Source organism: Streptomyces sp. NPDC002176, from assembly GCF_044903645.1.
Classification (GTDB): Bacteria; Actinomycetota; Actinomycetes; order Streptomycetales; family Streptomycetaceae; genus Streptomyces.
This window is the reverse complement of the sequence record NZ_JBJDQW010000007.1, coordinates 170,094-278,761: the sequence shown is the minus strand read 5'-3', so window position 1 is coordinate 278,761 and position 108,668 is coordinate 170,094. Positions and strand designations below refer to the sequence as shown.

Genomic DNA, 108,668 nt, shown 5'->3' with positions numbered 1-108,668 from the left:
GGGGCCCGGGGGCCGGGGGGCGAGCTGGTAGGTGCATTTGAGCTGCACCTTGATGGTGACCTCGTCGTCCACGGTGTGGCCGGGGGCGCTGTGGCTGACGTGCCAGTCGATGCCGTTGTCGGGGAACGGCTGGGACAGCGAGCAGCCTGCCGCGGCGGCGACCGCGTGCAGATAGCCGACCTGCAGGGTCTCCATGCAGGCGGTGGTGGCGAGGGTGCCGCGAAGGTGGCCCGTACCGGCGGGCAGCAGCCCGCCCCGCTCGGGCTGCGCCATGGCCATGAACAACAGCCTTCCGAACCAGGGGTTTCCCCACTGCGGGCCGCTGAACTGCAAAGACCCGTACTCCTGTTGTCTCCTCCCGGCGTACGGCGCAAACGGGCCGGGTATCACCAAACGGGCAGAAGACGGAACGTCAGCCGCCATGTGCGGGCGAGGAGTTGGGTTGGGATGACGTGCTGGTACGAAGGGGCGCTGGCCGCCTTCGACACGGAGACGACAGGTGTGGACGTCGAGACCGACCGGATCGTGTCGGCCGCCATAGTCGTCCAGGACGCGCCGGGGACGCGGCCGCGGGTGAGCCGCTGGCTGGTCAATCCGGGGGTGCCGGTGCCCGAGGGAGCGACGGCGGTGCACGGGCTGACGGAGGAACACCTCCAGCACAACGGCCGCTGGCCCGCGCCGGTGGTGTACGAGATAGCCCAGCAGCTGGCGGAGCACACGGCGATGGGGCGGCCGTTGGTGGTGATGAACGCGCCCTTCGATCTGACGCTGCTGGACCGGGAGTTGCGTCGGCACCGGGCTTCGTCGCTGGACCGCTGGTTCGAGTCGGCGCCGCTGAGGGTGCTGGACCCGAGGGTGATGGACAAGCAGTTGGACCGTTACCGCAAGGGCCGTCGCACGCTGGGTGATCTGTGCGAGCAGTACGGGGTGGCGCTGCGGGAGGCGCATGACGCGGCGGCGGACGCGCTGGCGGCGCTGGATGTCGTACGGGCGGTGGGGCGCCGGTTCGCGGCGCGGTTGGAGCGGCTGTCCCCGGCGGAGCTGCACGCGTTGCAGGTGGGCTGGCACGCGGCGCAGGCGCGGGGGCTGCAGGCGTGGTTCGCGCGCAGTGGGTCGCCGGAGCTGGTGAGTACGGAGTGGCCGCTGCGGCAGGAGTTGTCGGCGGCGGCGTAGCCGGGGCGGTGTGCAGGGGCTCCGGACAGCGGAAGAGCCGGCCCGCTGTGTGCGGACCGGCTCTCGTGCCGGTGGGCGATACTGGGTTCGAACCAGTGACCTCTTCGGTGTGAACGAAGCGCTCTCCCACTGAGCTAATCGCCCGGCAACGCACTGAACCATACAGGTCCGGGCGGGACGAGTCCAAACCGTGGCCGTCCGGCCGGGGGCCCCGAGTGCCGTGCGGGCGGTGGGGGATGGAAGTGACCGGGAATCAGAAGGGCTTGCGCAATGGGGACTTGATGGCGCCGGGAATTCACATGTTGTCGCACTTGCGGGAAATCCGGACGCTTTCCGTCGGAATATCGTCCGCATTTCCCAGCCGCTTTTGCATGCACACGCCGAAGGCCCGCCTGCTGTTCGCAGACGGGCCTTCGGACCAGGGTGGGCGATACTGGGTTCGAACCAGTGACCTCTTCGGTGTGAACGAAGCGCTCTCCCACTGAGCTAATCGCCCTGGGCGCAGGAAGAACATTACCCCATGTCAGAGGGTGCCTGTGACCACCCGCGGCCCCGGCTCACTGGTCCTTGATCTTCCAGGGCATCACGACGCCGAACTTCCAGAGGTAGATCCCGACGAGCACGCCGATGATCACCAGGCCGATCGCGGTCAGGGTGATGTTGCGGCGCCGCACCTTGGGGTCCAGCGCCTTCTGCGCGGCCTCGGTGACCTTGCGCTTGGTCCAGCGCAGCACGAGTTGGGCCCAGACGAACTCGGTCGCCCAGATCGCCATGCCGCCGAAGATCACCACCCAGCCGGGTCCGGGCAGCGGAAGCATGACGATGCCCGCACCGACCACGGCGAGGCCGATCACGAAGACGCCGACCTGCCAGCTCAGGTGCAGGGCCCTGCGTTGCTTGACGAACTCCGGCGCCCGCGAGCCCAGACCGTCGTCGGCCGACCCCCCACCAGTCTCCGTCTCCTCCGGCACCACGGCGACCTCACCCGGCTCGTCACTCCCCGTATTCATACGGTCAAACCCTACCGGAGCGAATGAGTCACTGGAATGGTGGCAGATCTCGTATCACTTCTCGGCCGTAAGAGGTACCTAAAGCCACGCAAAACCCTCGAAGGGGTTTACAACGGCACCGTAGGTGGCATGTCGATTTCGCCGACGTGCGAATCCCCGAGCGCACACTGAGCGAAAGGCCCTGGCGCTTATGAACACCACGGTCAGCTGCGAGCTGCACCTGCGCCTCGTTGTGTCGAGCGAGTCCTCCCTGCCTGTCCCCGCAGGCCTGCGGTACGACACGGCCGACCCCTACGCCGTGCACGCCACCTTCCACACCGGAGCCGAGGAGACCGTCGAGTGGGTGTTCGCCCGCGACCTCCTCGCCGAGGGGCTGCACCGCCCCACGGGCACCGGCGACGTCCGCGTCTGGCCATCGCGCAGCCATGGTCAGGGCGTCGTCTGCATCGCCCTCAGCTCTCCGGAGGGCGAAGCTCTGCTGGAGGCCCCCGCACGGGCCCTGGAGTCCTTCCTGAAGCGAACCGACGCCGCCGTGCCGCCCGGCACGGAACACCGGCACTTCGATCTCGACCAGGAGCTGTCGCACATCCTGGCGGAGAACTAGGCAACGACACCCCACCGAGCCGCCCGGCGCCGTCCACTCGGGGAGACGGCGCGGGCCGAGACAACCGCATAGGGCACCTGGCGGCGCCGCCTCCGTGAGCGATCACGGAGGCGGCGCCGCCGCGCGTGCGTGCCCCTGAGGGGCCCTCGCGGGGGCCCGGGGAACGCGAGCGGCCGGGCGGGCGTTGCACGGGCAGGGGTCGCCGCGAGGCGGCGGCCGGTGGGGCGGGCGCGGTTGTCGCTACCATCTGCCCCCATCGGCGGGCGCCCGCCCGACCCTCAGGCCAGGGAGCGAAACGTGCTGATCACCCACGACACCCGGTGCGCGCTCGACACCGTGGTGGATCTGGTGAACACCGCGCCGGAGGACGACACGGCGACGGACGGGCTGCCGGACGTGGCGGCGCTGGCGGATTTCACGCAGGGCCACGCCGTCAGCGACATCGGCACGCTGTCCGAGTCCGACCTCTCGGCCGTGCGGGAGGTCCGCGGCCGGTTCGCCGGGATCTTCGCCGCGCCGGACGCCCGTGCGGCGGCCGAGAGCATCAATGAGCTGGTCGCGGCCGCGGGCACCACCCCGCGCCTGACCAACCACGACGGCTACGACTGGCATGTGCACTACTTCGCCCCCGGCGCCTCGCTGGCCGACCATCTCGCGGCGGACTGCGGGATGGCGCTGGCCTTCTTCGTGGTGGCCGGGGAGCAGGAGCGGCTGCGGCGCTGTGAGGCGCCGGACTGTCGGCGCGCCTTCGTGGACCTCTCCCGCAATCGCTCGCGCCGTTACTGCGACAGCCGGACCTGCGGGAACCGGCTGCATGTGGCCGCCTACCGGGCGCGCCGCAAGGAGGCGGCGGGCTGAGCCTGGGGCTCACCGGGTGCGGGGCGGGTTCGACGCCGGTCCCGGCGGGTGACGCCGGGACAGACGCGTACGGCTCACAGCAACAGCAGATCGTGCAGCGCAGCCATGAGGATCAGACACCCGATCACCGCCAGGAAGATCATCAGCGGTGGCTGGGAAAGGGCGAAGAGGCACCCGCGCGGCTCGTCCTTCTGCGGCGCGGCCTCGCTCTGTGTCGTGTCGACCATCTCGCGGTGATGATGACCCAGGTCAGGCCCTGCTCGCGATCAACACTCACGGAAAGTGCGGGACTGCGCCGAATTCGTACCGTAGCTTTCGCGTCGCTCCGCGCGGTGAACGGTTTCATGCGTGGCGTGACGGTATGTGGCGAGCAGTCCGTCATGTGCAGGTCATCGGCGCTGGCATATGCCAGTGGCTCATATCCCGTGCTTCTTGAGGATCGCCTCGATGTCGCTGAAGTCGTCCGAGGAGGACTTGGCGGGAGCGGAGGGTGCGGCGGCGGGCCCGGAACCTCGGTCCGCGTTCCGGCCCAGGGCGGGCGCCGAGGCGGCGGGGCTCACCGGGGTGGCCCTGCCGTCACCCGTAGCGGCCCGCTCGGCGCGGGTGCCCCGGCGGCGCTCCACGGCGCGGGTGAGGGCGAACAGCGCCCAGGACGCGCCGAGCACCCCGAAGCCCGCCCAGGCCAGCGGGCTGAAGGCGGTACCGGCAAGCCAGCCGACGGCGCCCGTCATCACCAGGCCGACCGGGATCAGTGAGTAGGCCGCGATGCGCACGGCGGTCAGGAAGCGCTTGCGGTAGGCGGTGACAGCGGCGATGCCCAGGCCCGCCGCGGACACGGCGGAGCAGACGGTCTCGGCGAGCATCCGGTCCTCCTGGCGGGGTCGGTCTGGCGGGGTCGGTCGGTTCTCCGGTCCGGTGCTCCGGGCCGGGGCGGCGAGGGCACCGACGGTGCGCTTCGTCCCTTCCATCCTGCACCGCCCGACCCCGGCGGGGCCATGGTCCGGCTCGGAGATCAGGGACTTCTCAGGGATGCCCCCGGCTTCCTCTCCGGGTCCCCACCAGGGGGGCCGCCCGCCGCCGGGATTGGGCCGGGCCGCGCCCGCCTGGAAGACTGGCCCGCATGAGCGACACCTCCCCCGCACACCCCGAGCCCGTCGTGCTCGACATCTGGTGCGAACTCCAGTGCACCGACTGCCGCGGCGCCCTGGACGACGTACGCGCCCTGCGTGCCCGCTACGGCGACCGGCTGGAGATCCGGCTGCGGCACTTCCCGCTGGAGAAGCACAAGCACTCCTTCGCCGCCGCCCAGGCCGCCGAGGAGGCGATGGAGCAGGGGCAGGGCTGGCCGTACATCGAGGCGGTGCTGGCGCGGGCCGAGGAGCTGGACCGGCGCGGCGAGGCCGTGCTGGTCGACGTGGCCCGCGAACTCGGCCTGGACGCCGAGGAGTTCGACGTCGCCCTGATCGACGGGCGGCACATCCTGATCGTCGACGCCGACCAGGCCGAGGGCAAGGCGATCGGCGTCACCGGCACCCCGACCTATGTGATCGGCGGCGAGCGCCTGGACGGCGGCAAGAGCCAGGAAGGGTTGCGCGAGCGGATCGAGGGCATCGCCGACCGCCTGCTGGCCGACGCGGGGGCCTGAGCCGCTACAGCAGCGGTTTGCTCAGCGTGCGGTACGTCGTCTCGTAGCCGAGCGACTCGTACAGCCGCTCGGCCGGGGTGTTGCCCGCGAAGACGTTGAGGCCGAGGGTGTGGCCGCCCTCGGCGATCGTGCGGGCCTCCGCGAGGAGCATGAGGGCGCGGCCGTGCCCCCGGCCGCGCCGGGTCTCGTCGGTCTGCACGTCGTAGATCCAGCGCTCGCCCTCGCGGTGGCCGAGCCAGACGTGGCCGACCGGGGTTCCCTCGTGCTCCAGGACGCCGAACCAGACGCCTTCGGTGGCGAGGCCGTCCGGGAGGACGGTGGCGTGGTCGCGCCGGGCCTTGGCGTGGGCGTCGGCCTCGGGGACGCCGCGCTCGATCCACTCCCCCGCGTACCGCACCCGTTCCGCCGTCTGCCAGGCCGTGAACTCCGCCTCGGTCATCGGGCGGCCGCTGCTGCCCGGGGGGAGCGTCGGGGGCTCCTCCCCGAGCCGCTTGCGCATGCCGCGGTTGCGCGGGACGTAGCCGAGGGCGTCGGTGAGCCGGGACGCGGCCTCGTCAGCGGCCGGGAGGGTCAGCTCGATCTGGCGGCAGCCCCAGCCGCGGGCCACCTCCTCGGCGGCGAGCATGGCCACCGTGCCCCGGCCGCGCCGCCGGTCGGGTTCGTCGATCCGCAGCTCGGTGACGCGGGCCACCGAGGGGCCGAGGAACGGCGAGGTGTCCAGGTGGACCGTGCCGACCGGACGGCTGTTCACGCACACCTGGAAGCGGCGTGAACGGGTGCCGTCCGCGTGCTGCTGAAGCGGCTCGGTCGGCCGCAGTGTCGTCGTCATCACGGGAGTTGTACCCGTTCGACGGCGCCGGTTCAGCCCAATTACCCGCGAGGTCTCACGGGTTCAGGTCGGCGCCCGACCGCTCCTCGAAGATCCGCATCGCCTTGGCGGTCACCGGGCCGGGCGCGCCCGGCAGTTCACGGCCGTCGACCCGGTGCACGGCCTGTACGTCGCGCAGCGAGGAGGTCAGGAAGATCTCGTCGGCGCGCTCCAGCACGTCCAGCGGCAGGTCGGTCTCCTTGGCGCCCGTCCACTGGACGGTCAGCGCGCGGGTGATGCCGGCCAGGCAGCCGGAGGGGACCGGCGGGGTGTGGATCTCGCCGTCGAGGACGACGAACACGTTGGACCCGGTGCCCTCGCAGAGCTGTCCCACGGAGTTGGCGAACAGCGCCTCGGACGCGCCCTGTTCGCGCGCGCGGGCCAGCGCGACGACGTTCTCGGCGTACGAGGTGGTCTTCAGGCCGGTGAGGGCGCCGCGTTCGTTGCGAATCCAGGGGACGGTCACGACCGCCGTGGAGTCGGGGCGGCGGGTGGTCTCGCTCACGGCGACGACCAGGGTCGGGCCGTGTGCGCCGCGCTCGGAGCCGAGGGGGGCCTGACCGCCGGTGTAGGTGACGCGCAGCCGCCCGAGCGGCATGGGGTTGGCCGCCAGTACGGCGGCGCAGGCGCGGGCGACCTCGTCGTGGTCGGGGTCGGGCAGGCCGAGGCCGCGGGCGGAGCGCGTCAGCCGGTCGAGGTGCCGGGTGAGCGCGAACGGCTTTCCGTCGACCGTCTTCAGCGTCTCGAAGACGCCGTCGCCCACGGTCAGCCCGTGGTCGAAGACGGAGACGCTCGCGGTCGTGGCGTCCCGCAGGGCGCCGTCCAGCCAGATGCTCATGTGCGGGCCTTTCCACTCTCCAGGTACTGCCCCGACGCTACCGCGAGCAGCCGGGACCTCTTCAGTTCGGTCTCGCGCCACTCCGCTTCCGCGTCGGAGCCCCAGGTGATCCCGGCGCCGGTGCCGAAGCGGAGGGCGCCTTCGGCGCGGTCGATCCAGAACGTACGGATGCCGACGGCCAGCTCGGCGGTGCCCCGGTCGGCGTCGACCCAGCCGATGCCGCCGCAGTAGGGGCCGCGGGGCGCGGACTCCAGGGCGGCGATGATCCCGAGGGCGCTGGCCTTGGGGGCGCCGGTGACCGAGCCGGGCGGGAAGGTGGCCGCGAGCAGCTCGGGCCAGCCGGTCCCGGCGCGCAGTTCGCCGCGCACGGTGGAGACGAGGTGGACGAGTCCGGGGTGCTTCTCGGTGACGCACAGCTCGGGGACGGTGACGCTGCCGGTGGCGCAGACGCGGCCGAGGTCGTTGCGGACCAGGTCCACGATCATCACGTTCTCGGCGTGGTCCTTCTCCAGCAGGTCGGCCTCGGTACGGCCGGTGCCCTTGATGGGGCCGGACTCCACGGTGCGCCCGGACCGGCGCAGGAACAGCTCCGGCGAGGCGGTGGCGATCTCCACCCCGTGCTCCGGCAGCCGTACGGTGCCCGCGTAGGGGGCGGGGTTGCCGCGGGCCAGCAGGGCGGTGAGGGCGTCGACGTCGGCGTCGGGGGCGACCGGTGCGCTCAGCACCCGGCAGAGGTTGGCCTGGTAGACCTCGCCGGCCGCGATGTGTTCCCGGATGCGGTGGACGGCGCGTACATAGGCGGCGCGGTCCAGGGAGGTGGTCCACTCCTCGGGGGCGGGGCCGCGCCAGGCGCCGGGCACCGGGGCGGGCACGGGCGCGTGCCGTACGTCGGCGAAGCGTGCGCAGGTCAGCTTTCCCTCGAAGTCCGCGACGACGGCCCAGAAGCCGGTGGAGTCGAGGGCGGCGGGGTCGCCGGTGACGTCGAGGAGGCCGGTGGCGACGCGGTCGCCGAAGCGGGCCAGAGGAGCCGGGAAGGGGGCGGCGGCCGGGAGGTGGAGCACGTGGCCGAGTCTAGGCCGGGCGCTCGAAAGCCGAGGCGGACGGAGGCTCGTAGTGGTCCTGACCATGGTGTCCGCCGGGTGCACCGCAGCACGCTGCGCAAACGCGTTTTTGTGCTGGCTCAGGAATCCGCTAGAGTTCAACACGTCGCCGGGACGCGCAAGCGGACCGAAACGACAGGCGGACGTAGCTCAGTTGGTAGAGCGCAACCTTGCCAAGGTTGAGGTCGCGAGTTCGAGCCTCGTCGTCCGCTCGCAGGAAACAGGGGTCTTCCCGATCCCCTACACTCCTGGTGGAGTGGCCGAGAGGCGAGGCAACGGCCTGCAAAGCCGTCTACACGGGTTCAAATCCCGTCTCCACCTCCAAGGACGATTAGCTCAGCGGGAGAGCGCTTCCCTGACACGGAAGAGGTCACTGGTTCAATCCCAGTATCGTCCACTGGATCTTCTCGAAGGTCCCATCCCGCGCGATTAGCTCAGCGGGAGAGCGCTTCCCTGACACGGAAGAGGTCACTGGTTCAATCCCAGTATCGCGCACGCAGTGCCCATGATCCGCTCCATGAAGTCACCTGGGGCGATCTTGGTCCCGAGGACGATTAGCTCAGCGGGAGAGCGCTTCCCTGACACGGAAGAGGTCACTGGTTCAATCCCAGTATCGTCCACACACCGAAGAAGCCCCCGGTCGCCTCGTGCGGTCGGGGGCTTCTTCGTGCGCTTCTCAGCTTCTCAGCTGGAGAACAGCATGTGACCGAAGCTCTTGTGGCGGTGGTGGCCGCCGTAGTGGCCGCCTCCGTGGTGGCCGCCGTGCTGCGGGGCGCCCCAGGCGGGCGCGGGGGCGGCCGGGTAGCCCTGCGGGGCGGGCGGCGGCGGGCCGGGCTGGGTCCACTGCGACTCCATGCGGGTCAGCGCCTCCAGCTCGCCGTAGTCGAGGAAGATGCCGCGGCAGCCGTTGCACTGCTCTATCTGGACGCCGTTGCGGTTGTAGGTGTGCATCGGCGCATGGCATTTCGGACACTGCATGGTTCGGCTCAACTCCTCGCCGTCGGGTACTGCTTGGTGTTTCCCCAGGACAGACTCCGTCCTGCCCCGGTCGGTTGCAGCCTATTTGAGGAAATCGCGGGTCAACCGGGCGGGGGTGGCCGTCATTCGGGCACAGGCGTCCACGACCGCCTGTTCCACCTCGTCCAGCGGCCGGTCCGCCGTGCGCGCCTTGGTGAGGGCGAGCGCGGCGGTCTGCACGGTGAGCGCGCGGGCCGGGACGTCCAGTACGGGCCAGGGGTCGCCGTGCGCCGGGACGGCGGGGCCGCCCGCCGCCTGGTAGGCGGTGAGGAAGCGGAGCCATTCGTCGGGCGGGAGGAGGCCGCAGGCGTACCAGGCGGCGGGGCGGGCGAGGTCCCAGGCGGGGGTGCCGAGGCCGAGGTCGTCCACGTCGATCAGGTGCCAGGGGCCGTCGGGGGCGGGGTGGCGGACGAGTTGGCCGAGGTGCAGGTCGCCGTGGCAGAGGAACGGGGTTCCGGGGGCGGGGACTTCGGCGCGGGCCCAGGGCGGGAGCGTGGCCCAGGCTTCCAGGACGGGCGTGGCCGCGGGGGCGGGGTGGTCCCGGAGGGTGCCGCGCAGCCTCGATATCGCCCGGGCCGCTTTGGCCGGGCCGCGCATCGGGGGCAGCCCCGGGGACGCCGGGGTGCGGTGGAGGCGGGCGAGGAGGGTGGCCGTGGCCTCCCAGGGGGCGGCGTCGGGGTCGTCGCGGTCGACCGGGGTGCCGTAGGGCCAGTGGGTGACCAGGCGGCCGTCCAGGCGGTCCGGGGCGGGGGTGAGCGGGGGCAGCAGGACGCCGGGGAGGCGGGCGGCCACGGTCAGACGGAGGGCCAGCTCGCGCGGGTCGGTGTCCGGGGCGTGGGCCTTGGCGACCGTCGCGCCGTGCCGGACGACGGTGGCGTCCGGGCGGTCGGCCAGCGGGCCGCAGACGCAGGCGCAGGGTCCGGCCACGGGATGTACGGCCGTCCTGAGGCGGGCGGTCAGGGCCGGGGCTGCTTCTGGGGTCACGGGAGGTGAGCGTACTGGGGGTGCGGAAAACGCAAAGCCGGCGCAGCTCCCCAGCTGCGCCGGCATTGCGTGCCGTCCGTCGCACCCCCGTCCCCACGGGGTTTCCTGGATGGGAGGGAGATCCCGCCCGGACCGCTCTTCCGGGCCTGGTCCGCTTCTCAGCGACCCAGCAACGCACCCACGGACGACGCCTGTGTGGCCACCGTCTCCCAGCCGTCGAAGACGAGGAGGAGCAGGGCCGCCAGGGGAAGGGCCATGAGTGTCGCCACCAGGGGGTGGCGGCGGCCCGCGCGGCGTCGAGCGAACGCGTCGTGCCTCGGTGCCGTGGGGGCCATGGTTCCTTCTCCCGGCCGATTCGGTTGTCGACAGCGGCGGGCGTCCAGCCTCGGGGGGCGAGCGCCGCACCCGCCGCTTGACCTCAAATCTAGGTTCGCGGCGCCGGGCGGGCGTCATGCCCTCGTACCGAATGGCGGGCCTCCCGGAGGATGAGCCTCCTCGCCCGAAGTACTCCCCTGGGTGGAGACGCGGGGAGGAGTCTCAGGGTCTTCCCGGAAGGGTCGCGGCCGCCCGCCCCCGTGTCTCCACCCAGGGGTGGATTGGCGTGACTTCAGTCACTTTGGCCGTCCGTGGGCGGGAACGGAGGGTGGGACGGCGCCGCGGACCGTGGGAGCGGTGGCCGCCCGCTTCTCCCCCGCGTCACGGGATGTGGGCCCGTGCCGTCAGTTGACTTAAAGTCAACGTACGCACCAGGTCAGAGGGTTGATGACGTTCTTACATCAACCACACAGCAAGATCCGTGTCGCTGACCGCGTTTCACCTCCGGCATGGGGTAGGCGCAATCCATCGGCCCGAGAGGGCGCGGCCTCTGCGCGCGGGCGGCCGGGGAAACGTAAGCTGGGCACGTCACAGGGACCGGGCAGCGGGGATGAACATGGCGATGATGCGCCTGAGGCGCGAGGACCCGCGCGTCGTCGGCTCGTTCAGGCTTCACCGACGGCTCGGCGCGGGCGGGATGGGCGTGGTCTATCTCGGCTCCGACAAGAAGGGCCAGCGGGTCGCGCTGAAGGTGATCCGGCCCGACCTCGCGGAGGACCAGGAGTTCCGGTCGCGGTTCGCGCGCGAGGTGTCGGCGGCCCGGCGTATCCGGGGCGGCTGTACGGCGCGGCTGGTGGCGGCGGACCTGGAGGCCGAGCGGCCCTGGTTCGCCACGCAGTACGTGCCCGGCCCCTCCCTGCACGACAAGGTCGCCGAGGAGGGCGCGCTGTACGCGGCCGACGCCGCGGCGATCGGCGCGGCCCTGTCCGAGGGGCTGGTGGCGGTGCACGAGGCCGGTGTGGTGCACCGGGACCTGAAGCCGTCCAACATCCTGCTGTCCCCCAAGGGCCCGCGGATCATCGACTTCGGCATCGCCTGGGCCACCGGCGCCTCCACGCTCACGCATGTCGGCACGGCGGTGGGCTCCCCCGGCTTCCTGGCGCCGGAGCAGGTGCGCGGCGCGGCGGTCACCCCGGCCACGGACGTGTTCTCGCTGGGCGCGACCCTGGCGTACGCCTCGACCGGCGACTCGCCCTTCGGGCACGGCAGTTCCGAGGTCATGCTGTACCGGGTGGTGCACGAGGAGCCGCAGCTGCACGGGGTGCCGGACGCGCTGGCGCCGTTGGTGCGGGCCTGCCTGGCGAAGGACCCCGCGGACCGGCCGAGCACGCTCCAACTGTCGCTGCGGCTCAAGGAGATCGCGGCCCGCGAGGCACAGGGCCTGGGTGGCGTACGGCCGCCGGGGCCGCGGGCGCCGATGGCGGAGCGGCCCTCCGGGCGGCTCGCGGACACCTCGCCCGACCAGCAGCGCACCACACAGCGCCGGGCCGCCCCCGGCACCCCGCCGCCGCGCGGCGTCGCGCCCTCCCGTGGCGGGGCGCCTTCGCGCGGCGGTGTCGCGTCCCGTCCCGGTACCCGGCCCAACCCGGCGCAGCGTGGCACCGGCAACCGTCCGGCCCCGCGCAGTGGTGCGGGCCGCCCCGCTCCGCGCACCACGGGGACCAAGCTCCGCCCGGCCAACCCCCGGCTGCTGCGGCAGCGGCTGACCGTGTTCGTGGTGGTGACGCTGCTGGTCGCCCTGGGCATCGCGGTGGCCCAGGGCTGTACGGGTCCGGCGCGCGGCCTGGGCGGGGACGGCGGCGAGCATCGTACCGGGGTACGGCAGGCCGCCGCACCGGGGGTCGGTCAGGGGCGGGTCGCGTAGAAGGCGACCGCCGAGGCCGCCGCCACGTTCAGGGAGTCGACGCCCGCCTCCATCGGGATGCGCACATGGACGTCGGCCGCCGCGAGGGCCGCCGGGGACAGCCCCTCGCCCTCGGTGCCCAGCATCAGGGCGAGCTTCTCCGGGCGGCGGGCGGCGAGTTCGTCCAGGGTGATGGAGTCGTCCGAGAGGCACAGCGCGGCCAGCTCGAAGCCGTGCGCGCGGAGCGTGTCCGCGTCGTGCGGCCAGGAGTCCAGGCGGGCGTACGGCACCGCGAAGACCGAGCCCATGGACACCTTCACCGAGCGCCGGTAGAGCGGGTCGGCGCAGCGCGGGGTGAGGAGGACGGCGTCCACCCCGAGGGCGGCGGCGTTGCGGAAGGCGGCGCCCAGGTTGGCGTGGTCGACCATGTCCTCGAAGAGGGCGACCCGGCGCGGGGTGCCGTGAGGTCCGGCGGACTCCAGCAGTTCGGCCGGGGTGGGCAGCGGGTTGCGGGCCATGGAGGCGAGGGCGCCCCGGTGGACGTGGTACCCGGTGACGCTCTCGGCCAGCTCGGGGCTCACCACGTAGACCGGGCAGGCCAGTTCGTCGATGAGGTCCGCCATGGTGTCGACCCACTTGGGGGTGAGCATCATCGAGCGCATGCCGTAACCGGCGTTCCCCGCGCGGCGGATGACCTTCTCGCCCTCGGCGATGAACAGCCCCTCGGCGGGTTCGCGCCTGCGGCGCAGGGCCACGTCGGTGAGGTTGGTGTAGTCGTGCAGGCGCGGGTCGGCGGGGTCGTCGACGGTGATGAGCTGGGCCACGGGGTGCTGCTGCCTTGTTCTTCCGGAGCGGTCAGGGCTGGTAGGTGGCCGGGGTCGCGTCCACCACGGCACCGATGACGATGACCGCCGGGGGCTTCACGGCCTCGGCGCGTACGGTCTCCGCCACGGTGGCCAGGGTCGCGTCCACCCGGCGCTGGGCGGCCGTGGTGCCCTCCTGGACGAGGGCGACGGGGGTCGCGGGGTCCTTGCCGTGGGCGATCAGGGTCTCGGCGATCTTGCCGATCTTGTCGACGCCCATGAGGACGACGAGGGTGCCGGTGAGGCGGGCCATCGCGGGCCAGTCGACCAGGGAGCGCGCGTCGTCGGGGGCGACATGGCCGCTGACCACGGTGAACTCATGGGCGACGCCGCGATGGGTGACGGGTATCCCGGCCGCGGCCGGTACCGATATCGAGCTGGAGATGCCGGGGACGACGGTGCAGGGGATGCCCGCCTCGGTGAGCGCCTGCATCTCCTCCATGCCCCGGCCGAAGACGAACGGGTCGCCGCCCTTGAGCCGGACCACGGACTTGCCCTGCTTGGCGTGCTCGATCAGGGCGTGGTTGATGGCCTCCTGGGCCATGTACCGCCCGTAGGGGATCTTCGCGGCGTCGATGACCTCGACGTGCGGCGGGAGTTCGGCGAGCAGGTCGCGCGGGCCGAGCCGGTCGGCGATGACGACGTCGGCCTCGGCGAGCAGCCTGCGCCCGCGCACGGTGATCAGGTCGGGGTCGCCGGGGCCGCCGCCGACCAGGGCGACACCCGGTGTGCGGGTGCGGTGGTGGGGGGCGACCAGGGTGCCGTCGCTCAGGCCCGCCACGACCGCGTCGCGGATGGCGGCGGTGTGCCGGGGGTCGCGGCCGCGCGCGCTGGTGGTGAGGACGGCGACGGTCACGCCCTCGCTGGTGCCGGTGGCGGGCGTCCACGCGGTGGCCTGGTCGGCGTCGTCGGAGCGGACGCACCAGACGCGGTGGTCCTCCGCCTCGGCGGAGGCCCGGGCGTTGGCGACGGGGTCGCTGGTGGCGATCAGCGCGTACCAGGCGCCGGAGAGGTCGCCCTCGGCGTACGGGCGGCGCAGCCAGGCGATCTCGCCCGCGTCGGCCATCGCCTCGACGGAGGGGGTGGCCTCCGGGGAGACGAGGAGGATGTCGGCGCCCGCCGCGATCAGCGCCGGAAGGCGGCGCTGGGCGACCTGGCCGCCGCCGAGGACGACCACGCGGCGACCGGTCAGGCGGAGGCCCACGGGGTAGGCGGGGTGTTCGGCCATGAGGTGCGGCTCCTCGTGCGGTGTGCGGTGGGCGCGCCGCGCCTTCGGAGCGGCCCTGACGTGCGGATCTTAATGTCTGGGCCCCTGGTGGGGCACGGGTGGTCCGATGGGTGAACGCCGGACCACCCGTGCCCGTCGGCTACTTCTCGGTGACGCCCGCCGAGTCGAACGTCGCCACCTCGTGCATCGCGCGGGCCGTGCTCTGCACCAGCGGCAGCGCCAGCAGCGCGCCGGTGCCCTCGCCCAGGCGCAGGTCGAGGTCGACCAGCGGGCGCAGGCCCAGCTTGTTGAGCGCGGCCACATGGCCGGGCTCGGCGCTGCGGTGACCGGCGATGCAGGCCGCCAGCACCTCGGGGGCGATGGCACGGGCGACGAGCGCGGCGGCACCGGCGCTCACCCCGTCCAGGATCACCGGTGTACGCAGCGACGCGCCACCCAGCAGCAGGCCGACCATGGCCGCGTGCTCGAAGCCGCCGAGGGCCGCGAGGACCCCGATCGGGTCGGCCGGGTCCGGCTGGTGGAGTTCCAGCGCGCGACGGACGACGTCGGTCTTGCGGGCCAGGGTCTCGTCGTTGATGCCGGTGCCCCGGCCGGTGACATCGGCCGGGTCGGCGCCGGTGAAGACGGAGATCAGCGCGGCGGAGGAGGTGGTGTTGCCGATGCCCATCTCGCCGGTGAGCAGCGCCTTGTTCCCGGCGGCGACCAGATCGCGGGCGGTCTCGATGCCGACCTCGATGGCGGCTCTGGCCTCCTCGCGGGTCATCGCGGGCCCGGTGGTCATGTCGGAGGTGCCGCCACGGATCTTGCGGGGCAGCAGACCGGGGGTGGCGGGCAGGTCGGCGACGACGCCGACGTCCACGACGCACACCTCGGCGCCGACCTGGTTGGCGAAGGCGTTGCACACCGCGCCGCCGCCCAGGAAGTTGGCGACCATCTGGCCGGTGACCTCCTGTGGCCACGGGGTGACACCCTGGGCGTGCACTCCGTGGTCACCGGCGAACACGGCCACGGCCGCGGGCTCCGGGATGGGCGGCGGGCACTGCCGGGACAGGCCCGAGAGCTGCGCGGAGATGATCTCCAGCATGCCCAGCGCGCCGGCCGGCTTGGTCATACGCTTCTGGCGCTCCCACGCCTCGCCGAGCGCCTTGGCGTCGAGCGGGCGGATCTGCGCGACGGTCTCGGCAAGCAGGTCGTGGGGTTCCTCTCCGGGCAGGGCGCGGCGGCCGTACGTCTCCTCGTGCACCACCCAGGACAGCGGGCGGCGCTTGGACCAGCCCGCCTGCATCAGCTCGGGCTCGTCCGGGAACTCGTCGACGTACCCGACGCACAGGTAGGCGACGACCTCCAGATGCTCGGGCAGGCCGAGCGCGCGGACCATCTCCCGCTCGTCGAAGAAGCTGACCCAGCCGACCCCGAGGCCCTCGGCGCGCGCGGCGAGCCAGAGGTTCTCCACCGCGAGGGCGGACGAGTAGGGGGCCATCTGCGGCTGGGTGTGGCGGCCGAGGGTGTGGCGGCCGCCGCGGGTGGGGTCGGCGGTGACGACGATGTTCACCGGGGTGTCGAGGATGGCCTCGATCTTCATTTCCTTGAACTGCTTCGCCCGGCCCTTGGGCAGCGACTTGGCGTACGCCTCGCGCTGGCTCATGGCGAGGTCGTGCATCGCGCGCCGGGTGTCGGCGGAGCGGATGACGACGAAGTCCCAGGGCTGCGAGTGGCCGACCGAGGGGGCGGTGTGGGCCGCCTCCAGGACGCGCAGCAGCACGTCGTGCGGGATCGGGTCGCCGCGGAAGCCGTTGCGGATGTCGCGGCGCTCGCGGATCACCTTCAGCACGGCCTCGCGCTCGGCGTCGTTGTACGCGGGCGCGGCCGGTCCGAGGGGCTGCGCGGGCTCCGCCTCGGCGGGCTCGGGCTCCTCGGTCCGGTCGGTCTGGTCGGCGTCGGTCGTGACCAGGTCCTCGGCGTGCTGGACGAAGTCCGGCTCGGGCTCCTCGGCCGCGCGGGGCGTGGGCACGGCGGCCACGGGGCCCTGGGGGGCGAAGGCGTCCAGGTCGGGCAGGATCAGCGGCTGCGGCGGGGTGGGGGCCAGGTGCGGGGTGGTCGGCACCTGTCCGTCGACGGCCACGAACTGCCCGAGCGGCTGCGCCGGGTGCGGCGCGGCGAGCAGGCCGGAGGGCAGCGGCTCCACGGGGGCGGGGGCCTCCTCGGGGGCCTGCAGCTGGGGGCCCGCGGGTGCTTCGTGGGCGGCGGGTGCCGCTTCGGGGGCCGGGGGTGCGGGCTGCTCGGGGGCCTCGAAGACCGGCGGCTGCGGGGCGGCCACCGGGATGTCCTCGGGCTCGGGGAGCGGGAAGTCCTCGGCCGGGAGCGGGGCTTCCGCCTCGGGAGCCTCGGCGATGGCCTCAGCCTCCGGTACGGCTTCCGCCGCGACCTCCTCGACCGGGGTGACGGGGACCTCGGGCTCGACGGGGTCCACGTCCTCGGCCACGTCCTCGGGAGCCTGCGGAGCCTCCTCCTCGGCCTCCGGCGCGACGGCTACGGGGGCGACGGCCTCCGGGACCACGACAGGCTCGGGCGCCACCTCGGCGGAGACCTCCGCCTCGACGGCCTCCACGAGGGCCTCCTCGATGGCGGCCTCGGCCTCGTGCCCCGGAGCGGCCTCGGGCACGGCCTCCATGGCCTCCATGACCTCTACGGCCTGCTCGGACGCCTCCGCCTCCGGCATCTCGGCCACGAGGGGGGTCTCCGGCGCCTCCTCCACGGCGGCCTCCGCCTGCGCGGTCAGCCGGTCGACGGCGGCCTGCGCGGCCTCCGCCTGCTCGACGGGCACGCTCTCCGCGTCGGGCAGAACCGCCTCCGGAACAACCGCCTCCGGAAGTGCCTCCTCCGGCACGACCGCGTCCGGAACAACCGTTTCGGCCGCCGGTGCGACCGCCTCCGCCGGGGCGGTCCCCCAGGGCGCGGCGGTCTGCGGGGCCGGGTCGGGCAGCGCTTGCACGTCGAGGTACTCGGGGCCGGGCATGGGCCGCGGCGGCGCTCCGGCGGGGCCGCGGTCGGCGAGGGAGCGGACCGGGCTCGCGGAGGCGTCCGGGAGGGGCGGGCCGAGGTGCAGCGGACGGCGCGGCGGCTGCACGGCCGTCGGCGCCTCGTGCGCGGCCGACGGCATGGAGCCGGGTCCCTGCTCGGGCAGCCGTACGCCGCCGAGGTCGACGGAGCCGGTGTCCCGGCCCGCCGTCTCGTGGGCGCCGGGCTGGTGGACGGCCTCGACGATCGGTTCCGGGGCGGGCGGCGGCATCTCGTTGCCCCACGCGCCCTGAGCGCCCGGCAGCAGCAGGTCCTCGTCCTCGGCGGGCGCCTCGGCGAGGTAGGTGTACGCGCCGTGCCCGAGGGCGCCCGGCTGCTCCACCATGCCTGCGCTCTCCGGCTGTCCCTCGGCCGGGACCTGGCCGGTGTCGGTCATGCGTACCCCTCGCCCATCGGTTTAGTGCTCCTACGACCAGCTCACGTGGAACGGCGCACCGACCGCCCCGTAGTGAGAACGAGCGTCCGTGCGCATCGGCACGAACGACCCGCCAGAAATGGCGACAAAGCCATTCGGTGGCATTCTCGCGGCCGTTGTGCCGTCGTGACAGCGAGATCACGTGACAGCCCGTTGTGGACTGCGCCACGTTGCGCGTCCTCCGGTTTTGCCGTACCTCACCCACCGCCCCAAACCGGGCGAGCTTTCCGGACATTGACGAACGAAGTTCCGGATCGCGGGTGCGGTACAACGATCGGCCAGCCTACCGCGCGCGGTACGACAACCGGATCACGGGGCGAATCGGGCGCGGAGGTGTGGCGGCGGTTCAGCGCGGGGTGTCGCGCGGCGGCAGCTCGCCGCTGAGCAGGAAGACGACGCTCCGCTCGTTCTCCGTCCAGGACTTGGTGTCGAGTCCGACGGCCTGGAGCAGGGCGCACTCGACCCGGTAGCCATGCTCGGTGAGGTCCCGGCCGATGAGTTCGGCGGCGTCGCGGGTGGCCGCGTGGGCGACGATGCGCTGCGGGCGCCGGTCGGCCACGGCCGCGACGACGGCCGCTCCCCCGCCGCCGACGCGTACGACGTCCGGCTCGGGCAGGTTCTCCAGGATGTGCGGTGCCTCGCCCCGCACGATCTGGAGGTGGACCCCGAACTCGCGGGCGACGGCGTCGGTGCGGGCGCAGGACTCGGGGTCGAGGTCGACGGCGAGGACGGCGGCACCGGCGCGGGCGGCCTCCACGGCGAAGGCGCCAGAGCCGCAGCCGATGTCCCAGACCAGGTCGCCGGTGCGCGGGCCGAGCCGGGCGAGCTGGGCGGCGCGGAGCAGTTCGTTCTCGCCCTCGCCGAGGACGCCGCCGTAGACCTCGTCGGGCTGGGTCCAGCCGCGCGGGCCGGTGCTCGGGTCGCGCCCGGCGATCCAGCCGCCGCCCTCGACGGCCGCTGCGGGGCCGCCGATGACGATGACCACGTTGGGGTCGCGCCAGGTGTGGTCGGGGGCCTTGTCGGAGGTGAGGACGCTGACGCGCTCGTTCTCGGTGCCGAGTTCCTCGCAGACGACGAAGGTGCGGTGCACCTCGTCGAGGAGCAGGCCGAGCTCGGCGGGTCCGGCACCGGGTGCGGTGAGGACGGCGACCTTGGTGTGGGCGCGGCATACGTTCACGGCGCGGCGCAGCGTGCGGGGGTGTGCGACGACCACATGTGCGTCGTCCCAGGGCATGCCCGCGCGGGCGAAGGCGGCGGCCACGGAGGAGACGCCGGGCACGACCTCGACCTCCAGGCCGAACTCGGGGTCGCGCAGGGAGCGGACGACGCCGAAGAAGCCGGGGTCGCCGTCGGCGAGCACGACGGCGGTGCCGCGGTGGGCGGCGATCCGTCGGGCGGCCAGGGTGACGCTGCCGAGGCGGACGCGTTCGGCGGTCGTCGGGATCTCGGGGAGCGCGAGGTGGTGGGGGGCGCCCGCGACGAGCGTGGCGGCGCCGAGGGCGCCGCGTGCCGCGTCGGTCAGCGGCGAACCGTCCCAGCCGATCACCGTGACCCGGTCGGCCATCGTCGTCGTCTCCAGGTCTTCGCGTGTCGTCAGAGGGGGCCCGGATACGGGCTTCGTGAGGTTACCTGGTGGTGCGGCGGGACGGGGCGGCGGGGCGGGGTCAGTTCCACTGGGCGTAGGAGCCGAAGCCGCGGCTGTCGGCGAGCTGTTCGTCGCTGCCCTCGAGGTCCTCGGGCAGCAGGCTCCAGATGATGAAGTCGGTGCGCATGTCGGTCCAGGTGCCGTCCTCGGTGCGCACGTGGACTATGCAGGCGTTCCGGAGCACGCCCTCGCTGATGCAGCCGATCTTCTGGGCGACCTGCTGGGAGGCGGTGTTGTCGGCGGCGGTGCGCAGTTCGATGCGCTCGAAGCGCTGGTCGCCGAAGAGCCACTTGGCGGTGGCGAGCGCGGCCTCGGAGGCGTAGCCCTCGCCGCGGGCCCAGGGGGCGATGATGTACGACAGCTCGGTGGACCGGATGCGCCAGTTGGTCTTGCCGAGCTGGACGACGCCGACCAGGCGCTGGGTGAGGAACTCGGTGACGGCGAGGTCGATGCCGCGTCCGGCGGCGCGTTCGGCGGGCGCGTAGCGGGTGATCCAGCGCCGGGCGCCGTCCTCGGTGAAGGGCTGGGGGATGTCGGTCCAGGCGGCGACCTGTTCGTCGTTCATCATCTCGGCCAGGGCGGGCAGGTCGTCCTCGTCGAGGGGACGCAGGCCCAACCGCTCCGTCGAGATGGAGACGTTGGGGAAGGTGCTAGTCATGCGCCGCTCCGTAACCTTCGATGATTCGTGAGGGTCCGTCAGGGCCCGCTGAACTGCCCAGCATGCAGCATGACAGCACCGATGTGCACGTACGGGCCCGCCCCCTGCCGCCCGTTGGGGGAGGCGGGGGGCGGGCCCGTACGTGCAGGTCAGTCGCCGCTGACGGGCAGGACCGACCCCTTGTACTTGTCCTCGATGAACTTCTTCACCTCGGGCGAGGTCAGCAGCTTGGCCAGCTTCTTCACCCGCGGGTCGTCCTCGCTGCCCTTCTTCACCGCGAGCAGGTTGGCGTACGGGTTGTTCTTCGCGGACTCCAGGTAGACGGCGTCCTTGGTGGGGCTGAGGCCCGCGTCCTGGGCGAAGTTGTTGTTGATGACGGCGGCGTCCATGTCGTCCAGGGAGCGGGGCAGCTGGGCGGCCTCCATCTCCTGGAACTTCAGGTGCCGGGGGTTGCCGGTGACGTCGGCCGGGGAGGCGTCGGAGCCCGCGCCGGGCTTCAGCTCGATGACCCCGGCCGAGGCGAGCAGCTTCAGCGCGCGGGCCTCGTTGGTGAGGTCGTTGGGCACGCCGACGGTGGCGCCGTCGCGGAGCTTGGTGACGTCCTTGACCTTGTGGGAGTAGACCCCCATGGGTGGCAGGTACGCCTTCACCACCGACACCAGGTCCGTGCCCTTGGACTTGTTGAAGTCGTCGAGGAACGGCTGGTTCTGGTAGAGGTTCGCGTCGAGCGTGCCCTCCTGGAGCGCGGTGTTCGGCAGGACGTAGTCCGTGAACTCCTTGATCTCCAGCTTGAGTCCGGCCTTGGCGGCGAGCTTGTCGTCGATGTGGTGGAGCACTTCACCGGCGGGGACGGGGGTGACGCCGACGACGAGCGGGCCGTCGGTGTCACCTCCCTTGCCGGTGGCCGAGCCTGAGCCGCAGCCGGTCAGGCCGAGCGAGAGGGCCGCGGCGGTGGCGGCCGCGAGCCATACGGTCTTGCGCATGTGTCGATCCCCTTGAGCGGTCGGGGTCTGGCTGCCGGGAGCGGTCAGAACGAGGGGATGACGGAGCCCTGGTACTTGTCCTCGATGAACTTCTTCACCTCGGGCGAGGTCAGCAGCTTCGCCAGCTTCTTCACCCGCGGGTCGTTCTCCTGGCCCTTCTTCACCGCGAGGAAGTTGCCGTAGGGGCTGTTCTTCGCGGACTCCAGGGCGATGGCGTCCTTGGCGGGCTTGAGGCCGGAGGATATGGCGTAGTTGCCGTTCACGACCGCCGCGTCCACGTCGTCCAGGGAGCGCGGGGTCTGGGCCGCCTCGACCTCCTTGAACTTCAGGTTCTTGGGGTTCTTGGTGATGTCGGCGGGGGTGGCCTCGGAGCCGACGCCGTCCTTGAGGGTGATCAGCTTGTTGGCGGCGAGCAGCTTGAGCGCGCGGGCCTCGTTGACGGCGTCGTTGGGGACGGCGACGGTCGCACCGCTCTTGAGGTCGTCGGCCTTCTTGACCTTGTGGGAGTAGAGGCCGAGCGGCTCCAGGTGGACCGTGACGACGGGCACGATGTGGGTGCCGCGCTTCTTGTTGAAGTCGTCGAGGTACGGCTGGTTCTGGAAGTAGTTGGCTCCGACCGAGCCGTTCTCGGTGGCCGTGTTCGGGGTGATGTAGTCCGTGAACTCCTTGACCTGCAGGTCGAGTCCGGCCTTCTTCGCCAGGTTCTTCTGGACGAAGTTCAGGATCTCGGCGTGCGGGGTCGGGCTCGCGGCGACGATCAGCGGTCCGTCGGCGTCGGGGGAGCCGCTTCCGGAGCCGCAGGCGGAGAGCCCGAGGGCGAGGGCTCCGGCGGCGAGGACGGCGGTGGTGAGCTTGGCGGTGTTACGCACGAAAAGTGCCTTTCCTGAAGGGTGGTGCGGCCCCGGGCTTGGGTGGCCGGGGAGTACGCGGAGGAAGAACGGGTGTGCTCAGGCGACCTTGGTGATGTCGGCGGCGGCCGGCTCCTTGGCCTTGAGCAGGCGCAGCTTCGGCACCGGGCCGGAGCCGCCGCGGCCGTGCAGGGAGCGGGCGGCGAAGTCACCGGCGAACTGGATGAGGGAGATGACGACGGCGAGGATGCCGACGGTGATCCACATCAGTCCGGTCTCGAAGCGCTGGTAGCCGTAGCGGACGGCGAGGTCGCCGAGTCCGCCGCCGCCGACCGTGCCCGCCATGGCCGAGTAGCCGATGAGCGCGATGATCGTGGTGGTGGTGCTGGCGATCAGCGAGGGCAGCGCCTCGGGGATGAGGACCTTGCGGACGATGGTCCAGCTGCTGCCGCCCATGGACTGCACGGCCTCGACGAGTCCGCCGTCCACCTCGCGGACGGCCGTCTCGACGAGCCGGGCGAAGAACGGGATGCCGCCGATGGCGAGCGGTACGACGGCGGCGGCGGTGCCGATGGTGGTGCCGGTCACCCAGCGGGTGAAGGTCATCAGCGCGACCATCAGGATGATGAACGGCATGGAGCGGCCGACGTTCACGATCTGGCCGATCACCTTGTTGGCGACGACGTTCTGGAGCAGTCCGCCGCGTTCGGTGAGGACGAGGAGGATGCCCAGCGGCAGGCCGAGGGCGATGGCGATCAGGGTGGACCAGAGCACCATCGAGAACGTCTCGGAACACGCCTGGGACAGCAGCGGCTGTATCTCGGACCAGGTCACTTCGCACCCTCCTTCACCAGCACGGACTCACCCTCGGTACCCACCACGTCGACCTGCAGGCCCTGCTCGCGCAGGAAGCCGACCGGCACCACGTTGTCCTCGTAGCGGCCGGGCAGTTCGATGCGCATCCGGCCGATCTGGAGGCCGCCGACGGTGTCGATGGCCGCGCCGAGGATCGAGATCTCGATGTTGTAGGTGCGCGCCAGCTGGGAGACGACCGGCTGGGTGGCCGCCTCGCCGTGGAAGGTGATGTTGAGGACGGTGCGGTCGTCGCCGCTGGCCTCGCCGCCGACCGGGAACAGGGCGGAGGCCAGCTGCGAGCCGGGGGTGGCCAGCAGTTCGCTGACGGTGCCGGATTCCACGATGCGTCCCTTCTCCATGAGCGCGGCGGAGTCGCAGATCGACTTCACCACGTCCATCTCGTGGGTGATCAGCAGGACGGTCAGGCCCAGCTGCTGGTTCAGGTCGCGCAGCAGCTTGAGGATGGAGCGGGTGGTCTCCGGGTCCAGGGCGCTGGTGGCCTCGTCGGAGAGCAGCACCTTGGGGTCGCCGGCCAGGGCGCGGGCGATGCCGACGCGCTGCTTCTGGCCGCCGGAGAGCTGGGCCGGGTAGGACTTCGCCTTGTCGGCGAGACCGACGAGGTCGAGGAGTTCCAGCGCCTTGCGGGAGCGCTCCTTGCCGGACTTGCCGAGGATCTCGAGCGGCAGCTCGATGTTGTCCTGCACGCTCCGGGAGGACAGCAGGTTGAAGTGCTGGAAGACCATGCCGATGTGGCTGCGGGCCTGGCGCAGTTCCTTGCCCGCGCGCGGTCCGCGGCCCGCGAGGGCGGTGAGGTCCTGTCCGGCGACGGTCACGGTGCCCGCGGTGGGGCGCTCCAGCAGGTTGACGCAGCGGATCAGGGAGGACTTTCCGGCGCCGGACTGGCCGATGACGCCGTAGACCTCTCCTTCGCGGACGTGGAGGTCGACGCCGTCCAGGGCGGTGACCTCGCGGCCGCGCGAGCGGTAGACCTTGGTCAGGCCCGAGGTGGTGATCACAGGGGGGTTCCGTCACTGTCGAGTGCCGGGCGCGGGTGTGCTCGGCACAGGTGCATGGGGTTGCATTTCAGGACGCGGCACGGTTCTCGCGGTGGCGAGTGAACCGGGGAGAACAGCGTGTGCGCGAATGGCACGGGTCCGGTACGGCGGTGTTCCGGAGCCGGGACGGGCCATGGCTCTCGCTTCGGGGCGCGAGGCTCTCGGGTGGTGCGGGGGCCCTCTAGAAGGCGCGCATTCGGCACGTCATGCGACACATACAACGAGCACCGGGCGTGTAGGTCGCCTCGGTCGCAAGGGTGCGGCTGCTCGTCGTGGTCATGCGGTCAGTAAACCAGACCGGCCGCGCGGCCCGGAGGGACCTGTCCACATGCTGGACAGACGTGGATGGTGCCGGTGAGACACCGGGGGCGGCCCGATCGCCGGTCGCCCCCACCATCAAGGGGCAGGAGCCCTTCACGGCCGCACCGGGTCCGGCGCTCCGGGACCGCCCGCTGTGGCCAACGCCACGACGGCCGTCCGGGCGCCGGGGGCGGCGGCGGGCGTCCGATTCGGCCGTAATAAGGTCTCCGCATGCTCAATGCCCTGACGCTGGCGACCGGGATCGCCGCGCTGCTGCTGGCCGCCTGGTGCGGCTGGGCCGCACACCGGGACCAGCCGACCAAGGACTGGCACTTCATCGGCATGGCCGTGGTGTCCGTGCTGGCCGTGATCCAGCTGGTCGTCGGGATCGTGCTGCTGGCGCGGGGCGAGAAGCCGGACCAGGGCACGACGATCTTCGTGGCCTATCTGCTGGGCGCGCTGGCCTGCGTGCCCGCGGCGGGCTTCATGTCGCTGGCCGAGCGCACGCGCTGGGGTTCGGTGACGGTCGCGGCGGGCGGCGTGGTGCTGGCCGTCCTCGAAGTACGGCTCTTTGACATCTGGGGAGGCTGACATGACGGCGCTGGAGGAGAAGCCGGCCCGGCTGATCAGCGGGCCGGGCATGCTGCTGGTCTGGTTCTACGGCGTGATGGTGGTCGGCGCCGTGTCGCGCTCGGTCTACCAGATCGCCACGGAGTTCGACCGGGCACCGCTCGCGTACTCGCTGTCGGCGCTCGCGGGCGTGGTGTACGGGTTCATCACGTACACCCTGGTCAGGGGCGGTGAGACGGCCCGCCGGGCGGCGGTGGTGTGCTGCGCGGCCGAGCTGGCGGGCGTGCTGATCGTGGGCACCTGGACGCTGGTCGAGCCGTCCGCGTTCCCGGACGCGACCGTGTGGTCGGACTACGGGATGGGGTACGTCTTCATCCCCGTACTGCTGCCGGTGACCGCGCTGTACTGGCTGCGGGCGGCGCGGCGGCGGCAGGCGGCCTGAGACCGCCCGCCCCCGGACGCGTCAGGCCGTGGCCGCGTAGGCCGTGGCCGGTTTCTCCAGCACGATCATCTCGACGCCGTCGGCGCCCAGCGAGCGGCCCACCGCCCGGTAGCCCAGCTTGCGGCACAGCCGCAGGCCGCTCTCGCTGCGGTGGCCGGTGCGCAGCCGGTACGTGGTGGCGCCGCGCTGCTCGGTGAGGGCCTTCTCGGCCGCGCCGAGGAGACGGGCGCCGATGCCGTGGCCCTGGAGGCGGGGGTGGACGCAGAGCGTGCCGATGGCCGCCGCGCCGTCCTCGGTGAGCCTGCCGCGCACCGAGCCGACCACTTCGTCACCGAGCCGGGCGACGAAGACGCAGTCGGCGGCGACCTCCTCGCGGACCTGGTCCAGGCTCTGCACGAGCGGGTCGATGCGGTAGTTCCCGTAGCGCGCGGCCTCGCTCTGGAAGCAGAGGTACTGGAGCCGGAAGATCTGCTCCGCGTCCGGCTCGGTCGCCGCCGAGATGGTCACGCTCATGCCCATGTGCGCATGCCTCCCGCTCACCTGATCACTGTTGTCCCCCACCTCTATCCCCGTGCTCCGGCGCTGGCAACCTCCGCCGCGAGCATTCGTCGCAGACATCCCAGACATCTGGAACGTTCCGGTCCGAGACTGCCCTGTGAGATGCCCAACTCCCCCGCGATCTCGCGGTAGGTGAGGTCGCGCGGGGAGAGCAGGGCCGCCATGATCCGGGGGCAGCGGCCGGGCAGTCTGCGTACCGCCTCGCGCACCACCCGGTGCCGGGCCGCGCCGAGGGCGAGCTGCTCCGGACCGTGCCGGGTGTCGTCGGCGGGTTCGCCGTCGTAGGGGCCTTCGAGGCCGTGGGTACGGCGGCTGAGCCGGCCCTCGTCGCGGACGGCGTCGCGCAGCCAGCCGGACGGGTCCGGCGGCGGGCCCTGACTCTCCAGCCGTTCCAGCAGCCGCAGCCAGACGGCCTGTTCCAGGTCGCCGGGCTCGCCCCCGGAGGCATGCGCCTCGGCGGACGCTTCCGCGGTCAGGAGCGGGCGCAGATCGGTCAGCAGGTCATGGGTCATACGCGTCGAGACGCGCCGTCCCGGCCGACGGGTTTCCGGGACGGCACGCTGTCACCCGGATCAGCGGGTGCGGGGCGCCGGTGTTGACGCCCGGCCCTGACTCAGTGGCCCAGGAAGTCGGCGCGGGCCAGCACGCCGGTGTCGGCGTTGTCGGTGAAGACGCCGTCGATCCCGGTGGCGAAGTAGGTGCGGTACGCGCCGAACACGTCGCCGTAGCCGTCCGGGTCGGCGCCCTTGCGGAACTCGGCCGGGAGGAAGGGGTTCTCGTTGCGCATGGTGTACGGGTGCAGGATCAGCCCGACCTTGTGCGCGTCGGCGACCAGCCGGGTGGGTTCGCCCAGGGTGCCGTCGGACTTCTTCGGGATGACCAGGTCCAGGGTGGGGCCGATGCCCTGGGCGTAGCCCGCGATCTCGCGCAGCCCCTTGGGCGTGACGAGGTCGGCCACCGTACGGGGGTCGCCGGTGGCGACGAAGTCGTACGGGCGGGTGTTCGCGCCGTCGAGCAGGACGACCAGCGGGTTGTCGACGATCCGGTTCAGCCGCTGGATGCTGGTCGGCTCGAAGGACTGCAGGACGACCGGCGAGTTCCGGGTGTCCTTGCCGTACTTGCGCAGCAGCTTGGCCACCCGCTGCTCCGGGTCCAGGCCGAGGCGGCGGAAGTAGGTGGGGTGTTTCAGCTCGGGGTAGATCCACACCTGGCGGCCGCGCTCACGGGTGCGGGCGTCCTGCCACTTCAGGACCTCTTCAAAGGTGGGGATCTCCCAGCGGCCGTTGTAGAGGGTGTTGTGCGGGCGGTTGGCCGGGATGCGCTCGACGGCGCGCAGCGTCTTCAGCTCGGCGAGCGTGAAGTCCTCGGTGAACCAGCCGGTGACGGAGACCCCGTCGAGGATCTTGGTGGTCTTGCGCCCGGCGAACTCGGGGTGCGAGGCGACGTCCGTGGTGCCGCCGATCTCGGGTTCGTGGCGGCAGACGAGGTGCCCGTCCTTGGTGGGCACCAGGTCGCCCGCCTCCACGATGTCGGCGCCGAGTTCGAGCGCGAGGTCGTAGGAGCCGAAGGTGTGCTCGGGGCGGTAGCCGCTGGCACCCCGGTGGCCGATGATCGTCGGCACCGGCAGGCTCTTCAGTCCGCGTCCGCCGGACCCGGCCGTCCGGGTGCCCGCCGCGTGGGCGGCCGACGGCAGTCCGAGGACCGCCCCGCCCGCGCCGAGCACCGCCGCACCGAGGACCGCGCGCCGTCCGGTCGCGCGCGAGGGCTGGTTGGTCCGGTCGCTTTCCATACGCGTCTCCCGCTGTCGTTACGCAGGTCTTCTTCGCTCCGACCTGGCTGTGTGTCTTGGGTGCGCGCCGATCGTAGGGGCGTGGACATGACCGAGGGGAGACCTCGGCGGGAACACGCGGGTGACGCCTGATGTCCCCTGGGCGGCGCGTGGGAGGTGAGCCCATGTCAACAACACGTAAGACCTCGGTGAATCGCGCGGCTCGATGTGCGCTTTCCCCGTAGCCGCGAGTAATGTCCTCACCTGCACAGACTCATATCGTCCGCTCGGCCTGGAGGACCCGTTGTCCCGCTTCGCGCTCATCAAGGCAGTGCTCGCGCCGGCCATGCGCCTGATGTTCCGCCCCCAGGTGGAGGGCCTCGAGCGCATTCCCGGCGAGGGTCCGGTGATCCTGGCGGGCAACCACCTCACGTTCATCGACTCGATCGTGCTCCCGGTGGTCTCCAAGCGGCAGGTGCAGTTCATCGGCAAGGACGAGTACGTCACCGGCAAGGGGATCAAGGGCCGGGCGATGGCCTGGTTCTTCACCGGCGTCGGCATGATCCCGGTGGACCGCGACGGGGCGAACGGCGGTGTCGCCGCGCTGATGACCGGGCGCCGGGTGCTGGAGGAGGGCCGGGTCTTCGGGATCTACCCCGAGGGGACCCGCTCCCCCGACGGGCGGCTGTACCGGGGGCGTACGGGGATCGCTCGGCTGACCCTGATGACCGGGGCGCCGGTGGTGCCGTTCGCCATGATCGGCACGGACAAGCTTCAGCCTGGGGGGAAGGGGTTCCCTCGGCCGGGGAAGGTCACTGTGCGGTTCGGTGAGCCGATGGAGTTCTCTCGGTACGAGGGGATGGATCGGGATCGGTATGTGCTTCGCGCTGTGACGGATTCTGTGATGGCTGAGGTCATGCGGCTGTCTGGGCAGGAGTATGTGGACATGTACGCCACTAAGGCCAAGGCCGCCTGAGGTTTGGTTTTTGGGTGCGGGTGCGTTGTGGCTTGTCGCGCCGTTCCCCGCGCCCCTAAAGGCAAAGAGCTAGAAGCCTCTGTCCAGGCGTTGGTTCTTCAGCAGGAGCCATGCTGCTGCTGACGCCGCCAGTAGTACTGCTGCTCCCGCTCCTGACGCCAAGTGCAGGCCGTGTACGAAGGATTCTCTGGCCGCTTCCAGCAGTGCCTGGGACGTCGGGGCGGGCAGGCCCGCTGAGGCTTCTACTGCCGCGCCCAGGGACTCGTGGGCCGTTTCCGGGGTACCGGGGGGAGCCGTGAAGTCGCGGTAGGCCGCTGTCACGATCGAGCCCAGTAGGGCGATGCCCAGGGCCGCGCCCAGTTCGTAGGCCGTTTCCGAGACCGCTGAGGCGGCGCCCGCGCGGTTCTTGTCCACGCTGGAGAGGATCACGTCCGAGGTGACGGTGAAGGAGAAACCCGCACCGACGCCGACGATCAGCAGGGCGGCGCCGAGCAGCGGATAGCCGGTGGACCCGTCGAGCATGGTGAGGACCGCGAGGGCCACGCCGATCGCGGCGAGGCCGCCGGAGACCACCGCGCGTACCGAGAAGCGGCGCGCCGCGCGGCCCGCGACCAGTCCGGCCACCACCGCGCCCACGGCGGCGGGCAGTTCGGCGAGGCCCGCCTCGAACGGGTGCCTGCCCTGGACCAGTTGCAGGAACTGGGACAGGAAGAACACCAGCCCCGACATCCCGAGCACGGTCAGCAGATCCGCCAGCACCGCCCCGCTGAAGCCCCGGTGCCGGAACAGCCGTACGTCCAGCAGCGGGGTGGGCAGGGTGAGCTGGCGGCGGACGAAGCCGTACAGCGCGGCCGCGCCCAGCAGGCCGGCGGCCAGGGTGAGCGGGCCGAAGCCGTGGGTGGCGGCCTCCTTCACCGCGTAGACCAGGGCGAGCATGCCGACCAGGGACAGCAGCAGGCTCAGCAGATCCCACGGGCCGGGGTTCGGGTCGCGGGACTCGGGCAGGGTGCGGATGCCGACCAGGACCAGGACCGCCATCACCGGCAGGTTGATCAGGAACACCGAGCCCCACCAGAAGTGCTCCAGCAGGAAGCCGCCCACGATCGGGCCGACGGCGGTGCCCGCGGAGGCGGTGGCGCCCCAGATGCCGATGGCGAAGCTGCGCTCGCGCGGGTCGTGGAAGAGGTTGCGGATCAGGGCCAGGGTCGCGGGCATCAAGGTGGCGCCCGCGACGCCGAGCAGCGCCCGCGCCAGGATCATCAGGCCGGGGCTGGTGGCGTAGGCGTTCAGGACCGAGATCGCGCCGAACGCGGCCGCGCCGCACAGCAGAACGCGCTTGCGGCCGACGCGGTCACCGAGGCTGCCCATCGAGACGAGCAGTCCGGCGATGACGAAGGAGTAGACGTCGCCGATCCAGAGCAGCTGGGTGCCGGAGGGGTGCAGGTCCTCGCTGATGTAGGGGGTGGCGAGACCGAGGACGGTGGCGTCGACGGCGACGAGCAGTACGGCGAGGACGAGCACGCCGAGCGCGAGCCAGCGGCCGGGGCGCCGCTCGGTCTCGGTCGGTACGGGCGGCCGCAGGGTGCTGGTCACGATTCCGCCCTGCGCAGCGCGCCGCCGAGCAGCAGCTCGGCGACCATCGTGGAGAAGTCACGGGAGGCCACCCGGCCGTCCACCGCGGCCCAGGCGCACGAGGTGATCAGCCCGTAGAAGGCTTCGGTGAGCCAGCCGGGGGTGAGGTCGATACGGAGGTCGCCGTCGCGCTGGCCGCGCTGGAAGAGGGCGCTGATCCGGGTGTCCAGGTTCAGCCAGCGGGCGTTCTGCCCTTCGCCCTCCCAGAGCTGGTTCTCGCCGTAGAGGAAGGCGAGCAGTCCGGCGGCGGGCTGGATCTCGCGGACCAGTCGGCGTACGGCGTCGGCGGCGGGGCCCTCGTCCAGCCGGGCGCGGTCGAGCGCCGCCTCGCACTCCGCGATGCCGAGCGCCTCCAGCGCGCGGACCAGCGCGTCACGTCCGGCGAAGTGGCGGTGGAGCGTGGCGCGGCTGATCCCGGCGGCGCGCGCGACCTCGTCCATGGTCGCGGTGGACTTGCGGGTCAGCAGGGCGGCGGCGGAGCGCAGCACGTGGTCACGGTCGAGAGCCATGAGACAAGGGTACCTCGCTTGAGACGTCGATGTCTCAACACGGGCATGCGGGTCTCAGTGCCAGGGCAGCTCGCCGCGTCGTGCCCAGTAGGTGTGGGGGTCCTCCGCGAGGGCGTCGAGGCGGGTCCGCTGGTCGTCGGTGAGGTCGACGGCGGCGGCGTGCAGGTTGGAGCCGAGCTGGGGGACGGTCACGGCACCGGACAGGACGACACCGGCCCAGGGGCGGGCGAGGATCAGCGCGAGGGCCACGGCGTCGGGGCCGAGGCCGGTCTCTTCGGCGATGTTCCGCAGGGCTTCGGGCGCGTGGTCCGGGGCGAGCCGCCCGTTGGCCATGCCCTCCTTGACGATCACCGTCAGCCCGGCGTCGTGCGCCTCCGCCAGCGCGGGTCCGGCCGAGGTCTCCAACGCGTTGTACGTGGACTGCACGGTGCGGAAGAGGGGGGTGCCGTCGACGGTGATCTCCAGGGCGGCCCTGATGGTGTCGGACTGGGCGGGGCCGCTGGTGGAGAAGCCGATGGTGAGGCCGCCCGCGGCCGCTTGGGCGAGCCTTCGATGCAGCTCGCGGTCGGTGAGGGCGGGGCTGTCGGGGGTGAGGGAGTGGATCTGGTAGAGGTCCAGCCGGTCTCCGAGCAGGTCAGCCGTTTCGGCGCGCTGGCGGTCGTACGTGGGGAGGGTGTGGTCCTTGACCTCGTGCTGGTCGGCCTCGGTGGACCAGTCGGCGGTGTAGGTGTAGCCCCACTTGCTGCCGACCACCACGTCGTCGTTCTCCGGGCGGGCGGTCAGCCAGTCCGCGAGGAACTCCTCGCTGCGGCCGTAGGAGCGGGCGGCGTCGAAGTAGCGGACGCCTTGGGCGTAGGCGGCGTCGAGGAGTTCGTGGGTGCGGGTTTGTAGCGCCTTGGCGCTCCGGTCATCTCCTAGGTCGTGGTCCCGGTTCAGGTTGATGTAGCCGGGGCGGCCGACCGCGGCCAGGCCGAGGCCGAGGTGGCAGGTGGGGGTGGTTGCGGAGGAGAGGCGGGCGAAAGGCATTGTGGGGTCCGTTCGGTCGGCTCCAGGGGCGCGCGACCAACGTAACCGGCCGCCCAGGAGCTCGGGCGGTTCGGCTCCTGGGCGGCTGCGGGCGGGTCGTGGCTAGTCGCGCAGTTCCCCGCGCCCCTGGGCGGCGATGTTCTTGGCCTTGGCCCATGCGTGCTGGTTGGCCAAGTCCCCCTTCACCTCCGCCAGTTGCACCGCCACCGCGCTCGGTGCCGTACCGCCCCTGCCGTTCCGCGAAGCCAGTGCGCCCTTGACGTTCAGGACCGTGCGGACCTCGGGGGTGAGGTGGGGGGAGATCTTGGCGAACTGGTCGTCCGTGAGGTCGGCCAGTTCCTTGCCGTCCGCCTCCGCGACCTTGACGCACTCCCCCGCGACCTCGTGCGCGACGCGGAACGGGACGCCCTGGCGGACCAGCCACTCGGCGATGTCGGTGGCGAGGGAGAACCCGGCCGGGGCCAGCTCCTCCATGCGCTCGCGGTTGACGGTGAGGGTGGCGAGCATGCCGGTGAAGGCGGGGAGCAGCACCTCCAGCTGGTCGCAGGAGTCGAAGACGGGCTCCTTGTCCTCCTGGAGGTCGCGGTTGTAGGCGAGGGGAAGGGCCTTGAGGGTGGCAAGGAGGCCCGTCAGGTTGCCGATGAGGCGGCCGGACTTGCCTCGGGCCAGCTCCGCGATGTCCGGGTTCTTCTTCTGCGGCATGATCGAGGAGCCGGTGGAGAACGCGTCGTGCAGGGTGACGAAGGAGAACTCCTTCGTGTTCCAGATGATGATCTCCTCCGCGATCCGCGAGAGGTCGACGCCGATCATCGCGGTGATGAACGCGAACTCCGCGACGAAGTCCCGCGAGGCCGTGCCGTCGATGGAGTTGCCCGCGCTGCCCCGCTCGAAGCCGAGGTCACGGGCGACCGCCTCGGGGTCCAGGCCGAGGGAGGAACCGGCGAGCGCGCCGGAGCCGTACGGGGAGACCGCGGTGCGCTCGTCCCACTGGCGCAGCCGCTCCGCGTCCCGGCCGAGGGACTGGACGTGGGCCAGCACATGGTGGGCGAAGAGCACCGGCTGGGCGTGCTGGAGATGGGTGCGGCCGGGCATCGCCACGTCCGGGTGGGCCTCCGCGAGGCCGACCAGGGCGTCCTGGAGGTCGGCGATCAGGCCGCCGATGATCCGGGCGTGGTCGCGCAGGTACATCCGGAAGAGCGTGGCGACCTGGTCGTTCCGCGAGCGTCCGGCGCGGAGCTTGCCACCGAGGTCGGGGCCGAGGCGTTCGAGGAGGCCACGCTCGAGCGCGGTGTGCACGTCCTCGTCGGCGATGGTGCCCACGAACTCCCCGGACGCCACGTCGGCTTCGAGCTGGTCGAGCCCCGCGAGCATCCGGGTCAGCTCGTCCTGGTCGAGCAGGCCCGCGGTGTGCAGCACGCGCGCGTGGGCGCGGGACCCGGCGATGTCGTAGGGGGCGAGCCGCCAGTCGAAGTGGACGGACGCGGACAGCTTCGCCAGGGCCTCGGCGGGACCGTCGGCGAAACGGCCGCCCCAGAGCCGTACGTCACCGCTGTTGCTGCTCACTGCGTTGCTCCTCAAGCTCGGGATGTGCCACCGCCTCCCCACCCTGGCAGGCGGAGAGGCGGTCGGCCTACTGCTTCAACGACGTCGGTTACGCGAGGTCCCGCTTGGCGGCGATCTTCGACGACAGGCTGTAGATGTCGATGAAGCCCTTGGCCGCGGCCTGGTCGAAGCTGTCGCCGGTGTCGTAAGTGGCGAGGTTGAAGTCGTACAGCGACGACTGGGACCGGCGGCCGGTGACGACGGCGCGGCCGCCGTGCAGGGTCATCCGGACGTCGCCGGAGACGTGCTCGTTGGCCTCGGCGATGAAGCCGTCCAGCGCCCGCTTGAGCGGGGAGAACCACTGGCCGTCGTAGACCAGTTCGCCCCAGCGCTGCTCCACCTGCCGCTTGTAGCGGGCGAGTTCGCGCTCGACGGTGACGTTCTCCAGCTCCTGGTGGGCGGTGATCAGGGCGATGGCGCCCGGAGCCTCGTACACCTCGCGGGACTTGATGCCGACGAGGCGGTCCTCGACCATGTCGATCCGGCCGATGCCCTGGGCCCCGGCGCGCTCGTTGAGCTGCTGGATGGCCTGGAGGACGGTGACCGGGCGGCCGTCGAGGGCGACGGGCACACCGCGCTCGAAGGTGATGACGACCTCGTCGGCCTCGCGGGCCTCGGCGGGGTTGGAGGTGTACTCGTAGATGTCCTCGATCGGGGCGTTCCAGATGTCCTCCAGGAAGCCCGTCTCGACGGCGCGTCCGAAGACGTTCTGGTCGATGGAGTACGGGGACTTCTTGGTGGTCGCGATCGGGAGGTTCTTCGCCTCGCAGAAGGCGATCGCCTTGTCACGGGTCATCGCGTAGTCGCGGACCGGGGCGATGCACTTCAGCTCGGGGGCGAGGGCGACGATGCCGGCCTCGAAGCGGACCTGGTCGTTGCCCTTGCCGGTGCAGCCATGGGCGACCGTGGTGGCGCCGTGCTTCTGCGCGGCGGCTACGAGGTGCTTGACGATCGTCGGCCGGGAGAGGGCGGAGACCAGCGGGTAGCGGTCCATGTACAGGGCGTTCGCCTTGATCGCCGGGAGGCAGTACTCCTCGGCGAACTCGTCCTTGGCGTCGGCCACCTCGGCCTCGACGGCACCGCACGCGAGGGCGCGCTTACGGATGACGTCCAGGTCCTCGCCGCCCTGACCGACGTCCACCGCTACGGCGATGACCTCGGCGCCCGTCTCCTCGGCGATCCAGCCGATGGCGACGGAGGTGTCCAGTCCGCCTGAGTAGGCGAGTACGACGCGCTCGGTCACGGTTTCTCTCCTCACGTGCATTCGCTGATATGCATGAGTATGCAGAACTCCGCATGATTCGTCAATTGCGCCGCTCGGCCCTCCCCGCATGGCCCATGAACAGGGGCGCGCTCCACAGGGGGCCTCTACGGTCTGAGCCATGCGCCGCCGCCTGGTCACCGCCCTCGTGTCCGCCTCCTTCTGCGCGCTCGGTCTCGCGCCCGCCGAGCCGCCCGCCGACATCCCGCTGCCCGCGCGCCTCGCGGACACCGGCGGCGGCACCCAGCTCATCACCGCCGAGGCCCCGGACACCGGCTCCACCACCGGCACGCTCACCTGGTGGGACCGGCGGCACGGTCGGTGGACGGCGGCCGGGACCGCGCCCGCGCGGTTCGGGTCGGGCGGGCTGGTGGCGGGCACCGAGCGGCAGCAGGGCACCAACACCACCCCGACCGGGCTGTACGACCTGCCGTTCGGCTTCGGCATCGAGGCGGCTCCGGCCGGGACGCGCGTCAAGTACCGCCCGGTTGCCGAGAGTTCCTGGTGGTGCCAGGACAACGACTCCCGCGCCTACAACCGTTGGGTCGACCCCCTCCCCGCCGACTGCCGCGCCTCGGAGTCCGAGCACCTGGTCGCGTACCCCACCCAGTACGCCCACGCCCTGGTCATCGGCTTCAACTACCACCGTCCGGTGCGCGGACGCGGTGCGGGCATCTTCCTGCACGTCAACGGCAAGGCGGCGACGGCCGGTTGTGTCTCCGTACCCGCCGACGCGATGGCCCAGATCCTCCGCTGGACCGAACCGTCCCGGCGCCCGCACATCGCCATCGGGACGGCGGGCGGGGCCACCTCCCTCACCGGCTACTGACACCCGCCCAGGTCACCCGTCGGGACGCTGAACACTCCGCCCGTACCGCACGTATGTGTGGGCCAAGGGTCAAGTCCCCCGGAGGAACCGTGACCACCACGCTCGCAGGCGGACGTGCCGCCCGCCGCCAGACGATGCGCCGCATCCGCCCGCGCCGCTCGCCGGCCGTCCCACTGCTGCTCGCGGTGTGGGCCGGTGCGGCGGCCGTGTTGTGGCTCTGGTGGCACAACACCCCCTCGATCGCCGACAACGCGGGCCGGGTCCTGAACGCGGGCCGGATCACCGGTCTGCTCGCCGGGTACCTGATGGCGCTGGTCGTGCTCCAGATGGCGCGCGTACCGGCGCTGGAGCGGCGGGTCGGCTCGGACCGGGTGGCCCGCTGGCACGCGATGAGCGGCCGCTACACGCTGAGCCTGGTCCTGGCGCACGTCTTCCTCATCATGTGGGGGTACGCCCTCCAGGCGGGCAAGTCGCTCGGCGACATCGTCCAGCAGACCGTCGACTCGGTGAACCAGCTGCCCGACATGGGCAAGGCGGCCATCGGCACCGGCCTGTTCGTGGTGATCGGGCTCTCCTCCATCGGCGTGGTCCGGCGCAGGCTGCCGTACGACACCTGGTACCACGTGCATCTGCTGACGTACGCGGCGGTGTTCCTGACGTTCTGGCACCAGATCACCACCGGCAACGACTTCGCGGTCGAGCCGATGGCGAAGACGTTCTGGTACGTGCTGTACGGCGCGGTGACCGCGCTGGTGCTCTGGTACCGGGTGATCGTGCCGGTCCGGCTGAACCTGCGGCACCGGATGCGGGTGGAGGCGGTGATCGAGGAGTCGCCGGGCATCGTGTCGGTGCTGATCTCCGGGCGGAAGCTGCACCGGATGGGCGCGGAGGCGGGCCAGTTCTTCCGCTGGCGGTTCCTGGCGCCGGGGATGCGGTTCAGCTCGCACCCGTACTCGCTGTCGGCGGCGCCCCGGCCGGGGATGCTGCGGATCACCGTGAAGGCGATCGGCGACCACAGCGCGCGGCTGCGCGAGCTGGAGCCGGGCACGCGGGTGTGGGCGGAGGGCCCGTACGGGGCGCTCACCGCGCAGCGCCGCAGCCGGGGCAAGGTGCTGCTGGTGGCGGGCGGGGTCGGGATCACGCCGATGCGGGCGCTGTTCGAGACGCTGCCGGGCGCCTCCGGTGACATCACCCTGCTGTACCGGGCCAACACCACGCAGGACCTGGCGCTGTGGGACGAGCTGGCCGCGATCGCCGAGGAGCGGGGCGCCCGGCTGATGTACGCGGTGAACAGTCCGGAGGGTGAGCGGCCGGACATCTCGGCGGAGAACCTCCTGCGCAAGATGCCCGACATCGACCGCCACGACGTCTTCATGTGCGGGCCGCCCGGCTTCGCGCAGTCGGTGTACGAGGCACTGCGCGGCGCGGGAGTCCCCGCCCGGCGTATTCATCACGAGTCGTTCGAGATGTGAGCGGAGCTCCAGAAGCCATGAGGAAGAGCCATCCCGTTCGGCGCGTGATGCTGGCCACCGCGGCCACCGTGTCCGGTGTCGTGCTACTGCTGTCGCTGAAGCCCGCCTCCGACCCGGCCTCCGCGTCGGCGGCCGCCCCTCCGGCGGCCGCGGCGCAGGAGTCGCCGCAGGGCGGTTCGGGCGGTGCCCAGGCGTCGGACAAGGCCCGCACGGTGACCGGGGACGCGGCGCAGACGCCGTACGGTGCCGTGCGGGTCCGGCTGACGGTCAGCGGCGGGAAGATCACCAAGGCGGAGGCCGTCGAGGCGCCGAAGGGTCCTACGAGCGACGAGAAGACCGCGCTCGCCGTGCCCCGGCTGAACCAGGCGGCGCTGGCGACGCAGAGCGCGGACATCGACTCGGTGTCGGGGGCGACGTACACCAGCACGGGGTACAAGAAGTCGCTGCAGTCGGCGCTGGACCAGGTGAAGAAGGGTGCCGCGGGCGGGAGTTCGGGGGTGGCGCAGGCCCGTACCGTCACCGGCAAGGCCGAGCAGACGCCGTACGGGGCGGTCCAGGTCCGGGTCACGCTCAGCGGGAAGAAGATCACCAAGGCGGAGGCGGTCCAGGCGCCCAAGGGCCCGACGAGCGACGACAAGACCGCGCTGGCCGTGCCCCGGCTCAACCAGGCGGCCGTCGCCTCGGGCAGCGCGGACATCGACTCAGTGTCCGGGGCGACCTACACCAGCACCGGGTACAAGAAGTCGCTCCAGTCCGCGCTGGACCAGGCCGGGTGACCGGGACGGTGGCCGAGCGGGCGGGGACACCGCATGTGGTGCGGCACGCGGAGGAGGTCATGGGGACCGTCTTCTCCTTCGACGTGCGCGGCGGCGACCCCGACGAGGTGCGGGCGGCGCTGGACACGGCGGTCGCCGGGCTGCACGAGGTCGACGCCGTGTTCAGCACCTACCGCGAGGACAGCGAGGTGTCCCGGCTGGCCCGCGAGGAGCTGACGCCGGACCAGTGCGCCCCGGAGGTCCGCGAGGTGCTGGAGCTGGCGGCCGAGGCGGAGCGGGTCAGCGACGGCTGGTTCAGCACCCGGTACCGGGGGACGCTGGACCCGACCGGGATCGTCAAGGGCTGGTCCGCCGAGCGGGCCGCGCGCACGCTGGCCGCGGTCACCGGGGTGTGCGGGGTGAGCGTGAACGGCGGGGGTGACGTCCAGATGCTGGGGGCGCCCGAGCCGCACCGGGCGTGGCGGGTGGGCGTGGCCGATCCGCTCCGGCCGGGCGGGCTGGCGGCGGTGGTGTCGGCGGCCGGTGCGGACGAGCTGGCGGTGGCGACCTCGGGCACGGCCGAGCGGGGCGCGCACATCGTGGACCCCCGCACCGGCCGCTCCGCGGTGACCGACCTGGTCGCCGTGACGGTGGTGACACCCCGGCTGACCTGGGCCGACTGCTGGGCCACGGCCGCCTTCGCCATGGGCTCCCGCGCGGGCCTGGCCTGGCTGGAGTCCCTGCCGGACGTGGAGGGCCTGCTGATCACTGCGGGCGACGAGGTGCGCTGCACGGGGGGTCTGGCGACCCGGCTCGGTTGAGCGTCACGGCGCGTTCTGCGCCAGCCGGAGCAGGTGGTCGGCCAGGGCCTGGCCGCCCGTGGGGTCGCGGCTGATCAGCATGACGGTGTCGTCGCCCGCGATGGTGCCGAGGATGTCGTGGAGTTCGGCCTGGTCGATGGCCGAGGCGAGGAACTGGGCGGCGCCGGGCGGGGTGCGCAGCACGACGAGGTTGGCGGACGCCTCGGCGGAGATCAGCAGCTCCTGGGACAGCCGCCGCATCCGCTCCTCCTTGGCGGAGCCGCCCAGCGGGGCGCGCGGGGTGCGGAAACCGCCCTCGCTGGGCACCGCGTAGATCAGATCGCCGTCGGTGTTGCGGATCTTGACCGCGTTCAGCTCGTCCAGGTCGCGGGAGAGCGTCGCCTGGGTGACGCTCAGCCCGTCGTCGGCGAGCAGCTTGGCGAGCTGGCTCTGCGAACGCACCGGCTGCCGGTTGAGGATGTCCACGATCCGGCGGTGGCGGGCCGTCCGGGTCTGCGGTACGGCGGGTCCGCCCGCCGCCTGATCGTGGTCCTGCGCCTGGCTCATCGTCGTCTCATTCTCGGGATCGTCCGTCCTCGTTTGCCGGGTCGGCTGCGTCGAGGATGCCGGGCAGCGCCTGGAGGAAGGCGTCCACCTCGTCGTCGCGGAGGTTCAGCGGGGGCATGAGCCGTACGACGTCGGGGGCGGGCGCGTTCACCAGGAACCCGGCCTCCTGGGCCGCCGCCTGCGCCTGCGTGGCGTACGGCCCGGTGAGCACGATACCCAGCAGCAGGCCCGCGCCCCGGACATGGTCGATCAGCGGGTGGTCCAGCGCCTCGATCCCGGCGCGCAGGGCCTCGCTCTGCCGCTTGACGCCCGCGAGCAGGTCCTCGTCCTCGATGGTGTCCAGGACGGCGAGTCCGGCGGCGCAGGCGACCGGGTTGCCGCCGAAGGTGGTGCCGTGCTGGCCGGGCTGCAGCAGGTCGGCGGCGCGGCCGAAGGCGAGGGTGGCGCCGAGCGGCAGTCCGCCGCCGAGCCCCTTGGCGAGGGTGACGACGTCGGGCAGTACGCCCTCGTGGGCCTGGTAGGCGAACCAGTCGCCGGTGCGGCCGACGCCGGTCTGCACCTCGTCCAGCACCAGCAGGGCGCCCGTCGCGGCGGTGATGGCGCGGGCGGCCTTCAGGTAGCCGGGCGGCGGCACCACGACCCCGTTCTCGCCCTGGATCGGCTCGATGATCACCATGGCGGTGTCCGGGGTGACGGCGGCGGCGAGCGCCTGCGGGTCGCCGTACGGGACGTGTGTGACGTCGCCGGGCAGCGGGCGGAAGGGCTCCTGCTTGGCGGGCTGGCCGGTGAGGGCGAGGGCGCCCATGGTGCGGCCGTGGAAGCCGCCGTCGGTGGCGACCATGTGGGTGCGCCCGGTGAGGCGGCCGATCTTCAGCGCGCCCTCGTTGGCCTCGGCGCCGGAGTTGCAGAAGAACACCTTGCCGTCCCGGCCGAACAGCCGCAGCAGGCGCTCGGCGAGGGCGACGGGCGGCTCGGCGACGAACAGGTTGGAGACATGGCCGAGGGTGCCGATCTGCTCGCTCACCGCGCGGACGACCGCCGGGTGGGCGTGCCCGAGGGCGTTGACGGCGATACCGCCGACGAAGTCCAGGTAGCGCTTGCCGTCGGCGTCCCAGACGGCGGTGCCCTCGCCTCGGACGAGGGGGAGGCGCGGGGTGCCGTAGTTGTTCATGAGGGCGCCCTGCCAGCGGGCGGTGAGGTCCTCGTTGCTCATGACTCCCCCGGGGTATCCGGCTCGTCGGGCACGACCATGGTGCCGATGCCCTCGTCGGTGAAGATCTCCAGCAGGATGGAGTGCTGGACGCGGCCGTCGATGACGCGGGCGGTGTGCACGCCGTTGCGTACGGCGTGCAGGCAGCCCTCCATCTTGGGCACCATGCCCGAGGAGAGTTCGGGCAGCAGTTTCTCCAGCTGGGTCGCGGTGAGGCGGCTGATCACCTCGTCGGAGTGCGGCCAGTCCTCGTAGAGGCCCTCGACGTCGGTGAGGACCATGAGGGTTTCGGCGCCCAGCGCAGCAGCGAGTGCCGCAGCCGCCGTATCAGCATTGACGTTGTAGACATGTCCGTCGTCCTGGGAGCGGGCGATCGAGGAGACGACCGGGATGCGGCCGTCGGCGAGCAGGGTCTCGATGGCGCCGGTGTCGATCTCGGTGATCTGGCCGACGCGTCCGATGTCGATGAGTTCGCCGTCGACCCTCGGCCGGTGCCGGGTCGCGGTGATGGTGTGGGCGTCCTCGCCGGTGAGGCCGACGGCGAGCGGTCCGTGCTGGTTGAGCAGGCCGACCAGCTCGCGCTGCACCTGCCCGGCGAGCACCATCCGTACGACGTCCATGGCGTCCTCGGTGGTGACGCGCAGGCCCGCCTTGAACTCGCTGACGATGCCGTGCCGGTCGAGGGCGGCGCTGATCTGGGGGCCGCCGCCATGCACCACGACGGGCCGCAGCCCGGCGTGGCGCAGGAAGACGACGTCCTGGGCGAACGCGGCCTTCAGGCTCTCGTCGACCATGGCGTTGCCGCCGAACTTGATGACGACGGTGCGGCCGTGGTGGCGGGTGAGCCAGGGCAGCGCCTCGACCAGGGTCTGTGCCTTGGGCAGCGCGGTGTGCTTCCGCGCGGGCGTGCTCATGAGCTGTACGCGCTGTTCTCGTGGACGTAGTCCGCGGTCAGGTCGTTGGTCCAGATGGTGGCGGTCTCGGTGCCCGCGGCGAGGTCGGCGACGATGTGCACCTCGCGGTAGCGCATGTCGACCAGGTCGCGGTCCTCACCGATCGAGCCGTTCTTGCAGACCTGGACGCCGTTGATGGCGACGTTCAGCCGGTCGGGCTCGAAGGCGGCCGTGGTGGTGCCGATGGCGGAGAGGACACGGCCCCAGTTGGGGTCCTCGCCGTGGAGGGCGCACTTGAGGAGGTTGTTGCGGGCGATGGAGCGGCCGACCTCGACGGCGTCCTCCTCGGTGGCCGCGTTGATCACCTCGACCTTGATGTCCTTGCTGGCGCCCTCGGCGTCGCCGATGAGCTGGCGGCCGAGGTCGGCGCAGACCTCGCGGACGGCGTCGGCGAACTCGTCGTGGCCGGGGGTGATGCCGGAGGCGCCGGAGGAGAGCAGCAGCACGGTGTCGTTGGTGGACATGCAGCCGTCGGAGTCGACCCGGTCGAAGGTGACCTTGGTGGCGGCGCGCAGGGCCTTGTCCAGGTCGGCGTCGGTGAGGTCGGCGTCGGTGGTGAGGACGACGAGCATGGTGGCGAGGCCGGGGGCGAGCATGCCCGCGCCCTTGGCCATGCCGCCGACCGTCCAGCCGTCCCGGGTGGCGACGGCGGTCTTGTGGTGGGTGTCGGTGGTCTTGATGGCGAGGGCGGCCTTCTCCCCGCCGTGCTCGCTCAAGGAGGCGGCGGCCTTCTCGACGCCGGGCAGCAGCTTGTCCATGGGCAGGGTCACGCCGATGAGGCCGGTGGAGCAGACGGCGACCTCGATGGGCGCGCGGTCGAGGACCTCGGCCACCTTCTCGGCGGTGGCGTGGGTGTCCTGGAAGCCCTGGGGGCCGGTGCAGGCGTTGGCGCCGCCGGAGTTGAGGACGACCGCGCTGATCTGGCCGCTCTTCAGCACCTGCTCGGACCACAGCACCGGGGCGGCCTTGACGCGGTTGGCGGTGAAGACACCGGCGGCGGCTCGGCGGGGGCCGGTGTTGACCACGAGGGCCAGGTCGGGGTTGCCGTTCTGCTTGATCCCGGCGGCGATGCCCGCCGCGGTGAATCCCTTGGCCGCTGTGACGCTCAAGGCGCGACTCCGATCGTGGAAAGCCCGGTGGTCTCGTCGAGCCCGAGGGCGATGTTCATGCTCTGTACGGCACCGCCCGCGGTGCCCTTGGTGAGGTTGTCGATGACGCTGATCACGATGACCCGGCCGGTCTCCGCGTCCAGGGCGGTCTGCACCTGGACGGCGTTGGAACCGGTCACGGCGCCGGTGTTCGGCCACTGCCCCTCGGGCAGCAGCCGCACGAACGGCTCGTCGGCGTACGCCTTCTCGTAGACCGCGCGGACCGCCTCCGCGGTGACTCCGGCGCGGGCCTTGGCGCTGCACGTGGCGAGGATGCCGCGGGGCATCGGCGCGAGGGTCGGGGTGAAGGAGACGCTCACCCGCTCCCCGGCCGCCGCGCTGAGGTTCTGGATCATCTCGGGGGTGTGCCGGTGTCCGCCGCCGACGCCGTACGGGGTCATGGAGCCCATGACCTCGCTGCCGAGCAGGTGCGCCTTGGGCGCCTTGCCCGCGCCGGAGGTGCCGGAGGCGGCGACGATCACGGCCTCGGGCTCGATGATCCCGGCGTCGTAGGCGGGGAAGAGGGCGAGGGAGACGGCGGTCGGGTAGCAGCCCGGTACGGCGATACGCCTGGTGCCCTCCAACGCGGCGCGCGCGCCGGGGAGTTCGGGCAGGCCGTAGGGCCAGGTACCGGCGTGCGGGGAGCCGTAGAACCGCTCCCAGTCGGCGGGGTCCGTGAGCCGGAAGTCGGCGCCCAGGTCGATCACGAGCACGTCCGGGCCGAGCTGCTCGGCGACGGCGGCGGACTGCCCGTGGGGCAGCGCCAGGAACACCACGTCATGCCCGGCGAGCGCCTCGGCGGTCGTCTCCGCCAGCACCCGGTCGGCGAGCGGCGCGAGCTGCGGCTGCAGCTCCCCCAGCCGTCGCCCCGCGCTGGAGTGCCCGGTGAGCGTCCCGACCTCGACCCCGGGATGCCCGAGCAGCAGCCGCAACAGCTCACCGCCCGCATACCCACTCGCCCCGGCGACCGCCGCGCGCACCACCATGTCAGCCTCCTTCATTGGCATGACTATACGTAGCGCTGCACTTTTATGCAATCACTTGTGCGAAGGGGCGGACAGTGGGCCCGCTAAGACCGCGTGGCCCTCCCGCACTCGTCCTTCGACGACTCGCCCGGGCCGAAAGGCGTGTCGCGGTCGTACGGGTCGACCTCCTTGCCGGACTCGTCCGCGTGGCGGTCGGGGCCGAAGGGTGGGACGAAGTAGCCCGTGGGGGTGCCGCAGCCGCCGTTGGTCATGTCGTACTTGTAGGAGATGACCGAGAAGGTGCCGGGCTCGGTGCTCACCTTGTCGGGGTTGTCCCAGCTCAGGACCAGTTCGCGGCGGATGATGGTGCGCAGAATGTCGTCGTCGCCGCCCGTGCGGGCGACCGGGTAGACGAAGGTGACGTCGGCGGTCACCTTGAGGGCGCCGCGCTCGCCCTCCTCGTACGTGAGCGCGCCCCTCGTCTTCAGTGTGTCGCCGACCAGGTGGGCGCGGGAGGGCTGGAAGCGGCTGAAGAGGAGGAGGGGGTCGCTCTTCTCGCCCGGGGTGCGGAAGGCGGTCTTCAGGAGGTGCTGGACGTCCTTCTGGTGTGGGTTGATCAGTGCGATCGCCTTCTCCGGGCGCTCGCCCCGCAGCACCCCTCGGTCCAGGCTGGACGCGACCAGGAAGTCCCGGCTGCGGGTGAGGGCCCGCTGGACCTCGGCCGCGCTCATCCAGCCGACCGCCTTGGTCTGCTTCGGCATGGTGATACCCGCCGCGCCGCTCGCCCAGGTCGCCGCCGGGGAGCCACGGAACGGGTCGGCGGTGGTGGGGCGTCGGGCATCCGGACGCGACGAGTCGGAACCGGTGACGAGGTCCACCACCCGCCCAGGCGCGAGGGCCACGAAGAGCAGGGCCAGTACGGCCAGCAGTCCGACGACGTACCCGCCCACGCGCCGCTTGGGCCGCGCGGGCGGGTGGTTGCGCCACCCCTCGGGGCTCCGGTCCGGCTCCGTGCGCAGCCGTCTCGCCACCTCGCGGGCGCGTGCCGACGGCTCCTTGGGCGCGTCGGCGGTACCCGCCACCGACTCGCGCAGGAATCGCTCCCACTCCTCGTCGGACCTGGACGAACCGTCCGGCTCCGTACCCGCACCCATTCCAACCCCCTGGTGATCATTGGCCCGCGCCCCACTCCCCTGGGGACGCGTCCGCATGATTGCACAGGGCACCGACAGCGAGCCCCGCCCAACTGGCCGGATCAAGGGCTCACTTCACGCGTACAGCGCCGCCATCGCTCGCGTCGACGCCGCGATGCGCTCCCGGAGTTCGGCCGGGGCGAGTACCTCCACCTCCGGGCCCAGGCGGAGGAGTTCCGACTCGGCATGGCTGAGGCTTTCGACGGGGATGGTGGCGCGGTGGCGGCCGTCGGGTTCCGGCTCGCCCCGGTCCACGGCGTCGATCACCGCCCGCGCCGCGAAGTCCCGCAGCTGGGCGATACCGGCCGGGGAGATGCGTATCTCCGCCTCGCCCTGCCACAGCCGCGCCTGGAGCGCCGCCGAGTGGGCCTGCCAGTGGTGGGCCAGGTCGAAGTCGGCCGGGGGGTCGAACGTCTCGTCCAGTCGCTCCAGGGCGAGGATCTGCCCGATCCGGTAGGTGCGGAGTTCGCCGTCGGCGCGGGCGACGGTGTACCAGCGGCCGGCCTTCAGCACGATGCCGTACGGCTCCAGCCGCCGTTCCACCACCTGCGGGGCATGCCAGCGGCGGTAGCGCACCCGGATCGCGCGGCGTTCCCACACCGCGGCCGCCACCGCCGTCAGGTGCGGCACCTCGTCCGCCTCCCGGTACCAGCCCGGTGCGTCGAGGTGGAAGCGCTCCCGGATGCGGCGGCCCTGGTCCCGCAGCCCGGCCGGAAGGGCGGCCTCCAGTTTCAGCTCGGCGGCCGCCAGTACGGGGCCCAGCCCCAGCTCGGCCGCCGGGCCCGGGAGGCCGGTCAGGAACAGGGTCTGTGCCTCGTCCGCCGTCAGTCCGGTCAGCCGGGTGCGGTAGCCGTCCAGCAGGGCGTAGCCACCCGCGTGGCCCGCCTCGCCGTAGAGCGGGATGCCCGCCGCACTCAGTGCCTGCACGTCCCGGTACACCGTGCGCGCGGACACCTCCAGCTCCGCCGCCAGCTCGTCGGCGGTCATCCGGCCGCGGTTCTGGAGCAGGAGCAGCAGCGAGAGGAGTCGACCGGCGCGCATGGCCGCGAATCTACGCCGATTCCTCTTCCCTGACACAGGATGTCAGGGGACCGGTCCTAGCGTCTGCCGCATGACGGACAACGACTTCACGTTCCTCACCGGCACCTACGACGTCGCCAACCGCTGGCGCAGGGACTTCCTGGACCCCACCGAGGGCGACGACCGCTGGGAGGAGTTCCCCGGCATCACCCGCGCCTCCGTCCACTTCGACGGCGCCGCCAGCTTCGACGAGATCGAGTTCCCCACGAAGGGCTTCTCCGGCCTGACGCTGCGGCTGTACGACCCGAAGACCGCCCAGTGGTCCCTGTACTGGGCCAGCAAGCGCACCGGCACCCTCTTCCCGCCCGTCACCGGCGCCTTCGGCGCGGACGGCACCGGCGTCTTCCACGGCGACGACGAGCACGACGGCCACAAGGTCCGGGCCCGCTTCATCTGGTCCGACATCACCACCGACCACGCCCACTGGGAGCAGGCGTTCTCCCTCGACGACGGGCAGACCTGGATCACCAACTGGCACATGGACTTCACCCGCCGCACGTGACGACACCCCCGGGCGCCGTCGCCCTCGGTGACCCGTGCATAGGATCACCGACATGGGACTGCGACCTGTGCACGTCAATATCAAGGCCGTCGACGCCTCGGTGGTCGGGCGGTTCTGGGCGGAGGCGTTGGGGTGGGTTGCCTACAGTCCCGGTGTGACGACCTATGTCGGGCCCGCCGGCGGGCTGGTCTGGCCGGACCCGGTCGTCGTCGGTGTGGATGTCGTACCCGTGCCGGGGCGCGGGACGGCGGCGAAGAACCGTACGCATCTCGATCTCGCGACGACCTCCCTGGCACACCAGGCGGAGCTAATCGCGCGGCTGGAGGGGCGCGGGGCCAGGCGGCTCGACATCGGGCAGGGTGACGTGCCGTGGGTGGTGCTCGCCGACCCCGAGGGCAACGAGTTCTGTGTGCTGGAGCCTCGGGAGCGGTACCGGGACACCGGGCCGATCGCGGCGGTGGTCGTGGACTGTGTCGAGCCGCGGGCGATGGCCCGGTTCTGGGGTGAGGCGATGGGCTGGACCGTGCACCGGGAGACCGACGATCTGATGTTGCTGCGGTCGGCCGACGGCACTGGGCCGTACCTGGAGTTGTTCCGCTCGCCGACCGGGCACACGGCGCCCGACCGGGTCCATCTCGACCTGCTCCCCGACCCCGGCAGCGACAAGGCGGCGGAGGTGGCCCGGCTGGAGGCTCTCGGCGCCACCGGTCTCGACCTCGGCCAGAGGGACGTCCCGTGGACGTGCCTGAGCGACCCCGAGGGCAACGCGTTTTGCGTGCTGGCGCTGCCCTGAGGGATCAGTCCTTCGCCGCCTCGACCAGCACGTCCGCCGACAGAAGCCCCAGCGCGTTGGAGGCCAGCGGGCTGTCGCCGGTGAGGAGTTTGCGGTCCTGGTGGGTCTGGCCGGTGATGTCGGAGTTCAGGACGGTGACGCCCTGCCGCTCCAGCAGATCGGCGACCAGCCAGCGCAGCCGCCCGGGGAGGTAGCCCATCTCCAGGTTGGCGCCGGTGTCTAGGGCGTCGGGGAAGACGCAGAGGGAATAGCCGTCGAAGGGCGACTCGTCCTTGCCGCGGGCGGCGGCGAGCAGCGCGGCGGGGCCGTGGCAGAGAGTGATGACGTATTTGTCGTTGGCCAGGGCCCAGTCCAGGGTCTCGGTCACGTCCTCGCTCTCCGCGAGCCCGATCACCGCTCCGTGTCCGCCGGGGATGAAGACGGCGATGTAGTCGGACTCCGGTCCGAGCTTGTCCGCGACCACCTCGGACAGTTTCAGCGGCTGCTTCAGCTTCGGTTTGAGCGCCTCGTAGGTCTCCATGACGGCCTTGTCCTCTTCCGGCATGGCCCACAGCTCCAGCTTCACCGGGTTGCCGCTGAGGGTGGCCACGTCGACGTCGAAGCCCGCCTCCATCATGTGGTGCAGCGGGAGCAGCATCTCGACGGGATGGTTGCCGGTGGAGAAGAACTTGCCGTCCTCGGTGAGGAGATACCGCTCGTCCGTGCCGATCATCAGCACCTTCCACCGCCCGCCGGTGTAGGCGCCCTTGTGCTCCACGCCCTCGAAGTCGGTCTTCGGCGCGGTGTATTTGCTCAGCGAGTACGGGGACGGGAAGAACGCGTTGTCCTCGGCCGGGTCCGGAGCCGGGTCCTTGCTCAGGTCGGTCGCGTCCGACATGGGAAACCTCCCTTGACGTGGAAAACCGATGTGGAAAACCGATGTGGGAAACCGCCCCTTCTCCAACGTAGACAACGCCTCGGCCGCGCGCAGGACGGGCCCGCTCCGGCGGCGGGTGGCGGGCGGCATCCCAGGGGTGCAGAGTGGCCGGGGGGAGCGCGCGTGGAGGAGATCGGATGCCTCAGCAGCCACCGGAAACCGCTCAGGAATTTGACTTCGTCGTCGTCGGCTCGGGCGCGGGCGGCGGCCCCCTGGCCGCGAATCTCGCCCTGGCCGGTCACCGTGTCCTGGTGCTGGAGGCGGGCGACGAACACGACTGCCAGTACTACTCGATCCCGATCATGCAGGCGTTCGCCAGCGAGGACCCCGACATGGCGTGGAGCTTCTTCGTACGCCACTGGGACGACCCGGCGACCCAGCGTGCGGACCGCAAGTTCAGCGGCGCCGAGGACGGTGTGCTGTACCCGCGCGGCAGCTCGCTCGGCGGCAGTACGACGGTCAACGCGCTGATCATGCTGTTCCCGCAGGGCAGGGAGTGGCAGCGGCTGGTCGAGCTGACCGGTGACACGGGGTGGAGCGCGGAGGCGATGCGTGACCGCTTCCAGCGCCTGGAGAACTGGCAGGGCCAGGACGCCGAGCCGCTCCCGGGTGACACACCGGCCGAGCGGGACGCCAAGTCCCGGCACGGCACGGAGGGTTGGCTCGGCACGACCAGGGCCGCACCGTCCCTCGCGCCCCGCGAGCCCCGGTTCCTCGACATCATCGGCGCCGTGGAGCGGACCGCCCGCGACCGCTTCGGCATCCCCGACGACGTGCCCCTCCCCCGCGACCCGAACGCGGCCGACACCCCGCCGGACTTCCAGGGCATGGGCTTCATCCCGGTCTCGGTGGACGGAGGCGCCCGCAACGGCACCCGCGAGCGGCTGCTCGATGTCCGCCACCGGGTCGGAGACCTCCTGACGATCAGGACGAACACCCTGGTGACACGGGTGCTGTTCGACGGCGACCGGGCGGTGGGCGTCGCGTACCGCGAGCAACGGCGCGCGTACGGCGCCTCGTCGGACCGCACCTGCCGGCTGCGCCCGGACGCGGCGGACCTCGGCGAGGACGAGGTGACCGAGGGGACGGCGTACGCCCGCAACGAGGTCATCCTGGCCGGGGGCACCTACAACACCCCGCAGTTGCTGATGCTGTCCGGCATCGGGCCGCGCGAGGAGCTGGAGCGGCTCGGTATCCCGGTGCGGGTGGACGCACCCGGCGTGGGCCGCAATCTGCACGACCGGTACGAGGCGTCGGTGGTGGCCGAACTCGACCAGGATTACCCGCTGTTCGAGGGATCGTCGCTGAACGTCCCGCTCGCGGGCGAGCAGCAGGACGAGCTGATCAGCGAGTGGCACACCGACCGGGGCGGCCCCTACGGCACCAATGGCCAACTGGCCGCGCTCATCGGCAGGTCGAGCGTCTCCGACGGGGACTCCGACCTCATGCTGCTGGCGATGCCGCTCGACTTCCACGGCTACTACCCCGGCTACGCCGAGGACGGCACCCACGGCCGGGACCGGCTGGGCGTGGTCGTGCTCAAGGGCCACACCAAGAACCGGGGCGGCTCGGTGACCCTGCGCTCGACCGATCCCACCGAGCCGCCCGAGATCCGGTTCCGCTACTTCGGCGAGGGCACACCGGGCTGGGAGGAGGATCTGGACGGCCTGGTGGACGGGTTGCGGATCGCCCGTGACGTGATCGCCAACGCCGGGGACGTCGGCGTGCGGGGCGAGTTGGTCCCCGGGCCCGAGGTCCGGACCGACGACCAGCTCAAGGAGTGGGCGCGGACCCAGTCCTGGGGCCATCACGCGTGCGGCACCGCCAGGATCGGCACCGAGGACGACGAACTGGCGGTGCTGGACGGCGACTTCCGGGTGCGTGGGGTGGAGGGACTGCGGGTGGTGGACGCCTCGGTGTTCCCCGACATCCCCGGTCTGTTCATCGCGTCCGCGGTCTACCTGGTCAGCGAGAAGGCGAGCGAGACGCTGACGGCGCAGTACCCGGCGCCGTGACGCCGAACCACTTGGGCAGGTGCGCGAGCAGTTCCTCCTGGCTCTCCCCCGCCCAGGCGACATGGCCGTCCGGGCGCAACAGGACGGCGGGTACGTCGAGTTCGTCGCTGACGTCGACAAGATGGTCCACGCGGTCGGCCCAGCCCGCCACCGAGAGGCGGCCGGTCTGGTCGAGGAGCAGGCCGCGGGCGTGGTGCAGATGCTCGTAGAGGCGTCCCTGCTTCAGCTGGACGTCCCGTAGCCTCCTGCCGAGGAGTTCATGGCCCTCGCCGAGGTCGTAGCGGAGGTCGACGGCGGTGATCATGCCGGTGATGTGGCGGTTGACCTCCTCGAAGTCCATGAGCCGGGAGAAGAGTTCGCGCAGTGCGGTGGCGCCGGGGTCGGTGCCGAGGAGGGTCATCGCGGCGCGGGTGGTGGCGAGGACGCGGGCGCCGACCGGGTGGCGTTCGGCGTGGTAGCTGTCGAGCAGGCCGTCCGGTGCCCGGCCGTGCACCTCGGCGGCCAGCTTCCAGCCGAGGTTGAACGCGTCCTGCACCCCGAGGTTGAGCCCCTGGCCGCCGGCCGGCGGGTGGATGTGGGCCGCGTCACCGGCCAGCAGGACCCGGCCCACGCGGTACCGCTCGGCCTGCCGGGTGGCGTTGCCGAAGCGGGACAGCCAGCGGGGTGAGTGCACGCCGAAGTCGGTCCCGGCGACCGCCCGTAGCTGCTGCCGGAACTCCTCGAGGGGCGGCGGGGCCGACCGGTCCTCGGCGACACCGTCGGCGGGCACGAGGACGCGGTACAGGCCCTTCTGGCCGTCCACGTCGGGCGCGAGCCCGAACCGCAGCTGTGTCTTGCGGACCTCTTCCACGACGGCGGCGATCGTCGCCGGGTCCTCGGTGGCCTCCATGTCGCCGAGCAGGGTCTCGACCGTGGCGGGCTCGCCGGGGAAGCCGACGCCGAGCAGCCCGCGTACCGTGCTGCGGCCGCCGTCGCAGCCGACGACATGGCCCGCGCGCAGTTCGGCGCCGTCGGCCAGTCCCACGGTCACGCCGTCCGCGTCCTGGGTCAGCGCGACCACCTCCCGGCCGCGCCGGATCTCGGCGCCGAGTTCGCGGGCCCACGCCTCCAGCAGCCGTTCGGTGACCGCCTGCGGAGTGGCGAGGCCGTACGGGTGCGCGGTGTCCAGCCGGTCCGGCCACGGCTTCATGATGCCGCCGAAGAGCCCGCCGACCTGGAACTTCTCGCTCTCCGCGAGGAACCGGTCCAGCAGGCCCCGCTGGTCCATCACCTCGACGCTGCGCGCGTGCAGGCCGCGGCCGCGGGACTGGCTGCTCGGCTCGGCCAGCCGCTCCAGCACGACGACCTCCACCCCGGCCAGACGCAGCTCCCCGGCCAGCATCAGCCCGGTCGGCCCGCCGCCGACCACGATCACGTCAGTCATCCACCCACCCATCGAAGAATTGGAGCGCGAGCCGGAGGAAACGACGCGTATGGCACGAACGCGCCATTTCCGTCACTCCCGGCCGCGGCCGCCCATTCTGCGACACCACCGGGGCCTTGCCGCAAGGCCCCCTGTGCGCTATACCTTGAAAGTGGCAAGGAGACTGAGAACTCCCTGCCTTCGTTGTTTTCCGGGTTGTTTTCCGGGCCCCGGCCGCCACCCGACAGAATCGGGCACGGATTGTCGGGTGCCGGGTTCCCCCTCGCGCCTAGCGTTCCTGATGTCAGAAGGAAGGGAACGGGGCGTGCTGGAACGGCTCAACCAGGCGATGGAGCACATCGAGCTGCGGCTCGACGGGAGTGTCGATCCGGAGGAGTTGGCGCGGATCGCGGGTACGTCGGTGTATCACCTGCGGCGGCTGTTCTCCGCGCTCGCCGGGATGCCGCTGTCGGAGTACGTGCGGCGCAGACGGCTCACGCTCGCGGCCGCCGAGGTGGTCGCGGGGCGGGAGACGCTGCTCGACATCGCGGTGCGCTACGGGTACGGCTCGGGCGAGGCGTTCGCCAGGGCGTTCCGCGCGATGCACGGCGTCGGCCCGAGCGAGGCCCGGCGGGCCGGTGTCACGCTCAGCTCACAGCCCCGGATGTCCTTCCGCCTCGTCATCGAAGGGAACAGCGGAATGCGACACCGTATCGAGCACAAGAGGGAGTTCGGCGTGGTCGGGTACAAGGCCCGAGTGCCTCTGGTGCACGCCGGGCCGAACCAGGCGATCATGGACTTCGTCCGGGGGATCGACCGGGAGGACCTGGCGCGGCTGGCGAAGCTGTCGGACCAGGAACCGGAGGGGATCGTCGCGGTCTGCGACGACCTGGACCCGAGCCGGGCCGAGGGCACGGAACTCGACTACTACCACGGGGTGATCACCTCGGCCCCCGCCCCCGAGGGCACGACCGCGCTGACCGTCCCGGCCGGTACCTGGGCGGTGTTCACGGTCTCGGGGCCCATGCCGGAGGCGGTCCAGACCCTGTGGCGGGACGTGTTCACGCAGTGGTTCCCGTCGAACCCGTACGCGAGCCGCCCCGGCCCGGAGATCCTGCGCGTCCGGCCGTCCGCGGACGGGAGCGAGGCGGACGCGGAGCTGTGGCTGCCGGTCGAGGGGGCGCTCGGGTGACCCCGGCGGAGGGGGGCCCGTAAGCTCGGTCGTATGAATGTGTTGGTGCCCCACCTGCCGCGCGGAGGGTCCCGGTGAGCGACGGCGGCCGACTGCCCGTTCCCGATGTGCTCGGGTTCCTCGCCGGGCGCTGGCGGGTCACGCGGACCGTGCGGGATCTCGCGGGCGCGGACGAGGGGTACTTCGAGGGGCACACGACCTTCGAGCCGGTGCCGGACGGGCTGTTGCACCAGGAGGCCGGGGAGTTCACCTGGCAGGGGGTGACGCGGCCCGCCACGCGGACCCTGCGGTTCGTGCCGGGCGCGGTGCCGGGTACGGCGGAGGTGCGGTTCGCGGACGGGCGGCCCTTCCACGACCTGGATCTGCGCGGCGGGCGGCACATCGCCGGGCACCCGTGCGCGGCCGACTTCTACCGGGGCGAGTTCACCGTCACCGACGCCGATCACTGGCGTTCGGTGTGGCGGGTCGGTGGTCCGAAGAAGGATCTCGTGCTCACCACGGACTACGTGCGCGAGGGCTGAGGGGACACCGCGTCCAGGCGCAGGGTCCAGCGGCCCGCGCGCCCGGCGACCGTGATCGTGGACAGCGGGCGTACGTCGATGCTCCAGAACGCGGACGGCGGCGCCTGGAGGGCGTAGACCAGGGCCGCGCGGATCACGGAGGGTTCGGCCACGGCGACGATGCGGGCGTGGTCGTCGCCGGGCCGGGTGTCGAGCCAGCCGCCCACTCGTGAGATGAAGGCGAGCATCGACTCGCCGCCGTGCGGGCTGGCCCTCGGGTCGGCGAGCCAGGCGTCCACCGCCTGCGGCTCGCGGGCCATCGCCTCGGCCACGGTCAGCCCCCGCCAGCGCCCCATGTCGCAGTCGCGCAGGGCGAGTTGGGCGAGGGGGGCGTAGCCGAGCGCGTCGCCGGTGGCGCGGCTGCGCGGGGTCGGGGAGCAGTAGCGCAACTCGGCCGCGGCCAGCGGCAGCAGATACCCGACCGAGCGCTGCACCTCGTCCCAGCCCGCCTGGTCCAGCGGCCGGTCGTCCTGGAACCGCTCCGCGTGCGACGGGGAACCGTGCGCTGCGGCCACGAACGTCACCCGAAGTGGCATGCGGTGATGGTGATCCCAGGACGGGGGACGGTCAAGAGCCATGGCCCCGGCCGCTCGGAGGGTGACCGGAAAACATCGCCCCGGCTGTCTCAACACCCCCATTTTCTCAGCGACTTGAGTCACTTCACCGTACTTCGTCCCACGCCGCCCGCAGCCGCCGCACCCCCTCCGCGATCTCCCCCGTGCCCGCGACCGCGGCGAAGCTCAACCGGATGTGGTCCGCCGGGGGTTCGGCGCTGAAGTAGGCGCGACCGGGGGTGATGGAGATGCCCGCGCGGAGGGCGGCCGCGGTCAGGGCCGCCTCGGTGACGCCCTCGGGCAGTCGCAGCCAGAGGTGGAAGCCGCCGAACGGGATGTGCGGCAGCGCGAGTTCGGGCAGCCGGTGGGCGAGCGCGCCGGTCATCGCCTCGCGCCGTACGGCCAACTCGGCCGACAACGACCGGAGATGGCGCGGCCACGCCGGTGAGCCGACGAGTTCGAGCGCCGCCTCCTGGAGCGGCCGGGGCACGAAGAAGCTGTCCACGATCTGGATGGCGCGCAGGCGTTCCAGCACCGGCCCGCGCGCGGCGAGGGCGCTGACCCGGAAGCTGGGCGAGGTCGCCTTGGTGAGCGAGCCGACGTGCACGACGACGCCGTCCGGGTCGTCCGCCGCCACCGGCCGGGGCAGCGGGGGCGCGTCGGCGTGCGCGAGGCGGCGTACGTAGTCGTCCTCGATGACGAAGGCGCCGGAGGCGCGGGCGATGCGCAGCACCTCGGCGCGACGGTCGGGGGCGAGCACGGCGCCGGTCGGGTTCTGGAACAGGGGCTGGCAGACGAAGACGCGGGCACCGGTGGCCCGGAAGGCGTCGGCCAGCAGGTCGGGGCGTACGCCGTCGGCGTCGACCGGCACCGGTACGGGCCGCAGACCGGCCGCGCGGGCCAGGTCCAGCATGCCGGGGTAGGTGGGCGACTCGACCAGGACCGGCGCGCCGGGCGGGGCGAGCGCGCGCAGGGCGGTGGCCAGCGCGGCCTGTCCGCCCGCCGCGATCAGCACCTCGGCGGCGGTGACGGAGCCGCCGATGCCGCGCGCGAACCACTCCCGCAGCTCGGGCAGCCCCTCCAGCGGCGGCCGCCCCCAGGCGCCGGGCCGCCGTCCGGCGCGGGCGAGCGCGGCCGCCATGGCCTGCTCGGGCTGGAGGCCGGGGTGCGGGTAGCCGCCGCTCAGCTCCAGCACGCCGGGCGGCGGCGCGGGCAGCGAGACCATCACCCCGGAGGCGTCCACGGTGCGGGGTACGACGTCACCGGCGGCGTCGGCGCTCAGCGCGACCTCCTGCCAGGAGGTGTCCCCGGCGGGCGGGGTGGCGGCGCGCGGCCGGGCCCGGAAGGCGCCCGCGCCGGGCCGGGTGACGACCAGGCCCTCGGCGGCGAGCTGGGCGAGCGCCCGGGAGACGGTCACCGGGCTGACCCGGAACCGTTCGACCAGCGCCCGGCTGGACGGCAGCTTTCCGCCAGGTGAGTAGCGGTCCAGCTCCCTCCGCAGCTGTTCCGCCAGCTCCCGCTCACTGCTACGCTCGTTCATGAGAGCACAGAGTAGCGCTACCGATACGACCCCGATAGCAGTCACCGTGCCCCGCGAGCCCCTGCTCCTGGGCACCGGCCAGGCCGCCCTGGGCGTCGTCGCCTTCTCCCTCACCTTCCCCGCGACCGCCTGGGGCCTGGAGAGCTTCGGCCCCTGGTCGCTGGTGGGCGTCCGGGGTGTCCTCGCGGCGCTGGTCGCGGGCGCCTGCCTGCTGCTGCTGCGGGTGCCGCTGCCCGAGGCCCGCCATCTGCCGGGGCTCGCGATGGTCGGGATCGGCACGGTGCTGGGCTTCCCGCTGCTGACCACGCTGGCCCTCCAGACCTCGACCACCGCGCACGCTGCCGTCGTCGTGGGCCTGCTGCCCCTGACCACCGCCGCCGTCTCCGCGCTGCGCACCGGCGTGCGCCCCTCGCGCCGGTTCTGGACGGCCGCGCTGGCGGGCGCGGCGGCCGTGGTCGCGTTCACGGTCGTCCAGAGCGGCGGCGCGCTGACCAGGGCGGACGCCTATCTCTTCGCGGCGCTGCTGGTGTGCGCGGCCGGATACACCGAGGGCGGGCGGCTGGCCCGGGTGATGCCGGGCTGGCAGGTCATCGGCTGGGCGCTGGTGCTGTGCCTGCCGCTGAGCGCGCTCGGCGCCGCGCTGGCACTGGGCCACGAGCCGGTACGGCTCACCGCGCACGGGGTGGCGGGGGTGCTGTGGGTCGCGGTGGGCTCGCAGTTCCTCGGGCTGCTCCTGTGGTACCGGGGCATGGCGGCGGTGGGCGTCCCGCGGGCCAGCCAGTTGCAGTTGGCTCAGCCGCTGCTCACACTGGTGTGGTCGGCACTGCTACTGGGCGAGCACGTTCCCGCGGCGGCACCGCTGACCGCGCTCGCCGTGCTCGTGTGCATCGCCGTCACCCAACGGTCGTGACCGTGAGGAGGGCCTGACAATGCACGCGTCCAAGGGCGACCACCTTGTCCAGCACGGACGAGTGGTCGGCCAACACGATCAGGTCACCGAAGTGGTCGAAGTGATCGGCGAGGAGGGCGAACCGCCCTACCGCGTCCGCTTCGAGGACGGGCACGAGGCCATCATGTCGCCCGGTCCGGACTGCCAGGTCCGCCACCACCAGGACGAGACGAACTAGCCGGACGAGACGGACGGCAACGGGGTCAGCGCGGGGGTCTCGCCGGCCGACGGTAGTGGTCGGCGACGACCCTCGCCATCGCGCCCAGCGGATCGCGGGCGACCTCCTGGGCGGCGAAGAAGACATGCCCGCGCACCTGCGGATACTGAGCGGCCAGCATGAGATGCCGGGACAGTTCGGCGGGGTCCTGCCAGGCCGGGGGCTGCCCGGCCGCGCCCGCCTTGTACAGCGCCTCCCCCACGTACAGCCGGGTCCGGGTGTCCGCCGCCTGCTCCGCCCACCAGTCGACGAGGCGGGCGTAGTCGGCGGCGGGGAAGCCGATGTTCCAGTAGATCTGCGGGACGATGTAGTCGATCCAGTGCTCACGGACCCACTTCCGGGTGTCCGCGTACAGGTCGTCGTACGTCTGCACGCCCGCCTGGGTGTCGGAGCCGAGCGGGTCGGTGGCGGCATTGCGCCACACGCCGAAGGGGCTGATCCCGAAGCGGGTGCCGGGCCGGACGCGCCGGATGCCCGCCGCGACCTCCCGCACCAGCCGGTCGATGTTGTCGCGCCGCCAGGCGGCCCGGTCATCGAAGCCGCCGCCGTACGCGTCGTAGGCGGCGTCGTCGTCGAAGGTCTGCCCGGCGACGGGATACGGGTAGAAGTAGTCGTCGAAGTGGACGGCGTCCACGGGATAGCGGGCGACCGCGTCCAGCATGGCCCGGCGCACGAAGCGCCGGACCTCGGGCAGGCCGGGGTTGTAGTACAGCTTGCCGCCGTAGGGCACGACCCACTCCGGGTGCCGCCGCGCCGGATGGTCCGGGACGAGGCGCGTGGGGTCGGTGTGGTTGGCGACGCGGTACGGGTTGAACCAGGCGTGCAGCTCCAGGCCGCGCGCGTGGGCCTCGCGTACGGCGGTGCCCAGCGGGTCCCAGCCGGGGTCGCGGCCCTGGGTGCCGGTCAGGTACTGGGACCAGGGCTCGTACGGGGAGGGCCACAGGGCGTCGGCGGTGGGTCGCACCTGGAAGATCACGGTGTTGAGCCGCGCGGCCACCGCCCGGTCGAGATGGGCGATCAGCTCGGCCCGCTGCTCCTCGGGCGGCAGCCCCGGCCGCGAGGGCCAGTCCCGGTTGGCCACGGTGGCGAGCCAGACCCCGCGCATCTCCCGGCGGTGCCGCCCGGAGGCGTACGCCGGGGTGCTCCCGGCCGCCGTGGTGAGGGCGGCGAGCACCCCGAGGGCGACGGTACGCCGCGAGACGGCTCCCGCCGAAGAACGCGCACCGGACATCGCACGAGCCGCCATCCGTACCTCCCACACGCTCCGAGTCCGCCCCGTGACGGATCGTCCCGGAGGCGCGGCTTGCCCCTACCCCGTCGATCGATCATCGATACTTGGCGGTAACGTGCACGATCGGAGCAGGCACCGGAACCGGACGTCCTGCACGAGCCGGAGAACCAGCGAAGGGGACGATGTGACGGACTTCCGAGCCGGAGACATCTCGCGCGTCGGAGTCGTGGGCTGCGGCCAGATGGGCGCGGGCATCGCCGAGGTGTGCGCACGCGCGGGACTGGACGTGATGGTCGCCGAGACCACGGGCGACGCCCTGGAGTACGGCCGTACCCGGCTGTACAACTCGCTGGGCAAGGCCGCGGAGCGCGGCAAGATCAGCGAGGAGGAGCGCGACTCGGCGCTCTCTCGGCTGAGCTTCACCACCGACCTGGGCGAGTTCGCCGACCGCGACCTGGTGATCGAGGCCGTGGTGGAGAACGAGCAGGTGAAGACGGAGATCTTCCAGGTGCTCGACCAGGTGATGACGCGTCCCGACGCGATCCTGGCCTCCAACACCTCCTCCATCCCCCTGGTGAAGCTGGCGGTCGCGACCTCGCGCCCCGACCATGTGATCGGCATCCACTTCTTCAACCCGGCCCCGGTGCAGAACCTGGTCGAGCTGATCCCGGCCCTCACCACCTCCGAGGGCACCCTCAGCCGGGCCCAGATCTTCGCGGAGAAGGTCCTCGGCAAGCACGCCATCCGCGCCCAGGACCGCTCCGGCTTCGTCGTCAACGCCCTGCTGGTGCCGTACCTCCTCTCCGCGATCCGCATGTTCGAGTCCGGTATCGCCAGCCGCGAGGACATCGACAACGGCATGGAGATGGGCTGCGCCCACCCGATGGGCCCCCTGAAGCTCTCCGACCTCATCGGCCTGGACACGATCGTCTCGATCGCCAACTCGATGTACATGGAATATAAGGAGCCCCTGTACGCCGCTCCCCCGCTGCTCCAGCGCATGGTCGAGGCGGGCCGCCTGGGCCGGAAGTCGGGCTCGGGGTTCTACTCGTACTGAGTTCTCGCGGCACATAGCTCTCACCGCACATAGTTCTCGCAGCACATATGGCCCCACCACATGGGCCCGGCACCCATAGGTGCCGGGCCCATGTGTTTCACACTCCGTGTGTGTCACGGGCTCGCATATGCCGTTCGCACACGCTCCCCCCAGGTCCGTCGGGGCGGTTGACTCTGCATGCGCATGCAAGGGATGCGGAGTCGTCCCGTCCGACCATGGAGAGGAGTGGACCCGTGACCGTCGAACCGGAGCAGGCTGTGGTTCACGGAGAACTGGCCGAGTTACGCCGCCGCCTCGACGTCGCCTACGCGCGCGTCGAAGGCGGGCTGGCACTGCTCAGTCACCGTACCGAGGAGACCGCCAAGGAGCTGGATGAGCTGAACTCCCGGGTGAAGTCCCTCGAGCACGCCCGTTGGCCACTGACCTCGATCGCCGCGCTCACCGCCCTGGGCGCGCTCGCCGTCGCCGTCTGGCAGGCGCTGGCTCACTGACCGTCGGCGAGCCGGAGATGGTGCAGCAGGAGTAACGCGGCCGCCATGTTGGCGGCCGGGACCTCCCCACGGGCGATCATGTCGGGGACGAGCTTGAGCGGGACCCACTCACGGCGGTCCGACTCGAAGTCGTCCACCGGATGACCGGTGTACTCGCCCTGCTCGGACCAGTAGACGTGGTGCCGGGCGTCGGTGAGGCCGTTGGACGGCTCCACGCTCATCAGGTGGTGCAGAGGCCCCGGCCGCCAGCCGGTCTCCTCCTCCAGTTCCCGCGCGGCCGCGGCCATGATGTCCTCGCCGTCCTCCACGACCCCCGCGGCCAGCTCCCAGCCCCAGCTGTCGGTGATGAAGCGGTGCCGCCACAGCAACAGGACCTCGTTGGCCTCGTTGACCACCGTGGCGACGGCGACCGGACGGAGCCGGATCAGGAAGTGGTCCAGATGTGAGCCGTTGGGCAGCTCCACATCCGCCAGATTGACGCTGAACCAGCGGTTCGCGTACACAGTTTGTTCGTTCTGTTTCGTCCACTGCACGGTTCTGCCACCTTCCGCCGAGTAAGTGGCAATATCGCAGCAGGGACTATTCCCGGCCTACAGGGCGCTCGCTTCGGCTACGCGCGCCCCCCGCCCGTCACAGCGGTACGCGCAGCGCGCCGTCGATGAGTTCCGCCGCGTCCGCGGTCCCGGCCGAGCCGCAGCGCACCAGGTACTCGCGTACCGCCCGGAGCCGGTCGCGGAGCCGCTGGGACTCCATGCCGCGCGCCTGCTCGGCCATCTGCACGGCGGTCGCCACCGCCTTGTCGGCGTTGCCCTGCCGCAGCTCGATCGTGCTCAGCATCGCCAGCCGGTGCACCCGGCCCCGGTCGTGCGCCGGGGTGTCCACGGCCGCCGCCGCGTGCTCCCGCGCGGCCGACAGCTCCCCGAGGCTCAGCAGCGCCTCGGCCACCTGGACGTTGACCAGACCGGGCTGTACGTACCCCGTCTCGTCCGGTTCGGTGCCCGGCCGGATCTGCCCGGCCGCCGTCTCCGCCCGCCGGATGCCGGACAGCGCGCCGCCCCCATCGCCGAGATGCGCGTACGCCTTCGCCTGCATCGCGTACAGGTCGGAGGCGAGCGCCGGGGTGATGTGACGGCCCGCCGTACGCAGCGCGGCCTCCGCGAAGGCGACCGCCTGCCGGTACTCCCGCATGAACAGCGACTGGTTGACCAGCAGCGCTATCACGTACGCCCCCAGCCCCCGGTCCCCGCTCGCCTTCGCCAGCCGCAGCGCCTGGTGGAAGTAGCGCTGCGCCAGCCCGTGCGCGTCGGAGTCGTAGGCACAGATCCCCGCGATGGCCACCAACCCGCCGGTGGCGCGGTGCAGTTGGCGGCCGGTGTGGTCGGGGTAGCTGCCGCGCAGCAGCGGCGCGGCCTCGGCGTTGAGGAAGCCGACGATGCGGGTGCGGGTCGCCACGCCGCCCGCCTTGCGGTACATCTGCTCGTAGTGCGCGCGGGCCGCCCGCAGGGTGCCGATGTCGGCCTCGGTGACCCGGAGTTGGCCGCCGCGCGAGACGTCCACGTCCTCCGGCGGGTTCTCCCACTCCCACACCGGCATCACCGCGGGCGTACCGGTGACGGCGGGGGCGCCCAGCACGTGCGGGCGCTGCTGTTCGTCGGAGCGCCACAGCGCGGTGGCCCGCTCCACGAAGCCGGAGAGCGAGCCCGCGTGGGCGGTGGCGGGTTCGCCCGGCACGCCGAGGCCGATGTCGTCCAGCGTGACCGGGCGCCGTAACCGGCCCGCGAGCACCTCGCAGATCAGATCCGGCACCTGGCCGCGCGGCCGCTGGCCCTTCAGCCACCGCGCGACGGCGGTGTGTTCGTATCTGAGCGCGAGACCCCGGCGGCGGCCCGCCTGGTTGACGTGGGCGGCGAGCCCGGCGTGCGAGATCCCCGCCTCGTCCAGGATCGCGTCGAGCAGGGTGTTGGGCTGCATCAGTGGCCCCCCGAGTGGCGTGGTGCCGTAAGCGTAGTGCGAACGGGTTCACACGGGGTGTGAACGGAGTGCGCGCATCCGCGTCCCGCGCGCACTGTCGGGCATACCGGTCGGACGGCTTCACTTGGTGCCCCGCCTCGCGAGAGGCGGGCCGGGCCGCCGCTCCCCCTCACAAGGCGGCGGTCCGGCCGAGCGCCCCCGGGTGTCGGGCGGAGCCCCGCACTTTCGTCGCCGCGCGGAACCGGTACCGCGTCGCCGGTACGGCCTTGAGGGCCACCGGCCCGCGTTCGCGCGGCGGCGGCCGGGCACCCGGCCCGGTGGGCGCCGGGAACGGCGCCGGCCGGCCACGGATCGAGTCCGTGACCGGCCGGTGCCTTCGGCTTCGCGCGGGGGTCAGCCGCGCAGCTCCGCGCCCGTGCGCTCGTTCGCCAGGGCGACGGCGGCGTCACGCGCGGCGGACGCCTCGTCCACGGTCAGCGTGCGGTCACCGGCCCGGAAGCGCAGCGCGTACGCGAGGGACTTGCGGCCCTCGCCGAGCTGCTCCGGGTTCTCGTAGACGTCGAACAGCCGGATGGACTCCAGCAGTTCGCCCGCGCCCTCGGCCAGCGCGGCCTCGACCTCGGCGGCGGGCACCGGCTTGTCGACGACCAGGGCGACGTCCTGCGTGGCGACCGGGAAGGTGGAGATCCCGGGGCCCTGCGGGGTGTCGTCGCCGACCCGCTCCAGGGTGTCCAGGTCCAGCTCCATCGCGCAGGCGCGCTCCGGCAGGCCGAGGGCCTTGAGCACGCGCGGGTGGAGTTCGCCCGCGTGGCCGACGACGCGCTCGGCGCCGTCCTCGACGACCACCAGCTCGGCGCAGCGGCCGGGGTGCCACGGGCCGTACTGGGCCTTGCGCACGATCAGCTCGGCACCCGCCTCACGGGCGACGGTCCGGGCGGCCTCGACGGCGTCCGCCCAGTCGGCCGGGCGGCCGTCGCCCCACCAGCCGGACTGCTCGCGGGCACCGGCGAGGACGACGGCCACATGGCGCGGCTGCTCGGGCAGCGTGGCGTCCAGGCGGGCGATCTCCTCGTCGGTGGGACGGCGGTCGACGGGCACGTGCCCGGCGACGGCGACGGTCTCCCGCGGGTGGAAGACCAGGCCGGTCTCGAAGAGCGCCAGGTCGTGCGAGCCCCGGCCGCCGTTGCGGCGCAGGGCGCCCAGCAGGCCGGGCAGCAGCGTGGTGCGGAGCGCGGGCTCCTCGTCGCTGAGCGGGTTGGCCAGCGTGACGACGCGGCGGGCCGGGTCGTCGGCGTCCAGACCGAGCTGGTCGAAGACCTGCTCGGCGACGAACGGGTAGTTCGGCGCCTCGACGTAGCCCGCGCCGGCCAGGGCCCGGCCGATCCGGCGGTGCAGCCGCTGACGGTGGGTCAGGCCGCGGCCGGAGGGAGGCTTGGGCAGCGTGGAGGGCAGGTTCTCGTAGCCCTCCAGCCGGATGACCTCCTCGGCGAGGTCGTTGGGCTCGGTGAGGTCGGGCCGCCAGGACGGGACGGTGACGATCAGCTCGTCCTGTCCGTACACGTCGCAGCCGATCTCCTGGAGACGGCGGACGACGATCTCGCGGCCGTAGGTGACGCCCGCGACCTTGTCCGGGTGGTCGGCCGGGAGGGCGATCGTACGCGGCGCGGACGGCGCGATGATCTCCGTGACGCCCGCCTCGGCGGTGCCGCCCGCGAGCAGCACCAGCAGGTCCACGGTGCGCTGCGCGGCAGCGGCGGCGGCCTCGGGGTCGACGCCCCGCTCGAAGCGGCGGGACGCCTCCGAGGACAGCTTGTGACGGCGGGCCGTCCGCGCGATGGAGACGGCGTTGAAGTGGGCCGCCTCCACCACGACGTCCGAGGTGGAGCGCTCGGTGTCGTCGTGGTCGGCGATCTCCGTGTTCGCGCCGCCCATGACACCGGCCAGGCCGATGGGGCCGCGCTCGTCGGTGATGACGAGGTCCTCGGCGTGCAGCGTGCGCTCGGCCCCGTCGAGGGTGCGCAGCTTCTCGCCCTCCTCGGCGCGGCGGACCCCGATGGCGCCCTGGACCGAGGTGCGGTCGTAGGCGTGCAGGGGCTGGCCCAGCTCCATCATCACGTAGTTGGTGATGTCCACGGCCAGCGAGACCGGGCGCATGCCGACCTTCTGCAGGCGGCGGCGCAGCCAGATCGGGGACCTCGCCTCGGGGCTCAGCCCGGTGACGGTGCGGGCGGTGAAGCGGTCGCAGCCCATCGGGTCGGCGACCTTGACCGGGTAGCCGTAGGCGTTCGGCGCGGGCACGTCGATGAGGGCCGGGTCGCGCAGCGGCAGGCCGTAGGCGATGGCGGTCTCGCGGGCCACGCCGCGGATGGACAGGCAGTCGCCGCGGTTGGCGGTGACGGCGATGTCCAGGACCTCGTCGACCAGCTCCAGCAGCTCGATGGCGTCCTTGCCGGTCTCGGTCTCCGGCGGCAGCACGATGATGCCGTGCGTGCCGTCGTCGCCCATGCCCAGCTCGTCGGTGGAGCAGATCATGCCGTGCGAGGTCTTGCCGTACGTCTTGCGGGCGGCGATGGCGAAGTCGCCGGGCAGCACGGCGCCGGGCAGGACCACGACGACCTTGTCGCCGACGGAGAAGTTGCGGGCACCGCAGACGATCTCCTGCGGCTCACCGGTGCCGTTGGCGGTGCCGACGTCGACCGTGCAGAAGCGGATCGGCTTCTTGAAGCCCTCCAGCTCCTCGATGGTCAGCACCTGACCGACGACGAGGGGACCCTTGAGGCCGGCGCCGAGCTGCTCGACGGTCTCGACCTCGAGGCCGGAGTCGATGAGCTTGGCCTGCACGTCACGGCCGGTCTCGGACTCCGGCAGGTCGACGTACTCCCGCAGCCAGGAAAGCGGGACACGCATCAGATCTCCATCCCGAACGGCCGGGTGAACCGGACGTCACCCTCGGCCATGTCTCGCATGTCTTCGACGTTGTGGCGGAACATCAGCATCCGGTCGATGCCGAACCCGAAGGCGAACCCGCTGTACTTCTCCGGGTCGACGCCGCAGGCGGTCAGCACCTTGGGGTTGACCATGCCGCAGCCGCCCAGCTCGATCCAGCCTTCGCTGGAGCAGGTGCGGCAGGGGCGGTCGGGGTTGCCGACGGACGCGCCACGGCAGACGTAGCACTCCATGTCCATCTCGGCGGACGGCTCGGTGAACGGGAAGAAGTTCGGCCGCAGCCGGGTCTTCACGCCCTCGCCGAACAGGGACTGGACCATGTGGTCCAGGGTGCCCTTGAGGTCGGCCATGGTCAGGCCCTCGTCCACGGCGAGCAGCTCGACCTGGCGGAAGACCGGGGTGTGCGTGGCGTCCAGCTCGTCGGTGCGGTAGACGCGGCCGGGGCAGATCACGTAGACCGGCGGCTCACGGTCGAGCAGCGAGCGGATCTGCACCGGGGAGGTGTGGGTGCGCAGGACGACGCCGGAGTCGGTGCCGCCGTTCTCGTCGCGCACGAAGAAGGTGTCGGCCTCACCGCGCGCCGGGTGGTCCGGGCCGATGTTGAGCGCGTCGAAGTTGAACCACTCGGCCTCGACCTCGGGGCCCTCGGCGACCTCGTAGCCCATGGCGACGAAGACGTCCTCGATGCGCTCGGAGAGCGTGGTCAGCGGGTGCCGGGCACCGGCCTGGACGCGGTCGTACGGCAGGGTGACGTCGACGTCCTCCTCGACCAGCACGCGGGCGTCCCGCTCGGCCTCCAGCTCGGTCTGGCGGGCTGCCAGCGCCTTGTTGACCGCGCCGCGGGCCATGCCGACGCGCTTGCCCGCGTCGGCCTTGGCGTGCGGGGGCAGGGCGCCGATCTCGCGGTTGGCGAGGGACAGCGGGGAGGCCGGGCCGGTGTGGGCGACCTTGGCCTCGTGGAGCGCGTCGAGGGAATCAGCGGCACCGAAGGCGGCGAGCGCCTCGTCCCGCATCCGCTCGATCTCTTCCGGTTTCAACGCCTCGACCTCGACAGGGTCGTACGACTTATTCGGTGCCGACATCTCTTCCCGTGCTTCCGATTGGGTGGCTGGTGGTCCCGTCACCGCCCGAAGGGGTCCCGGCGGGCCGCGTGCGGACACAAAGGTGCCAGCAGCCGAGTCTAACGGGGACGGGCTGGGCGAATGGCCCGCGGGAGCCCTAGGCCAGGTAGGCCGGGGCGCTCACGGGCAACGTAAATCGGAACTGCGCGCCGCCGCCGGGGGCGCGGCCGACCGTGATGGTGCCGCCGTGGGCCTCGACGATGCCCTTGACGATGTAGAGCCCGAGGCCGGTGCCGCCGCGCTTGCTGCCCCGCCAGAAGCGGGTGAAGACGCGGTTCATGGACTCCTCCGGGATGCCGGGCCCCTCATCGCTCACGGTGACCGACGTGCCTGTCTCCTCGCCCTCGCGCGGGGACGGGGCGGGCTTGACGTCGATCGTGACAGTTCCGGCGCCGTGGCGCACCGCGTTTTCCAGCAGGTTGCTGAGCACCTGGTCGACCTTGTCGGGGTCGGCCCACAGGGCGGGCAGCGGGTGCTCGACGCGGAGCAGGAAGCGGTCGGCGGGCTGTCCGGCGGCGACATGGGCCTGGATGTGACGGCCGACGGCGGCGGCGGTGTCGACGGGCTGGCGGCGCACCTCCAGGCGGCCGCTGTCGATGCGGGAGATGTCGAGGAGCTCGGCGATCAGCCGGGTGACGCGGTCGGCGTCGGCGTCGACGGTCTCCAGCATCAGCCGTTTCTGCTCGTCGGTGAACCGCTCCCACTTGGCCAGCAGGGTGGCGGTGAAGCCCTTGACGGAGGTGAGCGGGGAGCGCAGCTCGTGCGCGACGGTGGCGATCAGCTCGGCGTGGCTGCGCTCGGTGCGGCGCCGGGCGTCGGTGTCCCGGAGGGTGACGACGAGGCGGTGCAGCGGGCCGAGGGGTTCGTCGCGTACGTAGCGGGCGGCGACCAGGACCTCCCGGCCGCCGGGCAGCAGCAGGTTCCGCTCGGGCTGCCGGACCCGGATGGCGAGGCCGCCGTAGGGGTCGGTGAGCTGCCACCAGCGGCGCCCCTCGAGGTCCTCCAGCGGCAGCGCCTTCTCCAGCGGCCGCCCGAGGGCGTCGGCGGGGCGGACGGCGGTGATCCGGGCGGCGGCGGCGTTGAACCGGACGACCCGCCCGTGCTCGTCGGCGACGACGAGCCCGTCGGGGAGCTGGTCGGGGTCGATCGCGTCGGCGGGGAACGCGCGCACGCCCCGCCCGTCCGGCGCCGTACTCGTGCCGACGACACTCATCCCCGTACCCCACCTCTCGGCCTGCGCAGGGCCCCGAGTGGGTCACCCTACTAGTTCGGCGCGGCGGAACGGCAGCCTCCGGGGGCGCGCTGGGCGCGGGCCGACGCGTACAGACATACGGCGGCGGCGGTGGCGAGGTTCAGGCTCTCGGCCTTGCCGTGGATGGGGACGCTGACGACGGCGTCGGCGAGGGCGCGGGTCTCCTCGGGCAGTCCCCACGCCTCGTTGCCGAACACCCAGGCGGTGGGGTCGCCCATGGCGCCCTTGTCCAGCTCCTCGTCGAGGTCCCGGTCCCCGGCGCCGTCGGCGGCGAGGATGCGCACCCCGGCGTCCTTCAGCCCCTGCACGGCCTGCTCGACGGGGACGCCCATGGCGACGGGCAGATGGAACAGGGAGCCCACGGAGGCGCGTACGGCCTTGGGGTTGTAAAGGTCGACGGAGGCGTCGGTGAGGATCACCGCGTCGGCACCGGCGGCGTCGGCGCAGCGCAGTACCGTGCCCGCGTTGCCGGGGTCGCGGACGTGCGCGAGGACGGCGACGAGCTTCGGGCGGGCGGCGAGGATGTCCTCGAACGGGGTGTCGAGGAACCGGCAGACCCCGACGACACCCTGCGGGGTGACGGTGGTGGAGATGTCGGCGATGACGTCCTCGTCGGCGAGGTGCACGCGGGCGCCCGCGGCACGGGCCCGCTCGATGATGTCGGCGTACCGTTCGGCGGCCTCGACGGTGGCGAACAGCTCCACCAGCGTCGGCTGTCCCCCGGCCCGGTGCCCGGTGGCCTCCCGCACGGCCTGCGGCCCCTCCGCGAGGAACAGCCGCTCCTTCCCCCGGAAGTTCCGCCTCCCCAGCCGCCGCGCGGCACTCACACGCGCGGAACGGGGAGAGATCAACTCGGGGTTGGCGGGGCCCATGTTCCTAATCACCTTCGACAGAGATCCCAACAGTGCTTCTCAGGAGCGGCAAGCGGTGTTTTTCAGGGGCGCGGGGAACTGCGCGACAAGCCACGACGCACCCGCACCCGAAAGCACACGCACCGCCCGCCCCAACAGCAGGACCCGCAAGCTCAACAGCCTGCGGGTCCTGAAGTCAACCGGCTCAAGGCCAGCGCAGCGTCACGCGGCCTTCGGCGCGTTGACGTCCGCGGGGAGCGCCTTCTGAGCGACCTCGACGAGCGCGGCGAACGCACCGGCGTCGTTGACGGCCAGCTCGGCCAGGATCTTGCGGTCGACCTCGATGTTCGCGGCCTTCAGACCCTGGATGAAGCGGTTGTAGGTGATGCCGTTGGCGCGGGCAGCGGCGTTGATGCGCTGGATCCACAGCTGACGGAAGTCGCCCTTGCGCTTCTTGCGGTCGTTGTAGTTGTAGACCAGGGAGTGGGTGACCTGCTCCTTGGCCTTGCGGTACAGGCGCGAGCGCTGACCACGGTAGCCGGAGGCCTGCTCGAGGATCGCCCGGCGCTTCTTGTGGGCGTTGACTGCCCGCTTGACGCGTGCCACTTGTTTAACTCCTTGTAGCGGGGCCGTGGAGTGGACTCAGACTCACACGACCCGGAAATGATGGGGTCCCGGTGAAGACGTACGACGCTCGGTGCGAGCGCCGCTCACGTCACTTGCCGAGAAGCTTCTTGATCTTCGCGGCGTCGCCCGGAGCCATCTCGGCGGTGCCGGTGAGGCGGCGCGTCACGCGGGACGACTTGTGCTCGAGCAGGTGGCGCTTGCCGGCGCGCTCGCGGAGCACCTTGCCGGAGCCGGTGATCTTGAAGCGCTTGCTGGCACCGCTGTGCGACTTGTTCTTCGGCATAGCGCCGTATCTCCTCGTCGGTGGCGCTCCGGTGCCCGGTCGTGAAACCGGGCACGGTGGAGCGTCGCTCTCTTATCGGTTAATTCCCCGGGACTCGCGTCCCTGGGATCACGCCTCGGCGGAAGCCTCGGCAGGGGCCTCGGCGTTCTCGGCCTCCGGGGCCTCGACACCCTCGGCCTCGAGGTCCTCGGCGCTGTCCGCGGCGTTCTGCGAGCGGCCGGGGTTGGCCTTCGCGTCGGCCTTGCGGGCCTCCTGCGCCTGGCGGGCCTCGGCCATCGCCTCGGTCTTCTTCTTGTGCGGACCGAGGACCATGATCATGTTTCGGCCGTCCTGCTTCGGGTTCGACTCGACGAAACCGAGGTCCTGGACGTCCTCCGCGAGGCGCTGCAGCAGTCGGTAGCCCAGCTCGGGGCGGGACTGCTCACGGCCACGGAACATGATCGTGATCTTGACCTTGTCGCCCTGCTTGAGGAACCGGACGACGTGACCCTTCTTGGTGTCGTAGTCGTGCGGGTCGATCTTCGGCCGGAGCTTCATCTCCTTGATGACCGTGTGCGCCTGGTTCTTGCGCGCCTCACGGGCCTTCATGGCCGACTCGTACTTGAACTTCCCGTAGTCCATGAGCTTGCACACGGGCGGACGGGCGGTAGCCGCGACCTCGACCAGGTCCAGGTCGTACTCCTGCGCAAGCTCCAGTGCCTTGGCCAGGGGGACGATGCCCACCTGCTCGCCACTGGGGCCGACAAGTCGCACCTCGGGAACGCGAATCCGGTCGTTGATGCGGGGCTCGGCGCTGATGGATCCTCCTCGGTAGCACCACGCGACGGTCTGGCGGACAGCCGCGTAACGTCTGTATCAGTAAGACCTAACCGCGCCGAAGCACAAAAAATGCCCCGGACGATCACATGCGGGGCTCCTCGAACTACCGGAACACCGCCGCGATGGTCGCGGGGCGCGCTCTCGGACGGGGTCCGCCACTGTGAGCGGCGGAAATCCGTCTGACCGGTGACCCGCCGCCCGTGAGGGTGGTCGGGTGGGAGCTCGAAGCCTCCACTTGTGGGCCGGAGCGCTCGCCACAGGGCGTGCTCGTCCGGCCGGTCGTCACACAAGGTTAGCAGCTCCGGGGAGGAAGGGCTAACCGGGGCCGCCGGGCGCCCGGCCGGGGACCGGCGCCTATCGTGTGGGGTATGAGTGAGACCTCCCCTGAGACGCCCGACTTCGACGCCATGACCCGCGACATCGCCGAGGTCCCCGCCGTCGAGGTGATCGTGACGGTCGCCGTCAACCTGATGAGCGCCGCCGCCGTGAAGCTCGGGCTGAGCGAGGAGGGCGAGAAGTACAAGGACCTGGACGAGGCCCGCAAGCTGATCACCGCGCTCGCCGGTCTGCTCGACGCGAGCACCACCGAGATCAGCTCCTTCCACGCGGCCCCGCTGCGCGACGGTCTGAAGTCGCTCCAGCTGGCCTTCCGCGAGGCGTCCCTCGTCCCGGACGAGCCGGGCCACGGCCCCGGTGAGAAGTACACCGGGGCGATCTACGGCTAGCCGTCAGTCACGCACGTACATGGGCTCGCCCGGAGGGGTGGTCCCGGCCGGCAGGAGTGCCAGGTCGAGGCCGCGCACCAGGCGGGCCCTCAGTGTCTCGTCGGCCGCCAGCCGCTCGGCGACCGCGCGGGCGGCCGGGGCGGGCGGTGCGGCGGGGTCGAGGACGAGCGCGAGGGTGCCGTCGGCCGGTCCGGGGCCGAGGTGGGCGGAGCGTACGGCGGGCTCGGCGGCGACGGCCGCGCGGACGGCGGCCACGACGGCCGGGTCGGTGAGCGGGTCGACGCTGGTGCGGCCCTCGGCCAGCGCGAGCAGTGCCGCACCGCTCAGCTCGAACGGCACGGGCCCGGCGAGATCGAGGACGACCGTGTCGGCCTTCTCGTGGGCGGCGGCCTGGAGGGCTTGGTGCAGCGGTACGGCGACCGGCCGGGCGGCGGGGTCCCAGCGGGCCAGCGACGCGGTGGAGGTGAAGGCGGGCAGCGCGGTGCGCCCGGCGGCCTTCAGCGTGGGAACGGCCATGTCGCTGGTCTTCTCCCGGCGCAGCCCGTTCTCATCCACCTCGACCTCCCCGAGCACGGCGACGACGGGCACGAGCAGCCGGGCCCCCTTGAGCGCCTCCAGCACGGGACCGAGCGCCGTCCGGTCCTCGGCCCAGGCCGCGAGGGCGGCGCTCAGCCGGGGGTCGGCGGTGCCGTCGTCGTCGGAGAAGCCGGAGTCGGGAATGTTCTTGTTCGCCACGGTCCCGACCCTATCGGGGCCGGTACGGGCCCACGCCGACGGGAGGTACCGGTGGCAGTGCTGAGCATGGCGGTGCCCGAGGGCGTCCGGCTGTCGGTGGGGGTGCTCGATCCGGGCTCCGGGCGGAGCGCGGTGCACGGCGACGGCGTCCACGACGCGGCGAGCGTCGTCAAGGTCGGCATCCTGGCCGCGCTGCTGCTCTGGGCCCAGGACGCGGGCCGGGCGCTGACGGCGGCGGAGCGGGAGCGGGCCGCGCGCATGATCAGGCGCAGCGACAACGACTCCGCGACCGCCCTGTGGCACGGGATCGGCGGCGCCGCCGGTCTGGACGCGGCCCACCACCGCCTGGGCCTGACCGCGACGGTGGGCGGTGCGGACGGCTACTGGGGCCTGACCCGCACCACGGCCCTGGACCAACTGACCCTGCTCCAGCACGTGTTCGGCCCCTCCCCCGTGCTGAACGCGACCTCGCGCGCGTACCTGGCCGGTCTGATGGCTTCGGTGGTGCCGGAGCAGCGGTGGGGCGTCTCGGCGGTGGGGCCCGGTGCGCTGAAGAACGGCTGGTTCCCGCGCGACGCGACCGGCCGCTGGGTCGTGCACAGCGTCGGCCGGGTGTCCGGGCCCGACGGCGACCGGCTGCTGGCGGTCCTCACCGAGGGCACGGCGAGCCACGCGGAGGGGATCGCGCTGGTGGAGTCGACGGCCCGGGCGGCGGTGCGGGCGTTCGCCGACCCGGTGTGATCAGCCGGTCGCGCCGGGCCTGCGGTCGCGCCAGAGCACGGTGGCGGCCGCGATCAGCAGGGCGGTGCCGGTGCCGCCCGCCAGCCAGGCCGCCCAGCCGGTGGTGCCGGAGTCGGCGCCGGGGCGGTCGGGGCCGGGGCCGAAGTACTTCTCGCCGTAGGCGGCCGGGCGCGCGTTCTCGGGCTTCAGCCGGGCGGCGGACCTGAGGGCGGCGGCCGGGTCGATCATGCCGAAGCCGCGGGAGTCGTCGCGGCCGCCGGTGGGGGCGTCCCGCGCGGTGTCCTCCAGCACCTTCTTGACCTGCGCCGGGGTCAGCTTCGGCCGGTCCGCCTTGAGCAGGGCGGCCGCGCCGGAGACGAAGGCGGAGGCGGCGGAGGTGCCCCAGCCCTCGTAGTAGCGGTGGTCGGGGTCGGCGATGACGACGTCCACGCCGGGCGCGCTGACGGCGGCGTACCAGCGGCGGGTGGAGAAGGAGGCGCGGGTGCCGTAGCGGTCGACCGCGGTGACGGCGATGACGCCGGGGTAGGCGGCCGGGTAGGAGACGTGGTCGCCCTTGTCGCCGCCGTTGCCCGCCGAGGCGACCACCACGACGCCCTTGCCGAGGGCGTACTGCACGGCCTCGTCCTCGCTGGGCTCGGGGTGCGCGGAGTCGGAGTCGTCGCCGAGGGAGAGGTTGATGACGTCGGCGCCGTGGTCGGCGGCCCAGCGGATGCCGTCGGCGAGGGCGTTGCCGCGGGTGACGCGGGCCTTGGCGCGGGCGGTGTCCTTGTCCTCCAGGATGACCCGGACGGGCAGGATCTTCGCCTGCGGCGCGACGCCCATGATCCCCGAGCCGTCGCCGGGCCCGTGTCCGTGACCGGCGATGATCCCGGCCATGGCGGTGCCGTGCCGGGCCCAGGCGCGGTCGCCCGGACCGGCGCCGAAGCCGACCATGTCCTTGCCCGGCAGGACGTTGCCCGCGAGGTCGGGGTGGTCGTCCTCCACGCCGGTGTCCAGCACGGCGACGGTGACGCCCTGCCCCTGGGTGGTGCGCCACGCCTCGTCGAGGTGGAGCGCGGACAGCCCCCACTGCTGGGCGCGGATGGAGTCGGCGTGGGCGGTGGTGGCCGGGAGCAGGGCGAGACCGGCCGCCAGCAGCAGACTCGACGCGGTGCGGGTACGGCGCCTCATGAGGGTTTCTCCGTGGCCGGGCTGACGGTCTGGCGCAGCTTGCGCTGGATGCGGTCGGCGAGTCCCTGGGCCTCGTTGCCGAGTCCGGCCTGCGCGGGCGCGGAGGTGGCGCCGGAGCGCACGGCGTCCGGGGCGGGCTGCGGGGTGTCGACGGTGCGGCCGTCGGCCCAGCCGGAGACGGCGAAGGCGACGATGGGGGCGTCGGTGAGGACGCTGACCGTCCAGCTCGCCCGCTGCCGCGCGCCGAACCCGGCGGCCGGGGTGCCCTTGGCGGCGTACGGCAGCGGCAGCAGGTCGGTGCGGCGGTCCAGGCGCTCGGTGCGGAAGCGGGCGGCGAGGGAGGCCATCGCGGCGGGGTCGGCCTTGGTGAACAGCAGGCCGACGGTGGTGACATGGGTCTCGGTGGCGTCGGTGTAGGTGGCGCGCAGCAGGCGGGCGCAGCCCACGGGGGCGAGGGCGCGCGCCAGCAGCGGGTCGAAGGCTCCCGCGCAGCCGGTGTCGGGGGCCACCGCGATCCGGGTCCAGCTGCGGTCGGCTCCGCCGGGTCCGGCGCCGGTGCCCTGGACGGTGGGCGGGAAGAGCTGGTCGACGGGCGCGTTGTGCCAGAGCGCCCCGGCGGCGGCGAACCCGCTGTCGGCGGCGCGGTCCCCGTCCTCCCCGGTGAGCCAACTCCCGGCCAGGGCGCCGCCGATGAGGCCGAGCCCGAGGACGACACAGACGGCGGCGACACCGGTACGGCTGCGCAGCCGGGCCAGCGGGCCGAGTCCGCGTACGGGTTCCTCGTACGGCTCGGGCTGCCCGAACGCGCCGACCGGCCAGGGGGCGTTCCAGGAGAGGGCGGGGTCGGGCGCGGGGGTGCCGACCGGGCTCCAGGCGGGGGGCGGCGGCATCGGTACGGCGGGCTCGGGGTCGGCCGGTACGGGCCGCAGCCGGGTGGTGGTCTCCGTCGGCGTCTCGGCCGGGGCGCGGGTCGGCGGCGCGTCCGGGAAGCGGGCGGAGGCGGGCGGGGGCGGCGGAGGTGTGGTGAGCCGGACCTCGGGGACCGGCGGCCGGGCCTCGCGGGGCCGTTCGAGGGGGCGGCGCGGGGCGAACACCGAGGGCTCGTCCTCGGCCTGGGGTGACGGCTCGGCGGGTGCGGGATCGTCGGCGGGGCGCTGAGGGAACGGGGCGCGGCGCGCTTCCGTGCTCATCCACCCCCCGTTTCCTGGCGACCGGGCCGTCTGCTCGTACGCGGGCCGTCCTGGGTGGCGGCCGCGGCCCGTCGGACGAGTTCCGTCCGGGCACGCATACCCGTACGGCTGGACCGGCATCCCGGTTCAGCACCGCGGCCGGGTGTTTTCCGCCGTACGTGCGCGTCACTTTACGGGCTCCGGGCCGACGGGACGGACCCGGTCCGCGCCGCCGGGGCATCTGCCCGGAACATCCCCCTACCCCGTGGTTATCGCGTCTGGCAGGCTGCCGTCATGACTGCGCGTGCCGCCGACCGGGCCCGGTACGACCGGGCCACCGCCGCCTACGACGCCCCGCTCGCCCTCGTGGATCTGGCCGCCTTCGACGCCAACGCGGCCGATCTGGTGCGCCGGGCGAACGGCAAGCCGATCCGGGTCGCCTCCAAGTCGGTCCGCTGCCGGGCCCTGCTGGAACGGGTGCTGGCACGGGAGGGCTTCGCCGGGATCATGTCGTTCACGCTGGCCGAGTCGCTGTGGCTGGCACGCTCGGGCTTCGACGACGTGCTGCTGGCCTACCCGTCCGCCGACCGGGCGGGGTACGCGGAGTTGGCCGCCGACCCCAAGCTGGCCGCCTCGGTCACGGTGATGGTGGACGACGTGGCCCAGCTGGACCTGATCGACGCCTCGCGCGCGGGTGGGCGTGAAGTGGTGCGGGTCTGCCTGGAGTTGGACACCTCGCTACGCCTGTTCGGCGGCCGGGTGAGGGTGGGCGCCCGCCGTTCCCCGCTGCACTCCCCCGCCCAACTGGCCGAGCTGGCCCGGTCGGTGGCCCGGCGTCCAGGCTTCCGGCTGGTGGGTCTGATGGGGTACGAGGGTCATGTGGCGGGCGTGGGCGACGCGTTGGCGGGGCGGCCGGTGCGCTCCCGCGCGATCCGGCTGATGCAGGCGGCGGCCCGGCGCGAGCTGGCCGAGCGGCGCGGGGCCGCCGTACGGGCGGTGCGGGCGGTGGCACCGGAGCTGGAGTTCGTGAACGGCGGCGGAACCGGCAGTGTGCAGCACACGGCGGCCGAGGACGCGGTGACGGAGATCGCGGCCGGATCGGGGCTGTACGTGCCCCGGCTGTTCGACAACTACACGTCGTTCACGGGCCGTCCGGCCGCCCTGTTCGCGCTGCCCGTGGTCCGGCGTCCCGGTGTGGGCGCGGTGACGGTGCTGGGCGGCGGCTATCCGGCGTCGGGTGCGGCGGGCCCGGACCGGCTGCCGGTGCCGTATCTGCCGGAGGGCCTGCGTTTCGATCCGCAGGAGGGGGCCGGGGAGGTGCAGACCCCGCTGCTGGGCTCGCCCGCCGACGATCTGCTGATCGGCGACAAGGTGTGGTTCCGGCACGCGAAGGCGGGCGAGCTGTGCGAGCGGTTCGACGTGCTGCACCTGGTGGAGGGGGACACGGTCACGGCGACCGTGCCCACCTACCGCGGCGAGGGGCACACGTTCCTGTGACGGGCCCTCAGTAGACCGTGTCCGCCTGGTCCGGCACCACCGAGCCGTCCGGGCGGAGCAGCGGGGTGTGGCCGCCGTCGGGGGCGTTGTAGGCGGTGCTGGAGCAGGGGTACGGGTCGGTCTTGCGGGGCAGCGGCTCGATGAACATCGGGTTGACCACCCAGCGGCCGTCCGCGTCGTCGTAGGCCCGGCACATCAGCTCGGCCTTGTTGCGGTTGAGGACCAGGTGGGCGCCGGTGGCGTCGGACACGAAGGTGACGTCGGTGTCCGCGTCGCCGCTGCCGACCGCGATCCGCTGCTTCCACGCCTGCTTCTGCCAGGCGGCGGGGCCCCGGATGCCGTAGATGTCCTGGTTGATCCAGCACCGCTTGCCGTCGATGTACGGGATGACCTCGCCCTTGTTCACCCCGATCCCGCCGCAGCCCTCGTTACGGGTGGTGATGCGGCCCCGGTGGTCGAGGACGGAGCGGATGGCGATGGTGTGCGCGGCGTCGACGCCGACCCCGCGCGACCAGACCTCGGTGACCGGTTCGGACCCGGCCGAGACGATGTACACCCGGAATCCGGCCCGCTGGAGGGTGCGGATGAGGTCGCGCTGCTGGTCGTAGTAGCGGACGTAGGCCGGGACGGTGTGGGTGCCCAGGGTGCGGGTGGCGCCGATGGGCGCGGCGAGCGCCTCGGTGCGGGCGGCGGCCGCGTACGACGAGAGCTGGGCCGGGGTGCGGCCCGCGAAGAGCTGGGGCACCCAGGCGTACTGCGGGACGGTGCGCCGGTGGTTCCAGGTGCCCGCGAAGGCGGCGGCGCCGCTCATCGTGGTGCCCTTCTCCCGGATCTCCACGATCTCGTCGACGCACTTGGGCCGGTCCGAGGTGCGCAGGGAGCCGCCGGTGCCGGTACCGCAGGCGGCGGTGAGCGCCCGGTCCCCGGCGTCGGTCATCCAGGCGCTGCTGTCCTTCCAGCGGGCGGGCCGGGGCAGCGCGTCGTGCCGCAGGGCCCAGGAGAGGGTGGCGTCGGTGACGTCGTTCTTGGTGATCGTGTTGTCCCAGTCGAACGCGGCGACCGCGCCGCGGTGCCCGGAACAGGTGCCGTAGGCGTCGATGACCTGTTGCAGGTGGGCGCGGTTGTTTCCGTACCAACTGGTGCTCAGCTTCGGGCAGTTCGACGGTGCTGCCGCCGCGGTGGGGGCGAGGGCGGGGGCGGCCGCGAGGGCGGCGGCCGCGGCGAGGGACCAGGCGAGTAGCTGTCGCATGGGACGGGGACCGTACACCTTTCGTCGGGAGGGGGGTGGGGTACGCGCCGACGGGACTGCCTAGAGCGGGGTGACGTACGCGCCGGAGATGCCGCCGTCCACCAGGAAGTCGGTGGCGTTGACGAAGGAGGCGTCGTCGCTGGCGAGGAAGGCGACGGCGGCGGCGATCTCGTCGGCCCGCGCGAACCGGCCCAGCGGGATGTGCACCAGGCGGCGGGCGGCCCGCTCGGGGTCGGTGGCGAACAGCTCCTGGAGCAGCGGGGTGTCGACCGGGCCGGGGCACAGCGCGTTGACCCGGATGCCCTCGCGGGCGAACTGCACCCCGAGTTCCCGGGACATGGCGAGCACCCCGCCCTTGGAGGCGGTGTAGGAGATCTGGGAGGTGGCCGCGCCCATCCGGGCCACGAAGGAGGCGGTGTTGATGATGGAACCCCGGCCCTGGCGCCGCATGTAGGGCAGCGCGGCCTTGCAGCACAGGTAGACGGAGGTCAGGTTGACCTCCTGCACCCGCTTCCACGCCTCCAGGCCGGTGTCCAGGATGGAGTCGTCGTCGGGCGGGGAGATACCGGCGTTGTTGAAGGCGATGTCGACGCTGCCGTAGGTGTCGTGGGCGGCCTTGAACAGCGCCTCGACCTGCTCGGGGTCGGTGACGTCGGTCTTCACGAAGAGGCCCCCCACCTCCTCGGCGGCGGCCTTGCCGCTGGTCTCGTCGATGTCGGCGCAGACCACGCGGGCGCCCTCGGCGGCGAGCCTGCGGACGGTGGCCAGCCCGATGCCGCTGCCGGCTCCGGTGACGACGGCGGTACGGCCGACCAGGCGGCGGCAGACGGGAGCTTCGGTCTCGGTCACTGGGCAGGCCCCTCCATGCTGAGGAAGACGTTCTTGGTCTCGGTGAAGGCGGTCAGGGCGTCCGGGCCGAGTTCGCGGCCGAGTCCGGACTGCTTGAAGCCGCCGAACGGGGTCCAGTAGCGGACGCTGGAGTGCGAGTTGACGGACAGATTGCCTGCCCGGACGGCCCCGGAGACGCGCAGGGCGCGGCCGAGGTCACGGGTCCAGATGGAGCCGGAGAGGCCGTACGGGGTGTCGTTGGCGAGCCGGATCGCGTCCCGCTCGTCGTCGAAGGGCAGCAGGACGGCCACGGGCCCGAAGATCTCCTCACGGGCGGCCGGGGAGTCGGGGGCCGCGTCGGTGAGCACGGTCGGCGGGAACCAGAAGCCGGGCCCGTCCGGGGCGGTGCCGCGCAGGGCGGGGGCGTCCTCGGGGACGTACGAGCGGACGCGATCCAGCTGGGCGCGGGAGATCAGCGGGCCCATCTGCGTCTTCTCGTCGGCCGGGTCGCCGACGACCACGGCGGCTAGGGCGTCGGCGAGGAAGGCGCGGGCCTCGTCGTAGACCTCGCGCTGGACCAGGACGCGGGTGCGGGCGCAGCAGTCCTGGCCCGCGTTGTCGAGGAAGGAGAACGGGTCGAGGGCGGCCTTGAGGTCGGCGTCGGCGAAGACGATGTTGGGGCTCTTGCCGCCGAGTTCGAGGGTGACCGGCTTGAGCTGCCGGGCGCAGCGCTCCATGACCTCGTGTCCGGTGCGGGTGGAACCGGTGAACACGATCTTGGCGATGTCCGGGTGGTCCACCAGGGCGCGTCCGGCGGTGTGGCCGTATCCCGGCAGCACCTGGAAGAGATGCTCGGGCAGGCCCGCGTCCAGGGCGAGTTCGGCGAGGCGGAGCGCGGTGAGCGGGGTGGTCTCGGCGGGCTTGAGCACGACGGCGTTGCCCGCGGCGAGCGCCGGGAAGGAGCCCCAGGCGGCGATGGGCATGGGGAAGTTCCAGGGGGCGATGACGCCGACCACGCCGAGGGGCTCGTGGAAGGTGACGTTCCAGCCGCCGGGCACCGGGATCTGGCTGCCGAGGAGGCGTTCGGCGCCGCCCGCCGCGTAGAGCAGCAGGTCGCGGGCGTTCCCGGCCTCCCAGCGGGCGTTGCCGAGGGTGTGGCCCGCCTCGCGGACCTCCAGCAGGGCCAGTTCCTCGATGTGGGCGTCGACGGTGTCGGCGAAGCGGCGCAGCAGCCGGGCGCGGTCGGCGGGGGCGAGCGCGGCCCAGGCCCGCTGGGCGGGGACGGCTCGGGCGACGGCGGCGTCCACGTCTTCGGCGCTCGCGGCGGGGACGGTGGCGAGGGTCTCCTCGGTGGCGGGGTTCACCACGTGGAGTTCGTGCGGGTCCGTCAAGGAGGTGTCACCTTTCAGGGGCGTTCACGGCGTTCTTGAGCGTTACAGGCGTTCGAAGGACCGCCGCAGTTCCCAGTCGGTGACGGCCGCGTCGAAGGCGGCCAGTTCGACGCGCGCCATGTTGGCGTAGTGGGCGACGACGTCCTCGCCGAAGGCGGCCTTGGCGATGGGGCTGGTCTCCCAGAGCTGGGCGGCCTCGCGCAGCGTCGTCGGCACATGCTCGTAGTCGGCCGTGTAGGCGTTCCCCTCGCAGGGTTCGGGCAGTTCGAGCCGCTGCTCGACGCCGTACAGCCCGGCGGCGACGAGTCCGGCGACCGCGAGGTACGGGTTGACGTCACCGCCGGGGAGCCGGTTCTCGAAACGCAGCGAGCGGCCGTGGCCGACGACGCGCAGCGCGCAGGTGCGGTTGTCGTGGCCCCAGGCGACGGCGGTGGGCGCGAACGAGCCGGGCTGGAACCGCTTGTAGGAGTTGATGTTGGGCGCGTACAGCAGCGAGAAGTCACGCAGCGCGGCGAGCTGTCCGGCCAGGAAGTACCGCATCACCTCGGACATGCCGTCGCCCTCGGCCATCACGCTGCGGCCGTCCTCGTCGGCGAGCGAGAGGTGGATGTGGCAGGAGTTGCCCTCCTTCTCGTTGAACTTGGCCATGAAGGTGAGCGCCATCCCCTCCTGGCTGGCGATCTCCTTGGCCCCCGTCTTGTACACCGCGTGCTGGTCGCAGGTGCGCAGGGCCTCGGTGTAGCGGAAGGCGATCTCGTGCTGGCCGGGGTTGCACTCCCCCTTGGCGGACTCGACGGTGAGGCCCGCGCCCGCCATCTCGTTGCGCAGCCGCCGCAGCAGGGGCTCGACGCGGCCGGTGCCGAGGATGGAGTAGTCGATGTTGTACTGGTTGGCCGGGGTCAGCCCCCGGTACCCGGTGTCCCAGGCGTGCTCGTAGCTGTCCCGGAAGACGATGAACTCCAGCTCGGTACCGGCCTGGGCGGTGTACCCCAGCCCGGCGAGCCGCTCCAGCTGGCGGCGCAGGATCTGGCGCGGGGCCGCGGTGACCGGGGTGCCGTCCTCCCAGGCGAGGTCGGCCATGAGCAGCGCGGTGCCGGGATGCCAGGGCAGGCGGCGCAGGGTGGCGGTGTCGGGGCGCATCGCGAAGTCGCCGTAGCCCCGGTCCCAGGAGGACATCTCGTAGCCGTCGACGGTGTTCATCTCGGTGTCGACCGCGAGGAGGTAATTGCAGCCCTCGGTGCCGTGGTCGAGTACCTCGTCGAGGAAGAAGCGGGCGGCGAACCGCTTGCCCTGGAGCCGCCCCTGCATGTCGGTGAAGGCCAGCACGACGGTGTCGATGTCACCACCGGCGACCAGGGCCCGCAGTTCCTCGACGCTCAGCGGGGGTGTGCGGTCTGCCACGGGAGGGCCTCCTTGGGCATGCTGCGCGCGGTGCGGCCGGAGCCTTAAGGTACGGCCGGGAGCCATAAGGTATGGCGGGGGACCATTGCTTGGGAAGGGGGCGCGACCGGATGGCGGGGAGGACGGGTGCGCGGGACGCCGGAGAGGGGAGTGACCGCCTCGGGGCGGTGCTGCGGCCGGTGCGGGCGGGCAACGGCTTCGAGGAGGCGCTGGAGCAGATCCTCCAGGTGGTCCGGCTCGGCCTCGTACCGGACGGTGAACGACTGCCCGCCGAGCGGGAGTTGGCGGAGCGGCTGGGCATCAGCCGGGTGACGCTGCGCGAGGTGCTGCGGGTGCTGCACGACCAGGGTCTTGTGGAGTCGCGGCGCGGGCGGTACGGCGGCACGTTCGTGCTGCGGCGCGCGGACGGCGTCGGCGAGGACGAGCTGCGGCGCCGGACGGCCGGGGTCGACATCGAGGACGTGCTGCGCTTCCGCGAGGTGCTGGAGGTGGGCTCGGCGGGGCTGTGCGCGGCGCACGGGCTGGCCGGGGAGGGCGTCGTACGGCTGCGGCGGGCGCTGGACCACACGCGGGACGCGCCGCTCGCGGACTACCGGCGCCGGGACACCCTGCTCCATCTGACGCTGGCCGGGCTGTGCGGCTCGCCGTCGCTGGCGGCCCAGTACGCGGCGGTCCGGGCGGGCGTCAACGACCTGCTGGACTGCATCCCGCTGCTGGTACGGAACCTGGAGCACTCCCAGCGGCAGCACGGCGCGCTGGTGGAGGCGGTGCTCGACCGGGACCCGGAGGCGGCGCGGGAGATCGCGCGCGAGCACTGCGCGGGCACCGCGGCACTCCTGCGGGGCTTCCTGGGCTGACCCCCGCTCTGCAAAGGTATCCCTGAGCACCTTTGGAGGGCACATGGGCGGACGGCCGCTGATCGGCGTGAGCACGTATCTGGAGGCGGGTGCCCGCTGGGGCGTCTGGGAACTGGAGGCCGCGCTCCTCCCCGCCGCCTACCCCCGCCTGGTGAGCCGGTCCGGCGGCCTCCCCGCGCTGCTCCCGCCGGACGCCCCGGAGCTGGCCCCGGAGGTGGTGGCCCGCCTGGACGGCGTGGTCATCGCGGGCGGCCCCGACGTCGACCCCGCCCGCTACGGCGCCGCACGCACCCCGCGCTGCGGCCCGCCCGCCCCGGAGCGGGACGCCTGGGAACTCGCCCTGATCGAGGCCGCGTTGGCCGCACGCGTCCCGCTGCTCGGCATCTGCCGGGGCATGCAGCTCCTCAACGTCGCCCTGGGCGGCACCCTCGTCCAGCACCTCGACGGCCACGCGGAGGCGGTCGGCGTCTTCGGCGCGCATCCGGTCCACCCGGTGCCGGGCACCTTGTACGCGGCCGTCCAGCCGGACGGCACCAGCGTCCCGACCTACCACCACCAGGCGGTGGACCGCCTCGCCCCCGGCCTGATCCCCTCGGCCCACGCGGCCGACGGCACGATCGAGGCCGTCGAACTCCCCTCCGCCCAGGGCTGGGTGCTGGGCGTGCAGTGGCACCCGGAGATGGGCACGGACGCGCGGGTGATGCGCGCGCTGATCGCAGCCGCGAGCCGAACCAGGCCCTAACTCCGGGTCAGCGCCAGCAGTTCCCTGGCCGGTCCCGTCGGCCGGTGGCCCGTGGGCCACACCGCGCGCAGGTCCCGGCGCAGGGAGACGCCCTCCACCGGGATGCCGACCAGGCGCCGGGTCGCCAGTTCCTCGCCGACGGCCAGTTCGCTGAGGACGGCGGGGCCCGCGCCGCCGACCACGGCCGCCTTCACGGCCGTGGTGGAGGAGAGTTCGATGAGGGGGCGGGCGGGGGCGCCGAGGGCCGCGTCGAGGACCTGGCGGGTGCCGGAGCCGCGTTCGCGCAGGATGAGCGGGGTGGCGGCCAGTTCCGCCGTCTCCAGCGGCCGGGGGCGGCGGGCCCAGGGGTGGGCGGGGGCGGTGACGACGGTGAGGCGGTCGTGGGCGATGACGGCCGAGTCCAGGCCGGTCGGGACGGTCAGCCCCTCCACGAAGCCGAGGTCGGCCTCGCCCGCCAGGAGGAGTTCGGCGACCTTCGCCGAGTTGCCCGCGAGCAGCGACACCGCCGTGTCCGGCCGTCCGGCGCGCAGCGCGAGCAGCCAGCCGGGGAGCAGGTACTCGGCGATGGTCATGCTGGCCGCGACCCGCAGCCGGGAGTCCCGGGTGGCGCGGAGCGCCTGCGCGCCCGCGTCGAACACCTCGGCCGCCGCCACGACCTGCCGGGCCCAGTCGGTGACCAGGGCGCCCGCGTCGGTGAGCCGGGACCCGCGCGGCGAGCGGTCGACCAGGGCGACGCCGAGCTGCCGTTCCATGGAGCGCAGCCGACTGCTGGCGGCGGGCTGGGTGATGCCCAGCTCCCGCGCGGCCGCCCCGAGGCTGCCCAGCCGGGCCACGGCCAGCAGCAGCTCCAGCGCGCCCAGATCGGGCACCCGGTGCGCCAGCGAACCGCTCCTCGCCTGCTCTTCGCTCATAAGACCACCTTATGCCCCCATAGAAGCGAACTCCCTGGTCAGCCGGGACAGGCCCGGCCACGTTGGACACATGACCCTGACCGCCCGCCTCCGCCACCTCGGCCCGAACTGGTACGCCGCCGTCATGGGCACGGCGATCGTCGGCTCGGCGGGCGCCGCCCTCCCCTCGCACGTCCGGTGGCTCTGTGCCGCGTTCTGGGCGCTCTCCCTGCTCCTGCTGCTCACCCTGCTCGCCGCCCGGACCCTGCACTGGACCCACCACCGCGACCGGGCCCGCGCCCACCTCCTCGACCCGGCGACGGCCCCGTTCCACGGCTGCGCCGCCATGGCCCTCCTCGCGGTGGGCGGCGGCGCGCTCTCGGCGGGCCGGTACTGGATCGGCACGCCCGCCGCCGTGGCCCTGGACGCCGTGCTGTTCACGGCCGGTACGGCACTGGGGCTGGCGTCGGCCGTGGCGGTGCCGTACCTGATGGTGACCCGGCACCGGACGGGCCTCGCCGACGCCACCCCGGTGTGGCTGCTGCCGTTGGTCGCGCCGATGGTGTCGGCCGCGCTGGGCCCCGCCCTGGTGCCGTATCTGCCGCCCGGCCAGCCCCGCGAGACCCTGCTGCTGGGCTGTCTGGCGCTGTTCGGGCTGAGCCTGCTGGCCACGCTGCTGATGCTGCCGCTGCTCCTGGCCCGGCTGCTGTTCCACGGCCCGCTGCCGCTCGCGCTGACCCCGGCGCTGTTCCTGGTCCTGGGCCCGCTGGGCCAGTCCACCACCGCCACCGGCGCGGTCGCGGACCTGGCGCCGGCGGTGGTTCCGGCGCCGTACGACCGGGGGCTCGCGGTGTTCGCGGTGCTGTACGGGGTGCCGGTCATGGGGTTCGCGGTGCTGTGGCTGGCGTTCGGCGCCGCGCAGGTGGTGCGGGCGCGGCGGCGGGGCATGCGGTTCGGGCTGACCTGGTGGGCGTTCACCTTCCCGGTCGGCACCTGTGTCACCGGCGCGGCCTCCCTGGCCCGGCACACCGGCCTGGCGGTGTACGCGGGGCTGGCGGTCGGCCTGTACGCCCTGCTGCTCCTCGGGTGGGCCGCCGCGGCCACCGGTACCGTGCGCGGTCTGCTCAGCGGCGCGCTGCTGCCAGCGCCTCCGCCAGTACCCGGGGAGCTTCGAGCAGCGAGGGTCCGTACCAGGTCAGGTGCCGTCCGCTGACGAGGGCACAGGCGAGGCCGGGGAACGCCTCGGGGCCGTCGTCGGCGGTGAAGCGGTACGGCTCGTCGGGCAGCACGACCAGCTCGGGGGCCGCCGCGATCAGCTCGTCCAGCGGGATGCGCGGGTAGCGCTCGGCGTGGTCGGCGTACAGGTGCCGTACGCCGAGGCGGGCCAGGACGTCGCCCGCGAAGGTGTCCCGGCCGAGCACCATCCAGGGGCGGCGCCAGATCGGCACGACGGCGCCGACCGGGCGTTGCGAGTCCGGGAGCGCGGCCCAGGCGGCCTCGGCGCGGTCCAGCCAGTCGGGGCGGCTCGGGGCGCCGCACGCCGACAGCACCCGTTCCAGCTCGGTGAACGCCTGTGGCACGGTGCGCACCTCGGTGACCAGCACCGGGACGCCCGCCGCGCGCAGGGCGTCGAGGTCGGGGGCGCGGTTCTCCTCCTCGTTGGCGATCACCAGGTCGGGTTCGAGGGCGGCGACGCGCGCGGTGTCGGGGTTCTTGGTGCCGCCGATCCGCTCGACGTCGAGATTCGCCGGGCGCTCGCACCAGTCGGTGGCCCCGACGAGCACGCCGGGCAGCGTCACGGCGACCGCCTCGGTCAGGGACGGCACGAGCGAGACGACCCGCACTACCGGGACCGGTCCTGGACCGCCTCGATGTGTTCGGCGACGGCCACCACGATCACCCGGGTGTCCGGCACGGTGGCCCGCCAGCGGTGGCGGACGCCTCCGGTCAGGTACATGGTGTCGCCCCGGCCGAGGCGGTAGGCGCGGCCCTCGGCCTCGATCTCGACGGCGCCGTCCGCGACGTACATCAGCTCGTCGTTGCGGTGCTGGAACTCGCGGCCCGCGTCGTGGTCGCCGGTGAACTCGGAGGCGTGCAGCTGGTGGTGGCCGCGCACCAGGGCGCGGGTACGGGCGGTGAAGCCGCCGTCGGCGACCGGCTCACCGCGTACGACGTCCACGCTGCACGCGGGGTCGGCGGCGGCGAGGAGTTCCACCGCCGTGGTGCGCAGCGCGTCGGCGAGCTTCTCCAGGGAGGTGCGGCTCGGGCGGGCCCGGTCGTTCTCCACCTGGCTGAGGAAGGGCACCGAGAGGCCGCTGCGCTCGGCCACGACCGCGAGGGTGAGTTCGAGCGTCCGGCGGCGCCGTCGGACGGCCGCGCCGACCCGCACGGGCTGTCGCTCTTTGTGGTCGCCCATGGCTGCGGCTCCCTCCTTCACGCGTGGCGCGGCTGCCCAGACGCCCGGTGCCGGGCGTCCCTGTCGTTAAGTTGTCTGCACCCTACGCACGTTCGGCAAACCGTTTCACGCGCCTCTCACATCCCGCGCCGCCGCCGGGCCGGTACCCCACGGTTCGCGCCAGTGCCGCGGTCCGCCGGACGCTCGGTCCTGCCCCGGCCTTCCACGGCTTTCACCTGCTTCAAGGCGCGAGCGGCCCCAGGTGTTCCCGCGAGGCGGGCTCCGTGGCGCTCCGTGGTTGGCCGGATCTCCACGGTGGTGAAATCGGCGCGGGGGCGGACGCGAGTACCGCGTCCGCCCCCTGAAGGTCACCCCCCGCCCGCTCAGGTCACCCGGCGGCCTCCTGCTTGGCCTTCCCGGCCGGTGCCCAGGCGTCGGCCAGCTTCGGGTTCTCCTCGAGCCAGGTGCGGACGGCGTCCTGCTCCTTGCCCTTGCCGGCCTTCTGGATGCGGGCCTCCAGGCCGGTGAGCTGCTCCTCGGTCATCGAGAAGTCCTGCAGCCACTTGGCGACCTCGGGGTTGTCGGCGCTGAACCCCTTGCGGGCGAGGGCGTGCACGGTGTCGCCCTTGCCCCAGGCGCCCGCCGGGTCCTTGAGCTTCTTCAGCTGGTAGTCGCTGTAGGCCCAGTGCGGGGACCACAGGGTGACGACCACGGGCTGCTTCCGGTCGTAGGCGCGCTTCAGCTCGGTCAGCATGGCCGGGGTGGAGCCGTCGACGACCTCGTACTTCCCCTTGAGGCCGTACTGGTCGAGGACCTTGTCCTTGAGCAGGCCCATCATGCCCGCGCTGGGTTCGATGCCGATGATCCGGCCGTCGAACTCGGCGGCGTGGTCCTTCAGGTCGGCCAGGGTGTTCACGTCCTTCACGTAGGACGGGACGGTCAGCTCCAGGGAGGTGGAGCCGTACCAGTTGCCGAGGTCCTCCATCCGGTCGCCGTACTTCTTCCAGTACTCGGCGTGCGTGGTGGGCAGCCAGGAGTCGGTCTCGAAGTCGAGGCGGCCGGTGGCGAGGCCGGTGTAGAGGGGTCCGGCCGCGTACTGGGTGACGGTGACCTTGAAGCCGCGCCGCTCCAGCAGCTCCTTCCAGAGGAAGGTGGAGGCGATGCCCTCGTCCCACGGGATGTACCCGAGCTTGATCTCCTTGCCCTTGCCGATGTCCGTGCCGGACGCGGTCGACTTGGCGGCGCCGGGCCCGAAGACCCCGAGCCCGCCCGCGACCAGCGCGAGCACGACCACCGCGACGACGGCGACGGCCGGGCGCGGCCGGTACGACCAGGCGGTGGGCCGGGCCTTGGCGGCGGCACGGCGGCCGAGCGGGGAGAGCTGGGTGCCGAGCGCGCCGGTCACCCGGTCGAGGTAGATGGCGAGGACGACGATGCCGACGCCCGCCTCGAAGCCGTAGCCGATGTCGAGCTGGCCGATGGCCTCGTTGACGGCGCCGCCGAGACCGCCGGTGCCGACCATGCCCGCGATGACGACCATGGACAGGCCGAGCATGATGACCTGGTTGACGCCCGCCATGATGGTGGGCAGGGCGAGCGGCAACTGCACCCGCCACAGGGTGTCGCGGGGTGTGGTGCCGAACGCCTCGGCGGCCTCGACCAGTTCGGCGTCGACCTGGCGGATGCCCAGCTCGGTCATGCGGACGCCGGGGGCGAGCGCGAAGATCAGCGTGGCGACGACGCCTGCGGCGGTGCCGAGCCCGAAGAAGAGCATGGCCGGGATCAGCAGCACCATCGACGGCATGGTCTGGAGCAGGTCCAGCACGGGGCGCACGGTGGCGCTGACCGCGCGGGAGCGGGCCGCCCAGATGCCGAGCGGGATCGAGATGACCAGCGCGATGATGGTGGCGACCAGGACGAGCGCCAGCGTGGACATGGCCTTTTCCCACAGGTCGAGGGAGTCCACGAGCGCGAATCCGGCGAAGGCGAGGACGCCGCCGAGCAGTCCGCGCAGCCACCAGGCGAGGACGGCGAGGATACCGGCGAGCAGCAGGGGGTGGGGGGCGTTGAGGACGGCGTCGATGCCGTCGTACATGCCCTCCAGGACGGCGCGGACGGCGTCGAAGAGCCAGGAGAGGTGGTCGACCAGCCAGTCGACCCCGGAGTCGACCCAGTCGCCGAGCGGGAGCCTAGGCACGGGCGGTCACCTTCCTCTCGTCGCGGGGGTGGTCGCAGGCGATCGGGTCTCCCTGCTCGTCGCCGAGGAAGCCGACCAGGCGGCTCTCCGGGACGACGCCCACGAGGGTGCGGTCGGCGTCGACGACGGCGACCGGGTGGCTCAGGCGGGCGCTGAGCGCGCACAGTTCGGTGAACGGCGTGCCGGGCGCGGCGGTCTCGCAGGCGCAGTCGGCCTCGTCGCCGCGTATGTCGGTGTCCATGACGGCGGCCGCGGTGAGCACGCGGGAGCGGTCGACGTCCTGGATGAAGGAGGCGACGTAGTCGTCCTCGGGGCGGAGCAGGATGTCCTCGGCGGTGCCGGTCTGGACGATGCGGCCGTCGCGCATGACGGCGATGCGGTCGCCCAGGCGCATGGCCTCGTTGAGGTCGTGGGTGATGAAGACGATGGTCTTGCGCAGCGTCTTCTGGAGTTCGAGGAGCTGGTCCTGCATGTCGCGGCGGATCAGCGGATCCAGCGCGCTGAACGACTCGTCCATCAGGAGCACGTCGGCGTCGGTGGCGAGCGCGCGGGCGAGGCCGACGCGCTGCTGCATGCCGCCGGAGAGTTCGTCGGGCCAGGAGTCCTCCCAGCCGGCCAGTCCGCACAGGGCGAGCGCCTCGTCGGCGCGGCGTTCGCGCTCGGCGCGGGGCACGCCCTGCACGGCCAGGCCGTAGGCGGCGTTGTCGCGGACGCTGCGGTGCGGGAAGAGCGCGAAGTGCTGGAACACCATGCTGATCTTGTGGGCCCGGATCTCGCGCAGCTCGCGGTCGTCGAGCGCGGTGAGGTCCTGCCCGTCGAAGCGGACCCGGCCCGCGGTGGGCGTGAGCAGGCCGTTGAGCGTGCGCAGCAGGGTGGACTTGCCCGAGCCGGACAGGCCCATGACAACAAAGATCTCACCGGGTGCGACGGTGAAGGAGGCGTCGATGACGGCGGCGGTGCTGCCCTCCCCGCGCAGCTCGTCGCGGTCGGCGCCCTGTTCGAGCCGCGCCACTGCGTTCTCCGGTCGTCTGCCGAACACCTTGTAGAGATGTTCCGCTTCGATTCTCGCGGTCGTCATGCATGTCCCTCGGCTAGGCGGCAAGGAGCAGGAGACGAGGGATGGTTGTCACTGGAAAAGCAATCGCCCCGCTCCGGCGCGCGGCGCCTGCCCGGTCGCATTTGAGCCAAACTCAGAAGTGTCCCAGGTCACACCCCCGGGCCCGGCGCGCGGGGCCGCTGTCAGTGCGGTGCGGCATGATGCGAGCGTGACCGGACGACTGATGCTTCTCGACACCGCCTCGCTCTACTTCCGCGCCTACTTCGGCGTCCCGGACTCGGTGCGGGCACCGGACGGCACCCCGGTGAACGCGGTGCGCGGACTGCTGGACTTCATCGACCGCCTGGTCAAGGACCACCGCCCGGAGAAGCTGGTGGCCTGTATGGACGCCGACTGGCGCCCCCAGTGGCGGGTCGACCTGATCCCCTCCTACAAGGCGCACCGGGTGGCCGAGGAGCACGAGGGCGCCCCGGACGCCGAGGAGGTCCCGGACACCCTCTCCCCGCAGGTCCCGGTGATCGAGGAGGTGCTGGACGCGCTCGGCATCGCCCGCGTGGGCGTGGCCGGATACGAGGCGGACGACGTGATCGGCACGTTCACCGCCCGCGCGGACGGCCCGGTCGACATCGTCACCGGCGACCGCGACCTGTACCAACTGGTGGACGACGCCCGCGAGATCCGTGTCCTGTATCCGCTCAAGGGCGTCGGCACCCTCCAGCTCACCGACGAGGCGTGGCTGCGCGAGAAGTACGGCGTGGACGGCCGGGGTTACGCGGATCTGGCGCTGCTGCGCGGCGACCCGAGCGACGGTCTGCCGGGCGTGCCCGGTGTCGGGGAGAAGACGGCGGCCAAGCTGCTGGCCGAGTTCGGGGACCTGGCCGGGATCGTCGCCGCCGTGGACGACCCGAAGGCGAAGCTCACCCCGACCCAGCGCAAGCGCCTCACCGAGGCGGCCCCCTATCTCGCGGTCGCCCCGAAGGTGGTCCGGGTGGCCGGTGACGTCCCCCTGCCCGCCGTGGACACCGCGCTGCCGCACACCCCGCGCGACCCGGCCGCACTGGACGCGCTGGCCGCCCGCTGGGGCCTGGGCGGCTCGCTCCAGCGCCTGCTGACCACTCTGGAGGCGTGAGCGCGACCCCCGCCACAAGGGGAGTTTTCGGACGAAGGGGCCCCCGGGAGCAGGGCGACACCGGCGCGAGGTGCTAGCTTAGGTAAACCTAACCAAGGCAGCAGGAGGCCGTCATGGCAGAGCGTCCGGGGCGAAAGCCGCGCAAGCTCCATTCCGCCCAGGTGGTACGCACCGAGCGGCTGACCCCGCACGTCCAGCGGATCGTGCTCGGCGGCGCCGGACTGGCCGATTTCTCGGCCGACGCCTGGACCGACCACTATGTGAAGCTCCTCTTCGCCCCGGTGGACGGCATGACCTACCCCGAGCCGTTCGACCTGGAGCGCATCCACGCCGAACTCCCCCGCGAACAGTGGCCGGTGACCCGTACCTACACCGTGCGCGCCTGGGACGCCGAGCACCGGGAGATGACCCTCGACTTCGTCATCCACGGCGACGAGGGCCTCGCCGGGCCCTGGGCCACCCGGGTGCGCCCCGGCGAGACCCTGCGCTTCTTCGGCCCCGGCGGCGCCTACGCCCCCGATGTGACGGCCGACTGGCATCTGCTCGTCGGGGACGAGAGCGCGCTGCCCGCCATCGCCCGCGCCCTGGAGACCCTGCCGCCGGGCACGCCCGCGCACGCCCTGGTGGAGGTGGCCGGCCCCGAGGAGGAGCAGAAGATCGACTCCGATGTGGAGGTCGTCTGGCTGCACCGCGGGGACCGCCCGGTCGGCGAGGCCCTGCTGGAGGCCGTACGGGCGCTGGAGTTCCCCGAGGGCCGCCCGCACGCCTTCGTGCACGGCGAGGCGGCCTTCGTGAAGGAGCTGCGCCGGATGCTGCGGGTCGAGGCGCAGCTCCCGCGCGAGGACCTGTCCATCTCCGGCTACTGGCGCCTGGGCCACAACGAGGACGGCTGGCAGGCCAGCAAGCCGGAGTGGAACGCGCGGATCGAGGCCGAGCAGGAGACCCCGGCCGCGTGACGGGGTGGGGGCGGCCGCTCAGTCGCCCCTGAGCCGGGCGTGCAGATGCATGTCGTGCCAGCCGTCCGGGTGCAGCAGCGCCCGGCGTCGGGTGCCCTCCACGGCGAACCCGGCCTTGGTGGCGACCCGGCAGGACGCCTCGTTGGCGGTGGCGTGCATCAGCTCCAGCCGGTTGAAGCCGACCTCCTGGAACGACCAGCGCACCAGCGCGTCCGTGGCGTGCCGGGCGACGCCCTGCCCGCGCGCCGACGCCACCGTCCAGTACGCCACCTCGGCCACGCCGTCACGCAGCCGGATCTCCCGCAGCGCGGCCCGGCCGCGCAGCTCGCCGGTGTCCGTGTGCACCACGGCCCACTGGGCGTCGCTCTCCCGCGTCCACTCCGCGTGCCAGTTCTCGATCCAGCCCGCGGCCTCCGCCGGGGAGTCGCAGGACTTGGCGTGCCACTGGTTGAGCGTCGGGTCCTGGAACGCGGCGTGCACGGCGGACGCGTCCTCGGCCCGCCAGGGGCGCAGGCGCAGCCCGGCACCGGCCGGGATCTCGGGCTGCGGCCGACGGGAGAGGGTTCCTTCGGGCAGCACCGGGCTGGTCAGATAGGGCATGCCCGGCATCCTGCCAAGCGCCGGGCGGCGGACCAACCGAATTGGGGCACCCCCGTAACCTGGGGTACCTGATGAGACGCCGTACGCAGCCCCCGCCCGCCCCGCTCCCCCAGCGCCGGGGTGTCGACCCGGTGCGGGTGCGGCTGCCCGAGCACGGGGAGTGGACCACGGTGCGCGACCACCTCGTGGCGCGGCTCACGGGGGCCGGGCCGGGCATGGTCGAGGCGATGTTCGACGCCGGGGCGGTCGTGGGCGCCGACGGGCTGCCGGTGGCGCCGGACGCGCCGTACCGGCCGGGGATGTTCGTGTGGTTCCACCGCGAGCTGCCGCCGGAGGTGCCGGTACCGTTCCCGGTCGAGGTGGTGTACCAGGACGCGCACATCGTCGTCGCCGACAAGCCGCACTTCCTGGCCACCACCCCGCGCGGCTCCCATGTCTCCGAGACCCTGCTCGCCCGCCTCCGCCACGACCTCGGCCTGCCCGGACTCGGCGCCGCGCACCGGCTGGACCGGCTCACCGCCGGACTGGTGCTGTTCACCGTCCGTCCCGAGGAACGCGGCGCCTACCAGGGGCTGTTCCGCGACCGCCGGGTGCACAAGGAGTACGAGGCCGTCGCCCGGCACGATCCGGCGCTGGAACTGCCCCGGACCGTGCGCAGCCGCATCCTGAAGGAGCGCGGGGTGCTGGCCGCGCGGGAGGTGCCGGGCGAGCCCAACGCGGTGACGCGGGTGGAGATCGCCGAACACCGCGAGCGGGACGGCCTGGCCCGCTACCGTCTCCTGCCCGCCACCGGCCAGACCCACCAGCTGCGGGTGCACCTGAACTCACTCGGCGTCCCCATCCTCGGCGACCCCCTGTACCCGGAGATCGCCCCCGCGACAGCGCCCGGCGACTTCCGCCGCCCCCTCCAACTCCTCGCCCGCGGCCTCGCGTTCACCGACCCTGTGACCGGCACCCGGCACAGCTTCGCCAGCAGGCGCACGCTCCAGGCATGGGCCTCCCCCGAGGAGTGGTCCGGCACCTGACCGGCCGGGCCTACTCCCCCAGCAGCCACCGCCACATCCGCTGCCACCGGCTCGGCGGCTCGCTCTCCGACGCGGGCCAGGGCGCGGGCGGGGTGACGACGGGGACCGGCTCCACCCGCTCCTCCGTCTTCTCCGGCCGCTCGCGCGGCGGTGCCACCGGCTCCGTCACCCGGTGCGGGTGGAGGGAGGACATGCTGGGCGCCCGGTTGACGTCCTGCTTCGGCTTGGGCTCGAACAGCACCGGGAGCGACACCAGATGCCGGGACGCGATCGAGGACCGCCAGCGCAGATCCTCCTCGGCGCACTCCAGCCGGATGTCCGGCAGCCGGGTCAGCAGAGCGTCCACCCCGATGTCGGCCACGGCCCGCCCGATGTCCTGGCCGGGGCATTCGTGCGGGCCCCCGCCGAAGGCGAGATGGGAACGGTTGCCCATCATGTGCGCGGTCGGGTCGGGGCGTACCCGCGGGTCGAGGTTGCCCGGCGCGGGCGCGAACAGCAGGCCGTCGCCCCGCCGGATGCGCTGCCCGCCCAGCTCGGTGTCCTGCTTGGCGTAGTAGCCGAGGACGGTGCTGAACGGCGGCTCGTCCCACAGGGACTGCTCGATCGCCTCCGGCACCGTCATCTGGCCGCCGTTGAGCCGGGCCCGGAAGCCCGGTTCGGTCAGCACCATGCGCAGCGCGTTGGCCAGCAGGTTGGCGGTGGTCTCGTACGCGGCGAACAGCAGCAGCCGCAGATGCTCGCGGACCTCGTCGTCGCTCAGCCCCGCCGGATGCGTGATGAGGTGGCTGGTGACGTCGTCCTCGGGGCGGGCCCGGCGCCGGGTGGTGAGCCTGCTCAGCGCGCCCATGACGTAGGCATGGCTCTCGTTGGCGGTCGCGGTGCCCTTGAGCGCGTCCCGGGCGGCCTGCACCATCCGGTCGTCGTACTCCTCGGACATGCCGAGGATCTCGCACATCACGGCCATCGGCAGATGCTCGGCGAACTGGGAGACCAGATCGGCCCGGCCGCGCCCGCAGAAGCGGTTGACAAGCTCCTGGGTGGAGCCGTTGATGGAGCGGCGCAGGCCCCGGTGGTCGATGGTCGCCATGGCGGCGGTGACGGCCGCGCGCAGCCGCTGGTGCTCGTCGCCCTCGGCGTGCGCGCAGATCGGCTGCCGGGCGATGTGCGGCATCAGCGGATGGTCGGGCTTGACCATGCCCTCCAGCAGCGGGGTCCAGCCCCGGCTGTCGCGGGTGTACTGCGAGGGGCTGCGCACCATGTGCAGGTTCTCGGCGTGCCCGAGGACCACCCACATGGGTACGTCGTCGTGGAGGAGTACGGGGGCGACCGGGCCGTGCTTCTCGCGCAGCCGCTCGTACAGGTCGTCCAGGTCGAGCGCGTCCGGGCCGTACAGCCGGTGCAGGCCGCCGGGGCCGGTGCCGTGCGCGGGGCAGCCCGGCGGCGGGCCGGGCACGGTGTCGGGGGTGCCTGTCGGGGTCTGGGGTTCAGGCGTCACAGTGATCGCTTTCGGGAAAACGGCTGGTGGGGTTCGTGCGCCCGCTCAGGTCAGGGCGCCGGACCGGGCGAGGGAGTGCAGGAAGTGCATCAGCGTCAGCAGGGTGTCCCGGCTGGAGGCGCGGCGGCGTACGTCGCACTCGACGATCGGGATCTCCGGGGCCAGGTCGAGCGCGCCGCGCAGCTCCTCGATGGCGTGCCGGGGCGCGTCCGGGAAGGAGTTGACGGCGACGATGAACGGCACGCCGCGCTCCTCCAGGCGGCCCATGACGTCGAAGCTGACGTCCAGGCGGCGGGTGTCGACCAGGACGACCGCGCCGAGCGCGCCCTCGAAGAGGCGGTTCCACAGGAACCAGAACCGTTCCTGGCCGGGGGTGCCGAAGAGGTACAGCACCAGTTTCTCGGTGATGCTGATGCGGCCGAAGTCCATGGCCACGGTGGTGGCCGTCTTGGTCTCGGAGCCGTAGTCGTCATCCACGCCGATCCCGGCCTGGGTCATGGTCTCCTCGGTGGTCAGCGGTCTGATCTCGCTGACCGAGCCGACCATGGTGGTCTTGCCGACGCCGAAGCCGCCCACGATCACGATCTTCACCGCGGCCTGGGCGCTCTGCGGGAGCCGCTCCTCGGTGCGCGGGCCGGGGATCGCGGGGACGGCGTCAGAGGCGTTGAAGTCCATGCATCACCGCTTCGAGGAGGGTCCGGTCGGGGAGCGCCTGGCGGACGATCGGGGCGCGGGCCTGCACCAGGTCGGCGCCGATCAGCTCGGAGAGCAGCGCGGTCATCGCGCTGAACGGCAGGTCGAGATAGGCCGAGAGTTCGGCCACGGACAGGGGTGCGGAGCAGAGCCGGAGCACGGCCGCCTGTTCGGGGGTGCCGGACGGCGGGGGCGCCGAGCGCGCCACGATCAGGGTGACCAGATCGAGCTGCGCCCGCCCGCCCTCGTGGAGGCCGGTGACGGCGTACAGCCGCTCGGGGTTGCCGCTCTCCCCCTCGTCGCCCGCCTCCGGGGCGACGGGCGGCGGGGAGGGCGCCTCCTGCGGCAGACGCCGTTTGCGGCGCGGCGTCATACGGCCTGCCCGCCGCGCCGGGGCGGAGACGTGAGGTGGGCGCCGATCCGGACGACGAGGTCGCGCATCATGCCGCCCATCCGGCCGGGCTCGCACACCACGTCGGCGAGGACGGCGAGGTAGGCGTTGTCCCCGGCGGCCATCAGATAGAAGTAGCCGCCGTCGATCTCGATGACGACGAGCTTCATCTCGCCGCTGCTGCCGGGCAGTTCCTGGGCGACCGCCCCGGCCAGGCTCTGCACTCCGGCGCAGGCGGCGGCCACCCGGTCGGCGGCGTCGGGGTCGCCGCCGTAGCGGGCGATGCGCAGGCCGTCCGAGGAGAGCACCACGATCATCTCGATGCCGGGTACGCCGTCGTGCAGTTGCTTGAGCATCCAGTCGAAGTTGGCGCGCTGCTGGATCACTTGGGCTCCCCCTCGTCCCCGGCCCCGGTGTCGGCCGAGTCGTCGATCAGATGCAGGTAGGCGGTCGGGTTCCGGGTGAAGTCGGTCGGGTGGGCGCCCTCGTTGCCCTTCTTCATGCCCTCCCAGAAGGCGTCGACCCACATGCCCGGTTCGCGGTCGAGAAGCTTCTGCCGCTCGGGGTCGGTCTCCGGCTGGGGCTGCGGCCGGGGCTGGGACCAGATGGTGGGGCGGCCCTCGCGTTCGGCCTGCTCGATGGCGGCCTGTTCGGCGTAGCGCTGGCTGAGCGGCACCGTCACCCGGCTGCGCCGCTGCGGCAGTCCGTTCGCCGTCCACTCGGTGACCTCGGGGACGTCGTCCTCCATCGAGACGGAGGCGGGGATGCGCGGGGCGGTGGGGCGGCGCCGCTTGGGCGGGCGCTTGGGGCCTTCCAGCGCGCCGAGTTCGGGCATCGGCACGGCGGTGGCCCCGATACCGTGCGCGGCGCCGACACCGGGCTCGGTGGTGAGCATGTCGCGCGGTACGACGAGGATCGCGCGGACGCCGCCGTACGCGGAGGCGCGCAGCGAGACGTCCATGCTGAAGGCGTTGCAGAGCCGGCCGACGACGGCCAGGCCGAGCCGGGGGCTGTCACCGAGGTTGTGCGCGTCGTCGTCGGCGCGGGCGTCCAGGATCATCTGCTCGACCCGGGCCCGCCCCTCCTCACTGAGGCTGACCCCGGCGTCCTCGATCTCGATGGCGAGACCGGTCTGCACCTCGAAGGCGGTGACGTGCACCTTGGTCGAGGGCGGCGAGTAGCGGGTGGCGTTGTCGAACAGCTCGGCGGCCGCGTGGATGATCGGCTCGACCGAAGTGCCCTTGATGTTGATGTTGACGATCGAGGCGAGGTTGATCCGGGGGAACTCCAGGATGCGGGACATCGCACCGCGCAGCACGCTGTAGAGCGAGACGGGCACCGGCCACTGGCGGCCCGGACGGCCGCCGCCGAGCACCGAGATGGAGTCGGCGAGGCGGCCGATCAGCGCGGTGCCGTGGTCGACGCGCAGCAGGTCGTCGAAGACCTCGGCGTTGCGGCCGTGGTCCTCCTCCATCTCCCGCAGTTCCTTGGCCTGTTGGTGGACGATGGCCTGCACCCGCCGGGCGGTGGTGACGAACGCCCGCTGGGTGGCGTCCCGCATGTTGATCTCATGCTCGGCGCCGCGCAGCGCGATGCGCAGCAACTCACGCTGGGACGGCGGAAGATGACGCAGCTCGGGGTCCTCGTCGACGACGTTGCGCAGGACGTCCCGCAGCCGCTCACCCCGGCGCAGCCGCCCGAGCGCCAGGGGCAGCACCTCGGAGCCGAGGCGGACGATCTCCGCGTCATGGGCGGCGATGCGATGCTCCAGATACGCGGTGTGCCGGGCGTTCTCGGCCTGCACGGACCGGAGTTGACGCCCGCGACGCACCACCTCGCTCGCGGTGGCGAGCAGCAGCAGCGTGGCCACGACCCCGCAGCAACCGACGGCGAGACGGGCGGAGCGCGGCACCAGGAACACGGCGGCCGCGGTCACCGCGACCATCACCAGGGCGGGCGGCAACAACGCCTGCGCGTACGGACGTTCACGGACACCGGGAGGTTTCTGAACACTCACCATGGATGCCTTCTGGGAAGGAACGATATATAGGGGAACAGGCGCCCGAATCCATCTCAACCGGGTCCGCCGCGGGCGAGCCTAATCCGACCGGGACACCCCCGTGTCATATTCGGCAAGCACCTGAAATCCCCCGAGCAACAGGAGTACCGTCGCCCCTATTTATACGCGGAGCACTAACTCGAACACACTGAGTAGCGCTGGCCAGGCATGCGAAAGGGGCCGGCGAAGCCGACCCCTCCAGGGGCGCGGGGAACTGCGCGACCAGCCACGATCCACCCGCACCCGCCCGAAAACCTCACCCCACGGACGAGTAGGCAACCACTCCCCGCAGCAACTGATCAACAGCCTTACGCGCATTCCGGGCGACAGTCGAGCCCTCCGCAGGAGCAGCCGCCGCGACCTGACCGAGGACATCGATGACCTGCTTCGTCCACCGCACGAAGTCCCCCGCGGGCATCTCCGCCTCGCGCAGCACCTCGTCAAGCCCCTTCCCGGAGGCCCACTGATGGGCGACCCAGGCGAACCCGAGGTCCGGCTCCCGCTGTCCGACCCCCTCGGTCTGGCTGATCCCGAAGTCCTCCTCCAGGCCGTCCAGCCGCCCCCAGATCCGCACCATCTCACCGAGCGCGGTCTGGGCCGGGCCGGAGGGCAGCTTGGGTGCCATGGCGTCGTCGCTGACCCGCGACTCGTACACCAACGCCGAGACGCAGGCGGCGAGTTCGGCGGGGCCGAGCCCCTCCCACACGCCCTCGCGCAGACATTCACTGGCCAGCAGGTCCAACTCGCCGTAGAGCCGGGCGAGCCGCTTGCCGTTGGCGGTGACCTCGTCGCCGCGCAGGTAGTCCAGTTCGGTCAGCAGGGCCACGATGCGGTCGAAGGTCCGCGCGATGGTGTTGGTGCGGCCCTCGATGCGCCGCTCCAGCTGCGAGGTGTCGCGCTGCAGCCGGTGGTAGCGCTCGGCCCAGCGGGCGTGGTCCTCGCGGTCGTCGCAGCCGTGGCAGGGGTGCGCGCGGATCTCGGTGCGCAGCCGGGCGATCTGCCGGTCGTCGGCGGCCTGTGCCCGCTTCTTCCGGGCGCGCTCCGGCGGGATGTGCCCGGCCTTGGTGCGCAGCGCGGAGGCGAGGTCCCGGCGGGACTGCGGGGAGCGGGCGTTGAACGTCTTCGGGATGCGCATGCGGTCCAGCGCCTCCACCGGGACGGGGAAGTCGATGGACGCCAGCCGCTTGACCTGCCGTTCGGCGGTGAGCACCAGCGGGCGGGGCCCGTCGTGGTGGTCGAAGCCCCGGTGGCCGCCGGTCCGTCCGGCGGGCAGGCCGGGGTCGAGGACCAGGGCGAGGCCCGCGAACTTGCCGGTGGGCACGTGGATGATGTCGCCCGCCTTGAGCTTCTCCAGGGCGACGGCGGCCTCGGCGCGCCGCTGGCTGGCGCCCTGCCGGGCCAGCTCGGTCTCCCGGTCCTTGAGTTCGCGGCGCAGTCGCGCGTACTCGTCGAAGTCGCCGAGGTGGCAGGTCATGGAGTCCTTGTAGCCCTCCAGGCCCTCCTCGTTGCGCTGCACCTGCCGGGAGATCCCGACGACCGACTTGTCGGCCTGGAACTGCGCGAACGACGTCTCCAGCAGCTCCCGCGAGCGGTGCCGCCCGAACTGCTCGACCAGGTTGACCGCCATGTTGTACGACGGCTTGAAGCTGGAGCGCAGCGGATAGGTGCGGGTGCCCGCGAGCCCGGCCAGGTGCTCGGGGCTCATCCCCCGCTGCCACAGCACCACGGCGTGGCCCTCGACGTCGATGCCCCGGCGGCCTGCCCGGCCGGTGAGCTGGGTGTACTCGCCGGGGGTGATGTCGGCGTGCTGTTCGCCGTTCCACTTGACGAGCTTCTCCAGCACCACCGAGCGGGCGGGCATGTTGATGCCGAGCGCGAGGGTCTCGGTGGCGAACACGGCCTTGACCAGGCCGCGCACGAACAGTTCTTCCACGACCTCCTTGAAGGTCGGCAGCATGCCCGCGTGGTGGGCGGCGATGCCGCGCTCCAGGCCCTCGAGCCACTCGTAGTAGCCGAGGACGTGCAGGTCCTCGGGCGGGATGTTGGCGGTGCGCTCCTCGACCAGGGCGCGGACCTGCTCGCGCTCCTCCTCGTCGTTGAGCCTCAGCCCCGCGTACAGGCACTGCTGGACGGCGGCCTCGCAGGCGGCGCGGCTGAAGATGAAGGTGATGGCGGGCAGCAGGCCCTCGGAGTCCAGGCGCTCGATGACCTCGGGACGGCCCGGTGTCCAGGCGCGCTGGCGCTGCCTGCGCTCCCGCTCCCGGTCGGCCTCGCGCATGCCGCGGCCACGCTTGCGGTCCTGGTAGGAGGGCCGGGTGGCCTCCATCCGGGCGAGCCGGGCGAGGTCGGGGTTGACGGCCTTCTTGCTGCCCTCACCCTCCTCGAACAGGTCGTACATCCGCCGCCCGGCCAGCACGTGCTGGAACAGCGGTACCGGACGGTGCTCGGAGACGATCACCTCGGTGTCGCCGCGCACGGTGTCCAGCCAGTCGCCGAACTCCTCCGCGTTGGACACGGTGGCCGACAGCGACACCAGGGTCACCGACTCGGGCAGGTGGATGATCACCTCTTCCCAGACGGCGCCCCGGAAGCGGTCGGAGAGGTAGTGCACCTCGTCCATGACCACGTAGCCGAGGCCCAGGAGGGTCTGGGAGCCCGCGTACAGCATGTTCCGCAGCACCTCGGTCGTCATGACGACGATCGGGGCGTCGGAGTTCACGCTGTTGTCGCCGGTGAGGAGGCCGACCTTGTCGGCTCCGTAGCGGCGGCACAGGTCGGCGTACTTCTGGTTCGACAGCGCCTTGATGGGTGTCGTGTAGAAGCACTTCTTGCCCTGCTCCAGGGCCAGGTGGACGGCGAACTCGCCCACGATCGTCTTGCCGGAGCCGGTGGGGGCGGCCACCAGCACGCCCTTGCCGCCCTCCAGCGCGGAGCAGGCTTCCACCTGGAAGTCGTCGAGACCGAAGTCGTACATCTCGCGGAAGCCCGCGAGCGCGGTGGCCTGCTCGGCTGCCCGCACTCGGGACGCCGCGTACCGCTCGGCCGGTGAGAGATCCTCTGTCATCGTGCTTTCGAGCGTACCGGGCCGAACCGACAACAGGACGATCATTATCGCTTCCCACGCCCACCGAAACGGAATGACCGGCTCCGAGCCGGTGGCGCACACGGGTGAGGGGCCGGACGGAAGATCCGTCCGGCCCCTCACCACGGGTTCCTGGTCCGCTCAGGTGACGTCGTCGTAGCCGTCGTAGCGGCCCGGCGGCAGGGCCTCGGCCTGGCGGGCCTGCTCGGGGACGGCGGCGGTCAGCCGTTCGGGGCCGGCGATCGGCTCCGGGCGGTGGTCCAGCGGCGACGCCTCGTCGTCGTCCAGCTCGGCGGTCTCCTCGGCGCGCTCGCGGCGCCGGTCGTTCAGCAGGGCGATGCCGACGGCGATGAAGTACAGCACCACGATGGGTCCGGCCAGCGCGATCATGCCGAAGGGGTCCGTGGTGGGGGTGGCGACGGCGCCGAAGACGAAGACGCCCATGACCACACCGCGCCACCAGCCGGCCATGCGGCGCCCGGTCACCACACCGGCGAAGTTCAGCATGACCAGCAGCAGCGGAAGCTCGAAGGCGCCGCCGAAGATGAGGATCATCCGGACGATGAAGTCCAGGACCTTGTCCATCGGCAGGATGTTCGCCGAGCCGTCGGGGGTGATGCCCAGCAGCACCCGCATGCTGATCGGCAGGATCGTGTAGGCGAGCCAGGCGCCCGCCATGAAGAGCGGCACCGCGGCGGCCACGAACCCGTAGGTGTACTTGCGCTCGTTGCGGTGCAGGCCCGGCGCGATGAACGCCCACAGCTGGTAGAGCCAGACGGGGCTGGAGATGACCACACCCGCCATGAAGCAGACCTTCACCGTGGTGGTGAAGGGCGACAGCAGGTCGGTGTAGGCGATGACGGCGCAGGAGCCTCCGGTGGACTCCCCCAGACCCTGGGTGCAGCGCGGGACCGGCTGCGAGAGGAAGGACATCAGGTTCTGGCTGTAGAAGGCGGCCACCACGGAGACCACCGTGATCGCCAACATGCCCTTCGCGAGCCGGTTGCGCAGCTCACGCAGGTGCTCCACGAGGGGCATCCGCCCCTCGGGGTCCTTCTCTTTCTTGCGGGCAGACTTGAGCAACCCACGTCCTCATCTCGTGCGGCAGGCCGGAAATGCGGCCGCGGGTCAGCGCTGGGGGGTGTCCGTGGGCTCGTTGACCGGGCGGGCGCTGTTCACGTCGCCGGGAGCGGACTGGATGGTGCGCTGCACGGGAGGCTGCTCGCCGGGGGCGGGCGAGGCGGCCGGGCCGGAGGTGTTGCTCTCGTCCTTCATCGCCTTCGCCTCGCTCTTGAGGATGCGCGCGGACTTGCCCAGCGAGCGGGCCATGTCCGGAAGCTTCTTCGCGCCGAAAAGCAGGAAGACGACGACGAGGATGAGAATGATCTCGGTAGGACCGAGCCTTCCGATCATGAGTGTGTACCTTCTCACCGAGGCGGGGGTGGGGGTGCTGCCCGGCCGCTCGGACAGGCGTCCGAGATGGTGGGCCGGCAGCGATCGTAACGCTCAGGGGTAAACGGAGGGCAATCCCCGTGCGTACTCCCGGTCGGCGGTACGCGCCTCGTTTTCCGCACCGCGATCAGCAGCGTACCCGCACGTCTGTCCCGCATGACAGGGCGAAGTGCCGCAAACCGCTTGTGGCGTGTCCGGCCTCCCGGCCGCGGTGCAGGTCAGAGCAGGTCAGAGAGTGTCGGCGGCGCGGGCGGTGCTCACCGCGGCCCGCTCCAGGTCCTCGGCGGCCCGGCTGATCCGGCGGCCGGATTCGGCCACCTGCACACCGAGCTGCCGCGCCGCCAGGAACACCCGGACGGCGAGCACCCCGAGGACGGCGAGACCCAGAAAACCCATGGCTACCGCGAACATCGGCCAGAACATGGGGACGAGCCTAGACCGTCCCGGAACCGGCTCGGACGGTGGAGTGCAGCCGCAGGGTCCGCACCCCGGCCCCGCTGAGCAGCTGCACGATCCGCTCCCCGGCGGGCTTGCGCACCGCCGTACCGCACTCGGGGCAGGTGAAGGAGTAGAACGTGGTCCGGCTGGAGCCGCCGACGGCCAGCCGCAGCGCGCTCGCGGCGAGTTCGAACCGGCCCCGGCAGCTGGGGCAGGCCGCCTTGAACACCACGGGGACGACACTGCGCATCCCGGCGAACGCGGCGGCCGCCGTCACCTCGCGCGTCACCGGCGCCGAGGTCTCGTTCACGGCGTGTGCTCCGGCCCCTCGTACGCCGCCAGCGCCTCGCGGGCGGCCCGGCGGGCGCGGTCGGCGAGGTCGGACGGTGAGACGATCCGGCCGTCCGGGCCGAGCCGCAGGGCCAGGCGCCGCAGGGACGCCGGGTCGGGGGTGCGCAGCGTGATGCGCAGGCCGCCGTCGGGCAGCTCCTCGGCGCTGTCGTGCGGGTAGTACTCGGCGACCCAGCGGCCGCCGGGGCCGACCTCGACCACGACCTCCGGGTCTTCGGCGGCGGGCTGCACCAGCCCCTCGGACAGGTCGCGCGGTTCTATCTCGGGCGGCGCGGCGGGCTCGTCGAGAATCCGGATCTCAGCGACCCGGTCCAGCCGGAAGGTACGGCGCGCCTCGGAACGGCGGCACCACGCCTCGACGTAGGTGTGCCCCATGGTGACCAGGCGGATCGGGTCGATCTCCCGCTCGGTCAGCTCGTCGCGGGCCGGGGAGTAGTAGCGCACCCACAGGCGGCGGCGCTCGGAGATGGCCCGGTCCACGTCGGCGAAGACACCGCCCTCGGACTCGAAGGTCACCGAGAGCCGGGAGCTGGCCCCGGCCGCCTCACCGGCGGCGGTCTCCACCTTGGCGGTGGCCCGCACCAGCGCCTGCCGGTCGCTCTCGCGCAGCCCGGGCAGCGTGGCCACCGCGCGGGCGGCCACCAGCAGCGCGGTCGCCTCGTCGGCGGCGAGCCGCAGCGGTTCGGCCGCGTCCTCGCCGAGCGCCGCCGGGTTGTGCCACCAGATGCGCTCGCCGTCGGTGTCGATGTCGAGCAGGTCCCCGCCGCGGAAACTGGTGCCGCACATGGGCAGCACATCCAGGTCGGAGACGAGTTCGTCCTCGGTGATGCCGAAGGCGCGGGCCACGTCCGCGATCCGGGCGCCGGGGCGCTCGCGCAGATACGTGACCAGCGAGAGCATCCGCCGGGTCTGGTCGATGGCGTTCACGGGCCTTGCCGGTTTGCCTGCCATGGTCTTGGTTCCGTTCCCCCTCAGCCCTTGGCCACGGCACGCAGCCGGTCCACCACGTCCGCACGCAGCTCGGCCGGTTCCAGCACCACCACGTCCGGCCCGAACTCCACCAGCCAGGCATCCAGCCCGTGCCCGTACGGAATCTCCAACTCGTCCCAGCCGTCGCCCAGTTCCCGCACCTTGCCGGCCTTGGCCCGCAAGGGGTAACCGGCGCCCGCGCGCAGCCGGATCAGCGCCGAGCGGTCGGCGGTCTCCCCCGCCCACCCGGCGACGGTCTCCCGCACGGTGACCACGTCCGGCACCGGCGCGGTGAAGCCCGTACCGCGCGCCCGGACCTTGCCGGTGATCCGGGACAGCCGGAAGACGCGCTCCGCGCCCCGCTCACGGTCGTGACCCGCCAGGTACCAGTGGCCGCGCCAGCACTCCAGCGCCCACGGCTCGACATGCCGGGTCTCGGGGCGGGCGGCGGACGCCTTGCGGTAGTCGAAGACGACCGGGCGGCGGTCCCGGCAGGCCAGCATCAGCGGTTCGAAGGCGGCCTCGTGCACGGGGATGCGCGGCTCCAGCGCGCCGTGCGAGCCATAGGGGTCGACGTCCTCGGGCAGCCCGGCCGCGCGCAGCTTCTGCAGGGCGCCGCTGGCCGCACCGGCCAGCCGGGCCTGCTGCCAGACCTTGGCGGCCAGGCCCAGGGCCGCGGCCTCCTCGGCGTCCAGGGTGATCGCGGGCAGCCGGTTGCTGTCGCGGCGGGCGAGATAGCCGACATCGCCCTCGAGGTTCTCCACGGTCTCGATGACCAGGCCCAGCTCGCGCAGATCGTCCTTGTCCCGCTCGAACATCCGGTTGAAGGAGTCGTCCGACCCCGCTTCCAGGTACGCCTCGATGGACCCGCGCAGCTCGCGCTTGCTGAGCGGCCGCCGTGTGCCGAGCAGGCACAGCGCGAGGTTCATCAGCCGCTCGGCCTTGGCAATGGCCATCGACGCCCTACGCCTTCCCTCAGATGCTTCCGACCGTCGACCGTACCGCTCCGGGGTGGCGCGGCAAAAGCCGGAGCAAAGAAGAAGGGCCGATGCGGACGACAAGGGTCAAAGAAGAAGGGCCCGCGCACCAGGCGCGGGCCCCACTTCGATCAGAACCGATCAGACCGGCTCAGGTCAGCGCTTGCCGACGCCCACGAGGTCGCAGACGAAGATCAGCGTCTCACCCGGCGCGATCCGGCCACCGGCACCCCGGTCGCCGTACGCGAGGTGCGCCGGGATGACCAGCTGGCGGCGACCGCCGACCTTCATGCCCTGCACACCGTTGTCCCAGCCCTGGATGACCTGGCCGGCACCCAGCTTGAAGTCCAGCGGCGTACCGCGGTTCCAGGACGCGTCGAACTCCTCACCCGTGGAGAACGCGACGCCCACGTAGTGCACCTTGACGAAGTCGCCCGCCTCGGCGACCTCACCGTCGCCCTCCCAGATGTCCTTGATCTCAAGGTCCTTCGGCGGCTCGCCGCCCGGAAAGTCGACCTCGGGCTTGTCGATGCTCACGTCAAAAGCTCCTGCTTGTGTACGAAACGAAACACGGACAGTCTGTCATCCCCGCAGCTCCGGCGCCGGAACGCTACATCGCCGCGAGGATGTCCACCGTGAAGACCAGCGTGGCGCCCTTCTTGATACCGCTCCCGCTCGGCGGGTTGTCGCCGTAGCCCAGGTCCGGCGGCACCACGATCAGCACCCGGCTGCCGACCTTCTTCCCCGTGACCCCCTGCGCGAGTCCCTTCACGACCTGCTCCATCTGCTCCACCGAGAACTGGCTCAGCCGCCCCGAACCGTACGTCTTCTGGAACGTCCGGCCGCCCTGCCACTCCAGGCCCTGGAACTGGCACAGGATCGCCTGCTTCTTGGTGACCTCGTCCCCGTCACCCTCCAGGACGTAGTTCGACACCAGCTTCTTCGGCGGGTCCGACTTCGGCAGCGTCACCTTCGGCAGGTTGCCGTCCGTGTTCGTGGCCACCTTCGGCAGCGCCGCGTCCGTCTGCGGGATCTCCTTGCCCTTCGCCGAACTCTTGGCGTTGAAGGAGTCCAGCAGATCGATCACGAACACCAGCGTGTCCGTGCCCTTGATCCCCGCCTGCTCATTGCCCGACGGCCCGTACCCCCAGGTCGGCGGCACCGCGATCTCCACCCGGCTGCCGATCTTCTTCCCCGTCAGCGCGTACCGCCAGCCGTCGATGATGCTGCCCTGCGCCAGCTGCAGCACCAGCGGATTGCGGTCGTAGGAGTTGTCGAAGACCTTCCCCGAGCTCCAGATCTGGCCCAGGTAGTTCGCCTGGATGAAGTCGTTCTCCGCCACCGTACGGCCGTTGCCCGCGATCACCGTCTTGACCGCCAGGTCCTTCGACGGGTCCCCCGACCCCTTGGCGACCGTCGGCTTCTGACCGAACTTCGTGCCCGCCGTGATCGCCGGCAGCGGACCGTCCACGATCTTCGGCGGCGGAGGCGACGACGCCGAGGGCGACGGGGACGCACTCGCTTCGCTGGACTTCGAATCCCCGTCGCCGCACCCGGCGAGCGTGACCAGTCCAGCGGGAACGGCGGCCAGGAGGAGTGAGCGTCGGCGCACGGGAGATGCCTCGTAATCGGTCGATCTTGCGGATTGGTGCGCGCAACTCTACGGCGTGACAAGGGCGCCGTACGGGAAACGTACGGCGCCCGTGTGGCGCTGACGGCAATACAGCGCCAAAAGCCGCGACCCGAGGGGCCACTCCTACATTCCGGCGATCAGCTTCTCCACCCGGTCGTCCACCGAACGGAACGGGTCCTTGCACAACACCGTGCGCTGCGCCTGGTCGTTGAGCTTCAGATGCACCCAGTCGACCGTGAAGTCCCGGCGCTGTTCCTGCGCCCGCCGGATGAAATCACCACGCAGCCGCGCCCGAGTCGTCTGCGGCGGCACCGACTTGCCCTCGAAGATCTTCAGGTCATTGCAGATCCGCGCCGCCTGACCCTTCTTCTCCAGCAGGTAGTACAGCCCACGACGCCGGTGGATGTCGTGATACGCGAGGTCTATCTGCGCGACCCGCGGATGCGACATCGTCATGTTGTGCTTCTCGCGGTACCGCTCGATGAGCTTGTACTTCATCACCCAGTCGATCTCGGTACCGATCCGGTCCAGATCCTCCGACTCGATCGCGTCCAGCGTCCGGCCCCACAGCTCCAGCACCTGCGCGACCGTGCCCGTACGGATGCCCCGGCGGTCACAGAAGTCCACCGCCTTGTCGAAGTACTCGCGCTGCACCTCCAGCGCCGACGCCTCCCGACCACTGGCGAGACGCACCTTGCGCCGCCCGGTGATGTCATGACTGACCTCGCGGATCGCCCGGATCGGGTTCTCCAGCGTCAGATCCCGCATCACCGTGCCCGCCTCGATCATGCGCAGCACCAGATCGGTGGCACCGACCTTCAGCAGCATGGTCGTCTCGGACATGTTCGAGTCACCCACGATGACATGCAGCCGCCGATAGCGCTCGGCGTCCGCGTGCGGCTCGTCACGGGTGTTGATGATGGGCCTCGAACGCGTCGTCGCCGACGACACGCCCTCCCAGATGTGCTCCGCCCGCTGGCTCACGCAGTACACCGCACCACGCGGAGTCTGCAGCACCTTGCCCGCGCCGCACAGCAGCTGCCGGGTCACCAGGAACGGGATGAGGATGTCCGCGAGCCGGGAGAACTCCCCGTGCCGCGCCACCAGATAGTTCTCGTGGCAACCATAGGAGTTGCCCGCCGAGTCGGTGTTGTTCTTGAAGAGGTAGACGTCGCCCGCGATTCCCTCCTCGTGCAGGCGTCGTTCCGCGTCCACCAGGAGTCCCTCGAGAATGCGCTCGCCGGCCTTGTCGTGAGTGACCAGCTCGGTCACATTGTCACACTCGGGTGTCGCGTATTCCGGATGTGAGCCCACGTCGAGATACAGCCGGGCACCGTTCCGCAGAAAGACATTGCTGCTGCGGCCCCATGACACGACACGGCGGAAGAGGTACCGCGCCACCTCGTCAGGAGACAGACGCCGCTGTCCCCTGAACGTGCACGTGACGCCGTACTCGTTCTCCAGCCCGAAAATGCGGCGGTCCATGACTGAACATTACGCCCGATCCCCTGAACTGAAACGGGGTTCGGCAGCACGATCTGGATCATTTTCCGATGAAGCCGCAACCACACCACCCGCCACCGGAGCCGTCAGCACCCGTCCCGTGGCCAGCAGCACCAGCAACGACACCGCCCCCGCCACCCCCGGCAGCGCGAACCCCCACGACGCACCACCCGACTGGACCACCGGCCCCGCGAGCCCCGTACCCACCGACGCGCCCACCATGAACGTCGTCACCAGCCACGAGAAAGCCTCCGTCACCGTCCCCGCCGGAGCATGCCGGTCCACGATGATGAACGCGCACGCGATGCACGGCGCCAGGAACACCCCCGACACCACCGACAACAGCACCATCGCCACCGTGCCCGGCATCGACAGCAACGGCAGGTAACACACCGCCAGCAACGCCACCAGCACCCTGAGCCGCCGCTCCGGAGCCCCCGGCCAGTGCCGCGCCCCGTACACCGTCCCGCCGACCAGCGCGCCCAGACCCAGCCCCGCCATCATCCAGCCGTACACCGCGTCCCCGCCGTGCCCGTCCGCGTACGACACCGACGCCACCGTGATCGACCCCATCGCGATCCCCACGAACAGGAACGCCCCCAGCAGCGCCAGCAGCCCCCGCGACCTCAGCGCCCCCAGCCAGTGCGCCTCCCGCGGCTCCGACCGCCACGCCCGCGACGGCGCCGACACCACCACCGACAGCGCCCCCAGCACCCCCAGCAGATTCAGCACCAGCAGCGCCGCCCGCTCCGACCACACCGACACGCACAACGTCACCAGCAGCGGGCCGACCGTGAACATCACCTCCTGCGCCACCGCGTCCAGCGCGTACGCCGTGTGCACCTGATCCCCCCGGCGCAGCACCGACGGCCACAACGCCCGCAGCCCGCCCTCCAACGGCGGCGTCAGCAGCCCCGACAACGCCACCAGCGCGTACGCCGGGCCCAGCGGACCGATCCCGCAGAACGCGAACCCCGCCATCGCCAGCGCCGACCCCACCGCCGCGGGCAACTGCACCCTCGGCTGCCCGTACAGGTCCACCAGCCGCCCCAGCAGCGGCTGGCCCACCGCGTTCGCCACCCCGTACACCGCCGCCAGCGCACCCGCCAGGCTGTACGTTCCGCCCTCCGCGCGCACGAACAGCACCATGGCGATCGGCGCCACCGCGTTGGGCAGCCGCCCCACCAGCGTCCCCGTCAACAGCCGCAGCGCATGCCGCGCCCGCAGGATCTCCAGATAACCCGTCGCCATGTCCCGCCCCTTCAGCGGCCGCTCCGGCACCCCCGACCGGCGTCGCGATGTCCCCGAAGTGTTACGTATAACTAACGCTTTCATACGTACCATGTGCGCTGTCCGACCGTCCACACAGCACCCAGCCCACACCAAGGAGCACGCCCGCGGTGGCACCCAGCAGCACGCGCCCGACCAGCCGTGACGTCGCCCGCGCGGCCGGAGTCAGCCAGGCCGCCGTCTCCCTCGTCCTCGGCGACAAATGGCGCGGCCGCGTCGCCGAGACCACCGCGGAACGCGTACGCCAGGCCGCCACCGACCTCGGCTACCGCCCCAACCTCGCCGCCCGCAACCTCCGCCTCGGCCACACCCGCACCGTCCTCCTCGTCGTCCCCGCCCTCACCACCGAGTTCTTCGCGGGCGTCTACACCGGAGCCGCCCGCGTCGCCGCCGAACACGGCTTCGGCGTCGTCCTCTACCCCTCCCCCGAAGGCGTCGGCCCCGCCCGCGACCCCTTCGCCTCCGCCCAGGCCGCCCTCGACGGCGTCATCGCCTCCTCCATGGCCGCCGACGCCCTCACCGCCATCAGCGGCGACCAACTCCCCCTCGTCATGCTCGACAGCGACCCCGCGGGCAGCCTCGGCGCCGCCACCGTCAACCTCGACATCACCGACGGCGTCCGCCAGGTCACCGACCACCTCCTCGCCCTAGGCCACCGCCACCTGCTCCACCTCGCCGCCGACGTACCCTCCTGGACCTTCCAGATCCGCGCCCGCGAACTCGCCGACCGCCT

At 72.3% G+C, this 108,668-nt stretch carries 108 protein-coding genes and 7 tRNA genes (2 of these 115 cut by a window edge); 36 read left to right on the top strand and 79 right to left on the bottom strand.

Annotation, left to right across the window (positions count from 1 at the left end; all coding sequences use genetic code 11):
* On the bottom strand, positions 1–279 hold the beginning of the coding sequence (locus ACI2LY_RS29335; protein WP_404709753.1) for a DUF4365 domain-containing protein. Its footprint begins 288 nt before the window's first position; the window shows 279 of its 567 coding nt (coding positions 1–279); the start codon lies at positions 277–279; its stop codon lies off the left edge, out of view.
* A gap of 168 nt (positions 280–447) precedes the next feature.
* Between ACI2LY_RS29335 and ACI2LY_RS29330 the strand changes: the two genes are divergently transcribed.
* Complete coding sequence (locus ACI2LY_RS29330; RefSeq protein WP_389004667.1) at positions 448–1,173, top strand: 3'-5' exonuclease; 726 nt, start codon at positions 448–450, stop codon at positions 1,171–1,173.
* 72 nt (positions 1,174–1,245) lie between these two features.
* Here ACI2LY_RS29330 and ACI2LY_RS29325 read toward each other — a convergent pair.
* From ACI2LY_RS29325 to ACI2LY_RS29315, 3 genes are all read right to left on the bottom strand, one after another.
* Positions 1,246–1,317 (bottom strand) — tRNA-Val (locus ACI2LY_RS29325).
* A 280-nt stretch (positions 1,318–1,597) separates the two neighbouring features.
* A tRNA-Val gene (locus ACI2LY_RS29320) sits at positions 1,598–1,669 on the bottom strand.
* Positions 1,670–1,730: 61 nt separating this feature from the next.
* A complete protein-coding gene (locus ACI2LY_RS29315; protein WP_404709752.1) occupies positions 1,731–2,183 on the bottom strand; it encodes a TIGR02611 family protein in 453 nt (150 codons plus the stop codon).
* A 190-nt stretch (positions 2,184–2,373) separates the two neighbouring features.
* On the opposite strand from ACI2LY_RS29315, the gene ACI2LY_RS29310 reads away from it, so the two are divergent.
* Both ACI2LY_RS29310 and ACI2LY_RS29305 read left to right on the top strand, forming a co-directional pair.
* Entirely contained in the window at positions 2,374–2,787 is a 414-nt protein-coding gene (locus ACI2LY_RS29310; protein ID WP_010351314.1) for an SsgA family sporulation/cell division regulator, read from the top strand.
* Positions 2,788–3,084: 297 nt separating this feature from the next.
* Positions 3,085–3,645, top strand: a complete 561-nt coding sequence (locus ACI2LY_RS29305) for a CGNR zinc finger domain-containing protein (RefSeq protein ID WP_404709751.1) — start codon at positions 3,085–3,087, stop codon at positions 3,643–3,645.
* Positions 3,646–3,719: 74 nt separating this feature from the next.
* On the opposite strand, the gene ACI2LY_RS29300 is transcribed toward ACI2LY_RS29305, so the two are convergent.
* Entirely contained in the window at positions 3,720–3,872 is a 153-nt protein-coding gene (locus ACI2LY_RS29300) for a hypothetical protein (protein WP_165425682.1), read from the bottom strand.
* A gap of 189 nt (positions 3,873–4,061) precedes the next feature.
* Positions 4,062–4,508, bottom strand: a complete 447-nt coding sequence (locus tag ACI2LY_RS29295) for a hypothetical protein (protein WP_404709750.1) — start codon at positions 4,506–4,508, stop codon at positions 4,062–4,064.
* Between the two features lie 257 nt (positions 4,509–4,765).
* On the opposite strand from ACI2LY_RS29295, the gene ACI2LY_RS29290 reads away from it, so the two are divergent.
* Positions 4,766–5,290: a DsbA family protein gene (locus tag ACI2LY_RS29290; RefSeq protein WP_389004671.1), complete on the top strand. Its 525-nt coding sequence runs from the start codon at positions 4,766–4,768 to the stop codon at positions 5,288–5,290.
* Positions 5,291–5,294: 4 nt separating this feature from the next.
* Here ACI2LY_RS29290 and ACI2LY_RS29285 read toward each other — a convergent pair whose 3' ends face one another.
* Genes ACI2LY_RS29285 through ACI2LY_RS29275 form a run of 3 tightly spaced genes read right to left on the bottom strand, consistent with a single transcriptional unit; the run spans position 5,295 to position 8,018 of the window.
* A complete protein-coding gene (locus ACI2LY_RS29285) occupies positions 5,295–6,119 on the bottom strand; it encodes a GNAT family N-acetyltransferase (protein WP_404709749.1) in 825 nt (274 codons plus the stop codon).
* Positions 6,120–6,174: 55 nt separating this feature from the next.
* A complete protein-coding gene (locus tag ACI2LY_RS29280; protein ID WP_404709748.1) occupies positions 6,175–6,996 on the bottom strand; it encodes an aminotransferase class IV in 822 nt (273 codons plus the stop codon).
* The gene (locus tag ACI2LY_RS29275; protein ID WP_404709865.1) at positions 6,993–8,018 is read right to left on the bottom strand and encodes a chorismate-binding protein; all 1,026 of its coding nucleotides are present in this window, start codon (positions 8,016–8,018) and stop codon (positions 6,993–6,995) included. The genes ACI2LY_RS29280 and ACI2LY_RS29275 overlap by 4 nt, the downstream gene beginning before the upstream one ends.
* Positions 8,019–8,235: 217 nt before the next feature.
* On the opposite strand from ACI2LY_RS29275, the gene ACI2LY_RS29270 reads away from it, so the two are divergent.
* The 5 genes from ACI2LY_RS29270 to ACI2LY_RS29250 all read left to right on the top strand — a co-directional run bounded on the left by ACI2LY_RS29270 (position 8,236) and on the right by ACI2LY_RS29250 (position 8,716).
* Positions 8,236–8,308: transfer RNA gene (locus ACI2LY_RS29270), tRNA-Gly, on the top strand.
* A gap of 38 nt (positions 8,309–8,346) precedes the next feature.
* A tRNA-Cys gene (locus ACI2LY_RS29265) sits at positions 8,347–8,420 on the top strand.
* Between the two features lies 1 nt (position 8,421).
* A tRNA-Val gene (locus ACI2LY_RS29260) sits at positions 8,422–8,493 on the top strand.
* Positions 8,494–8,519: 26 nt separating this feature from the next.
* Positions 8,520–8,591 (top strand) — tRNA-Val (locus tag ACI2LY_RS29255).
* Between the two features lie 53 nt (positions 8,592–8,644).
* A tRNA-Val gene (locus ACI2LY_RS29250) sits at positions 8,645–8,716 on the top strand.
* Positions 8,717–8,780: 64 nt separating this feature from the next.
* Here ACI2LY_RS29250 and ACI2LY_RS29245 read toward each other — a convergent pair.
* From ACI2LY_RS29245 to ACI2LY_RS29235, 3 genes are all read right to left on the bottom strand, one after another.
* A complete protein-coding gene (locus tag ACI2LY_RS29245; RefSeq protein ID WP_389004674.1) occupies positions 8,781–9,074 on the bottom strand; it encodes a zf-TFIIB domain-containing protein in 294 nt (97 codons plus the stop codon).
* An 81-nt stretch (positions 9,075–9,155) separates the two neighbouring features.
* Positions 9,156–10,097: a phosphotransferase family protein gene (locus tag ACI2LY_RS29240; protein WP_404709747.1), complete on the bottom strand. Its 942-nt coding sequence runs from the start codon at positions 10,095–10,097 to the stop codon at positions 9,156–9,158.
* A gap of 158 nt (positions 10,098–10,255) precedes the next feature.
* Positions 10,256–10,432, bottom strand: coding sequence for a hypothetical protein (locus ACI2LY_RS29235; protein WP_389004676.1), 177 nt, complete (start codon positions 10,430–10,432; stop codon positions 10,256–10,258).
* A 590-nt stretch (positions 10,433–11,022) separates the two neighbouring features.
* Between ACI2LY_RS29235 and ACI2LY_RS29230 the strand changes: the two genes are divergently transcribed.
* On the top strand, positions 11,023–12,336 hold the full coding sequence (locus tag ACI2LY_RS29230; protein WP_404709746.1) for a protein kinase: 1,314 nt from the start codon (positions 11,023–11,025) through the stop codon (positions 12,334–12,336).
* On the opposite strand, the gene ACI2LY_RS29225 is transcribed toward ACI2LY_RS29230, so the two are convergent.
* The 9 genes from ACI2LY_RS29225 to ACI2LY_RS29185 form a co-directional block, all read right to left on the bottom strand.
* A complete protein-coding gene (locus ACI2LY_RS29225; RefSeq protein ID WP_404709745.1) occupies positions 12,318–13,139 on the bottom strand; it encodes a TrmH family RNA methyltransferase in 822 nt (273 codons plus the stop codon). The two genes, ACI2LY_RS29230 and ACI2LY_RS29225, sit on opposite strands and share 19 nt — an antisense overlap.
* A gap of 31 nt (positions 13,140–13,170) precedes the next feature.
* Positions 13,171–14,406: a uroporphyrinogen-III C-methyltransferase gene (gene cobA, locus ACI2LY_RS29220; RefSeq protein WP_404709744.1), complete on the bottom strand. Its 1,236-nt coding sequence runs from the start codon at positions 14,404–14,406 to the stop codon at positions 13,171–13,173.
* A gap of 139 nt (positions 14,407–14,545) precedes the next feature.
* Positions 14,546–17,860 (bottom strand): nicotinate-nucleotide--dimethylbenzimidazole phosphoribosyltransferase, encoded by a 3,315-nt coding sequence (cobT, locus tag ACI2LY_RS29215; protein ID WP_404709743.1) that lies wholly within the window; start codon positions 17,858–17,860, stop codon positions 14,546–14,548.
* A 385-nt stretch (positions 17,861–18,245) separates the two neighbouring features.
* Positions 18,246–19,463, bottom strand: a complete 1,218-nt coding sequence (cbiE, locus tag ACI2LY_RS29210) for a precorrin-6y C5,15-methyltransferase (decarboxylating) subunit CbiE (protein WP_404709742.1) — start codon at positions 19,461–19,463, stop codon at positions 18,246–18,248.
* Between the two features lie 100 nt (positions 19,464–19,563).
* A complete protein-coding gene (locus ACI2LY_RS29205; protein WP_404709741.1) occupies positions 19,564–20,202 on the bottom strand; it encodes a GNAT family N-acetyltransferase in 639 nt (212 codons plus the stop codon).
* A gap of 149 nt (positions 20,203–20,351) precedes the next feature.
* A complete protein-coding gene (locus ACI2LY_RS29200) occupies positions 20,352–21,185 on the bottom strand; it encodes a MetQ/NlpA family ABC transporter substrate-binding protein (RefSeq protein ID WP_404709740.1) in 834 nt (277 codons plus the stop codon).
* A gap of 44 nt (positions 21,186–21,229) precedes the next feature.
* Entirely contained in the window at positions 21,230–22,054 is an 825-nt protein-coding gene (locus ACI2LY_RS29195) for a MetQ/NlpA family ABC transporter substrate-binding protein (protein WP_404709739.1), read from the bottom strand.
* A 78-nt stretch (positions 22,055–22,132) separates the two neighbouring features.
* Entirely contained in the window at positions 22,133–22,867 is a 735-nt protein-coding gene (locus tag ACI2LY_RS29190) for a methionine ABC transporter permease (RefSeq protein WP_330236833.1), read from the bottom strand.
* Complete coding sequence (locus ACI2LY_RS29185; RefSeq protein WP_404709738.1) at positions 22,864–23,904, bottom strand: methionine ABC transporter ATP-binding protein; 1,041 nt, start codon at positions 23,902–23,904, stop codon at positions 22,864–22,866. Before ACI2LY_RS29185 ends, ACI2LY_RS29190 begins: the two co-directional genes overlap by 4 nt.
* A gap of 570 nt (positions 23,905–24,474) precedes the next feature.
* Here ACI2LY_RS29185 and ACI2LY_RS29180 point away from each other — a divergent pair.
* A complete protein-coding gene (locus ACI2LY_RS29180) occupies positions 24,475–24,834 on the top strand; it encodes a hypothetical protein (protein ID WP_389004687.1) in 360 nt (119 codons plus the stop codon).
* Position 24,835: 1 nt separating this feature from the next.
* On the top strand, positions 24,836–25,255 hold the full coding sequence (locus ACI2LY_RS29175; protein WP_389004688.1) for a hypothetical protein: 420 nt from the start codon (positions 24,836–24,838) through the stop codon (positions 25,253–25,255).
* A gap of 21 nt (positions 25,256–25,276) precedes the next feature.
* Here the strand turns inward: ACI2LY_RS29175 and ACI2LY_RS29170 are convergent, their stop codons facing one another.
* From ACI2LY_RS29170 to ACI2LY_RS29160, 3 genes are all read right to left on the bottom strand, one after another.
* Entirely contained in the window at positions 25,277–25,774 is a 498-nt protein-coding gene (locus tag ACI2LY_RS29170) for a GNAT family N-acetyltransferase (protein WP_389004689.1), read from the bottom strand.
* A 44-nt stretch (positions 25,775–25,818) separates the two neighbouring features.
* Positions 25,819–26,325: a sigma-70 family RNA polymerase sigma factor gene (locus tag ACI2LY_RS29165; protein ID WP_404709737.1), complete on the bottom strand. Its 507-nt coding sequence runs from the start codon at positions 26,323–26,325 to the stop codon at positions 25,819–25,821.
* A gap of 101 nt (positions 26,326–26,426) precedes the next feature.
* A complete protein-coding gene (locus ACI2LY_RS29160; RefSeq protein ID WP_404709736.1) occupies positions 26,427–27,602 on the bottom strand; it encodes a glycerophosphodiester phosphodiesterase in 1,176 nt (391 codons plus the stop codon).
* 325 nt (positions 27,603–27,927) lie between these two features.
* Here ACI2LY_RS29160 and ACI2LY_RS29155 point away from each other — a divergent pair, with 325 nt between their 5' ends.
* Complete coding sequence (locus tag ACI2LY_RS29155; RefSeq protein WP_374201406.1) at positions 27,928–28,557, top strand: lysophospholipid acyltransferase family protein; 630 nt, start codon at positions 27,928–27,930, stop codon at positions 28,555–28,557.
* Between the two features lie 69 nt (positions 28,558–28,626).
* Here the strand turns inward: ACI2LY_RS29155 and ACI2LY_RS29150 are convergent, their stop codons facing one another.
* The 5 genes from ACI2LY_RS29150 to ACI2LY_RS29130 form a co-directional block, all read right to left on the bottom strand.
* Complete coding sequence (locus ACI2LY_RS29150; RefSeq protein ID WP_404709735.1) at positions 28,627–30,150, bottom strand: MFS transporter; 1,524 nt, start codon at positions 30,148–30,150, stop codon at positions 28,627–28,629.
* Positions 30,147–30,698, bottom strand: coding sequence for a TetR/AcrR family transcriptional regulator (locus ACI2LY_RS29145; RefSeq protein ID WP_404709734.1), 552 nt, complete (start codon positions 30,696–30,698; stop codon positions 30,147–30,149). Before ACI2LY_RS29145 ends, ACI2LY_RS29150 begins: the two co-directional genes overlap by 4 nt.
* A gap of 54 nt (positions 30,699–30,752) precedes the next feature.
* Positions 30,753–31,724: an aldo/keto reductase gene (locus ACI2LY_RS29140; RefSeq protein ID WP_404709733.1), complete on the bottom strand. Its 972-nt coding sequence runs from the start codon at positions 31,722–31,724 to the stop codon at positions 30,753–30,755.
* Between the two features lie 102 nt (positions 31,725–31,826).
* Positions 31,827–33,287, bottom strand: coding sequence for an argininosuccinate lyase (gene argH / locus ACI2LY_RS29135; protein WP_404709732.1), 1,461 nt, complete (start codon positions 33,285–33,287; stop codon positions 31,827–31,829).
* Between the two features lie 88 nt (positions 33,288–33,375).
* The gene (locus tag ACI2LY_RS29130) at positions 33,376–34,569 is read right to left on the bottom strand and encodes an argininosuccinate synthase (RefSeq protein WP_401452762.1); all 1,194 of its coding nucleotides are present in this window, start codon (positions 34,567–34,569) and stop codon (positions 33,376–33,378) included.
* Positions 34,570–34,708: 139 nt separating this feature from the next.
* Here ACI2LY_RS29130 and ACI2LY_RS29125 point away from each other — a divergent pair, with 139 nt between their 5' ends.
* The 4 genes from ACI2LY_RS29125 to ACI2LY_RS29110 all read left to right on the top strand — a co-directional run bounded on the left by ACI2LY_RS29125 (position 34,709) and on the right by ACI2LY_RS29110 (position 38,464).
* Positions 34,709–35,416, top strand: a complete 708-nt coding sequence (locus ACI2LY_RS29125) for a L,D-transpeptidase (RefSeq protein ID WP_404709731.1) — start codon at positions 34,709–34,711, stop codon at positions 35,414–35,416.
* Positions 35,417–35,505: 89 nt separating this feature from the next.
* On the top strand, positions 35,506–36,888 hold the full coding sequence (locus ACI2LY_RS29120) for a ferric reductase-like transmembrane domain-containing protein (RefSeq protein WP_404709730.1): 1,383 nt from the start codon (positions 35,506–35,508) through the stop codon (positions 36,886–36,888).
* 17 nt (positions 36,889–36,905) lie between these two features.
* Positions 36,906–37,664 (top strand): FMN-binding protein, encoded by a 759-nt coding sequence (locus ACI2LY_RS29115; RefSeq protein ID WP_404709729.1) that lies wholly within the window; start codon positions 36,906–36,908, stop codon positions 37,662–37,664.
* A gap of 59 nt (positions 37,665–37,723) precedes the next feature.
* Positions 37,724–38,464: an FAD:protein FMN transferase gene (locus ACI2LY_RS29110; RefSeq protein ID WP_404709864.1), complete on the top strand. Its 741-nt coding sequence runs from the start codon at positions 37,724–37,726 to the stop codon at positions 38,462–38,464.
* Between the two features lie 3 nt (positions 38,465–38,467).
* Here ACI2LY_RS29110 and ACI2LY_RS29105 read toward each other — a convergent pair whose 3' ends face one another.
* The 7 genes from ACI2LY_RS29105 to ACI2LY_RS29075 form a co-directional block, all read right to left on the bottom strand.
* A complete protein-coding gene (locus ACI2LY_RS29105; RefSeq protein ID WP_389004701.1) occupies positions 38,468–39,010 on the bottom strand; it encodes an arginine repressor in 543 nt (180 codons plus the stop codon).
* Between the two features lie 7 nt (positions 39,011–39,017).
* A complete protein-coding gene (locus tag ACI2LY_RS29100; protein ID WP_404709728.1) occupies positions 39,018–40,223 on the bottom strand; it encodes an acetylornithine transaminase in 1,206 nt (401 codons plus the stop codon).
* On the bottom strand, positions 40,220–41,134 hold the full coding sequence (gene argB, locus ACI2LY_RS29095) for an acetylglutamate kinase (protein ID WP_404709727.1): 915 nt from the start codon (positions 41,132–41,134) through the stop codon (positions 40,220–40,222). The genes ACI2LY_RS29100 and argB overlap by 4 nt, the downstream gene beginning before the upstream one ends.
* Positions 41,131–42,282 (bottom strand): bifunctional glutamate N-acetyltransferase/amino-acid acetyltransferase ArgJ, encoded by a 1,152-nt coding sequence (gene argJ / locus ACI2LY_RS29090; protein ID WP_404709726.1) that lies wholly within the window; start codon positions 42,280–42,282, stop codon positions 41,131–41,133. Before argJ ends, argB begins: the two co-directional genes overlap by 4 nt.
* Positions 42,279–43,307 carry an N-acetyl-gamma-glutamyl-phosphate reductase gene (gene argC / locus ACI2LY_RS29085; RefSeq protein WP_404709863.1) on the bottom strand — a complete coding sequence of 343 codons (1,029 nt, stop codon included), beginning with the start codon at positions 43,305–43,307 and terminating at the stop codon, positions 42,279–42,281. The genes argJ and argC overlap by 4 nt, the downstream gene beginning before the upstream one ends.
* 83 nt (positions 43,308–43,390) lie before the next feature.
* Entirely contained in the window at positions 43,391–44,440 is a 1,050-nt protein-coding gene (locus ACI2LY_RS29080; RefSeq protein ID WP_404709725.1) for a hypothetical protein, read from the bottom strand.
* Between the two features lie 114 nt (positions 44,441–44,554).
* The gene (locus ACI2LY_RS29075; RefSeq protein WP_404709724.1) at positions 44,555–45,520 is read right to left on the bottom strand and encodes a helix-turn-helix transcriptional regulator; all 966 of its coding nucleotides are present in this window, start codon (positions 45,518–45,520) and stop codon (positions 44,555–44,557) included.
* 70 nt (positions 45,521–45,590) lie between these two features.
* On the opposite strand from ACI2LY_RS29075, the gene ACI2LY_RS29070 reads away from it, so the two are divergent.
* Both ACI2LY_RS29070 and ACI2LY_RS29065 read left to right on the top strand, forming a co-directional pair.
* On the top strand, positions 45,591–46,061 hold the full coding sequence (locus tag ACI2LY_RS29070; RefSeq protein ID WP_404709723.1) for a hypothetical protein: 471 nt from the start codon (positions 45,591–45,593) through the stop codon (positions 46,059–46,061).
* A gap of 52 nt (positions 46,062–46,113) precedes the next feature.
* Positions 46,114–46,854, top strand: coding sequence for a VOC family protein (locus ACI2LY_RS29065; protein ID WP_404709722.1), 741 nt, complete (start codon positions 46,114–46,116; stop codon positions 46,852–46,854).
* A 4-nt stretch (positions 46,855–46,858) separates the two neighbouring features.
* On the opposite strand, the gene hchA is transcribed toward ACI2LY_RS29065, so the two are convergent.
* The gene (gene hchA / locus ACI2LY_RS29060; RefSeq protein WP_404709721.1) at positions 46,859–47,731 is read right to left on the bottom strand and encodes a glyoxalase III HchA; all 873 of its coding nucleotides are present in this window, start codon (positions 47,729–47,731) and stop codon (positions 46,859–46,861) included.
* 176 nt (positions 47,732–47,907) lie between these two features.
* Here hchA and ACI2LY_RS29055 point away from each other — a divergent pair, with 176 nt between their 5' ends.
* Positions 47,908–49,785, top strand: coding sequence for a GMC family oxidoreductase (locus ACI2LY_RS29055; protein ID WP_404709720.1), 1,878 nt, complete (start codon positions 47,908–47,910; stop codon positions 49,783–49,785).
* On the opposite strand, the gene rox is transcribed toward ACI2LY_RS29055, so the two are convergent.
* Positions 49,736–51,208: a rifampin monooxygenase gene (rox, locus tag ACI2LY_RS29050; RefSeq protein WP_404709719.1), complete on the bottom strand. Its 1,473-nt coding sequence runs from the start codon at positions 51,206–51,208 to the stop codon at positions 49,736–49,738. The two genes, ACI2LY_RS29055 and rox, sit on opposite strands and share 50 nt — an antisense overlap.
* A gap of 304 nt (positions 51,209–51,512) precedes the next feature.
* Between rox and ACI2LY_RS29045 the strand changes: the two genes are divergently transcribed.
* Complete coding sequence (locus tag ACI2LY_RS29045; protein WP_404709718.1) at positions 51,513–52,379, top strand: GyrI-like domain-containing protein; 867 nt, start codon at positions 51,513–51,515, stop codon at positions 52,377–52,379.
* Between the two features lie 74 nt (positions 52,380–52,453).
* Complete coding sequence (locus tag ACI2LY_RS29040) at positions 52,454–52,900, top strand: DUF6314 family protein (RefSeq protein ID WP_404709717.1); 447 nt, start codon at positions 52,454–52,456, stop codon at positions 52,898–52,900.
* Here the strand turns inward: ACI2LY_RS29040 and ACI2LY_RS29035 are convergent.
* The gene (locus tag ACI2LY_RS29035) at positions 52,882–53,475 is read right to left on the bottom strand and encodes a histidine phosphatase family protein (protein WP_389004714.1); all 594 of its coding nucleotides are present in this window, start codon (positions 53,473–53,475) and stop codon (positions 52,882–52,884) included. The two genes, ACI2LY_RS29040 and ACI2LY_RS29035, sit on opposite strands and share 19 nt — an antisense overlap.
* 124 nt (positions 53,476–53,599) lie before the next feature.
* Complete coding sequence (locus tag ACI2LY_RS29030) at positions 53,600–55,033, bottom strand: PLP-dependent aminotransferase family protein (RefSeq protein WP_404709716.1); 1,434 nt, start codon at positions 55,031–55,033, stop codon at positions 53,600–53,602.
* Between ACI2LY_RS29030 and ACI2LY_RS29025 the strand changes: the two genes are divergently transcribed.
* Both ACI2LY_RS29025 and ACI2LY_RS29020 read left to right on the top strand, forming a co-directional pair.
* Positions 55,032–55,943: a DMT family transporter gene (locus ACI2LY_RS29025; RefSeq protein ID WP_393596445.1), complete on the top strand. Its 912-nt coding sequence runs from the start codon at positions 55,032–55,034 to the stop codon at positions 55,941–55,943. The genes ACI2LY_RS29030 and ACI2LY_RS29025 overlap by 2 nt on opposite strands.
* Positions 55,944–55,962: 19 nt before the next feature.
* On the top strand, positions 55,963–56,160 hold the full coding sequence (locus ACI2LY_RS29020) for a DUF1918 domain-containing protein (RefSeq protein WP_404709715.1): 198 nt from the start codon (positions 55,963–55,965) through the stop codon (positions 56,158–56,160).
* Between the two features lie 25 nt (positions 56,161–56,185).
* Here the strand turns inward: ACI2LY_RS29020 and ACI2LY_RS29015 are convergent, their stop codons facing one another.
* Positions 56,186–57,445 (bottom strand): glycoside hydrolase family 10 protein, encoded by a 1,260-nt coding sequence (locus ACI2LY_RS29015; protein WP_404709714.1) that lies wholly within the window; start codon positions 57,443–57,445, stop codon positions 56,186–56,188.
* A 169-nt stretch (positions 57,446–57,614) separates the two neighbouring features.
* On the opposite strand from ACI2LY_RS29015, the gene ACI2LY_RS29010 reads away from it, so the two are divergent.
* A complete protein-coding gene (locus ACI2LY_RS29010; protein ID WP_404709713.1) occupies positions 57,615–58,487 on the top strand; it encodes a 3-hydroxybutyryl-CoA dehydrogenase in 873 nt (290 codons plus the stop codon).
* Between the two features lie 233 nt (positions 58,488–58,720).
* Complete coding sequence (locus ACI2LY_RS29005; RefSeq protein ID WP_389004720.1) at positions 58,721–58,978, top strand: hypothetical protein; 258 nt, start codon at positions 58,721–58,723, stop codon at positions 58,976–58,978.
* Here the strand turns inward: ACI2LY_RS29005 and ACI2LY_RS29000 are convergent.
* From ACI2LY_RS29000 to infC, 9 genes are all read right to left on the bottom strand, one after another.
* Complete coding sequence (locus ACI2LY_RS29000; RefSeq protein WP_389004721.1) at positions 58,972–59,511, bottom strand: NUDIX domain-containing protein; 540 nt, start codon at positions 59,509–59,511, stop codon at positions 58,972–58,974. The genes ACI2LY_RS29005 and ACI2LY_RS29000 overlap by 7 nt on opposite strands.
* 97 nt (positions 59,512–59,608) lie before the next feature.
* On the bottom strand, positions 59,609–60,949 hold the full coding sequence (locus ACI2LY_RS28995; RefSeq protein WP_389004722.1) for a transcriptional regulator: 1,341 nt from the start codon (positions 60,947–60,949) through the stop codon (positions 59,609–59,611).
* A 393-nt stretch (positions 60,950–61,342) separates the two neighbouring features.
* Positions 61,343–63,856, bottom strand: coding sequence for a phenylalanine--tRNA ligase subunit beta (gene pheT, locus ACI2LY_RS28990; RefSeq protein WP_404709712.1), 2,514 nt, complete (start codon positions 63,854–63,856; stop codon positions 61,343–61,345).
* Entirely contained in the window at positions 63,856–64,977 is a 1,122-nt protein-coding gene (pheS, locus tag ACI2LY_RS28985) for a phenylalanine--tRNA ligase subunit alpha (protein WP_389004724.1), read from the bottom strand. The genes pheT and pheS overlap by 1 nt, the downstream gene beginning before the upstream one ends.
* A 136-nt stretch (positions 64,978–65,113) precedes the next feature.
* A complete protein-coding gene (locus tag ACI2LY_RS28980; RefSeq protein ID WP_404709711.1) occupies positions 65,114–66,229 on the bottom strand; it encodes an ATP-binding protein in 1,116 nt (371 codons plus the stop codon).
* Between the two features lie 50 nt (positions 66,230–66,279).
* Positions 66,280–67,140, bottom strand: coding sequence for a TrmH family RNA methyltransferase (locus ACI2LY_RS28975; protein ID WP_404709710.1), 861 nt, complete (start codon positions 67,138–67,140; stop codon positions 66,280–66,282).
* Positions 67,141–67,341: 201 nt separating this feature from the next.
* Positions 67,342–67,725, bottom strand: a complete 384-nt coding sequence (gene rplT / locus ACI2LY_RS28970; RefSeq protein ID WP_103845028.1) for a 50S ribosomal protein L20 — start codon at positions 67,723–67,725, stop codon at positions 67,342–67,344.
* Positions 67,726–67,834: 109 nt separating this feature from the next.
* Positions 67,835–68,029 carry a 50S ribosomal protein L35 gene (gene rpmI, locus ACI2LY_RS28965; RefSeq protein WP_006374321.1) on the bottom strand — a complete coding sequence of 65 codons (195 nt, stop codon included), beginning with the start codon at positions 68,027–68,029 and terminating at the stop codon, positions 67,835–67,837.
* Positions 68,030–68,137: 108 nt separating this feature from the next.
* Positions 68,138–68,827, bottom strand: coding sequence for a translation initiation factor IF-3 (infC, locus tag ACI2LY_RS28960; protein WP_404709862.1), 690 nt, complete (start codon positions 68,825–68,827; stop codon positions 68,138–68,140).
* Between the two features lie 389 nt (positions 68,828–69,216).
* Between infC and ACI2LY_RS28955 the strand changes: the two genes are divergently transcribed.
* Entirely contained in the window at positions 69,217–69,573 is a 357-nt protein-coding gene (locus tag ACI2LY_RS28955; RefSeq protein ID WP_389004727.1) for a DUF1844 domain-containing protein, read from the top strand.
* A gap of 3 nt (positions 69,574–69,576) precedes the next feature.
* Here the strand turns inward: ACI2LY_RS28955 and ACI2LY_RS28950 are convergent, their stop codons facing one another.
* The gene (locus ACI2LY_RS28950; RefSeq protein WP_404709709.1) at positions 69,577–70,308 is read right to left on the bottom strand and encodes an SseB family protein; all 732 of its coding nucleotides are present in this window, start codon (positions 70,306–70,308) and stop codon (positions 69,577–69,579) included.
* A 51-nt stretch (positions 70,309–70,359) separates the two neighbouring features.
* Here ACI2LY_RS28950 and ACI2LY_RS28945 point away from each other — a divergent pair, with 51 nt between their 5' ends.
* Entirely contained in the window at positions 70,360–71,049 is a 690-nt protein-coding gene (locus tag ACI2LY_RS28945) for a serine hydrolase (RefSeq protein WP_404709708.1), read from the top strand.
* On the opposite strand, the gene mycP is transcribed toward ACI2LY_RS28945, so the two are convergent.
* Positions 71,050–72,219, bottom strand: a complete 1,170-nt coding sequence (gene mycP, locus ACI2LY_RS28940) for a type VII secretion-associated serine protease mycosin (protein ID WP_404709707.1) — start codon at positions 72,217–72,219, stop codon at positions 71,050–71,052.
* Positions 72,216–73,409: a hypothetical protein gene (locus ACI2LY_RS28935; RefSeq protein WP_404709706.1), complete on the bottom strand. Its 1,194-nt coding sequence runs from the start codon at positions 73,407–73,409 to the stop codon at positions 72,216–72,218. The genes mycP and ACI2LY_RS28935 overlap by 4 nt, the downstream gene beginning before the upstream one ends.
* A gap of 273 nt (positions 73,410–73,682) precedes the next feature.
* Here ACI2LY_RS28935 and ACI2LY_RS28930 point away from each other — a divergent pair, with 273 nt between their 5' ends.
* Positions 73,683–74,885, top strand: coding sequence for an amino acid deaminase/aldolase (locus tag ACI2LY_RS28930; protein ID WP_404709705.1), 1,203 nt, complete (start codon positions 73,683–73,685; stop codon positions 74,883–74,885).
* A gap of 7 nt (positions 74,886–74,892) precedes the next feature.
* On the opposite strand, the gene ACI2LY_RS28925 is transcribed toward ACI2LY_RS28930, so the two are convergent.
* Genes ACI2LY_RS28925 through ACI2LY_RS28910 form a run of 4 tightly spaced genes read right to left on the bottom strand, consistent with a single transcriptional unit; the run spans position 74,893 to position 79,754 of the window.
* The gene (locus ACI2LY_RS28925) at positions 74,893–76,134 is read right to left on the bottom strand and encodes a haloacid dehalogenase-like hydrolase (RefSeq protein WP_404709704.1); all 1,242 of its coding nucleotides are present in this window, start codon (positions 76,132–76,134) and stop codon (positions 74,893–74,895) included.
* Between the two features lie 60 nt (positions 76,135–76,194).
* Positions 76,195–76,983 carry a 3-oxoacyl-ACP reductase gene (locus ACI2LY_RS28920; protein WP_393915504.1) on the bottom strand — a complete coding sequence of 263 codons (789 nt, stop codon included), beginning with the start codon at positions 76,981–76,983 and terminating at the stop codon, positions 76,195–76,197.
* The gene (locus ACI2LY_RS28915; RefSeq protein WP_404709703.1) at positions 76,980–78,353 is read right to left on the bottom strand and encodes an aldehyde dehydrogenase family protein; all 1,374 of its coding nucleotides are present in this window, start codon (positions 78,351–78,353) and stop codon (positions 76,980–76,982) included. Before ACI2LY_RS28915 ends, ACI2LY_RS28920 begins: the two co-directional genes overlap by 4 nt.
* Before the next feature lie 42 nt (positions 78,354–78,395).
* Complete coding sequence (locus ACI2LY_RS28910; protein ID WP_404709702.1) at positions 78,396–79,754, bottom strand: glutamine synthetase family protein; 1,359 nt, start codon at positions 79,752–79,754, stop codon at positions 78,396–78,398.
* 110 nt (positions 79,755–79,864) lie between these two features.
* On the opposite strand from ACI2LY_RS28910, the gene ACI2LY_RS28905 reads away from it, so the two are divergent.
* Both ACI2LY_RS28905 and ACI2LY_RS28900 read left to right on the top strand, forming a co-directional pair.
* Complete coding sequence (locus ACI2LY_RS28905; protein WP_404709701.1) at positions 79,865–80,611, top strand: FadR/GntR family transcriptional regulator; 747 nt, start codon at positions 79,865–79,867, stop codon at positions 80,609–80,611.
* 43 nt (positions 80,612–80,654) lie between these two features.
* On the top strand, positions 80,655–81,353 hold the full coding sequence (locus ACI2LY_RS28900; RefSeq protein WP_404709700.1) for a gamma-glutamyl-gamma-aminobutyrate hydrolase family protein: 699 nt from the start codon (positions 80,655–80,657) through the stop codon (positions 81,351–81,353).
* On the opposite strand, the gene ACI2LY_RS28895 is transcribed toward ACI2LY_RS28900, so the two are convergent.
* Positions 81,350–82,264 (bottom strand): LysR family transcriptional regulator, encoded by a 915-nt coding sequence (locus ACI2LY_RS28895; protein WP_404709699.1) that lies wholly within the window; start codon positions 82,262–82,264, stop codon positions 81,350–81,352. The two genes, ACI2LY_RS28900 and ACI2LY_RS28895, sit on opposite strands and share 4 nt — an antisense overlap.
* Positions 82,265–82,334: 70 nt before the next feature.
* On the opposite strand from ACI2LY_RS28895, the gene ACI2LY_RS28890 reads away from it, so the two are divergent.
* Positions 82,335–83,456: a TDT family transporter gene (locus ACI2LY_RS28890; protein ID WP_404709698.1), complete on the top strand. Its 1,122-nt coding sequence runs from the start codon at positions 82,335–82,337 to the stop codon at positions 83,454–83,456.
* On the opposite strand, the gene ACI2LY_RS28885 is transcribed toward ACI2LY_RS28890, so the two are convergent.
* The 4 genes from ACI2LY_RS28885 to ACI2LY_RS28870 all read right to left on the bottom strand — a co-directional run bounded on the left by ACI2LY_RS28885 (position 83,368) and on the right by ACI2LY_RS28870 (position 87,913).
* Positions 83,368–84,087, bottom strand: coding sequence for a helical backbone metal receptor (locus ACI2LY_RS28885; protein WP_404709697.1), 720 nt, complete (start codon positions 84,085–84,087; stop codon positions 83,368–83,370). The genes ACI2LY_RS28890 and ACI2LY_RS28885 overlap by 89 nt on opposite strands.
* Positions 84,087–84,659: a helix-turn-helix domain-containing protein gene (locus ACI2LY_RS28880; protein WP_404709696.1), complete on the bottom strand. Its 573-nt coding sequence runs from the start codon at positions 84,657–84,659 to the stop codon at positions 84,087–84,089. Before ACI2LY_RS28880 ends, ACI2LY_RS28885 begins: the two co-directional genes overlap by 1 nt.
* 367 nt (positions 84,660–85,026) lie before the next feature.
* Positions 85,027–86,835, bottom strand: a complete 1,809-nt coding sequence (locus ACI2LY_RS28875) for an ABC transporter permease/substrate binding protein (RefSeq protein WP_404709695.1) — start codon at positions 86,833–86,835, stop codon at positions 85,027–85,029.
* Entirely contained in the window at positions 86,828–87,913 is a 1,086-nt protein-coding gene (locus ACI2LY_RS28870; RefSeq protein ID WP_404709694.1) for a glycine betaine/L-proline ABC transporter ATP-binding protein, read from the bottom strand. The genes ACI2LY_RS28875 and ACI2LY_RS28870 overlap by 8 nt, the downstream gene beginning before the upstream one ends.
* 187 nt (positions 87,914–88,100) lie before the next feature.
* Here ACI2LY_RS28870 and ACI2LY_RS28865 point away from each other — a divergent pair, with 187 nt between their 5' ends.
* Positions 88,101–89,021, top strand: coding sequence for a 5'-3' exonuclease H3TH domain-containing protein (locus tag ACI2LY_RS28865; protein ID WP_404709693.1), 921 nt, complete (start codon positions 88,101–88,103; stop codon positions 89,019–89,021).
* 113 nt (positions 89,022–89,134) lie between these two features.
* Complete coding sequence (locus ACI2LY_RS28860; RefSeq protein WP_404709692.1) at positions 89,135–89,977, top strand: siderophore-interacting protein; 843 nt, start codon at positions 89,135–89,137, stop codon at positions 89,975–89,977.
* 18 nt (positions 89,978–89,995) lie between these two features.
* Here the strand turns inward: ACI2LY_RS28860 and ACI2LY_RS28855 are convergent, their stop codons facing one another.
* Complete coding sequence (locus ACI2LY_RS28855) at positions 89,996–90,577, bottom strand: GNAT family N-acetyltransferase (RefSeq protein WP_404709691.1); 582 nt, start codon at positions 90,575–90,577, stop codon at positions 89,996–89,998.
* A gap of 71 nt (positions 90,578–90,648) precedes the next feature.
* On the opposite strand from ACI2LY_RS28855, the gene ACI2LY_RS28850 reads away from it, so the two are divergent.
* Positions 90,649–91,602, top strand: coding sequence for a pseudouridine synthase (locus tag ACI2LY_RS28850; protein ID WP_404709690.1), 954 nt, complete (start codon positions 90,649–90,651; stop codon positions 91,600–91,602).
* Positions 91,603–91,612: 10 nt separating this feature from the next.
* Here the strand turns inward: ACI2LY_RS28850 and ACI2LY_RS28845 are convergent, their stop codons facing one another.
* From ACI2LY_RS28845 to ACI2LY_RS28770, 16 genes are all read right to left on the bottom strand, one after another.
* Complete coding sequence (locus ACI2LY_RS28845) at positions 91,613–93,097, bottom strand: cytochrome P450 (RefSeq protein WP_404709689.1); 1,485 nt, start codon at positions 93,095–93,097, stop codon at positions 91,613–91,615.
* A 45-nt stretch (positions 93,098–93,142) separates the two neighbouring features.
* The gene (locus tag ACI2LY_RS28840; RefSeq protein WP_389004750.1) at positions 93,143–93,772 is read right to left on the bottom strand and encodes an ATP/GTP-binding protein; all 630 of its coding nucleotides are present in this window, start codon (positions 93,770–93,772) and stop codon (positions 93,143–93,145) included.
* Positions 93,753–94,163, bottom strand: coding sequence for a DUF742 domain-containing protein (locus ACI2LY_RS28835; RefSeq protein WP_389004751.1), 411 nt, complete (start codon positions 94,161–94,163; stop codon positions 93,753–93,755). Before ACI2LY_RS28835 ends, ACI2LY_RS28840 begins: the two co-directional genes overlap by 20 nt.
* Positions 94,160–94,567 carry a roadblock/LC7 domain-containing protein gene (locus ACI2LY_RS28830; protein WP_030812755.1) on the bottom strand — a complete coding sequence of 136 codons (408 nt, stop codon included), beginning with the start codon at positions 94,565–94,567 and terminating at the stop codon, positions 94,160–94,162. Before ACI2LY_RS28830 ends, ACI2LY_RS28835 begins: the two co-directional genes overlap by 4 nt.
* Positions 94,564–96,201, bottom strand: coding sequence for an ATP-binding protein (locus tag ACI2LY_RS28825; protein ID WP_404709688.1), 1,638 nt, complete (start codon positions 96,199–96,201; stop codon positions 94,564–94,566). The genes ACI2LY_RS28830 and ACI2LY_RS28825 overlap by 4 nt, the downstream gene beginning before the upstream one ends.
* Positions 96,202–96,496: 295 nt before the next feature.
* Positions 96,497–99,349, bottom strand: a complete 2,853-nt coding sequence (locus ACI2LY_RS28820; RefSeq protein ID WP_404709687.1) for a DEAD/DEAH box helicase — start codon at positions 99,347–99,349, stop codon at positions 96,497–96,499.
* 114 nt (positions 99,350–99,463) lie between these two features.
* On the bottom strand, positions 99,464–100,360 hold the full coding sequence (tatC, locus tag ACI2LY_RS28815) for a twin-arginine translocase subunit TatC (RefSeq protein WP_404709861.1): 897 nt from the start codon (positions 100,358–100,360) through the stop codon (positions 99,464–99,466).
* A 90-nt stretch (positions 100,361–100,450) separates the two neighbouring features.
* A complete protein-coding gene (gene tatA, locus ACI2LY_RS28810; protein ID WP_404709686.1) occupies positions 100,451–100,735 on the bottom strand; it encodes a Sec-independent protein translocase subunit TatA in 285 nt (94 codons plus the stop codon).
* Positions 100,736–101,002: 267 nt separating this feature from the next.
* Positions 101,003–101,197: a hypothetical protein gene (locus tag ACI2LY_RS28805; protein ID WP_350903220.1), complete on the bottom strand. Its 195-nt coding sequence runs from the start codon at positions 101,195–101,197 to the stop codon at positions 101,003–101,005.
* 10 nt (positions 101,198–101,207) lie between these two features.
* Positions 101,208–101,462 (bottom strand): hypothetical protein, encoded by a 255-nt coding sequence (locus tag ACI2LY_RS28800; RefSeq protein WP_404709860.1) that lies wholly within the window; start codon positions 101,460–101,462, stop codon positions 101,208–101,210.
* Between the two features lie 56 nt (positions 101,463–101,518).
* On the bottom strand, positions 101,519–102,514 hold the full coding sequence (locus ACI2LY_RS28795) for a helix-turn-helix transcriptional regulator (RefSeq protein ID WP_404709685.1): 996 nt from the start codon (positions 102,512–102,514) through the stop codon (positions 101,519–101,521).
* A 20-nt stretch (positions 102,515–102,534) separates the two neighbouring features.
* Positions 102,535–103,488, bottom strand: coding sequence for a helix-turn-helix transcriptional regulator (locus tag ACI2LY_RS28790; protein ID WP_389004757.1), 954 nt, complete (start codon positions 103,486–103,488; stop codon positions 102,535–102,537).
* A 177-nt stretch (positions 103,489–103,665) separates the two neighbouring features.
* A complete protein-coding gene (locus tag ACI2LY_RS28785) occupies positions 103,666–104,046 on the bottom strand; it encodes an FKBP-type peptidyl-prolyl cis-trans isomerase (protein ID WP_404709684.1) in 381 nt (126 codons plus the stop codon).
* 73 nt (positions 104,047–104,119) lie between these two features.
* The gene (locus ACI2LY_RS28780; RefSeq protein ID WP_404709683.1) at positions 104,120–105,121 is read right to left on the bottom strand and encodes an FKBP-type peptidyl-prolyl cis-trans isomerase; all 1,002 of its coding nucleotides are present in this window, start codon (positions 105,119–105,121) and stop codon (positions 104,120–104,122) included.
* A 144-nt stretch (positions 105,122–105,265) separates the two neighbouring features.
* Positions 105,266–106,627 carry a Pup--protein ligase gene (gene pafA, locus ACI2LY_RS28775; protein WP_389004760.1) on the bottom strand — a complete coding sequence of 454 codons (1,362 nt, stop codon included), beginning with the start codon at positions 106,625–106,627 and terminating at the stop codon, positions 105,266–105,268.
* A gap of 9 nt (positions 106,628–106,636) precedes the next feature.
* Positions 106,637–107,896 carry an MFS transporter gene (locus ACI2LY_RS28770; protein ID WP_404709682.1) on the bottom strand — a complete coding sequence of 420 codons (1,260 nt, stop codon included), beginning with the start codon at positions 107,894–107,896 and terminating at the stop codon, positions 106,637–106,639.
* Between the two features lie 149 nt (positions 107,897–108,045).
* On the opposite strand from ACI2LY_RS28770, the gene ACI2LY_RS28765 reads away from it, so the two are divergent.
* Positions 108,046–108,668 carry the 5' portion of a LacI family DNA-binding transcriptional regulator gene (locus ACI2LY_RS28765; RefSeq protein ID WP_404709681.1) on the top strand. 394 nt of this gene lie beyond the right edge of the window, so only the first 623 of its 1,017 coding nucleotides appear in the window; the start codon lies at positions 108,046–108,048; its stop codon lies beyond the right edge, outside the window.

What these genes read in the sequence shown, in the direction of transcription:
- ACI2LY_RS28955 (WP_389004727.1), top strand. Translation starts at nt 69,217, where the DNA reads ATGAGTGAGACCTCCCCTGAGACGCCCGACTTCGACGCCATGACCCGC.
- ACI2LY_RS29070 (WP_404709723.1), top strand. Translation starts at nt 45,591, where the DNA reads ATGACGGACAACGACTTCACGTTCCTCACCGGCACCTACGACGTCGCC.
- hchA (WP_404709721.1), bottom strand. Translation starts at nt 47,731, where the DNA reads ATGTCGGACGCGACCGACCTGAGCAAGGACCCGGCTCCGGACCCGGCC.
- ACI2LY_RS29125 (WP_404709731.1), top strand. Translation starts at nt 34,709, where the DNA reads ATGCGCCGCCGCCTGGTCACCGCCCTCGTGTCCGCCTCCTTCTGCGCG.
- ACI2LY_RS29180 (WP_389004687.1), top strand. Translation starts at nt 24,475, where the DNA reads ATGCTCAATGCCCTGACGCTGGCGACCGGGATCGCCGCGCTGCTGCTG.
- ACI2LY_RS28790 (WP_389004757.1), bottom strand. Translation starts at nt 103,488, where the DNA reads ATGGCCATTGCCAAGGCCGAGCGGCTGATGAACCTCGCGCTGTGCCTG.
- ACI2LY_RS28850 (WP_404709690.1), top strand. Translation starts at nt 90,649, where the DNA reads ATGAGACGCCGTACGCAGCCCCCGCCCGCCCCGCTCCCCCAGCGCCGG.
- ACI2LY_RS29105 (WP_389004701.1), bottom strand. Translation starts at nt 39,010, where the DNA reads ATGAGCCAGGCGCAGGACCACGATCAGGCGGCGGGCGGACCCGCCGTA.
- ACI2LY_RS28925 (WP_404709704.1), bottom strand. Translation starts at nt 76,134, where the DNA reads ATGCGACAGCTACTCGCCTGGTCCCTCGCCGCGGCCGCCGCCCTCGCG.
- argC (WP_404709863.1), bottom strand. Translation starts at nt 43,307, where the DNA reads ATGGTGGTGCGCGCGGCGGTCGCCGGGGCGAGTGGGTATGCGGGCGGT.
- ACI2LY_RS29020 (WP_404709715.1), top strand. Translation starts at nt 55,963, where the DNA reads ATGCACGCGTCCAAGGGCGACCACCTTGTCCAGCACGGACGAGTGGTC.
- ACI2LY_RS29055 (WP_404709720.1), top strand. Translation starts at nt 47,908, where the DNA reads ATGCCTCAGCAGCCACCGGAAACCGCTCAGGAATTTGACTTCGTCGTC.
- ACI2LY_RS28935 (WP_404709706.1), bottom strand. Translation starts at nt 73,409, where the DNA reads ATGAGCACGGAAGCGCGCCGCGCCCCGTTCCCTCAGCGCCCCGCCGAC.
- ACI2LY_RS28860 (WP_404709692.1), top strand. Translation starts at nt 89,135, where the DNA reads ATGGCAGAGCGTCCGGGGCGAAAGCCGCGCAAGCTCCATTCCGCCCAG.
- ACI2LY_RS28995 (WP_389004722.1), bottom strand. Translation starts at nt 60,949, where the DNA reads ATGCAGCCCAACACCCTGCTCGACGCGATCCTGGACGAGGCGGGGATC.
- ACI2LY_RS29200 (WP_404709740.1), bottom strand. Translation starts at nt 21,185, where the DNA reads ATGCGCAAGACCGTATGGCTCGCGGCCGCCACCGCCGCGGCCCTCTCG.
- ACI2LY_RS28800 (WP_404709860.1), bottom strand. Translation starts at nt 101,462, where the DNA reads ATGCGCAGTGTCGTCCCCGTGGTGTTCAAGGCGGCCTGCCCCAGCTGC.
- ACI2LY_RS29330 (WP_389004667.1), top strand. Translation starts at nt 448, where the DNA reads ATGACGTGCTGGTACGAAGGGGCGCTGGCCGCCTTCGACACGGAGACG.
- ACI2LY_RS29075 (WP_404709724.1), bottom strand. Translation starts at nt 45,520, where the DNA reads ATGCGCGCCGGTCGACTCCTCTCGCTGCTGCTCCTGCTCCAGAACCGC.
- ACI2LY_RS28895 (WP_404709699.1), bottom strand. Translation starts at nt 82,264, where the DNA reads ATGAGCGAAGAGCAGGCGAGGAGCGGTTCGCTGGCGCACCGGGTGCCC.
- ACI2LY_RS29170 (WP_389004689.1), bottom strand. Translation starts at nt 25,774, where the DNA reads ATGGGCATGAGCGTGACCATCTCGGCGGCGACCGAGCCGGACGCGGAG.
- ACI2LY_RS29110 (WP_404709864.1), top strand. Translation starts at nt 37,724, where the DNA reads ATGGGGACCGTCTTCTCCTTCGACGTGCGCGGCGGCGACCCCGACGAG.
- ACI2LY_RS28805 (WP_350903220.1), bottom strand. Translation starts at nt 101,197, where the DNA reads ATGTTCTGGCCGATGTTCGCGGTAGCCATGGGTTTTCTGGGTCTCGCC.
- ACI2LY_RS29315 (WP_404709752.1), bottom strand. Translation starts at nt 2,183, where the DNA reads ATGAATACGGGGAGTGACGAGCCGGGTGAGGTCGCCGTGGTGCCGGAG.
- ACI2LY_RS28890 (WP_404709698.1), top strand. Translation starts at nt 82,335, where the DNA reads ATGACCCTGACCGCCCGCCTCCGCCACCTCGGCCCGAACTGGTACGCC.
- ACI2LY_RS28840 (WP_389004750.1), bottom strand. Translation starts at nt 93,772, where the DNA reads ATGGACTTCAACGCCTCTGACGCCGTCCCCGCGATCCCCGGCCCGCGC.
- ACI2LY_RS29165 (WP_404709737.1), bottom strand. Translation starts at nt 26,325, where the DNA reads ATGACCCATGACCTGCTGACCGATCTGCGCCCGCTCCTGACCGCGGAA.
- ACI2LY_RS28870 (WP_404709694.1), bottom strand. Translation starts at nt 87,913, where the DNA reads ATGACGACCGCGAGAATCGAAGCGGAACATCTCTACAAGGTGTTCGGC.
- cobT (WP_404709743.1), bottom strand. Translation starts at nt 17,860, where the DNA reads ATGACCGACACCGGCCAGGTCCCGGCCGAGGGACAGCCGGAGAGCGCA.
- ACI2LY_RS29145 (WP_404709734.1), bottom strand. Translation starts at nt 30,698, where the DNA reads ATGGCTCTCGACCGTGACCACGTGCTGCGCTCCGCCGCCGCCCTGCTG.
- ACI2LY_RS29235 (WP_389004676.1), bottom strand. Translation starts at nt 10,432, where the DNA reads ATGGCCCCCACGGCACCGAGGCACGACGCGTTCGCTCGACGCCGCGCG.
- ACI2LY_RS28795 (WP_404709685.1), bottom strand. Translation starts at nt 102,514, where the DNA reads ATGGCAGGCAAACCGGCAAGGCCCGTGAACGCCATCGACCAGACCCGG.
- tatA (WP_404709686.1), bottom strand. Translation starts at nt 100,735, where the DNA reads ATGATCGGAAGGCTCGGTCCTACCGAGATCATTCTCATCCTCGTCGTC.
- ACI2LY_RS29290 (WP_389004671.1), top strand. Translation starts at nt 4,766, where the DNA reads ATGAGCGACACCTCCCCCGCACACCCCGAGCCCGTCGTGCTCGACATC.
- ACI2LY_RS29280 (WP_404709748.1), bottom strand. Translation starts at nt 6,996, where the DNA reads ATGAGCATCTGGCTGGACGGCGCCCTGCGGGACGCCACGACCGCGAGC.
- ACI2LY_RS28820 (WP_404709687.1), bottom strand. Translation starts at nt 99,349, where the DNA reads ATGATCGTCCTGTTGTCGGTTCGGCCCGGTACGCTCGAAAGCACGATG.
- pafA (WP_389004760.1), bottom strand. Translation starts at nt 106,627, where the DNA reads ATGGACCGCCGCATTTTCGGGCTGGAGAACGAGTACGGCGTCACGTGC.
- ACI2LY_RS28905 (WP_404709701.1), top strand. Translation starts at nt 79,865, where the DNA reads ATGGCGGGGAGGACGGGTGCGCGGGACGCCGGAGAGGGGAGTGACCGC.
- ACI2LY_RS29295 (WP_404709750.1), bottom strand. Translation starts at nt 4,508, where the DNA reads ATGCTCGCCGAGACCGTCTGCTCCGCCGTGTCCGCGGCGGGCCTGGGC.
- ACI2LY_RS29205 (WP_404709741.1), bottom strand. Translation starts at nt 20,202, where the DNA reads ATGACTAGCACCTTCCCCAACGTCTCCATCTCGACGGAGCGGTTGGGC.
- ACI2LY_RS29015 (WP_404709714.1), bottom strand. Translation starts at nt 57,445, where the DNA reads ATGGCGGCTCGTGCGATGTCCGGTGCGCGTTCTTCGGCGGGAGCCGTC.
- ACI2LY_RS29115 (WP_404709729.1), top strand. Translation starts at nt 36,906, where the DNA reads ATGAGGAAGAGCCATCCCGTTCGGCGCGTGATGCTGGCCACCGCGGCC.
- cbiE (WP_404709742.1), bottom strand. Translation starts at nt 19,463, where the DNA reads ATGGCCGACCGGGTCACGGTGATCGGCTGGGACGGTTCGCCGCTGACC.
- ACI2LY_RS29025 (WP_393596445.1), top strand. Translation starts at nt 55,032, where the DNA reads ATGAGAGCACAGAGTAGCGCTACCGATACGACCCCGATAGCAGTCACC.
- ACI2LY_RS28980 (WP_404709711.1), bottom strand. Translation starts at nt 66,229, where the DNA reads ATGAGTGTCGTCGGCACGAGTACGGCGCCGGACGGGCGGGGCGTGCGC.
- ACI2LY_RS29065 (WP_404709722.1), top strand. Translation starts at nt 46,114, where the DNA reads ATGGGACTGCGACCTGTGCACGTCAATATCAAGGCCGTCGACGCCTCG.
- rox (WP_404709719.1), bottom strand. Translation starts at nt 51,208, where the DNA reads ATGACTGACGTGATCGTGGTCGGCGGCGGGCCGACCGGGCTGATGCTG.
- ACI2LY_RS29080 (WP_404709725.1), bottom strand. Translation starts at nt 44,440, where the DNA reads ATGGGTGCGGGTACGGAGCCGGACGGTTCGTCCAGGTCCGACGAGGAG.
- pheT (WP_404709712.1), bottom strand. Translation starts at nt 63,856, where the DNA reads ATGCGTGTCCCGCTTTCCTGGCTGCGGGAGTACGTCGACCTGCCGGAG.
- ACI2LY_RS28900 (WP_404709700.1), top strand. Translation starts at nt 80,655, where the DNA reads ATGGGCGGACGGCCGCTGATCGGCGTGAGCACGTATCTGGAGGCGGGT.
- ACI2LY_RS29285 (WP_404709749.1), bottom strand. Translation starts at nt 6,119, where the DNA reads ATGACGACGACACTGCGGCCGACCGAGCCGCTTCAGCAGCACGCGGAC.
- ACI2LY_RS29160 (WP_404709736.1), bottom strand. Translation starts at nt 27,602, where the DNA reads ATGGAAAGCGACCGGACCAACCAGCCCTCGCGCGCGACCGGACGGCGC.
- ACI2LY_RS29245 (WP_389004674.1), bottom strand. Translation starts at nt 9,074, where the DNA reads ATGCAGTGTCCGAAATGCCATGCGCCGATGCACACCTACAACCGCAAC.
- ACI2LY_RS29035 (WP_389004714.1), bottom strand. Translation starts at nt 53,475, where the DNA reads ATGCCACTTCGGGTGACGTTCGTGGCCGCAGCGCACGGTTCCCCGTCG.
- ACI2LY_RS29140 (WP_404709733.1), bottom strand. Translation starts at nt 31,724, where the DNA reads ATGCCTTTCGCCCGCCTCTCCTCCGCAACCACCCCCACCTGCCACCTC.
- ACI2LY_RS29155 (WP_374201406.1), top strand. Translation starts at nt 27,928, where the DNA reads ATGCGCCTGATGTTCCGCCCCCAGGTGGAGGGCCTCGAGCGCATTCCC.
- ACI2LY_RS28855 (WP_404709691.1), bottom strand. Translation starts at nt 90,577, where the DNA reads ATGCCCTATCTGACCAGCCCGGTGCTGCCCGAAGGAACCCTCTCCCGT.
- mycP (WP_404709707.1), bottom strand. Translation starts at nt 72,219, where the DNA reads ATGAGGCGCCGTACCCGCACCGCGTCGAGTCTGCTGCTGGCGGCCGGT.
- ACI2LY_RS29230 (WP_404709746.1), top strand. Translation starts at nt 11,023, where the DNA reads ATGAACATGGCGATGATGCGCCTGAGGCGCGAGGACCCGCGCGTCGTC.
- ACI2LY_RS29030 (WP_404709716.1), bottom strand. Translation starts at nt 55,033, where the DNA reads ATGAACGAGCGTAGCAGTGAGCGGGAGCTGGCGGAACAGCTGCGGAGG.
- ACI2LY_RS29175 (WP_389004688.1), top strand. Translation starts at nt 24,836, where the DNA reads ATGACGGCGCTGGAGGAGAAGCCGGCCCGGCTGATCAGCGGGCCGGGC.
- ACI2LY_RS28825 (WP_404709688.1), bottom strand. Translation starts at nt 96,201, where the DNA reads ATGGTGAGTGTTCAGAAACCTCCCGGTGTCCGTGAACGTCCGTACGCG.
- rpmI (WP_006374321.1), bottom strand. Translation starts at nt 68,029, where the DNA reads ATGCCGAAGAACAAGTCGCACAGCGGTGCCAGCAAGCGCTTCAAGATC.
- ACI2LY_RS29100 (WP_404709728.1), bottom strand. Translation starts at nt 40,223, where the DNA reads ATGAGCAACGAGGACCTCACCGCCCGCTGGCAGGGCGCCCTCATGAAC.
- pheS (WP_389004724.1), bottom strand. Translation starts at nt 64,977, where the DNA reads ATGTCGGCACCGAATAAGTCGTACGACCCTGTCGAGGTCGAGGCGTTG.
- ACI2LY_RS29300 (WP_165425682.1), bottom strand. Translation starts at nt 3,872, where the DNA reads ATGGTCGACACGACACAGAGCGAGGCCGCGCCGCAGAAGGACGAGCCG.
- ACI2LY_RS28930 (WP_404709705.1), top strand. Translation starts at nt 73,683, where the DNA reads ATGACTGCGCGTGCCGCCGACCGGGCCCGGTACGACCGGGCCACCGCC.
- ACI2LY_RS28880 (WP_404709696.1), bottom strand. Translation starts at nt 84,659, where the DNA reads ATGGGCGACCACAAAGAGCGACAGCCCGTGCGGGTCGGCGCGGCCGTC.
- tatC (WP_404709861.1), bottom strand. Translation starts at nt 100,360, where the DNA reads ATGCCCCTCGTGGAGCACCTGCGTGAGCTGCGCAACCGGCTCGCGAAG.
- ACI2LY_RS28975 (WP_404709710.1), bottom strand. Translation starts at nt 67,140, where the DNA reads ATGGGCCCCGCCAACCCCGAGTTGATCTCTCCCCGTTCCGCGCGTGTG.
- ACI2LY_RS28835 (WP_389004751.1), bottom strand. Translation starts at nt 94,163, where the DNA reads ATGACGCCGCGCCGCAAACGGCGTCTGCCGCAGGAGGCGCCCTCCCCG.
- ACI2LY_RS28770 (WP_404709682.1), bottom strand. Translation starts at nt 107,896, where the DNA reads ATGGCGACGGGTTATCTGGAGATCCTGCGGGCGCGGCATGCGCTGCGG.
- argB (WP_404709727.1), bottom strand. Translation starts at nt 41,134, where the DNA reads ATGAGCACGCCCGCGCGGAAGCACACCGCGCTGCCCAAGGCACAGACC.
- cobA (WP_404709744.1), bottom strand. Translation starts at nt 14,406, where the DNA reads ATGGCCGAACACCCCGCCTACCCCGTGGGCCTCCGCCTGACCGGTCGC.
- ACI2LY_RS29310 (WP_010351314.1), top strand. Translation starts at nt 2,374, where the DNA reads ATGAACACCACGGTCAGCTGCGAGCTGCACCTGCGCCTCGTTGTGTCG.